We start from the raw sequence: 107,481 nt of genomic DNA, 5'->3' as shown, positions 1-107,481 counted from the left end.
GGTGGCAATAGCGCTGTGGAACCACCTGACTCCATTCCGAACTCAGAAGTGAAACGCAGCTGCGACGATGGTAGTGTGGCATTCGCCATGCGAGAGTAGTACACCGCCAGGCACCTCATTCAATAGAAAAGCCCTACTCGCATGAGTGGGGCTTTTTTATTGACTAAAATACCTTGGGCGGTGCACTGCTCGAGCAGGGCGACACCATGCGACAAAAACGTCTGGAACGTTTTTGGACAGCTTTAGCTGGCCGCGCAGCGGCGAACCCCAGGGAAGGGGTGAGCAAAGTAGTACACCGCACACTCACGCATACCGCGCACCGTCCATGGCGCGCCTTGCCGGCTCGGCCATCCCAGGGCCTCGCTTTCGACGCTGAAATAGCTGCATGTCTTCGCTATTTCCGGGCGCGTCTCAACCACAGCCCCTTCGGGGTGTGGCATTGCTCGCCCCCTCCATGGGGCTCGTCCCTACGGGACCTGCCTGCGGCAGTCCAAATTCGTTCCTGACGAATTTGTCGCCATGCTATGTCTTACTTAAGGATCGAAATAGGTACCCAGGGCTGTGCGCGCTAGTTGTTGCGGGTACTGAGGTACACAGCTAGATTATATTTGAAGTAGTACTTCACCATCATGCTCAAAACTCAAAACTCAAAACTCAAAACTCAAAACTCAAAACTCAAAACTCAAAACTCAAAACTCACTTCGTCTATACCCTTCCATCATAACGTCTGTTCAGCACTGCCCAGTCTCTAGGTTCACTCTAATCACGCGTGCAGTACCACTGACAAAACGCTTCCAAGCATTGCCACAGCATTAACAATGGCTTTCTTATAAAATTTAAGAGATAAAACCGTGCTTTTATGAGGTTAAAAGCATTTCACTAGCAAGTCAATGGTTGTTGCTGCACGAGGTATGGCTTGAGTTGTGGCTAGCTGTTGTAAAAAGCATCCGTTAATTCGCATTAGCGTGTTCTTGCAGTGGTAAATATTGTTTGCTGCATGGTTAGTTCACTATTTTAAACAACAAAAAACCCACTTAAAAGTGGGCTTTTTATAGGAAACGATTAATTACATTTTTGGCATGACAACAGTGTCTAATACGTGGATCACGCCATTGCTTGTTTTAATGTCTGTAGCAATCACTTGCGCGCCGTTGACATAAACTTTGCCATCTTTTACTTCAATGGCTAAATCTTGACCCTGTACAGTTGTTGCTTTAGTCAGTTTTACGACATCTGCAGCCATCACTTTGCCAGCGACTACGTGGTAAGTTAAAACGCTAGTTAGCGCTTCTTTATTTGCGACTAACGCATTTAAATCTGCAGCTGGGATTTTGGCAAATGCGGCATCATTTGGTGCGAAAACAGTAAATGGGCCTTCACTTTTTAATGTATCTACAAGGTCAGCCGCTTTTACTGCGGTGACTAAGGTGGTGAAATTGCCAGCAGCAACGGCAGTATCAACGATATCTGCTTTCATGCCATGGTTGTGCGCTTGTGCGACAAAAAATAATGATGTTGCTAATAATGAACCGGTGATAATACGTGAGAGTTTCATAATTTTTCCTTTTAGCTTTAGGTTAGACATAAAAGTCGCAATAGAAACGCTGTAGATCGTTGCAGGGATCAGATTTATATTTTTTAATTTTGGTGAAACCAGATGTTAACTAATGACGTAGCTGGCAGCATTAATGCAAACATAACTGAGATTATGCCCTTTTTTTGCTGCAATTTTGCTTTAAATATCGCCAAAGTGAGTCTTGTGCAACGTGTTTTATGAATTGATCCCTTTGCTATGTCGGTACGAGTTGACTAGTAATTGCCAGTCAAATAGTTGCATACTATTGTCGAATGATCACCAATATGGCTATAACAATGTTTATGCAAGTTTGTCGCGCAGCAAGAACTTTATGGGTTGTTTTGATGTTACAAATCGTGGGATGTAGTCAAGTCAGCACATACCCGCTGGACCCGCTGCAACAGCAACGTTTGGCACAAGCCAATTTGCAATATAAAAGTTTAATTGCGGATATAGAACAAAGCCCTGATCCCGCTAGATTAGCCACGTTACGTAAGCATTATATAAGTACTTCGTTTTACCAGCCTCATACCATGACGGAACGCGTATTATCGACAGCCATGTTTGATGCTATCAAACAGCAGCAATGGCAAGATTGCTTGTTACAAAGTGACAAAATTTTAAAAACAAACTATATCAGCCTCAATGGTCATTACGGTGCCATGCTTTGTCATTTGGAAAGTCAGCAGCAACCACAAGGTGAATATCATCAAGAGGTGTTAGACAGCTTAATGGCGGCTATCTGGCAAAGTGGCGATGGTAAAAGTACTGCTTCAGCTTTTCAAGCTACCAGTACAACTGAGTTGTATACTTTTATCCAAATGCATGGTCTTGATATTCAAGCACAAGCGTTGCTTTGGCAGGATGACACGCCTTATGACGTTATGACGATTGTGAATCCAAGAGATGGTACTGAGTTTGTTTGGTATTTTGATATCAGTGCACAAATGTTGCGTAGCAAGTCAACGGCAGGGCTATGATGCAAGATCGTAATTTACGTAACTTTTATATCCCCGAAGAGCAGTCTATTTACCTGTTAAATGCCAATGATGCGAAAAAGCTGAAAGACTGGGTGGCGCTTTGTATTGATGAGTTAGAGAAACTGGGATACCAACAAATTAGTTTACTGGGTAAGGGCGCTTATGGCTTTGCCTTTGCCGGTTTTGGTATTGATGAGCATCCTTATGTTTTTAAATTTTCACGGATCAATTTGCCGCAGCATATTCAAGAACGTTTAGCGGATGAAGCCTTTATGCTATCGCAGGTCGATCATCCTGCAGTGCCGCCTTTTGTCACTTATCAGGTAATTAAAAAGCAGGGGATCTTAATGATGGGGCGGGCTCCCGGCATCGATCTGGAGCAATATAGCTTATTACATGGGCGCTTACCGGTAAAACTCATCATTTCTATTGCCGGACAGTTAGCCGATTTACTCTGGCATTTACGACGTAATCAAAAAGACGGTGAAGCCTTACCAATTGTCCATGGCGATGTTAAACCGTCTAATTTGGTGTTTGATGAGGAAAGTGGCCTCGTAAGCTTAATTGATTGGGGATCATCCGTTTTTGCACAACTTGATCATGAAGGACATTACTTATCCAATAATGTCATGCAACTGATGTCGGCAGACTTACAGAATTCGAATGCTAGAATGGGAGATGTATATTTCACTGGGCCTGAGCAACGTGCGGGGCAGTTATCTAGCCCGCGTTTTGATGAGCAAGGTGTTGCCAGCACGCTATATGCCTTAGCATCCGGCCAACCTAGCCGTTTTGGTCGTAAAGTGATTCCGGCTAGAAGTCTTGGTTTACCGCTCGAATTTGCCACTATGCTCGATGGTATGTTGTCCGACGATTTAACGTTGCGTGAACAGGCGGGGGACTATTTTTTGCAGCATATGGCCCGGTTGCAGCGCTTAGTGTTACCAGAGCTGCCATTGTTTAATGATGATCCTTTGTTACCGGTGTGGGTAAGCGATCAACAACGTGAACTAGACACGGTGGTTTACTCTTCACGTAAATCGTTTTTGCGGGAGCACAATGAAGATAAGGATATTGGCTATGTGGATGATGTGCAACTCGAGCGATATTATAAAAATTATTTAGAAGGTATGGGCGAGACAGAAAAAGCCTTTATAGCGGCAGTTAGCCGTTTAGCCCGTTATCCGGTGGTAGGCGGTATTGCGATTCACTGGCAAGCTAATGGGGTTTATATCGATTGTAGCTTAAACTTGTACAATGATAAGTTGGCGCGAGCCTTTGCATTAGCTGTTAATAATGTGGTGACTTTAGCACGTGCGATCAGCAAGGTCGGTATCTTCAAAGCGTGTTTATTTAATGCCCGCAACACCATTCATATTAGTCGTGAGTCGACACAGCTGCCTTTTATTCCGGCGGAGGATAGCGTCATTCCTTATCAATTAGCCCCGGTGATCAGTTTAGAAGAGGCCAGCAAGCAACATTCTTACTTTGAAGATGGTAAAGATCCGGATGAGCAATTGGTGTTGCCTGATGCGATTATGGATGATATTGCTCGGCTTAACTTAATTCGACATACCGGTTGTATTATCTTTGAGGTGGCGCCACTTTATATGAAAGTGCATAGCTATTACCGCTTACTCGATCCTACCGCTGAACGCGAGTTTAATGCCTTACTGCAAAGTATTTTAAGTAAAGTTGCTTTAATCAGTGGTGAAGGCGTCGGTGGCTTTATGAAGTTGCCTTACAAAGATACGCGTCGCTTTAGCCATCAACCACAAGCGCCACAATGCTTGTATCCGGCAAATCCATATAGTTTTGTCGTTTAATACGGCAAGGCTGTTGAAATAAGCAGCAAACCAAGCTTTCTGCGCTGAATGTCGCGCTCTGGCTGCGTGGTTTAAGCTAAAAAAGGTTTAAATTAACGCTTAAAACAAGTAATGTATGGCCTTTAGTGTAACCTGAATTTGATAAGAAGTATGTCGAGCGAGAAAAGCGCCAATTACCGTTTATTGCTAGAGCAAGCACGTGGCTTGTTAGAGCACGAATCTGATTTGATCGCCAATATGGCTAATCTCAGTGCCTTGTTGTTTAATGGCTTACCCGATCTCAATTGGGCAGGCTTTTATATTATGCGCGAAGGTGAATTAGTTTTAGGCCCGTTTCAAGGGCAAGTGGCTTGTGTGCGCATTGCCGTGGGTAAAGGTGTTTGTGGAACCTGTGTGGCCACAGGCGCTATTCAACGGGTGGCAGATGTCCACGAGTTCCCGGGGCATATCGCTTGTGATGCTGCCAGTAATTCAGAAATTGTCTTACCCGTGCGGCACAACGGTAGCGTGATTGCGGTACTCGATATTGATAGCCCTTTACTAAACCGCTTTGATGACATTGATGAAGATTATCTGGGTCAGTTAGTCGACATTTTTGAACAACGTTTGGCTCAGGTTTAATGAAAGATTTATTATCTGTGCAGGATTATTTACTGCAAGTTGATGAAGTCGGTGACTGGGATGGCGAAGAAGAGCTAGTAGCAGATAAGTTTAATGCTATTGCACACGCTGTCTGGGATGCTTTACCCGACACCCTAACATCAGTAGAAATAGCGTTTTTGATGCCGCAATTGTGGGAACAATTGCGCGGAGACACTATTTTATTGGATGTAGATCAAGACGAGTTGGTTGGTTGGGCGCTATCTTTTGTCCAACAACAAATAGATGAAGGCATAGCAGAACTGCTTGCTGAACAAGATGATGAAGAAGAGTGAATCCTGAATGACAAATCCCCCTGCTGAGCTAGTTGAAGCAACAGACCTACCTACTGCCGAACATGCAAAACTGGCCAATGTGAAAGATGTACTGGCGTATTTAGTCAGTGAATTCCCATTGTGTTTCGCTGCTGATCAACAAGTTAAACCTCTGAAAGTAGGTATTTTTCAGGATTTAGCTGCACGGCTTGCTGCAGATAGCCCAGTGAGTAAAACCCAATTACGTCAAGCGTTAAGAGTTTATACCTTAAGCTGGCGTTACCTTGAATCTGTAAAAGAAGGCGTTAGTCGCGTTGACCTTGACGGTCAAGCTGCAGAGCGAATTGATGCACAACAAGCTGAGCATGCCGCAAAATTATTAGCTGAAAGTAAACAAAAAGCCGCTGAGAAGCGTAAAGCTAAAATGCAAGAGCAACGTGCTAAGCAAAACGTCGCCAAACCTGTTGCTGCCGGTGTTGATAAAAAAAGACCGAACAAAACGGCAGAACGCGCCTCTAAGGCTCAGAAGGTGCCAGCAAAAGCGACATCTGTAAAAGCCACAATTGACGTTGCGCCCGTTGCCGTCACGTTAACGACCGTTGAACCGACGCAGTTAGCGACAGGTGATAAAGTGCTTGTTAAATTAGGCTCGTCACCGATGCCCGCCACGATCACTGAAGTGAATTTACCGGATGTAACGGTGCAACTTGGTTCTGGCATGATCATCAAAACACGTCAGGATAGCTTGTACAAAGCTTGACGAATATAGAGAGTGTTATGAAGAAATTATCCCTGATAGCGGTTGGTTTATTTTTAGCTTTAGGCGTAACAGCAACAACACCTGAGCCACTCGACAGTAGTGCGCTACCGGTTATTAGCCAATCAGCTCAACATGCCACAGCGAGTAAGCGCATTGCAGCAACATTCACGCGATCGCATTATTTGCCTGTGCAATTAGATGATGCGTTGTCGGGACGAATTTTTGATCTCTATTTAAAAAACCTCGATTATTATCGAAATCACCTGATGGCGACCGATATTGCTCAGTTTGAGCAATATCGTAATCAATTTGATGATGGCATTAATCGTGGCAATTTAACGTTTGCTTTTGACATGTTTAATTTGGCGCAGCAGCGCCGTTTTGAACGCTTTGACTTTGCGTTAGCGCAGTTAGCGCAAGATTACGATTTTGCTGCCAACGATGAGTACGTTTACGATCGTGAAGACGCCGCTTGGCCAGCCGATTTAAATGAATTGAACGAGTTATGGCGGCAACGCGTCAAGTTTGATTTGTTAAATCTTAAACTTACCGGTAAGACCGTTGAGGAAGCAAAAGAGATCCTCACTAAGCGGTATAAAAACACGCAAAAACGCCTAGTTCAAACACAAAGCGAAGATGTGTTTCAAATTGTGATGAACTCTTTTGCCCGTGCTGTAGAAGCCCACACTTCATATTTATCACCTCGCAATGCTGAACGTTTCCAACAAGAAATGAACTTACAGCTAGAAGGTATTGGTGCGGTATTAAGAGCAGACGAGGATTACACCGTTATTCAAAGCTTAGTTCCCGGTGGTCCTGCTGACTTAACACAGAAAATTAAGCCAAAGGATCGTATTGTCGGTGTCGCACAGGAAGCGAAAGACTTTGTTGATGTCGTAGGCTGGCGGTTAGATGATGTGGTCGATCTGATCAAAGGGCCCAAAGGCAGTAAAGTACGTTTACAAGTATTGGGCGGCAGCGAAGCGAATAGCCAAACACAAGTAATTGAGATTGTTCGTGATAAAATTCGTTTAGAAGATCGAGCAGCCAAATTTGAAATACTGACCCCTAAATTAAGCGAGTTACAAAGCAAAATTGGTGTCATTAATATTCCTGGTTTTTACAACAATTTATCAGAAGATGTGAAAAAACTGCTGGTAGAAGCCAATGAGCAAAAAGTGGATGCGCTTATTATCGATTTACGTGGTAATGGCGGTGGTTCTTTACAAGAAGCGACATTATTAACCGGTTTATTTATTGATCGTGGCCCAGTGGTGCAAATCCGTTATGGTGATGGCAAAATTGGCTTAAATGGGGACAGCGATGGCGTATCTTATTACGACGGCGCCTTAACCGTTATGGTCGATCGTTATAGCGCTTCTGCTTCAGAAATTTTTGCCGCGGCGTTACAAGATTATGGCCGAGCTCTCATTATAGGTGAACAAACCTTTGGTAAAGGTACGGTGCAGCAGCATCGTGGTATTGGTCGCATCTACGATATGTTTGAGCAACAACTAGGTAGCGTGCAATACACTATGGCCAAGTTTTATCGGATCAATGGCGGCAGTACGCAACATAAAGGTGTGATCCCTGACATTACCTTCCCATCGCCGATAGATCCTGCGGAGTGGGGCGAAAGCAAAGAAGAATATGCCTTACCTTGGGATGCCATTGCGCCTGCGCAATATCAAGCGTCTACGGGTATTCAGCAACAAGTGCCGATTTTGCAGCAAAAACATCAACAGCGCTTAGCCAAAGAAACGGAGTTTCAGTATTTACTAACCGATATTGCCGAGTATCAGCAGCAAAAAGATGAGAAAAGTGTGTCGTTGAACAAAGCAGAGCGTATCGCCAAACGCGAAGCGGATGAAGCACGTGCGCTAGCACGTACTAATGAACGGTTAAAACGTTTAGCGTTACCGGCGGTCACCTCAGTAGATGATGCCCCAGAGTTATTATCGAAACTGGATCCCTTTTTAGAAGAGGCGGCGCATATTACTGTTGATTGGATACAGTTAAACCAAGTCGCTAAAAAATAAAACATGATTTAACCAAAGGCGGTTTTACCGCCTTTCTTTTATGTTACAAAAAAGACACCATAATAATTATAAAAGGGCCTTATAACGATGGCAGCGCCAAAATCCCCCAGTATGTTAGATGCGTTAATACCCATGGTGGTATTAATTACGTTACTTGGTTGTTCGGTTTACCTGTTTAAAGATGATTCCTCATACGGGCCCAATCAAATTGCGTTATTCATTGCCGCAGCAGTAGCGTCCTTAATTGGTTTGAAAAACGGTTACCATTGGCAAAGCATCGAACAAGCGATCGTCAAAGGCATCTCGGTGTCCTTAGCCGCGGTGTTGATCTTATTGGCGGTAGGCGCGTTAATTGGTACTTGGTTATTATCGGGCACGGTTCCCACTTTAATCTATTATGGTTTGCAGCTTTTAAATCCTTCTTGGTTTTATGCCGCCAGTTGCCTGTTGTGTGCCATCGTTGCCATGAGTATTGGCAGCAGTTGGACAACGGCCGCTACCATTGGTGTAGCCTTAATTGGTGTGGCGAGTGGGTTAGGGTTGTCACCCGCTATTGCGGCTGGTGCTATTGTGTCAGGTGCCTATTTTGGCGATAAAATTTCGCCATTAAGTGAAACCACTAACCTTGCTCCAGCGGTGGCTGGTGCCGATCTTTTCGAGCATATTCGGCATATGTTGTGGACGACTATTCCGAGTATTATTCTGGCGCTGTTCGGCTTTGTGATTATTGGTTTTAACAGCGATGTTTCTGCTGATTTCCAGCATATCACTGACATTAGCAACATCTTACAGCAACAATTTAATATCAGTTTATGGTCATTAGTGCCGTTATTTGTGCTGTTGGCCATGGCTATCAAAAAAGTCCCCGCATTTCCTACCGTCTTCATTGGTGCCTTGTTGGGCGGTGTGTGGGCGGTATTATTTCAAGATGATCTGCTTAGCCGTTTAGCATCGGATGATTTACCGCGCGCCGTGGCTGTTTTTAAAATCATTTGGCAAACCTTATTCGCCGGCTTCTCTATCTCTACCGGTAACGAAAGTATGGATGACTTACTCAGTGGCGGCGGTATGGCCAGTATGCTCAATACCATTTGGTTAATTTTTAGTGCTATGGTGTTTGGCGCGGTGGTTGAACACATCGGTTTGCTACGCAAATTTGTTGAAGCCATCTTAAAGTTAGCCCGCAGCAGTGGTTCATTGATTGTCAGTACCATGGGCACCTGTTTGGCGACCAATATTTTAACGGCAGATCAATATATTTCGATTGTGATGCCAGGGCGGATGTTTAAAGAAGAATATCAACGGCGTAATTTGGCCCCCGTAAATTTATCTCGAGCGCTTGAAGATGGCGGCACCATCACCAGCCCCTTGATCCCATGGAACACCTGCGGTGCTTATATGCACGGTGTATTAAATGTGAACCCACTGGATTACTTTATTTATGCGTTCTTTAATTTAATTAACCCAATATTGGCCGTGATTTATGCGTACATGGGCATAAAAATCCTAAAACTGACGCCTCCTAAGTCAGTAGCTGAACGCGTATTGGCAAATTAAATTCAGTAGTTTTACTATCTTCGCTGATGCTTAAACGCCTGAAGCTGATGATCTTAATGCTAACGTCTAGTCATGGCGATAAAGGCTTTGTTTTACCTACGCCATAATCTAGCCTCAGGCTGGTTTATGGTGTTAAGTAACATTTTATGAAATAAAGCGCAAAGCCGCCCGACTGAGTTAGCCGCATGAGATCTTGTTTAGGCTTTTTGTTATTGAACAGCGGCTTCAACACAGGATTTTTTATGAACGACACTTTACATCGTCAACCCAAACGGCTTGCTGATTATCAACCTCCTTGTTTTACTATTCGTACCATTGATTTAACCTTTGAACTGGCTGCCACGGCAACCCGGGTGACGTCTATATTGCGTTTTAAGCGTAATACGCCAGGTAACATGGTGTTGGATGGGCAACAATTAATTTTAGAGAGCATCACGTTAAACGGTGAAGCTTTAACTGCTGCCCAGTACCAACTTACCGCTGATAGCTTAACGTTAAGCAATGTCCCTGATCAGGGTGAGTTAGAAATTGTTACGCTAATTAATCCTGAGCAAAATACCGCTTTAGAGGGCTTATATTTAGCCGATGGTGTGTATTGCACCCAGTGCGAAGCAGAAGGTTTTCGGCGGATTACTTATTATCCCGATCGCCCTGATGTCCTAGCGATATTTAGCACCACCATTATCACCGATAATCAGGCATTGCCGTTTTTATTATCCAATGGCAATAAAATCAGTGAGCAAACTTTATCTGATGGTCGTCGTATTGTGCGTTGGGAAGATCCCTTTCCCAAACCCGCTTATTTATTTGCTTTAGTCGCGGGAGATTTTGATTGTCTTAGCGATAACTTTGTTACCGCCTCAGGGCGTTCAGTGCTGCTCGAGTGTTATGTGCAAAAGGGCGACTTACCACGAACTGAATTTGCTATGGCTTCACTAAAGCGCGCGATGCGCTGGGATGAAACACGCTTTGGTTTGGAATATGATTTAGATCGCTATATGGTCGTCGCTGTTGATTTTTTTAATATGGGCGCGATGGAAAATAAAGGCTTAAATGTTTTTAATAGTAAATTTGTTTTAGCGGATGCACAGTCAGCCACAGATTTAGATTATTTTAATATTGAATCTATTATTGGCCATGAATATTTTCATAACTGGACGGGCAATCGCGTGACCTGCCGTGATTGGTTTCAGTTAAGTTTGAAAGAAGGTTTAACGGTTTTTCGCGATCAAGAATTCAGTGCAGATATGGGCTCACCCACCCTCAATCGTATTGATGCCGTTAAAGTTATGCGCACCGCCCAGTTCGCCGAAGATGCCAGCCCAATGGCGCATCCGATCCGACCTGAGCAAGTGATCGAGATGAACAATTTCTATACGGTAACGGTGTACGACAAAGGCGCTGAAGTGATCCGCATGTTGCAAACCATTTTAGGTAAAACAGGCTTCAGTGCAGGTTTAAAGCTGTATTTGCAACGCCATGATGGCCAGGCTGTTACTTGCGATGATTTTGTTCAAGCAATGCAAGATGCCAGTGGTATTGATTTAACGCAGTTTCGGCGTTGGTATAATCAGGCCGGCACACCTGAGCTCACGGTAAAACAGCAATATGATGCAGCAAACCAGCAATTAATGTTAGATATTAGCCAATTTACTCCTGCCAGTGCTGAGCAAGCAGAAAAATTGCCTTTACTGATCCCGGTACGGATCGAATTGCTCTATCAAGATGGTACTCCCGCTCGGGCTGAGCTCTTACTACTGACTGAGCAGCAACAACAATTTCAATTATCCCAGATACCCCAACAACCGTTAGTGGTGTGGTTAGAAGATTTTTCAGCACCGGTAAAATTACATACCAGTTATCAAGCAACCGATTTATTAACGATTGCCAGCAGCGCCAGTAATGGTTTAGCGCGTTGGGATGCGATGCAACAATATTGGTCGTTATTAATTGCTGAAGCGATAAAACAGCAGCAAACACCCGTGTTATCAGCTGAATTAATCGCGGTATTTCGTGGCTGGTTGCAACAGCCGTTAGCCGATCTGGCTTTAACGGCGGAGCTATTAACCTTGCCTGATTTTGATACTTTAGCAGGGCAATATCATGAGATCCCGGTAACGGCCTTATTGCAAAGTCTTACCTTGCTGCAGCAGCAGATAGCGATAAGTTTACAGGCTGACTTTGCTGCTTGTTATCAGCAAATCACTCGCGAGCCTTATCAATACAGTGAACAGGCTGTAGCAAAGCGTGCCTTGAAGCGGCGCTGTTTAGGTTATTTAGCCCTGACTGCAGAGGGGGAAAACTGGGTGGCGCAGCATTATCATCAGGCTGATAATATGACCGATCGTTTAGCCGCGTTGCAATCGGCGCAGGCGGCCGCCTTGCCAAGCGCTGCGCAGTTGTTAGAGCAATTTGCACAACAGTATCATGCTAATGTCCAAGTTATGGATAAATATAGTAATTTGGTCGCCGTTACGCTAGGTGATGATGTTTTTAGTAAGATGCAGCAAGTTACCGAGCACAGTTGGTTTAGTTGGAAAAACCCAAATCGCATCCGCGCATTATACAGTGCCTTTTCACAGCGTAATCCACAACAATTCCATCGGGCAGATGGCAAGGGGTATCAGTTATTAGCCGATGTTGTCAGTAAATTAGATCCGGTCAATCCACAATTAGCCGCGCGTTTACTGACACCATTATTGTCTTGGCGACGTTATGATAAAGCACGTCAGCAGCAATTAATTGCCATGCTCTCGGCATTGTTGGCCCAGCCTGGCTTATCGGATGATGTCTTTGAAAAGGTCAGCAAAAGCTTGCCATGAATCGCCAGTACCTGTTCTCCGGTTTTGTTTCAACTGAGAAATGTCAGCAGTTTTACCGCGGTGAAATACGCTATGTTATTGTCACTGCGGACAGTGGCGAACGTATCCAATTGGCTTTTAAGCATTTTAAACCTTTTATTAGTCAATTGGGGATCCGAGGGCGATTTCGATTAACCTTGACCAACAACGGAGATTTCTTCAGCTTAGAGAAAATTAATTAGAGTAATAACTTCAAACGATAGCTTGCTAAATATTCTTAATTTGCTTTAGGTTATTTCTATTTTAATCAGTGGCTTAGTTGTTGCTACCTCTGGTCTGTCCTGATGGGTTAAACTGTGGTCTGACCAAATCAGCTGCGGTATTAGCTAAAAAACGAAAAAATGAATGTAAATCAATAGATTTACGCTGTGGCAAGCCTTGCTAACGCCCAAAAATGATGTAATTATTTTAGTGAAAGAGTCTGCTTGTGCTTCGGCAAAAGAAACAGATCATAACTAAAAGAACAGACCATAACCTGTTAGACAGGGGGGAGACAACAACATGTTAAAAAGTCCCAACCGCTTTGCAAAAAGCCCATTAGCCGCTGGCGTTACTGCTGCGCTGCTAATGCTTGCCTATGCACCCGCACAGGCAGCATCCTTTAGCTTAGGCGATGTTGATATCGTTTTCGATTCAACTTTCTCTTACGGTGCCAGCTGGCGTACTGAAGAACGCAACTGGGATACCATTGCGAAAGTAAACCATCCACGTTTTGATTGGACAGGCTACAACGCGGCCACTAACGTGATTTACCCCTCTGCTGATATCTGGGCTCAACCGGGTGCTTATTCAAGCAACGGTGATGCGGGTAATTTGAATTTCGATCGTGGTGATATGTTCAGTAGCTTATTTAAAGGCTTACACGAAGTTTCCATCACTAAAGATAACATCGGCTTTTTTGGCCGGTTTATGTATTTTTACGATACTGCACTGAACAACGGTAACTTTGCTTACAGCAATCCGTTAAGTGGTGCTCGTGTCGATCCATGTGCTGACGATCGCTCAAGCGAATTAGCCTGTAAAGATATTCGCTTATTAGATGCGTACATCTATGGCAACTTTTCTTTTAATGACGGTATGACGCCGGTGACGGTGCGTTTAGGTAATCAAGTACTGAGCTGGGGTGAAAGTACTTTCATTCCACACGGTATTAACATTACGCCTATTGATGTGGGCATTTTACGTGCACCGGGCGCCGATTTAAAAGAAGCCTTTATTCCGACCGGTATGTTTACCGTATCGGTAGGTTTAACTGAAAACCTGTCGACCGAAATGTTTTACCAATACGATTGGCAAGAAAGTTATTTACCGCCTCCAGGCACTTACTTTTCTACTAACGACTTTGCCGGTCGTGGTGGTTATGCACAAAACATTCAGTTAGGTTTCTCCGGTAACCCTGATATCGATCTGGCGTTCTTGCTACAAAACTTAAATGGTTTAGGTGCGGCGGTGGCCGCGGGTCAAGTCAGTGCAGCGCAAGCGGCGCAATTATACTTAGCCTATCCAACAAAAGTGGCATTACGTCCAGCCGGTTCTGCAGGAGAGCAAACCCCTGAGAATGGTGGTCAGTACGGTATTAAATTTGAATATTTCGCACCAAGTTTAGGTGATACCGAATTTGCACTGTATTACATGAACTACCATAGTCGGGTACCTGTTATTTCTGGGGTGGCTTCTAACTTTAGCTCGGCGGCTATTCAATCGGATATTGGTTACCTGGTACAAAATGCCGGTACCTTAGATGCCAGCAATGTACAAAATCTACAAGCGTTCTCAAAAGGTATTTTAGAATACCCTGAAGATATCAAATTGTATGGTTTTAGTTTTAACACCAACTTAGGCACCACCTCTGTAGCGGGTGAAGTTTCTTACCGTCAAGATGATCCATTACAAATTGACGACGTGGAAATTTTATACGCGGGTATGCCAGAGCAGTTAGCCAATGCAGGTTTACGTCCAGATTTAGCGGGTATTTCTCAGTTAGGTCGTGACATTGGCGTAAAAGCCACACCGGGTAACTATGCGCAAGGTTATATCCTGCGTGATACCGTACAAGCTCAAATGACTTTTACTCACTTGTTTGGCCCAATGTTAGGTGCTGATAACTTTACGATGTTGGCGGAAGTCGGTGGTGTCAGAATTAACAATATGCCAAGCCAAGACGTATTGCGTTTAAACGGCCCGAGCACCGATCGTAGCGGTGGCCCGTTAATTGGTGCCAATGGCGTGTCAGATGGTTTGCATACTGGCTTATCAAATGGTGCTGAAACGAACCCGTTCCCAACTGCATCAGCCTGGGGTTACCGGATCTTAGCGAAAGCCGATTACAATAACGTGTTTGCTGGTGTGAACTTATCACAACGTTTAGTGTTATCACATGACGTGAATGGTATTACACCTGATCCACTGTTTATGTTTGTAGAAGATCGTAAGTCGGCATCTTATGCCTTGTCTTTCGATTATTTGAGTAAATGGTCTGGTGAACTCAGTTACAACTGGTTCTGGGATGGTGTTGGTACGACAAACAACATTGCAGATCGCGATTTTATTTCATTCAACATTAAATACTCTATTTAAGGGACGAGCACGAATTATGAAAAAACTCACCCTGTTAGCTTCAGCTGTAGCGTTAGTGTTCAGCTGTAATGCACTGGCTAAATTACCGGCTGATCAAGTTGCCCGTTTAGGTCAAGATCTCACGCCAATTGGCGCAGAACGCGCGGGCAATGCCGATGGTTCTATTCCTGAATGGACTGGCGGTATTAAATCTGCTCCGGCGGGTTTTACCCCGGGTAATCACCATCCTAACCCGTTTGCTGATGACAAAGTGTTATTCACTATTAGCAAAGCGAATCTTGAGCAATATCGTCAGTTTTTAAGTCCTGGCCAAATTGCTTTATTTGATTTGTATCCTGATACGTTCAAAATGAACATCTACCCAACACGGCGTAGTGCGTCTTTTCCACAGTACTTTTATGATGCGACTAAGCAAATTGCTGGCAGTGCTGAGTTAGTGCAGGGTGGTAATGGTTTACGCAATGCGGCTATTGGTATCCCGTTCCCAGTGCCATCTAATGGTGTTGAGGCGGTTTGGAACCACATTGTACGTTACCGTGGTGTAGCCGCTTCACGTAATGGTGGCCAAGCTGCGCCAACGTCAAATGGTGCTTACACGATCATTGGTTTTGATGAAGAAATCATGTTCAAGTATTCGCATCCTGATGCGACGCCGGCTGCATTAGAAGCGGAAAACATCCTGTTCCGCTTTAAACAAAGCGTAAACTCACCTGCGCGTTTAGCGGGTACGGCTTTGTTAGTGCATGAAACCATGGACCAGGTGGCGACACCGCGTCAAGCATGGACTTACAACACCGGTCAGCGTCGTGTTCGTCGCGCACCAAACGTGGCTTATGATGCACCAGGTACCGCGTCAGATGGTCTGCGTACCACGGACGATTTCGATATGTTCAACGGTTCTCCAGATCGCTATGAGTGGACGTTAAAAGGCAAACAAGAAATGTTTATTGCCTACAACGATTACAAACTGCATAGCAACACCCTTAAATATGACGATATTTTACAAGCCGGTCATATTAATCCAGAACATGTGCGTTATGAAAAGCACCGTGTTTGGGTGGTTGAAGCAACCTTAAAAGAAGGTACCCGTCATGTTTATGGTAAGCGTGTGTTCTTTATTGATGAAGACAGCTGGCAGATCCATGTAGCGGATTTATATGACAACCGTGGTGATTTGTATCGCGTTGCTGTTGCTCATGGCTTGAACTACTACGAAGTGCCAACGCATTGGAGTACTTTAGAGGTTTATCACGATTTGAACTCTCGTCGTTATATCGCTATCGGTTTAGATAACGAAGACAAGATGTATGACTTCTCGGTAACCCTGTCTGATAACGACTTCACACCGGCTTCGCTGCGTCGTGAAGGTACTCGATAACACTTAGTTTGAAACAAGGCTGGCTCGTAGCCAGCCTTTTTTTTAACAAGACCAGTGTCATTCACTGCTATATTTTAATTAACTGACGCGCTAAGCAGAGTGAACTCAGCTCATGTATAACAAGATTTTTGCCGGATGTCTGGCCGCGATGTTCCTGGTTCAGTGTGCTGATGCACACGCCAGCGATGCAGACGAAAACACCGAAATGTCGCCTAAAACGGCTTATATGATGCCGTTGGCAAGCCAGTCGCTCTTAACGGACGTGGTTAAGGTCGGGCAGCAAGGTTTTGCTGCTGTGGGTCAACGCGGCCACATATTGCTGAGCAATGATGCCAAAAACTGGCAACAAGCTACTGTGCCTGTTCAATCATTACTTACCTCGGTCTATTTTACAGACGAGCAGTATGGCTGGGCGGTTGGGCACGACGCGACCATTTTACACACTCAAGATGGAGGCAAAAGCTGGCAATTGCAGCAATTCCTGCCGGAGCAGGATAAGCCGTTGATGGATGTTTATTTTTTCAATCGACAACAAGGCTTGGCCATTGGCGCATACGGTCTGTTTTTTACGACGTCTGATGGTGGCGTGTCTTGGCAACCGACCTTCCACAAAACTTTAGTTTCAGAAGACGATGCTGAATATTTAGCCGATTTAGAAGAAACCGATCCTGAAATGTATTTATTGGAACGTGAATCGGTATTGCCGCATTTTAATCGGTTAATTGTCAACGATCAGCAAATCATCATGGTGGGCGAAGCCGGTTTTATGGCCAAAAGTGACGATGCGGGTACCAGTTGGCAGCGTTTAGACGAATTTTACAATGGCTCCTTGTTTGCAGTGCATCGCACTGAACAGGGCAGCATCATTACTGCGGGTTTACGCGGTCACGTTTTTTTAAGTGAGGATGATGGCGACAGTTGGCAGCAAATTTATTTGCCGGTGTCTGCTACCCTCAACAGTCTTTTTGCTGACTCAGCAGGTCGACTGTTTATCACTGGTAATGCTGGCGCACTGCTGCGAAGCGAAGATAACGGTCAAAGTTTTCAAGATATGTCACAAGCCGATGGTCGCGCTATTTTAAATGGTGTCGCCCTAGGTGAGCAGTTGTTACTGGTCACTGAGGTAGGCATTAAATTAACACCATTAAGTAAGTCTGAATAATATGAGTATGAATTGGCTGGTAAATAAAATTGAAATTGGCTTGTTTCGGCATCGAGTGATCGTGATAGTGCTTTTTGCACTCACCACGTTATTGCTGTTGTTTAAAGCAACAGACATTAAATTGGATGCCGCTTTTAGTAAGAACATCCCCTTAAAGCATGAATACATGCAAACCTATCTGAAGCATGAAGCGGATTTTGGTGGTGCAAATAACATTCTGATCGCCATGTGCGATGCCAGTGGTGATATTTTCAATGCCAATTTTTTTGATAGCTTTCGCCGTGCCCACGATGATGTGGTGTATACACCCGGTATTGAGCGGGTATTAGTTAAATCTCTGTTCAGTCCCAGTACGCGTTTTATTGAAGTGGTAGAAGATGGTTTTGCTGGTGGCCCAGTGATCCCGGCTAATTTTACGGCCGACGCGCGCGGTCTTGCCAAAGTAAAAGAAAATACCGAAAAAGCCGGTGTGGTTGGCCGCATGGTTGCTGACGATTACAGCTGTGCCATGATCACCGCTTCGTTATTAGAGCTGGATCCCGAAACCAACTTACCCGTCGATACCATTGCTTTTGCTTCGACGTTAGAAAACGATATTCGTGCAAAATATCAATCTGAACAAATCAGCGTGCATATCATTGGTTTTGCCAAAATGGTGGGCGATGTTGCAGAGGGCGCTAAAGGGGTAGTGGCATTCTTTGGTATTGCCATTGTAATTACTTCCATCATGGTATTTTTGTTCTCCGGCTCGTTAATGCTAACGGTATTGCCCATTGCTTGTTCATTAATTGCGGTGGTTTGGCAAATTGGTTTATTAACGGTACTGGGTTTTGGTATCGATCCCATGTCGATACTGGTACCGTTTTTAGTGTTTGCCATTGGTGTCAGCCATGGTGTGCAAATGATTAACTCCACCGGTAAACGGGTTGCTAGCGGCATGAATGCAAAAACGGCCGCCCAAGCCAGCTTCCGTAAACTGTTAGTGCCAGGCGGTGTCGCACTGTTATCGGATACGGTGGGTTTCTTAACGCTATTAATTATCGAAATTGGCGTGATCCGCGAGCTGGCAATTACTGCCAGTTTAGGTGTTGCCGTGATCATTCTGACTAACTTGGTGTTGTTACCGGTGTTAATGTCGTTTGTGCGCTTTAGCGACAAGTACAAGCAAAAAGTGGCCGCGCCTAATTTGCGAGCGGAAAAGGTATGGATGGCCTTATCGGCCTTCGCAACTCGGCCTTATGCAACGGTCATTTTACTCGCTACGGCCTTGTTGTTTGCTTATGGCCATTGGCAAAGCCAGCAGTTAAAAATCGGTGATCTGCATGCCGGTGCCCCGGCTCTGCATGAAGACTCTCGTTACAACCAAGATACCTTTATGATCACCGACCGTTTTGCGATTTCGGTGGATTATATCAACGTGATGGTTGAAACCATTCCAAGTGCTTGTACTCACCATGAAATAATGGATCGGATCGATCAATTTCACTGGTTAATGGAAAACGTACCCGGAGTGCAGTCAGCCGTTTCTTTGCCGTCGGTATCAAAAGTGATTAACGCAGCCTACAACGAAGGTAATGCGAAATGGCGCGTTCTACCCCGTAACACACAAAGCTTGGTGCAAGCCTCTTCACGCGTCGAAACCAGCACGGGTTTACTTAACGCCGATTGTTCGGTGATGCCAGTGATGTTGTTTTTAGAAGATCACAAAGCTGAAACCATCGAGCGTGTTGTTGCTGCGGTGAAGCAATACGGTGCGGAATTAGGTGATGAGCAAACGCGGTTTGCTTTGGCGACAGGCCCTGCAGGGGTGATGGCTGCCACCAACGAGGCGGTGAGCGATGCGCAACAACCGATGATGTGGTATGTCTATGCTGCGGTCATCGTGTTGTGTTTACTGAGTTTCCGTTCTGTTCGGGCAACGGCTGCCGTGATTATCCCGCTGTATGTCGTATCGGTGTTAGCGACCGCGTTAATGACGAAACTGGAAATCGGTTTAACCGTATCGACGTTGCCAGTGATTGCGCTGGGTGTGGGTATTGGTGTTGATTACGGCATTTATATTTTATCAACAATGAGTCAGCAGTTGCGTGAAGGTATGCCATTACGCCAAGCTTATTTTGAAGCCTTAAAAGAGCGGGGCAGCGCAGTCTTGTTTACGGGTATCACCTTAGCGATTGGCGTAAGCACCTGGGTGTTTTCAGCACTGAAGTTCCAAGTGGATATGGGGATCCTGTTAACCTTCATGTTTATTGTCAATATGCTCGGCGCTATTGTGGTTTTACCCGCACTGGCGAGCTTCTTTTGGCGCAAAAACTAAGCGATTGCGCTTAACGCGTTTTGACATATTTATGCAGTGATGCAACGAGAAAATGGCCGTAAGGCCATTTTCTATTTAGGGTGCTTGAATAATCAGCCAAATCTTCAGGCTAAACACTGGTTTAACCAGCATAAAAGCCAGAAATATCGCTTCAAAAGCGCTACAATAATTACTACACTGCACCTGCACCATCCCTTATAATTTTGTGGATCATGCGACCTCGCAGTGATTGATAAAAGGATGTAATAATAATGACCAAGTTAGACAGTCTACCCTCAGTGTTACTACAAAACGTCAGCAAGCTCATCAAACAAAAAGTAAAAGAGCAAGTAACGTTAGTCGAAAAGTTCGCTTTAACCCTCTACGGAAATATGTCAAATGAAGATTTAGTCGGTCGTAATGACAGTGATCTCTATGGTGCTGCCCTCAGTTTATGGCAAACATTAAATCAGCATGCCGATGCTGCCGCGCGGATCCGGGTGTTTAACCCTGAACTGGCTCGCCATGGTTGGGAATCTAAGCACACTATTGTTGAGTTAGTTGTGCAAGATATGCCATTTTTAGTTGATTCGGTGCGAATGGCGTTAACCCGTCATGGGATTACCGCGCACTTGTTATTGCACAACCCGCTGCAAACTAAGCGTGAGAAAGACGGCACCATAACCGATTTTTCAAAATTAGGTCGTTTAACCGATCCCACCACACAGCAAACCGTGTTTCATATTGAAATTGACCGGATGACGGATGCTAGCGCTATCGACGCGTTAAAAGCCGAGTTGTTGTCTGTGATGGAAGATGTGTCTTTAGCGGTACAAGATTGGCAACCGGCTAAGCAAAAATTAGAAGCGGTGATTGCGGCATTACCTAAGCATGCGGGTAAAGCCAGCAAAGAAGATATTGCTGAAACTACGGCGTTTTTAAATTGGTTAGTGAAAGATAACTTCACTTTATTGGGTTATCGCGCTTATGACATTAATCCGGTAAAGGGCGATTACCAAATTGTTGCCCATAAAGACAGTGCGCTCGGCTTAATGCGTCGCTCTGAACCACGTGATTTGATGTTATCCGAATTACCCGAGCGTGGCCGTGTGCAAGCGTTAAATAGCTCGTTGCTGGTACTAACCAAAACCAACAATAAATCTCGAGTACATCGCCCAGCCTATATCGATTATATCGGTATCAAGCGCTTTGATAAGAATGGTAATGTGGTGGGTGAAGATCGCTTTATCGGTCTTTATTCATCCAGTTTGTACAACAACAGTGCAGCGGATATTCCATTACTGCAAAGTAAATTGCAACAAGTGATGACCCGTTCAGAATTCGCGGTGGGCACACATGCCTACAAAGCGTTATTGAATATTTTAGAAACGTATCCGCGTGATGAATTATTACAAGCGAACGTTGATGAATTATTAGATGTAAGCATGGGCGTACTGCAAATGCAGGAACGTGACATGACGCGTTTGTTTTTGCGTGCAGATACCTTTGGCCGCTTTGTTACGGCGATGGTTTATGTGCCGCGAGAGCGCTATAACACGCAATTACGTAAAGATACGCAAGCCTTACTGGCACAAGCTTTAGGATCGACTGAGCCGGTTGAGTTTACTACGTATTTCTCTGAATCTGTGTTGGCCCGCACCCATTATTTGGTGCGGATCAATGACCGCCAAGTTGAGTATAAAGTGAAAGAAATTGAACGTAACCTGGTTGAAGCCGCGCGTACTTGGGAAGATAAACTCGAAACAGCCTTAATTGGTGTTTATGGCGAAGCCAAAGGACGTGACCTTAGTCGTAAGTATTTACATGCCTTTCCACGTGCCTATAAAGAAGACATGTTACCGAATGATGCCCTGGTTGATATCGGTAAGTTAGAAGGCTTAAATGCTGAACATAAGCTGGAAATGTTGTTCTACCGGCCACAAGAAGAGAGCAAAGACAGCAAAGCAGTACGTTTAAACTTATTCCATAAAGATCATCCTATCCACTTATCTGACGTGTTACCGATGTTAGAGAACTTCGGTTTACGGGTTATTGGTGAAACGCCTTATGCGGTGAAGTGTCCGGATGGTTCTGTAAGTTGGATCTTAAACTTCGCTATGGAGTTAACAGGGGAGTTACCGGCCGACTTTGCTGCAGCACAACAAAGCTTTCAAGATTCTTTAACCAAAGTTTGGTTAGGGCAGTTAGAAGACGATGGTTTCAACCGCTTAATTTTAGGTGCAAGCATTACTGGCCGTGAAGCGTCAATTATTCGCGCGTACGCTAAATATAAACGGCAAATTGGTAGCACCTTCTCGCAAGCTTACGTTGAAAATACGTTCTCGCGCTATGCGGGTTTAGCCGGTTTATTGGTGCAGTTGTTCAGCATGAAGTTCGATCCAAAATCGAAAGCTACCGCTAAGTCGATTGAAAAGCTGGAAGAGCAAATTGCTGCGCAGTTAGAAAATGTCGCTAACTTGGATGATGATCGGATTATCCGCCGTTTCGTTGATATGATTAACGCGACCTTGCGTACCAACTATTATCAAAAAGCCGCTGATAACAGCGACAAGCCTTACATCTCGTTTAAGATAAAACCGGATCTGATCCCTGAAGTGCCATTGCCGTTACCGATGTTTGAAATTTTCGTTTATTCACCTCGGGTTGAAGGCGTGCATTTACGCTTTGGTAAGGTGGCGCGTGGTGGTCTGCGCTGGTCAGATCGACGCGAAGATTTCCGTACCGAAGTGCTTGGCTTGGTTAAAGCTCAGCAAGTTAAAAACACCGTTATTGTGCCGTCAGGTGCAAAAGGCGGTTTTGTATGTAAAAAACTACCGGAAACCGGCGGGCGTGAAGCCTTTATCAATGAAGGTAAAGATTGCTACCGCACCTTTATTCGTGGTTTGTTAGATATTACCGACAACATCGTGCAAGGCAGTATCGTACCCCCTACTGATGTTGTGCGTTTAGATGAAGATGATCCGTATCTCGTCGTCGCAGCAGATAAAGGCACGGCGACCTTCTCAGATATATCAAACGGTATTTCGGAAGAGTATTCCTTCTGGTTAGGTGATGCCTTCGCCTCAGGTGGCTCTAATGGCTACGATCACAAGAAGATGGGTATTACTGCTCGCGGCGGTTGGGAAGCGGTTAAACGCCACTTCCGTGAAATTGGCATCAATTGTCAAACGACCGATTTTACCTGTGTCGGTATCGGTGATATGGCCGGTGACGTATTTGGTAATGGTATGTTGTTGTCAAAACATATCCGCTTGCAAGTGGCATTTAACCACATGCATATCTTCGTTGACCCGAATCCTGATGCGGCAAGCTCGTTTAAAGAGCGTGAGCGTTTATTTAATCTGCCGACATCAACCTGGGATGACTATGACAAGTCATTGATTTCAGAAGGTGGTGCTATTTTCAGTCGCAGTGCGAAATCCATCAAACTTTCACCACAAATGAAAGAGATGTTAGGCACGAGCAAAGCGACCATGACACCGAATGAATTAATCCGTGAATGCTTAACCATGCCGGTTGATTTAATTTGGAACGGTGGTATCGGTACTTATCTGAAAGCGACGAATGAAAGCCATGCTGAAGTGGGCGATCGTGGCTCAGAAGCCCTGCGGGTGAATGGTCGTGATTTAAAAGCGAAGATCTTCGGTGAAGGGGGTAACTTAGGTGCGACGCAGCGTGGTCGTATCGAGTTTGCTAACAACGGTGGTCGTATCAACACCGACTTCGTTGATAACGTCGGTGGTGTAACCTGCTCTGATAACGAAGTGAATATCAAGATCCTCTTGAATGCGCTTGTCACGGGTGGCGATTTAACCATCAAACAACGTAATAAGTTGTTAAACGAAATGACGGATGATGTGGCGGCAATCGTGATTAAAGATTGTTACCGTCAAACGCAAAGCATTAGCTTGTCTTCATTACTTGGCTCTGAGCAAATTAAAGAGTACACGCGCTTTATCCATGCTTTAGAAAAAGACGGTAAGCTAAATCGTGAATTAGAATTCTTACCTTCTGATGATGATCTTGCCGATCGTATGGCTAAAGGCATGGGCTTAACGCGCCCAGAACTGGCTATCCTAACGGCCTATGGCAAGATGGTATTAAAAGAGCGTTTAGTCACGCCAGATATCTCGGATAATGCCTATTTCCAACAGTTACTCAGTGGCGCTTTCCCAAAAGTACTGCAAACAAAGTTTGCTGAGCAAATCAGCCAACACCCGTTAAAAGCCGAAATTATTGCCACTAAACTGGCGAATATGCTGGTTAATGAAATGGGGCCTAACTTTGTGCAACGTATGTTCGAAGAAACGGGCGCCTCAGTATCGGAAGTGGCCATTTGTTATGCTATCGTCCGTGAGTTGTTTGACGTGGGAAGCCATTGGAAACAATTAGAATTACTCGACAATAAAATTGCCGCAGATTTACAAAGCCGTGTGTTGTTCCAGTTACGTCGTACTATTCGCCGTGCCACGCGTTGGTTTGTGCGTCATCGTGACAAGTCGTTGGATATCAAACAAACGATTGCTTTCTTCCAGCCTGCTTATAATGATCTGGTTCGCGATTTGTCAAAATACGTGGCCGAGCGTGAAATGCAGGAATTATCGGAGAAGAGCAAGGTGTTAACTGAACAGGGTATTCCGGCTGAGATTGCCCGTTACCTAACGCAGTTAAGCACGGTATTCTCGGTAATGGATATTGCCCAAGTGGCGGATAATCAACAACTGCCATTAGCGATGGTGTCAGAAATTTACTTCAAACTGGGCGACAAGCTAGAGTTACATTGGTTCCTCGAGCAGATCACGCGTCAACCGGTTGCCAACCACTGGCAAGCGCTGGCACGTGCCTCTTATCGTGAAGAATTAGATTGGCAACAACGGGGTTTAACTGCGGTAGTGGTGAAAAACTGCGGTAATGCCTGTGATACCAATGAGATTATTGACCATTGGTTAGCTCAACACCATAGCTTAGTTGAGCGCTGGCGCTCCATGTTAGCCGAGTTTAAAACAACGCAAAGTCATGAATTTGCTAAATTCTCCGTGGCGATGCGCGAACTGATGTTGTTAAGTCAGTCAGTTTGATGCTGTTGTTTTAGTCGTAAAGTCATTACAATACCCCGGTTTTTCCGGGGTTTTTTATTGCAGGACCAACTATGTTTTATTCATTGACCAAGAAACTGTTATTTACCTGTGATGCTGAACGCTCGCATGACTTTGCTTTAGGCAGCCTAAAACGGCTAGCGCATTCTCCTGTTGCGGCCTTATGGCGGCAACAATTAGTGGCAAAACCCAAAACGATAGCAGGGATCCATTTTGATAACCCGGTTGGTTTAGCCGCCGGTTTAGACAAAAATGCGGATTGTATTGATGCTTTTGGCCAAATGGGTTTTGGCTTTATTGAGGTAGGTACAGTAACGCCACGGCCACAAGCGGGCAATGATAAGCCGCGGATGTTCCGTTTACCGCAAGCCGAAGCCATTATTAATCGTATGGGCTTTAACAATAAAGGCGTTGACTATCTCGTTAACAATGTCAAAAACAGCCAATATAAAGGCGTGCTGGGTATTAATATTGGTAAAAACAAAGACACCCCGAACGAGCAGGGTAAAGACGACTACATTCACTGTATGCGCAAGGTTTACGCCCATGCCAGCTATATCACGGTCAATATTTCTTCGCCAAATACGCCGGGGTTACGTGATTTACAATTTGGTGAAGCTTTACTCGATTTATTAATGGCGGTAAAAAACGAGCAATTAGACTTACAAGCTCAATATGATAAGTATGTGCCGGTTTTCGTTAAGATAGCACCGGATATGGATTTAATTGCGGTGGAACAAGTCGCTGACACCTTACTGCGCAGTAAAATGGACGGTGCTATTGCCACCAATACCACTTTAGATCGTAGCCAAGTGGTGAATTTACCTTTTGCCAATGAAGCCGGTGGCTTGAGCGGTTTACCCGTACAACAAAAAAGTACGGAAGTCATCGCTCAATTACGCCATAAAGTAGGTAAAGACTTTCCTATTATTGGTGTGGGCGGTATCAACAATTCGACTTCAGCGCAAGCAAAACTTTCGGCAGGGGCTGATTTGCTGCAAATTTACACCGGTTTTATCTATCATGGCCCTAAACTCGTGAAAAACATCGTTGAATCGCTATAAAAAAACGTTTTTAATGTGAATTGCGCTTTTCAAATCTGATCTGCGTGCTATAGTACTTTGTAGTTACCTGTTCTGTTTCAAGGAGTAAAGAACATCAGATGTTAACGCCATCAGAACATTGGGTTTGGCATTATTGCCAAGAAGCAGATCGCTTGTTGTTAACCTTGAGTGCATCGTCATCGTTCACTTCCGAGTTAACGGGCGCTGTGCTTAATCAAAAAATCGTCTCACAGCCTTTTTCGTTAGAGGAAGCTGAGGCGTTTTGGCGTTTTCATGATGTATTATTACCTTTGCCTTTGAGTGATGAAGAACGCGAGCAGTTTGCTTTGCATGCGTTAGCTAATCGTTATCGTCAATTATCTGCGCATAAAAGCTGGTATTTTGTTACTCAGCGCCAACAAGACATTGGTTTATATCAATTAGTGCAGTTACAGGGTAAAGATATTATTCCTGCTTTAGTGGTCGCCTCAGACTTAGAATGTATCGAATGTTTACTGCTGACCAAAGGCGAAACCTTAGCGGGTAAGTTGCTCACTCGTGGCACCGTGATCCGCGTATTGCGTAATCGTGCACAACTCTTTGAAATGAACGTTGATTTTGCCCAAACAGCCTAACGGCATCCCTTCTGCTTGGCGCTATGTTAAACTACAGCGTGGCTTTAAAGGGTAGGTTAACGTGTCATGCTTCGCATAAAAAAATTACTGCAGCAAGCGCTGCAGCGCACCACTAGTGATAGCGATAGCCCTAGCCATTCACGGTTAAGTAAAAAACGCCGTCTGTTATTACTCTTTCTTGCCTTATTTCATTTGTCTGGTTTGTTGTCTTCGGTTGATGCCTTGATGTCATCTCGGACCGCGCAAGGCAGTATTGCTTGGTTAGTGTCGCTTAATACCATGCCCTATGTTGCCGTGCCGGCTTATTGGATTTTTGGCCGCAGTCGATTTCAGGGGTATGTGATTTCCCGACAGTCTACGGATAACGAATTAGCAGCCAAGCATCAGCTAAAAACCAGCAGTGTTGATCCCTTTATTCGCGATGAAACCTTAGCGATAAGTCAGTTAGATGCGGTGGAACGCCTAGCTAAAATGCCGTTTTTAACCGGTAATCAGCCAGAATTATTAATTGATGGTTCGCAGAGTTTCGCTAGCATCTTTGCTGGGATCCGTGCTGCAGAAGAGTATGTGCTGGTACAGTTCTATATTGTTAGAGACGATGAATTAGGTCGCCAGCTGCAGCAATTGCTGATCGATAAAGCGCGCGCTGGCGTGAAAGTGTATTTTTTATATGATGAGATTGGTAGCTATCGTTTGCCGCATCAGTATATTCGCGCATTACGAACGGCCGGTGTTGATATTCGGCCATTTCAATCCACTAAAGGCCCGGGTAACCGTTTCCAACTGAATTTTCGCAATCATCGCAAAATCGTGATTGCGGATGGTCAATTCGGCTGGTTAGGGGGCTTAAATGTGGGTGATGAATATTTGGGGCAGGATCCGCGCTATGGCGCATGGCGAGATACCCATTTAAAATTAACGGGCCCGGCAGTACAAGCCTTGCAGCTGTCTTTTGTGGAAGATTGGTTTTGGAGTACCGACAGCCTGCCGGCATTACAATGGCAAGCCCAGGCCGCAGCAAGCGGTGATGCTGCGGTATTAATCTTACCCTCAGGCCCTGCAGATCGATTTGAAACGGCCAGTTTACTGATCCAGCATGCCATACACAGTGCCAAACAACGGTTTTGGATTTCCAGCCCATACTTTGTGCCAGATGAAGGCACATTAGCGGCGTTAAAACTGGCGGCGCTTCGCGGTGTTGATGTACGGGTGTTGATCCCAGAGCGGACAGACAATGTGTTGGTCACCCATGCGGCCTATGCTTTTATTGGGCCTTTATTGGATGCGGGCGTGAGCATTTATCGTTATCAGCAGGGCTTTTTGCATGCTAAAAGCTTTATTGTTGATCAACAACTCGCCGCAGTGGGCACCATTAATTTAGATAATCGCTCGTTTCGACTGAATTTTGAAATTACGGCACTGGTGCTTGACGACGCCTTTGTACAGAATTTGGCGGTACAATTTCAGCATGATTTTGCGCGGTCTCGCCAAATGAACTTAACCGAATTACAGGCTCAGCCTTGGTGGCATCGTGTGTTTGCACGTGCGGCTCATCTGCTGGCGCCGATCCTTTAGGAGTATTGCGATGCAAGAGCAAGCAAACTATCAACAGTTTATCGAGGTTTTACAGCACGCCCTGCGCTCTGAGCAACTGGTGAAAATGGTGTTGAGTAAATACCAAGGCCCCGAAGCCGCTCTACAACGCTTAGAAATGACGCCCGTGCAACTTAAAGCACAATGGCAATTAAAGTGTGTTTATCATTATCAAACGAATCACATCACAAAAAACCTATCACCAGAGCAGGCCCTTAGCCTAATTGCCGGCTTAATACAGAATGACTTTCGGCAAGCGAATTTACAAACAAGCACACAGCAATGTCAGCTTAGTTTAAGTAAAAAAGGCAAGTTTTTATTAAGCTGCCAAACCCAACACACGCAAACGGTCAGTGTGGCCAGTCATAATCGGCAAAAGCAGCGCTATGTCGAGCAAAGCCAGCCGTTTTTAAAAGCGTTAGGGGTCACTGATCAGCAAGGTCAGATTATTCCGGCGTTATCCAATAAATGGAAACAGCTGAATAAGTTTGTCGAAATTTTAGCAGCTGCGGTAAAAGAAACCGGTTTGAGTCAGCGGCAACAGTTACGCGTAGCCGATTTTGGCTCGGGTAAAGCTTATTTAACCTTTGCTATGCATGATTTCTTTACCCATACCTTAGGTTTAACGGTGCAGGTTACCGGCGTAGAGTTGCGCCAAGCTTTAGTGGATTTATGTAATAACACGGCGCAAACGCTGGGGTTAAGCGGTCTGGATTTTGAACAAGGTGATGTAAAGCACTTTAAAGCTCGGGGTATTAATATCATGGTGGCATTACATGCTTGTGATACCGCGACGGATCACGCATTGCATATGGGGATCCGCACCGGAGCAGAGATCATCATGTGCTCACCCTGTTGTCATAAAGAAATTCGCCCTCAAGTACGCTTACCCGACGTGCTAGCCCCCATGCTACAGCATGGTATTCATTTGGGGCAGGAAGCAGAAATGCTTACCGACAGTTTGCGCGCATTGCTATTAGAAGCACACGGCTATCAGACCAAGGTGTTTGAATTTATTTCATTGGAACATACCAGTAAGAACAAAATGATCTTAGCAACAAAGCGCCAAAGCCCTGAGGATAATAGCGCTGTGTTAGCCAAGATTGCCGCTTTAAAGCAGTTTTATGGGGTAGAGCAGCATTGTTTAGAGCAGTTATTGGCGGCGTCCGCAAACACCGCCTCTTGTTAAAGTGTTAACGCAGAGCCGCCGCCAATTGTTTTACGGCAAGGTTCTGTGGGCCGTTTTTGGTGAGGTAATTACTTGCGCTATAGCCCCACCAATCCCAACAGCCAAACGGGTTTAACGTGCTTTTTTCAACTTGCGGATATAACACCACCAGTTGGTTGGCTTCAGCATAGTCATTTAAACCGGTTTGTCGCAGATAGGCTTCTCCGATCTGACTAGCGTCTTGTCTACAGCCATGAAAGCTAATGTGCAAGTCACAACGTTGACCGGCAGCGCAGCTTTGTGGGATATACACATAACCATACTGTGCTAACTGACCTTGACTGGCGGGTGCTAACTGGTGTTGATCCAGTTTCAGTAACTGACCAATCGGATCCGTAGCGGCTTTTAAAGGTTTAGTCAAGATATGGCCCAGTAGTTTTGCTGCAGCGTCATACTGACAACTGGCGATAAAAGGCGATTCTGATTTATCACACTCAGTTAAACCGGCTTTTGCCGTGGGAAAGTGGTGCGCAAAAGGTTGATCGGCCACAACGGCCAACTGCGCTGCAGGTAACCAATGGGTATATTGTCTGGCTAATGCTGCGCCGACTTTAGCTGACACGGTTTGATCGGCACTGCCATTAAACAACCACACTTTAGCGCCTTGTACCGCGCTCAGTGGCGCTAATTCTCCCGCCTCGCGTAACTGATTCAGTTTCGTTTCAATGGTGGCTAAATCAGGCTCTGAGTTGGGGTTCGCCATGCAGTGCCCCATTGCAATACGTAAATCGCCTTGAGCACAGTTAACCGGCCCAGCGGCTAAAATGGCGACCCCCGTCACCTCTTCAGCATAAGCTTGATGAAACTGACCGGCCATATAACCGCCGGAAGACAAGCCGGAAACGGTGATATTTGCGGTTAAATTCAATTTAGGTAAGGGTTCGCTGGCCGCAAGAGAGGTACTGACTACCATAGCACTGAGCACAGCTAAACGACATGACAACATAGTCACTCCAAAAATAACAATAATATGCCTTACTATCGGTCAGCATGCGACTAACGACAATAAGGCTTTAGTACAGTGGCAAGCGGTATTTAATCTTCAACCAGTAATGCTACACCGCGACCACGTGGATCGGCCACGGCGATCGGTGTCTGGTTTTCAATTTTAATTAATTGAATATCGCCAAGGTTCCAGTTTGGCGTGTGAAGCTGATATCCACGCTGTTTTAACTCTGCTGCTACTTCGCTGGCTAAATTGGCATAGGGTTCTAAGCGAATTTGATCTTGAGGTAACAATTGGTGATGAAAGCGCAGCGCAGCCACCGCAGCAGCGGGAGACATTTTATAATCGTAAATATTCAGCATCACCTGAAAGATACTGGTGAAAATGGTTGAGCCACCGGGTGTGCCAATCACTAATTCCAGTTTTTGATCTTTTAACACAATACTCGGCGTCATCGAGGATAACATGCGTTTATTCGGCGCAATGGCATTGGCATCGCTACCAACCACACCAAAAGCGTTCGGCACACCGGCTTTGGCAGAAAAATCATCCATTTCATTATTCAATAAAAAGCCTGCATCGGTCACCACAACACCACTGCCATAATCTAAATTCAGGGTATAGGTATTTGACACCGCATTACCGGCTTTATCGACGATGGAAAAATGGGTGGTTTGCTCAGATTCTAAACCCGGGCGTACTTTTGCCGTCTCTGAAATAGCCTTGGCATTCACTTCACTGGCGCGCTTGGCTAGGTAACGCTGATCGAGTAAGCGTTGCTGTGGTACTTCAGTAAAATCAGGATCACCAAGATAATCGGCACGATCGGCAAAAACGCGTTTTTCGATTTCGGCAATTAAGTGAACGTATTGGGCCGAGTTATGGCTGACATTAGCAAAGTGGGGGGCATTCAGATCTTTTAACGTCAGCAATTGAATTAACGCAATACCTCCTGAGCTAGGCGGTGCGACGGTTATCAATTGTTTATCACGCCAAGTAGTCACAATAGGGTTACGCCAGACTGCCCGATAATTGGCTAAGTCTTCGGCACTGATTAAACCTTGCCCCCTCGCCATTTCAGCTAACAGTAATTTTGCGGTTTCACCTTGGTAAAAATCGGCTGGGCCATGCTCAGCAATTCGGCTTAAGGTTTTTGCTAAAGCCGGTTGTTTAAACTGTTCGCCAGGGCGCATTGCGCCAAAATAGTCAGCAAAGTTTGTCCGTCCGGCATAACGTTGTAGCGCATTCCCTTCATAATGATAGGCTTTATCTGGCACGGTGAAGCCTTCCTCTGCCAGTTTAATCGCTGGCGCGACTAAAGTTGCCCAAGGCAAGCTGCCGAACTGCTGGTGTGCTTGCCACAAGCCCATGACGGTACCTGGCACGCCCGAAGCTCGATGACCCACTAAGCTCATGCCTTCAATCACTTCACCTTCGGCATTTAAATACATATCACGGTGCGCTTTTGCCGGTGCCATTTCCCGATAGTCGAGAAAATAGGCTTTATTGTTAAACCACAGTGTCATAAAGCCACCGCCACCGATATTGCCTGCCTCAGGATAGGTTACCGCTAAGGTTAAAGCCGTAGCCACTGCTGCATCAACGGCATTGCCGCCTTGTTTTAAAACCGCTGCCGCTACTTCGGCACCATAACGATCTGGGCTGGCAACCGCACCGGCGCTAAGGGCGTTTTCTGCCTGCACGGGAGACATAACGGTGAGACAAACAATCAGCCCTAAGCGGCTGAACGGACGAGTGAAGAAAGACATAGCGAAACTCCGAACAAAGATGAAACACAGAACATAGCATTGACGTTTAAGAAAAGAAATCGATGTTGTTATGCGCTTTTAGTCTTAGCAAAAATAAAGCGGTGTTTAAGTGCTGTTTTGCAGAGCGTTTATGGGCTAACTCACGGCGGTAAGTGCCATCCAGCATGCAGTACACTTTCGATTGACTCAGCGCTTAGCAAGCGGCTGAGCAACATAAAAAAGGCGCCCAATAAAGGCGCCAAAGTGTCAGGTTAGTGTTGTAACACCAAAAATGCTAACAACGGGCGTTAATATAAGCGCTAACTGATTTTACGTTTTGATCTATCGCAAGAAATAGCTTAATCAACCGATATACTTGCTGAGCCCGCTGAAATAACGTACATCTAATAGCAGAATTTATTCACTGAGAAAGGTAGAAGAGACGATGAAAGTTTCCGTTTTAGCGGCATTGCTAAGTGTTGCTGGTGTTAATGCATTCGCAGCAAGCCCCGTTGGCATTGTTATTCATGGTGGTGCCGGTACGATCAACAAAGCACAAATGACAACCGAGCAGCAACAAGCCTATGAAGCAGCGTTAACCCAAGCCGTAGAGCAGGGTTACGCGGTACTACAGCAAGGGGGGAGTAGCTTAGATGCCGTGACCGCTGCAGTGATGCTGTTGGAGGATTCACCGTTATTTAATGCGGGCAAGGGGGCGGTATATACCTTTGACGAGCAGCATGAATTGGATGCGTCAATCATGCAGGGACAAGACCGACAAGCCGGTGCCGTGGCGGGGATCAGTACGATTAAAAACCCCATTTTATTAGCACGTGCCGTGATGGAGCAATCTGAGCATGTCATGCTTGCTGGCGCCGGAGCTGAAGCCTTTGCTGATACCTTGCCACTTGAGCGAGTAAAAAATACCTATTACAACACCGAGTTTCGGTATAAAGCCTTGCAACGTGCTAAGCAAGCTATGGCACCGCAACCGCATCAAGCACAGATCCCATTTGATCCAGCGTGGCGCATGGGCACCGTGGGCGCCGTTGCGATAGATCAGGCCGGTAATTTAGCCGCTGCCACTTCAACCGGTGGTATGACCGCGAAACGCTATGGCCGCATTGGCGATGCCCCGGTGATCGGTGCCGGTAACTTTGCGGATAACAGCAGTTGTGCGGTTTCTGCGACAGGCCATGGTGAATACTTTATCCGCTATCAAGTGGCTTCTGATATCTGCGCACGGGTTAAATATCAAGGTAAAACGGCCTCTGTGGCCGCGCAAGAAGTGATGAGTGAACTGGCAAAAGTAGGGGGCACTGGTGGTGTTATTGTGGTAGACGCGGCCGGGCAATTAAGCTGGGCGTTTAACACTGAAGGGATGTACCGCGCAATGCGTGGCGCAGTCACGCCACTGCGGGTCGAAATTTTTAGTGAAAATGCTGAGAATTAATCGTTAACCCCCATGCAAAATTTGCCTGATGAGCTAAGCTTAAAATGTTAACTAACAGGTTGTTGTGGGGGAAATATGGATTTACTGAAAGTCGCTGATTATATGAATAAGCATCCCGTGACCTTTAATGCGGAGATGCCAGTAGAAATGGCTGTTGATCGTTTAATTAAATGCCGACAAACCGGTGGGCCGGTTATTGATGAACGGCGCAAAATTATTGGGTTTATTTCAGAGCAAGATTGTTTAGCCCGAATGCTGATGTCAACCTATCACGATCAGCAATCGTTTAAAGTGTCAGATATTATGCAAACGAATGTGCTGACGGTTAAAGATTACTACGGCATCATTGATGTGGCACAAACGATGCTAAAAGCGCAGCCGAAACTCTATCCGGTTGTCGATGATGATGGTTTTTTACTGGGGATCATTACCCGTTCCGATGTGTTAGCGGCAATAGACAAGGAACTACACTCGCATTACGGTAAAGTGGGTTAAACACTGACGGCTCAGTATATTTACACTTAAATACGGTAAGGTGGTTTAAACACTAACGCCTCAGTATATTTACACTTCAGTTAGCAGGCGGTGTAGCGTATTACTGGATTGCCGCACCCTTACTTGGTAGCATTGCGCCCTCTGACTTCTGAGGGCGTTATTTTGTCTGCTACAGCACCATTTTCTGTTTCCGAATGTTACGCAAAATTGGCTGATTGCTTACTGCAAGATCAGTTTCGTTTCCGTCGCCAATTATCTGCGCTAAAAAAACTCGCTGACGTTGCAGCACAACAAAGTAAATTGTCACGGCTCTGTGCCGATATTGAGCGCTCCATGGCGCTGCGCCAAGTGCGGGCGAAAGCTGTGCCGGCGCTGCATTACCCTCAAGAGTTACCGGTTGTTGCTAAAAAAGATGACATTAAAGCCGCCATTGCTGCGCATCAAGTGGTGATCATTGCCGGTGAAACCGGTTCGGGTAAAACCACTCAGATCCCGAAAATTTGTTTAGAGTTAGGCCGAGGTGTGGCCGGAACGATCGGCCATACCCAGCCCCGCCGTCTTGCCGCCCGCAGTGTTTGTGCGCGTTTAGCTGAAGAATTAGATTGTCAGGTTGGGCAGCAAGTTGGTTATAAAATCCGCTTTGGCGATCATACTCATGCCGACACCTTAATAAAGTTAATGACTGACGGTATTTTGCTGACCGAGATGCAGCATGACCGGTTTTTAAATCAATACGATACGTTGATTATCGATGAAGCGCATGAACGCAGCTTAAATATCGATTTCTTATTAGGTTATTTGAAGCAATTATTACCGAAGCGTCCTGATTTAAAGGTCATCATTACTTCTGCGACAATTGATCCGGAACGGTTTTCGAAGCATTTTTTCGATGCGCCTATTGTTGAAGTGTCGGGGCGAACTTATCCGGTAGAAGTGCGTTATCGCCCTTACAGTGAACTGGATGATAAAGATGGCGATCAGCTGCAAGGTATCTTTGATGCCGTCAATGAGCTCTATCAAGAGCCGCCAGGTGACATTTTAATTTTCTTAAACGGTGAGCGTGAAATTCGTGATACGGCCGATGCGCTAGAAAAACTGCAATTACCGCACACCGAAGTTTTACCGCTGTATGCGCGGCTAAGTGCTGCCGAGCAAAATCGGATTTTTCAGCAGCATGCAGGCCGACGCATCGTGTTATCGACCAACGTGGCCGAAACTTCCTTAACGGTACCGGGGATCCGTTATGTGATCGATCCGGGTACTGCGCGTATTTCGCGCTATAGCTATCGCTCCAAAGTACAACAATTACCCATTGAAGCGATCAGTCAAGCGAGCGCGAATCAACGCAAAGGCCGTTGTGGTCGGGTCGCTGCCGGTATTTGTATTCGTTTATACAGCGAAGAAGACTTTATCGGACGCCCCGAGTTTACCGATCCGGAGATCCTGCGCACGAACCTTGCATCGGTGATTATGCAAATGCTGGCGCTGGGATTAGGTGATATTGAAGCTTTTCCTTTTTTACAAAAACCTGATAGCCGCTTCGTCAATGATGGTTTAAAGCTGTTAGAAGAGCTCAGTGCAATTGCACAGCAGCGCGGTAAAGACCCACTAAAATTAACCGCGTTAGGAAAGCAACTGGCACGTTTACCTATCGATCCGCGTTTAGCTCGGATGGTGATAGCCGCCAGTGATAATGGCGCCTTGCGTGAAGTGTTAGTGATTGTGGCGGCGTTATCGATCCAAGATCCGCGAGAGCGGCCACTGGATAAACAGCAAAAAGCCGATGAATTACATAGCCGCTTTGCCGATCCGGATTCTGATTTTAGCAGTTGGCTTAAACTGTGGGATCACCTGCAACAGCAGCAAGATGCCTTAACGAATAATCAATTTCGCCGTAACTGCCGGTTAGAATTTTTAAACTACCTACGTGTGCGCGAGTGGCAAGATCTCGTTGCGCAATTAAGCCAGGTGGCACAAGAGCAGCAACTTAAAAGCAACGAGCAAGCCGCGAATTATCAGCAAGTGCATATGTCATTATTAAGCGGCTTATTAGGGCAAATTGGCTGTAAAGACAGCGAAGCCGATTATTTGGGCCCGCGGCAAACCCGTTTTTATGCTTTTCCGGGCAGCCATTTGTTTAAACGCAAACCCAAATGGGTGATGGCCGCTGAGTGGGTTGAAACCAGCCGTTTGTATGCGCGAAGTTTAGCCAAAATTGAACCCGAATGGGTTGAACCCTTGGCGCAGCATTTGGTTAACCGCAGTTACAGTGAACCGCATTGGGAAAAGAAAAAAGGCGCTGTCGTCGCTTATGAACAAGTGACGTTATATGGTGTGATCATTGTCGGCAAAAGACCGGTTTTGTATAGCCGTATTGATGAAGCCGTGTCTCACCAACTGTTTATTCGCGAAGGCTTGATTAATGGCGAGTCGGGGCTGCAAGATGCTTTTTTACAACACAATCAGCAATTAATTGAGCAGGTGCAATCACTCGAAGAGAAATCTCGGCGTCGCGATATTTTAATCGATGATGATGCGTTAGCCAGTTTCTATGCTGAGCGTATTCCCGTGTATGCTAATAATCGTGTTGATTTTATTAAATGGTGGAAGAAAAAGCGCCAACAAGATGCGACTTTTTTAAATTTCGATCCTGATGCTTTATTGCAGCGGGATGCCTCAGATATTACCGCGGCTAAATTTCCAGAAAGCTGGCAGCAGGGTAATTTAACTTTACCGTTAGAATACCATTTTGCACCTGGTGAACCAGATGATGGTGTCAGTGTGTTGATTCCGCTGGCGCTACTGAATCAGGTTGAAAATACCGGCTTTGATTGGTTGATCCCAGCACTGCGTCATGAATTATTAGTGACCTTGATTAAATCGTTACCAAAAAACTTGCGGCGTAATTTTGTGCCCGCGCCAAATTATGCAGATGCCTTGTTGCAAAGCATTCAACCAGAGGATGGCCCTCTGTTAGACGTTGTTACGTATAAATTAAAACGAATGTCGGGGCTGATTATTCCTGAAGATGCTTGGGAGCTGTCAGGCTTAGCCGCGCATTTGCGGATGAATTTTAAAATTGTCGATGAGCGTAAGCTCGTGGCGCAAGGACGCTCGTTGGCTTTGTTAAAACAACAGCTGCAAGGTGAAGTACAGCAAAGTCTTAGCGAAGTGGCAGAGCAGGGCATTGAGCAGGCGGCGCTGACGAACTGGACCTTTGGTGACTTACCGCAAGAGTATGTCAAGCTGCAAGCGGGTTTTGAAATTAAAGCCTTTCCGGCCTTAATTGATGAAGGCGATAGCGTCGCCATTCGGCTGCTGGATAATCCGCAGCGAGCGCAGCAAGAACATATCAAAGGCTTGCGTCGCTTATTGTTATTAAATATTCCATCCCCGGTGAAGTACTTACAAGATACGTTACCTAACCGCGCCAAATTGGGTTTGTACTTTAACCCGTTTGGTAAGGTATTAGAGCTGATTGATGATTGTATTGCGGCTGCCACCGATGAGTTAATTACGCAAGCACTGCCGGTACAAGATGCCAACGCGTTTCAGCAGCTAAAAGAGCGCTTACGTGCTGATTTAGCTGAACGGGTGCGGCAAATTGCGCTGCAGGTTGAGCGGATCCTTAACCAGTATCACGAAATTCAAAAGCGTTTAAAGGGCAAAGTCGATTTGGCGCATTATCAGGCGCAAGCCGATGTGAAAAGCCAATTAGAGCAATTGATTTTTAAAGGCTTTGTTACAAAACATGGTGCTTCGCGCATGGATGATCTGCTGCGTTATCTCAGTGCTATGGTAAAACGTTTAGAAAAACTGCCGGTCGATCCGAATCGAGATCGCTTGTTAATGCACGAATATCAACATGCCGAACAAGCTTATTTGCAACTGCTTGGCAAATTTGCTGGGCAACCCTTGCCTGAGGCTGTAAGCGCGATAAGTTGGATGCTACAAGAGCTAAAAGTATCGCAGCATGCGCAGCAATTGGGTACGCCATATCCCATCTCGGCGAAGCGGATCCTTAATGCCGTACAAGAGCTTAAATAATATACTTGCAGGCTGCGTTAAGCTTGCTAAGATAAAGGTTAAGTAGTTTAAGGAAATCGCTATGGTAAACAGGAATGATAACCGGCATTTTTACCGCATGATGGTTAATGCTGACGTGAAGCTGATGATTAATGACCCAGAAGCCGCCCGAGTGGTAGATGGGGTTTGTCGTGATTTAAGTGCTTCGGGAATGTCGGTTGAAACCGATGAGTTGATTGAGTTAGGCACCTTAATCCGCATCCGTTTAGAATCGCCGAATGCCAGCGTACCGCCGCTTGATGCGACTGCTAAGGTAATGCGTTGCAGCCAAGACAGCGAAGAAAGCTACAATTTGGGTTTAGCTTTCATCGAGCTTAACTAAAGCGGTTAATCCCTCAGTCGCTATAAAACGTTGCTAGGCCTTTTAATATAAAGGCCTAGCAACTTTTTTGACTGGCTGATGCCAGCAACATTGCCAGATACGTTTCTGCTGCTGACCTTTTCTTCTGTCTATTACATCACTCTCACATACTCTGCTATGCAGAGCTATAAAACGCCTTGCTGCAAATAATCAGCGAAGCTCAAGCGGCCTTAATAGATTTTGCAAATTAAGCCTTTCAAGTAAAAGCCTTCAGGAAAGAAGCTGGCAATGAGATGGTCACTGTCTTGTTGTAAGCGTTCGATAAACAAACAATCTCGCTTGGCATCCAGCGCCGCATCGGCCACGACTTTTTGAAATAACGCTTCTTCAATTAAACCTGAGCAGGAAAAGGTGAAGAGTAAACCGCCAGGTTTAACTAATTGCATTGCTAAGCGGTTTATATCTTTGTAACCGCGACAGGCACCATTGAGTTGTGATTTATTATCCGCAAACTTGGGCGGGTCTAATATAATCATATCAAAGGTTTTGCCTTCTTCTTGATACTGTCGTAATAACTTAAACACATCTGCCCGTGTATGGGTAAGGGCATTCACATCTAAGTGATTAAGCTCGGCGTTACGGCTGGCGGTGGTTAAGGCTAATTCTGACATATCCACGTTAGTCACATGACGAGCACCGCCTAATAAAGCGGCTACGCCAAAGGTACCGGTATAGCTAAAGCAGTTTAAAATCTCGGCATCTTTCGCATACCGACGCACGGCCGCACGGCTGGCGCGTTGATCGAGGTAAAAACCGGTTTTATGGCCTTCAATAATATCAACAATCAGCGTCATACCGTGCTCTTTAATGAGCACTTCGCCGCTTTCGCGGGGTAAATGTAACCAGCCTTTAACCAGTGGTAAGCCTTCTTTTTTACGGATATCAACATCTGAACGCTCATAAATACTGTGCTCAGGAAAAACCTGTTGCAAGGCGCTTACCAGCATTTTGCGTTTCGCATCCGCTCCCGCTGATAATAATTGCACCACCAACACATCGGCAAATTTATCGATAGTAACGCCGGGAAGATCGTCCGACTCGGCCGCTATGATGCGCAGGCCATTGGTATCAACGGTATTAAACACACTTTGACGGATCTGCCACGCTCGGCTGATTTTACGTACAAAGAAATCAACATCAACCGCTTCATCTTGTTGAAAGGTCCAGATGCGGGCGCGAATTTGTGAACTCGGTGAATAGGCGGCACGTGCCAGCCACTCACCTTTGCTGCTGAGTACTTCAACCGTGTCGCCGCGATTGGGGGTATTTAACACCTTATCGATAGCATTGGAAAACAGCCACGGATGGCGGCGGTTTAAAGCTTTTTCACGACCTTCTTGTAAGACAATTGTCGGTAAGTTTACGGTTCTATTCATGATTTTAAGTACGCTGTGCTAGACTAAAGACCGTATTTTAGAGAAGAGACCGACAAAGCTAAAGTAAATTCGTGCAGCTATCGGTATGGAGTGCTATGAACAAGCCAATTCCCCAGCAAATGCGTGCCGTTTCGGTACAGCAACCCGGTAAAAACAGTGTTTTAGTATGGCAAAACCAAGCCATACCAGAATTGATGTCCGGTCAGCTATTAATTCAAGTGGCGGCCTGTGGGATTAATCGTGCTGATTTGATGCAGCGCCAAGGGTTGTATCCGCCACCGCCAGGCGATAGCGACATTTTAGGCTTAGAGGTAGCCGGTACCGTGGTAGCGGTGGCGGATGCCCGTTTAGAGGCTTGGCTGGGCCAGCAAGTGTTTGGTTTAGTCAATGGTGGCGGTTATGCCGAATATGTGGTGATGCCAGAAGCGCATGCCATGCCAGTACCGAATGGCTGGACCATGGCTCAGGCCGCAGCAACCGCAGAAACCTTTCTAACGGCTTACCAATTATTATTTACCGAAGGCCAAGCGCAACCTGGCCAGCGTGTGCTTATTCATGCGGGTGCCAGCGGTGTTGGCACTTCTGCTATTCAATTAGCCAAAGCTAAAGGGTTGCACAGTGCCGTTACGGTGGGCAGTGCAGACAAAGCCGAGGCGTGTTTAAAGCTTGGTGCTAAGTATGCCATCAACTATCGGCAGCAACAGTTTAGTGACGCGTTAAAACAGTTTTGGCCAGAAGGCATCAATCTGATCTTAGATCCGGTTGCCGGGCCTTATATTAATCAAGACGTCGCCTTATTAGCCCAAGATGGTAAAATCATTATCTATGCGATGATGGGGGGGCGCACGGTGCCAGAATTCGAATTAGTGCCGTTATTTCGAAAACGCGGCCAGCTCTGGTGCTCTACCTTACGTAATCGCGATTTAGCCTATAAGGGCAAGTTAACTGCAGACTTTATTAATGATTTTGCAGCAGATATGGCCAGCGGCAAGGTTACACCGGTGATCCAGCAACAATTCGCTGCCTCAGATGTCGAGCAAGCACACCAACTGCTGGCGTCGAATCAAACCATTGGTAAATTGGTTTTAACGTTTTAAATTGATTGGTGTTTCGCCAAGTGAAAGGACGACATACGCATGGCAGTAAGTTTTGGCAAGGCCACCTACGCAAAAACGGTGCAAAGGCTAATAGAGCGGATTTATAACCATAGTCCGTTGAAAGACTCCATTTATGAGCAAGCGGTGCTCTGGTTTGCCGCTAAGCCGCAAGAAGATGCGCAGGCTGCTGCGTTAGAGCAGCAATTGTATTTATTTGAAAACAATCAAAGCGGCGCGAAAGGTAAGGGTACAGCACGCAATTTAAAAGAGGCCGAAAGCCAATCTCAAGAATTCAATAATCACGTTGAAGAGGCGAAATTTCAGCGTTATAGCGAGCTAGAAGCGATTTGTTATGACGTATTACAACTATGCCAAAGTGACACCTTTGTGGATACGAACCAACAAACCGCCAAGATGCTCGGTACGATCCAATTAATGTCGCCCACTAAAGGCCGACAGGTCGCCAAGACCAACCAAAAAGCGCGCCATCTTTATAAAGCATTACTCAGTTTACGCCTGTTAGACCGTTTAGTTATGGACGGTCTGATTGATCATCCGTATATCATGGAATGTTATCAAGCCAGTAAAGAACTCCCTTACGCGGATAATGCTATTCACCATCCTTATCGCGATAACATTCATGTCACGGTGCTGATGGCGGCGATTTTACAAGATATCGGCCGTTGTCATCCCAGCTGCCAATTGCTGTTGAAAGGACCTGAAGGTAACTTCGATGAGTTTCGTGAACTCGAGGCGGATGAGCGCAATGCTTTTTTACAAGACAGTTACAATGAAGCCTTTACTTATGTGCAGCATGCACTGAGTAAGGGCCGTTATCGTGGACGCGATCGTGATGAGCGAGATCGCTTTGTGCGTGATGAAGAACAAAAACGTGAGTTATTGCTGTTGTTGCTGAAACAAGCGGCTCGGCCGCAAGAGGGCATTGGTAATGTGCTGCGGATCCCGCAAATCTATACCTCGATGGTGTTATCAACCAAGCAATCTTACAATTATGAAGATCTGCCAAAGGCCGCTTTGGCGCTAGATAAAAGTGCTGAGCTGGGCAAAATTAGTAAAAATAGTGTGGCGGGATTTTTGCGGATTGTCGGGATGTTTCCGCAAGGTTATGGCTTGCCTTATATTCCAAAAGACTCTGATGGTAACGACATGGATCGTTATGAATACGCCATCGTTGCCGGGCTTTATCCGAGTAATTTCCGCCAGCCGTTTTGTCGTATTGTGACCTACAGTTTAACTTACCAAGCGTCTGCGCGAGCTTGCGTGTTAAGCATTGAAAATAATTTATATTTTGCGCCAGCCCGTAAAAAGCTTGAAGTGATCCCTGAAGAGCGTTTGTTAGATATTTTACGCAAGCTCGTTTACGACTTCCAAGAGCGCATGGCTTCACCGCTCATTCCGAAGTTTTGGCATCCCTATGATTATTTTTTACATACCAAAAACCAAAACTTGTGGAATAAAGCCATAGTGATCTCGAACTAAGCCAGCAAAGCGCCCTAAGCCGAGCCAACTCGTGCTTAGGGTTTTGTGGTTGTTGATTCCGGCTCTACCAAGCTGTCAGAGGGAGCAAAAGGGGGCGCATCTTCTTGGATATTGGGCACAAAGCTGTTGTGTTGCACTGTCGGCTCAGAGGCAACATCTGACTGGGCGACGCCTTCTGCAGTTGCTTCATTTGCTGTCGTGCTTTGTTCTGCTAGCGGCTCAACATCATCACGCATTTGTTGCTGTACCAGCTCTTCATCAACTCGCGGATCTAAAGCGGCCGCTAAAGGCGATGACACTAAATCACCCGAAGCCAGTTGATAATCGGAAGGTTGCTGTTCGGATAGCAGTCGGGTCGCCACTTTTTGATTGTAATTCACCCGCGCCAAGCGCAAGAACAAGATCACACAACACACCGCCATATAGAGGTAAAGCATGCTATTACCAAACAGCTGCATGCTAAAAGAGGCCACTAAGGGCCCTAAGGTTGCCCCAATGCCAAAGGTTAGCAAAATAGTGGCGGATAGCGCGACACGCTCACTTTGTTCAATGCGCTGGTTGGCCATGGCTGTCGCCAGCGGATATAAAGTAAAGGCGAGGATCCCAAAACAGAAGGTCGCCGCTAACAACAGCAGGGTGTTAAGGGGGACTAAGGCAATCACTAACACAATCATGCCTAACAAAGCACTATTGATCCGGACCAGACGACTTCGCGGGATCCGATCCGATAGCTTACCCATCGGCCACTGCGCTAATAAGCCGGCTAAAATAGTGGCAGACATAAAACTGGCTACTTCGCTATTGCTAAGGCCAATACCCGCCGCAAAGGCTGGCGCTAAACCGTAAAACGAACCGGAGATCCCTCCCGCAATTAAAATGGTGGTGAGTGATTGCGGTACTTTACGCCAAAACGCCATGATTTTAAGCGGTGCAGGATGCAGCGGCTGTGGGTGAATGCGCCGAGTGAGCGCAATAGGCACAATGCACAGCGCATAACAGATGCCAACCAGTAATAACGGTTCTATTCCTAGCTGTGGAAAGAACGACAACAGCGTTTGACCGCCGACCATGCCAAGATAAGACACAATCATATAACCCGCAAACACTGAGCCACGTTGTGAGCTATCGGCTTGTTCGTTCAGCCAGCTTTCTAGCACCATATACTGACACATCATGCCGGTGCCCACGAGCACACGCAGCAGTAACCAAATTTCGAGTGTATCGGTAAGTGCGTGGCACAGGGCCGAGGCCGTTACAATACTGGCGCTGGCCACAAAAGTGCGAATATGACCCACCCGGGCAATAAGTTTGTGGCCTACTTTGGAGCCCGCAACCAGACCGAAATAGTAAGCCGACATCATGCCACCAATCCACAGTTGCTCGACACCATCGCGGGCTAATGACAACGCTAAATAGGTGGTCAGTAGGCCGGCTCCCAACACCATAATCAGCGTGGTGGAAAACAGCGACGAAAAACTGCGAAATGGCGATGGCATCCTTTACCTCTAAGTGTTGAACTGTGTTACGCGTTACTTAACGCGCATCCCAGGCTGAGCACCGTCATCTGGGCTTAACAAGAAAATATCACTGCCGCCAGGCCCTGCTGCGAGCACCATACCTTCAGATAAACCAAAGCGCATTTTGCGTGCAGCTAAGTTAGCGACCATCACCGTTTGGCGACCGACAAGGCTTTCTGGAGTATAGGCCGCTTTAATGCCTGCGAATACCTGACGGGTTTCACCCGCGCCAATATCTAAGGTTAATTGCACTAACTTGTCAGCGCCTTCAACCGGCGCGGCGGCAATAATTTTGGCGACGCGCAAATCGATTTTGACAAAATCATCAATGCTGATGGTGTCGCTAATCGGTTCACGCTCTGCACTTGCTATTGGCGCAGCAGCCGGTGCTTTCGCTTTTGCGGCTGTGCTGCTGGCATCTGCTGTGGGTTGTAAGTTTTCGGTAGACGCCGCGACCATGGCTTGCACTTTAACCGGATCGACACGCTGCATTAAGGCTTTAAACGGGTTAATCGCATGATTTAATAAAGGGCTTTGGTAGTGTTGCCACAGCAGTTCGGTATTTAAAAAGGCTTCGCTATCCGCGGCCATTTTCGGTAACACCGGCTTAAGATAATGCATTAACACGCGGAATAAGTTTAAACCCATAGAGCAAACATCATGCGTTTCTTGTTGTTTGCTCTCGTCTTTGGCTAATACCCAAGGCGCTTTGGCATCAATATATTGATTCGCACGATCAGCAAGCGCCATAATGTCGCGAATGGCCTTCGCAAATTCACGTTGCTCATAGCTTTGCGCAATGCTGCTACCGGCATTAATAAAATCTTGATACAGCTCTGGCTCGGCCAGCGTTGCCGACAAGGTGCCATTGAAGCGCTTACTAATAAAACCGGCACAGCGACTGGCGATATTGACCACTTTGCCGACGAGATCAGCATTCACTTTTTGCGTGAAATCTTCGAGGTTTAAATCGAGATCGGTAATACCACTGGTTAATTTGCTGGCAAAATAATAGCGAAGGTATTCAGGATCTAAGTGCTCTAGATAGGTACGTGCTTTGATGAAGGTGCCGCGCGATTTTGACATTTTCGCGCCATTTACCGTGACAAAACCATGTGCATAAACCGCGTTGGGTTTGCGAAAGCCCGCGCCCTCTAACATGGCAGGCCAAAACAGGCTGTGGAAATAAATAATATCTTTGCCGATAAAATGATAAACCTCGGCATCTGAGCCGGGTGCCCAGAAGCTGTCAAAATCGACATTGATGCGATCGCACAAATTTTTAAAGCTGGCTAAATAGCCAATGGGGGCATCTAACCATACGTAGAAAAACTTACCTGGCGCATCTGGAATTTCAAAACCAAAGTAGGGCGCATCACGGCTGATATCCCACATTTGGAGGCCATCTTTAAACCACTCTTGTAGTTTATTGGCCATTTCATCTTGCAGGGCACCGCTGCGTGTCCAGGCTTGCAACATCTCTGCAAAGGCCGGTAAGTCAAAGAAGTAATGTTCACTGTCTTTTAAAATGGGCGTTGCGCCTGACACAACCGACCGTGGATTCTTAACTTCTGTTGGGCTATAGGTTGCGCCGCAGACATCACAGCTATCGCCATTTTGATCTTGTGCGCCGCACTTGGGGCAATCGCCTTTGACAAAACGATCCGGTAAAAACATGGATTTTTGTGGATCGTATAACTGGCTAATGACTTTACGTTTAATATGTCCCGCAGCGTTTAAGCGGTTATAAATGGTATTGGCAAACTCGCGATTTTCTTCACTGTGCGTAGAATGATAATTATCAAAGGCCACGCCAAAGTCAGCAAAGTCAGTGCTGTGTTCAATTTTGGTTTGCGCAATCATCTGCTCAGGACTAATGCCTTGCTGCTGCGCTTTAAGCATGATCGGTGTGCCGTGGGCATCATCGGCACACACGTAATAACATTGATGGCCACGTGCTTTCTGAAAGCGGGCCCAAATGTCGGTTTGGATATATTCCAATAAATGACCAAGGTGGATGGGGCCGTTTGCATACGGCAGGGCGCTGGTGATCAGAATTTTCCGTGTTGACATTAAAGATCGCTCTTACATAAATGACTGAAAATATATGCGCTAATGATACTATAGCCGCCATTAAATCGCATCCGGCATTGTCAGATTGCTGGGAAAAATGCCACCCTTTTTGGTTTTTGAGGAGTCTCGATGTTTAATTGGCTGAAAAAATCAGCAGTAACCCAAACACCACAGGCTGAGCCTTGGCAAAACGCGTTGTTGGCAATTCGCCAACAGGCCCCGGTATTTAAAGCGATCCACACGGTTATTTTGGTCGCGTCGGGCAAAGGTGGCGTGGGTAAATCGACTACGGCTGCAAATTTGGCCATGGCGATGGCTAACGCGGGTGTGCGCACCGGCCTGCTTGATGCCGACATTTATGGCCCTTCTTTACCTACCTTGTTTGGCTTAACGGGGCAAAAGGTAAGCTCGCCCGACAACAAATTAATGCAACCCCTACAGCAGCATGGGGTAACATTGCAATCTATTGGTTTTTTAGTGGATCCCGAGGATGCCAGTGTTTGGCGTGGCCCAATGGCAAGCCAAGCTTTGCTGCAACTGATTAACGAAACGATTTGGCCGGAATTAGATGTATTATTGATTGATTTACCCCCAGGCACAGGTGATATTCAGTTAACTTTGTCACAAAAGTTACCGGTAACCGGCGCGGTTGTGGTGACTACACCCCAAGATTTAGCACTGGCCGATGCCCAAAAAGCCATTAGTATGTTTCGCCAAGTGTCTATTCCTGTACTGGGCTTAGTTGAGAATATGAGCTTTTACCTTTGCCCAAGCTGTGGTGCGCATGATGATGTATTCGGTAGTGCCGGGGGGCTAAGGTTGGCTGAGCGCCATCAAGTCCCGGTACTAGGGCAATTACCCTTGCAAGGGAGTATTCGTCAGCAGTCGGATCTGGGCGTGGCGTTAACACAAGGCGACGCGGCCATGGCCGCTTTGTATCATGATATTAGCTTGGCGCTATTAAAGCGGGTAAGCGGTGAATTACCGGAGCACGCTTCGGTTGAAATTAAAATAACGGATGATTAGACATGAGATTATGTGACCGCGATATAGAGCGCTACCTAGCCGACGGCAAAATTTGCATCACGCCAGCCCCCGATGTTGATATGATCAGTGGCGTGAGTGTCGATATTCGTTTGGGTAATAAGTTTCGAGTATTTGTGGCGCATGCCGCACCTTACATCGATTTAAGTGGCCCCCGTGCCGAGGTGGATGCGGCGTTACATTCCGTTATGAGCGATGAGATCGTGCTAGCCGATGATGGGGTATTTATTCTGCATCCTGGTGAATTAGCTATTGGTGTAACCTTAGAGTCAGTGACCTTGCCTGATGATATTGTGGGCTGGTTGGATGGCCGTTCGTCACTAGCGCGCTTAGGCTTAATGGTGCACGTGACGGCACATCGCATTGATCCGGGCTGGTCAGGTAATATCGTTTTAGAGTTTTACAACAGTGGTAAGTTACCCTTAGCTTTACGCCCTAATATGAAAATAGGCGCGTTAAACTTTGAACTGATGACCGGCCCTGCTGCCAGACCTTACAATAAACGGCTGGATGCGAAGTACAAAGAACAAACGGGGGCGGTTGCCAGCCGCATCAGCCATGACCATAAAGGTGGCTGATCTAAAAAATAAAAAGCCCACGTATCAGGTGGGCGCAAGCTTATAAAGCAAAAATGAAGCGCAATGATTATGCAATAAAACTGCATAGTCTGGCAACTGTGTGCTAGGCATTGTGGTTGGCTTCTGCGTTTTAAATGCATAAAAAATGATTTTTTATTAGCTCAATACAGCTCTAAAGGAAGTGAAATGAAATTATATGGCTCACAAACCTCACCTTATGTGCGGCGCATTCGTTTGTTACTGGCGGCACAGCCGTATGAGTTTGTTGATATGCAAATCTTTGCAGAAGGCGATCGTGAAAAGCTTTTAGCGTTGAACCCAACACTCAAAGTGCCGATGTTCGAGCATGACGGGCAAATGGTGTTCGATTCAGGGGTTATTTACCGTTACCTCACCACGGTTTTATCATTACCCGCCTTAAGCTGGTATCAAGAGAATCAATTAACGGTGATTAACGCCATTAATGATTCATTGGTTACGTTGTTTTTATCGACGCGCAGTGGCTTAGATACTAATGAAGATCGGTTGTTTTTTAATATACAAAAACAACGTATTGCCGCTTCGATGTTCGTGCTAGAGCAACAAGCGCAAAACCATGAGTTTGCAGAGTGGAATTATGTCGCGATGTCACTTTACAGCTTACTAGACTGGGTGATCTTTAGAGAACTGTTAGAATTAGACGAATACCCAGCGCTGCAGGCCTTTTACGCTGAAAGTAAACAACAAGCTGCCATTGCAACCACCGATCCGCGTTTAACTTAAGATCTTGGGTAGTAAGTTAAAAATAGCGAAATAGCGAAATAGTGAAATAGCGCCATGGCGACGTTCATGCCATGGCGTAATAACTTAGCCTTGCTGCAACACTTCCGGTTCAATTAACACGCTTTGCGTCGCATCAGATAACCAAATTTGGCTTTCGCTAATATTACATTGAATTTGCATATTACGGTTAAACAGCTTAGCCATATCCGCTACTGCTTGTTCAGGAATGTCGATAACGGTTAAATTTTGATAGCGAGCTAACGCCGCGCTGTTGGCTTTCCACCACACTGGAACAACGCGGCCACCATAGCAATATAGTGTTACCTTTTTAGCGCGGTTACAGGCTTTTCTCAGCCATTTCTCATCAACTTGACCAAACTCAACCCAATGCGCAATTACACCATCTAAACCTAAGTCCCACAACTCTGCTTCATCTTCACTACCGCTAAGCCCTTTGGTAAAACCTAAGGTTTCATTGGCATTAAGGGCAAAAGCCAGTAATCGCACCATTAATCGTTCGTTATTTTCAGAAGGATGCTGCGCCAAGGTTAAACTGTGATCGGCGTAGTAATGCCGATCCATATCCGCAATTTGCAATTGTACTTTGCACACTGTCGCTTTAAGCGCCATAACCATTCCCAGCTTTAAAAAAAACGCAGTGTACCTTAAAGCCTGAAGCTTTGAATAGTGAGCTGATGGCAGCAATGGGTTAGGGCAAGGTTATCTGCAGTGTGTTGCACAACCTTCAGGGGCAAAAACCTTCGGCGTCAGATACCGAGCTATCTACCGCCTGTTCCTGCTGAAGCTTTATGCTAAGCGATAGCTTTGGCGTCAGATACCGAGCTCTCAGATAGTTTTTAAAGCCTCTCGCCAACGGCGAAACTGACAAGCCCCAACGGTTCTTTTGGCATCACGATACGTGTGCATAAACTGCCAAAAGGCAGAAAAAATATTCGGTGCTTTAAAATATATGAGCTTGTATGTATATACAGTTTTAGGTGAATTTATTGTTATTAAGTAAATTGCTAGTTTAAAACACGCTTTCTACAATAGGTTCAAAAGAGCTAGAGAAAATCTGTTGATTTACGCGATGTTGTTAGATAGTTTAACTATTTAACAAAAGATAGAAGGGCGTTTACATGATTAGTAATAATGGGCGCTCCAAACTATTAAGCTGTTATGAAGATACCTAGGGCACTCAAGCAAATGGATGGTTATGAATTTGAATAATGTTTTTCAGTTTAGTATTCAATATTTAATTCCATTTTTGGGGCTACCTCTTCTTGGTGTTATTGTCGGCGCTTGGCTAACTAATTCTTTCTTTCCATTTAGATTAAAACGTAGGGAATGGCGTTGGGAAAAGGAGTTATGGGCAAAGGAGCGGTTCTTCGAAACAGTTGCTCGGATCAATTTTATTTCGAAACATTACCTAAAAGGTGAGTGTGATGATCATTTTTCCATGTCGAGCCTTGATATGGTTGAAGCAGACAAAGAAATTTTGAGACTGATTAAAGAGTTGCATGCTGAAGGACACAAAATTAAGTTATATCTAAAAAAATCTGATGCGCAGATTTTCGAGCAATATTTAACTGACAGCCAAAATGGATATGATTGTGCTAAAGAGAGCTGGGGGCAGTGGCACCAAGGAGACGAAATTGCTGAGATTCAACATACCGAGGGAAGTATTGCGTGGCAAGGGAAACTTGCCAAGAAAGTTCTTGAAAAGTTTGATTAATCTTCATAACAAAGCCAGTCAGCAACGGCCACTATGTGGCCTGGACCTCAAATCCGCTGCGCGGCTTTTTGGCCGCTGCTGGCAGCGTTGAGGCTGTAGAAAAACCTCTTTTCACGCGATCAAGTTTGTGATCAAATAGCGTTGCCTGGTTAAAAAGTGGACAACGCCTGATGCCAAAATATATCCCTTACGACTACAACCAAAATGCCATGGTTGTGATTAATTACCTTGATCAACTGCAGCCTGGCACGTTTGAACATGCCATTCATTACCTGATTGATAACAAGCTGGACTTGTCGATATTTCACTGCAAATACCAGAATGAAGATAATGGTCGCCCAGCGTATGATCCTGCGGTGCTTTTGAAAATCATTCTGTTCGCTTATTCCAAAGGCATTACCTCAAGCCGTGAAATCCAGTGGTGCTGCGAAACGAACATTATCTTTAAAGCCTTGTCGTGCGATACCGTGCCGCACTTTACGACGATAGCAGCCTTTGTCAGTGGCTCATCGGTGCAAATTGCCCAGCTTTTTGAGCAGGTGTTATTGGTTTGCCATCAACAAGGGTTGTTAGGCAATGAACTATTCGCTATCGATGGCTGCAAAATGTCTTCTAACGCTGCCAAGGAATGGTCAGGCACGTTTAAAGAGCTGAGCGCTAAAAGGGATAAACTCAAGCGGCAAATTCGCTACCATCTGGAACAGCATAAAAAGTTGGATGCGCAGGCGAACGCCGATGACGAGCGTAAAGCTAGGCACCAGCAAAGCATAGAGACACTTAATAAAGCGCATGACAAAATCGAACACTTTTTAAAGACCGCCAGTCCACGGATGGGCCAGGGCAAACAGCGCAAGGAAGTGAAAAGTAATATCACCGACAACGAATCAGCCAAAATGACCACCAGCAAAGGCACTATTCAGGGTTACAACGGTGTGGCTGCTGTGGATAAGAAGCATCAGATAATCGTGGATGCACAAGCGTTCGGAGAAGGGCAAGAGCATCACACATTGGTGCCGGTGTTAGAAAAGATAAAGCAGCGCTATAAACGGATGGGGATTAGCGAGGATATCTTTGCCGGTAATACTATCGTGACGGCCGATACCGGCTTTGCGAATGAAGCCAACAATAGCTATTTATACCAACAGAAGATAAATGGTTATGTACCGGATAACCAGTTTAGAAAGCGTGACCCGAAATTCAGCGAGCAAAAGCAGAAGTACGGCAAGCGGCACCAAGATAAGGCGGTTGGACAAAAGGTTGTTATTCCGGCCAGTGCTTTTGAATTTGACCCGATAGCGATGACCTGTGTTTGTCCTTCGGGGTTATTGCTATCAAGCCGAGGCATTAGGCCGGAACCTGACGGTCAACAACGCGCATTGTTTACCGGTAAGCTCTTGCAGTGCCGAGGTTGTGATTTAAAAGAGCAATGCATGGTACATCCTGAGTCCGCCAATCATCGAAAGGGAAGCGGTCGACAAGTATCCTTTTTACTTAAAGCTAATGCACCGCCAAATTACACTGATTGGATGAAGCAGCGGGTAGATAGCGAAGCCGGTAAACAAATCTATAGTCATAGGATGTCGGTAGTAGAGCCGGTGTTTGGCAATATTGGCACTAACAAAGGGCTAAAACGCTTTAGTTTGCGTGGTAAAACCAAAGTACAAGGCCAATGGCAGTTGTTCTGTATGGTGCATAACTTAGAGAAAGTAAGCCGATATGGCAAAGTGGGGTAAAACTAGGTGAGAAGTGGTATAAACTCCGCTAATAGTGCGCCTACAGAAGCAAATTAACATCAGAATAAATCTTGTCTTGAAATTCTCACCAGAAACCTGCAAAGTTGATAACAAATAATAAACAGAATAGCCGAAGTGGAAATGCTGTGTTCTGAGCAGGTTTTTCTACAGGCTCGTTAGTGTTTTAAGGAGATTTTTTGAAATTCATTTTGTTATCGTTCTTTGTGTTGTCCTTTTCTGTGGTCGCAGAACCGAAGCTTTCAAAGGTTGGGGACTTTGAGCTGGAATATGAAATCGCTGGCAGTGGTGAGTATACAGTCCTGCTGGAAGGCGGTGCTGGTGCAGGTCTATCTGACTGGGATCCGGTCTTCTATAAAATTGCTGAGAAAGCGACAGTTATTCGCTACTCAAGGGTAGGTAATGGCAATTCAACTAAAATAAAGCGTCATTTTACTTCTGACGAGTATGCTCATTATGCCAGCAACCTTTTACTAAATTTAGGGATTACGCAGCCTGTCATTTTAATTGCTCATTCTTATGGCGGTAATGTAGCTCGAGATTTTGCAGTGGCTTACCCTGCTCAAATACAGGCACTACTTATGCTTGATCCGTCTTCGGAGCATGATGTAGATATTATGCGGGCTATTAATTTAGAGCAGGCTAACAAAGAAATTGCTGCGGTAAAGCTTGCTGATATGGAAAATGGTATGTCAAACAACTACTTGGATTTTTGGAGTAAGAGACCTTTACCGAACTACCCACAAATCAAAGACATGCCAGTTACTGTTATTGCCTCGATCAAAAAAAATCCCAATCCTCCGCACTTGCTTGATAGTGATCAAGGTGTATTCAAGTGGGGTGAGACATGGAAACAATGGGCCGAAGCTTTTCCACAAGGGCGGGCAGTGTTAACAGAGATGAGTGGTCATTTTGTGCAGTTTGACGAGCCTGAATTAGTAGTTGGTGAACTTACCCTAATTATTGAGCGGCTTATAAAACACTAACAAGGCGCTATTGTCGCCGCTAACGCATTTGGAACGGCTTACGCTGCGCTTCAGCCGCCCCAAAGCTTTGCGTTAGCGGCTTTTTCCCTTCACCACATACAAGGAAGTTAAAATGAAAATTAAGGCAAGTTTATTGGTTACTACTTTACTGGCGTCGGCGTCCTGTTTCGCGGCTGACACTTATCAAGTATCTACATCTGTGTACTCTCAAGGAAAACGAGTGGCAGCTCCAACCATGATGGTTGAAGCAGATAAAATGGCGTCAATCACTATGGATAATGGCTTTAGCTATACCCTCACCGTTACGCCAAACCAAGATGAGACCGCAGGTGTTGTAGCTGTTGTTACCGTGGGTGATAGCACGATACATCCTTCATTTACTGTTGCCTACGGCAAAGAAGCAACAATAGCAATTGCTGAGCAAAAACTCACGCTAATGATTAATAAGGTTAGCAGCTAACAATTTGCTTCATTCGGCTTACGGCCCTTCGACGCTGACAAGTTGGCACACATGCGCGGGACGTTACGTATCCTCTTAATTAAATTATGGAGTGTTAGATAAATGGAAAATCAAGAGTACGCTGGTTTCTGGATTCGTTTTGGAGCGGTTTTAATTGATCTGGTCGTTATAATAATTGTCTGCTTCGTTCCTTTAACGCTTATTTATGGAGAGGAATACTGGGTTGGTGAACAGTTATATTATGGGTTTTGGGACTTAATATTTAGCTATATCCTGCCCTTTGTCGCAACTATTTGGTTTTGGCTTCGTTTTTTCGGAACACCAGGAAAAATGGCTTTACGTCTGAAAATAGTAGATGCAAAAACCGGTGGCAAGCTATCCCTAGGTCAGGCTATTGGTCGATATTTCGCATACATAGTTGCAGCTCTTTGTAAAGTCAAGTTCATAGGTAACACTTCGTTAAACAAACATAGGTTACAGTTTTACAGTCCAGTAATTCGTATCAGTGCTAATATCAAAGCGTCCCAACTTGTAAAAACCGAAAAACACATCGTAAATTCCTTCGTCAACTTCTTCTATACCCACCCACTCACCAGCTAATAAATTTGAGACATAAGCCTGTCCGTTCTTCCAATAAAATACGCCTGATTTCATTACTTTCTTGACACTGTAATAGCCAGGATAAATCAACGGCGGAAGCTTTTTAGGGAAAGGCCGCAAAGAGGGCTTATAGCAATCTGAAGGGGTTTTTAAATCAAGCGATTCATGGGGACGTTCATTATTGTATTCTGTTTTAAATGTCTCAAATTGTGTCTGCATCTCACTCATAGATGAAACACTGGCTAAGTTAATCGCTTTTTTTAACGTACGGTGCATTCGCTCATGCTTACCATTTTGTTGTGGCCTACCAGGCTGAGTTCGTTCAGGATAAATACCTAATCTAATCCACCACATCGATAAAGTAGATAACCCTCCCGCTCCCTTAGTCGCAAAAGGGGCGCCATTGTCACTTCTTATCCGCTCGGGTAATCCATATTCATTAAATAACCGTCTAAATGTGCTGATGGTGGCTTTATGTCCGTTTGTTACCTGCCCCTCACAACCTAATAAATAGCGGCTATTATCATCCATCACAGTGAGTGGATAACAGAGTTCACCGTTATTCATTTTTAACTCGCCCTTGAAGTCTACTGACCATAATTCATTAGGCTCTGTTGAAGGTTTTAGCTTGCCTGTGTGTCGAGGAACGCGCTTTTTAATATGTTGTTTTTCAACTAATCCTAACTTTGTCAGGATTTTATGAATGGTGGTAACAGAAGGAGGGGTGACATCCGGGTAGATGACTTGTAATTTCCTTTGGATCTTTTTAGCGCCTAATGTGATCATTGGGCTCGTTCGTAATTCTTCGATTTTTTTACGGATTGAGTAAGGCGTCTCGCATGGGTGTGAATGCGGTTTACGACTTAACTCCTTTAAACCATCTTCATTGTTTTCTTTATAGCGGTTTAGCCATTTATAGCCGGTTTTTCGACTGATCCCATAACGCTCGCAAATGACTGAGAAAGGTTCATTCTTACGCAAGCAATCAGCAAGAAATAATAATTTATTATCCATTAGGTTTAACTCATTCCAAGGCATAAGCACCTCCTCATTTGGGATGCTTATAGTTTATGAAAAGTGTTACCCATGTATCGATAACAAAGTGTTACCTATGTTTATAACTCATACATCTTCCCTTATTGTTGGGCTATATCTGGGTTGGAGTAGATAAGCGAAAACAAGGTCTTCACGACAAATTAGCAGGCACCGTAGTAATTCGCCAACTAGGTAAAGAGCCAGTTAAATTTGACCAAAATGCTTAACAAAGACACCAATTTCGAGCCTATCGGCGCCGGACAACCTACGCTATGTTCCGGCTGCCGGTTTTGGCGATATTAAATTAATAGTAGTCTTGCGAAAGATTTTAATGTTCAACTTAATTTAGGATTAAATTTATGATGGGTGGAATAAGTATTTGGCATTTTTTAATCATAATGGTTTTGCCATTGATCCATGTGATCCTATCAAGCCGTTCCCACGGTGGTGCAAAGTTTGGTTGGTCTTTAGCGGTTGTATTTTTTCCGTTACTTAGCTACATCATTTACTTGATCGTGACTCAGCCTGCAAAGAGAGTACAACAGCGCTAATGGCATTTAATAAGGCCAGTCAGCAACGCTGCCGTTATTCGCGCCACCTCAAATTAGCTGCATTGCTTTTCGGCCGCGGCTGGCTGCGTTAGGCTGCTGGCATGAAAAATTACCCTACAATAACATTGGTTGCCTTTATTGTTCTTTGTGGATGCACTCGCTCATCGTATTTTGCTGAGCTTGATCCAAGAGCAAAATCGGTGAATTCATCGAAATATGGAAAGGGTAAATATTTTTATCATTACTCTAAATTTATTTTTCCAAGTGTAAATGATGCCCAAGAGAAAGAAGAATATTTCAATTTTGTGCAAACAGAAATTGAGCAAAAAATTGCTGGAAATCAGGCTTGTACCATTATCCCAGAGTCGCTGTCGTACTATGGCGAAGGCGGCGTTGTCAGTGTTCTGGTGAAATGCAATGAACCCTAACACGTGCTTTAAACAACCCGCTTAAACTCGTTGGAAACTCAATAAGTTGGTCAAGTAATATGCATTGTACTTGTCTTTTTTAAAGCACATGTTGAGGTGTTTATAATCCTATTTATTACACACCCTCGAAGTTAGATACTTAACGTTGAGGGTTATTTTTTAAGCGGGATATACTCTTTATCGTCGCCGATGACGTTGGGGAATTTGCCATTTTGCCAATCCGCTTTTGCTTGCTCTATCCGCGCTTTACTGAAAGATACAAAATTCCAGTGCAAATAAGGGGTTACAGTAAATTTTTCGCCTCCTAGCATGATAAATCGTCCGCTCTGCAGAACCGTCATTTCAGAGTCGATATCATCGAGCAAGACAAACTCACCCGCACCATAGGTTACTCCGTTAATGTCTATTTTTCCGCTAATAGGGAATATCGCGGTTTCATACGTTGGATGGGGTCTGGCAATTTTGCTGTTTTCATCTGCCGTTATGTCGATATAAAACATCGGCGAGTAAGTTTTAACGGGTGAGCTCATGCCGTAAGCTTCGCCGACAATGAGCCGCATCATAACACCCTCGTGAATGAGGTGGGGTAGTTGCTGTTTTTTTACATGAGTAAAAGAGGGGTCAAGTTCAGCCATCTGCTCTGGTAGTGCGATCCAGCACTGTAAGCCATTAATGGCGTGCTTGTTCGCTCTTACTTCAAAGGTTTCTCGCTCGGAATGGGTTATGCCTTTACCTGCTGTCATCCAGTTGACATCTCCTGGATGTATTTCGACATGATGTCCTAACGAATCTCTATGCAAAATACTGCCTTCGAACAAATAAGTTAGTGTGCTTAGGCCAATATGTGGATGCGGTCGCACATTGATACCTTGCCCAGCAGGAAAATCATGTGGGCCAATTTGGTCAAAAAATATAAAAGGCCCAACCATTTTTTTATCTTGGTGAGGCAGCACTCTTTTTACTTGTAAGCCACCTAAATCATGTGTTGTTGCCTTCAGTACTTTTGCCATGTGGTACTCCTTAACAATGCAGAAATTAAGTCTACTTAGCACGGTATCATTCTAAACAGGGTAATAATATTAGAATAAAAGAAGCGAATAGTTCTATTTAAAAGAACTAATGCGCAGGTTCTGATTGACATGGACCAGAATAACCTTGGAACCTTTGAGGTCAGATACCGAGATCTTTTTTTAAGCAGAGCTTAACGTTTTCGCCGTTGGCGAGATACTTTCTTTTGTGTCGCCAAAAGAAAGTATCCAAAGAAAATGCGACCCAATTTCGCTCGAAAGCCCGACTGCTCATACGTTGTCCAAGGCGTAAACGTCACTCGCGCTATGCTTCGTCGCCGCACTCAAACACCCGTTTTCTTAAAACCTTGGCCAACGATGATCAGCCGGCTCGCTGCAAAGGGAGTGAATATCCGTTGAGGTATTTGCTTAGCTTCTATAGCTTGTTGGTGACTATCGCCTTGAAATAATTCATCTAACAACGAGGCACTTTTTAAAGGATCCAAAAGAAAATTTATAGCCAATGGCGAAAAGGTTAATGGTTATGGTAAAAATGAAGTAAATTTAATGCTTAATTGCCAATTCAAATTGTTTGTTTTCAGAAAACGAGATCTGGTGTTACTACAGTTTTATTTCGTTGTGCAATCAATAGTATTTTTCATTCCGAGGATGGTATGGCTAGAGTTCGCTGCATGTTTATTTTAATTGGAATGAGTTTTTTAGTGTTAACGTCTATTGGTGATAGCTATTATCGAGATTGGGTATACGCCAATCAAATAGCCGATTTTGGTTTGGCAGATTATCTGCCAAGTATTACCGGAACCATTACCTCAATTTTTTTATTAATCGGTTTAGCAAAAGACTGGATAACTAAAGCACCCGAATCAGCATTGTGGATCACATGTGGTTGCGCAACTTATGAGTGTTTACAGCCCGTTGTGGGAACCGGAGTGTTTGATCCGCAGGACTTTATTGCTGTTTTTGTCACAGGGGGTATTGTTGTGTTTATGCTTAACAAAGTAAATGCAAGCATCTTGCGTACTGTAGAACATCAAGCGTAATAAGCATCATAGCCAGCGGTCGCTTGTTCCGCAAAAAACTGATTTGTTAGCTTGTTCGAAACCTTCAGAGTCAGATAACGAGCACTTGATATACCCTTATTCTAAACACCTTGCTCAACAGTATTCAATTGCCTCGCCGCAAGAGCGGGGCATATTCTTAGAAGTATGCATTTAGCTGTTGAGCTTTCATGTAAGTTGCCGTGAGTGACTCTGACCCGCTTTGGGGCTGTAGTCGCATTCTGGCTTTATTCGTAAATTTGCTAGCAAAGCTCTCATCGTCAGGTGAGGGCAGTGATAACAAAGTGTTTTATCCGCCTAAGCGATAGCCACCTAGGCGGTATTTAAAATGCTATATCAAGGCTTAATGAGCTTTGGTTTGCTCGGTGGCATGACGATATAACTCATTGACCTTATGCCAATTCACAATAGTCCACCAAGCCGTAGCGTAATCACCACGCTTGTTTTGATACTGTAAATAATAGGCATGCTCCCAAACATCCAGCGCAAGTATGGGGGTACCTTGCACTTCCACCACATCCATCAAGGGGTTGTCTTGATTAGCTGTCGATGTTACCTGCAGTTTGTGCTTTTTATCCACGATTAACCATGCCCAACCAGAGCCAAAACGGGTAGCTGCTGCCTGATTAAACGACTTTTGCATGGCATCGATAGAGCCAAAATCACGTTCGATGGCTTTTTTTAAGGCCGCTGAAGGCTCGCCAACATCAGCCTGTGGCGCCATTAATTGCCAAAAAAGTTGATGATTATAATGACCACCACCATTGTTTCGTACCGCCGTATTAAAGCGTGATATTTGCGACATCATCACTTCAAGTGACAGTGAGGCTAACTCTGGGGTGCTTGCTACTTGGGCGTTTAAGTTATTCACATAGGCTTGATGGTGCCTGCCATGGTGAATTTGCATGGTGTCTTTATCGATAACCGGTGCAAGTGCATCTGCAGCATAAGGCAGCGGGGTTAACGTAAAGGGTTCAGCGTGGGCACTGGCAGCAAGGAATAAACAAAGTAAGGTTGCAGGGAGTTTCGCTTTGAGAATAGTTAACACGGTATTGTACTCCTATGAAGATGAGGTTTTACCAATTTAGGGACTGACTAATCCTACAGTAGTATGATGCTGCCCGATCACTTTAATTTTAAAGTAGGGACCAATCGGCAATAAAACGCGACAAGGTGTTTTAAGAATAGGGGTAATAGCGATTGTTTAGGCTTGGCGTTGTGTTAACAAGCGCTAGAAATGTCGTCATCGTGAGCGTCATTAATTTCTAGAGGGCAATCATACTAGGGCCGCGTGATGCACCTTTTTACCGGCATTAATGAGCATTGGCTCTGCAATTTAAAGCACTTACGACAGCAAATAAAGCGGCATAATAGCTAAAAGGGTGCGCGACAAACCGCAGATATAAAAAAAGCCAGCTCGCTTTAAGCTAACTGGCTTTTGATAAGAATTTATTGGTCGGTACGAGAGGATTCGAACCTCCGACCCCTTCACCCCCAGCGAAGTGCGCTACCAAGCTGCGCTACGTACCGACTCAAGCGCGTATCATAATGATTCTCAGCGATAATGCAATGCCCGTTTAACTGTATGCTGAATATTTCGACATGCAGCAAGCACACTTTGAATTCACTTAAGGTTCAGCCTTGGCGAATAGGATTAGGGTTCAAGTAGTAAAGGGGATACACAAATGCAAAAACGTATTTTAACAAGCATGCTATTGACTAGCATTGCGGGCTTAACCGCATGCGGCGGTGAAACAACCTCTGAGCCAATGTTAGCAACCTTTAGTTTAGCGGTCAGTGATGCGCCAGTGACTGAGGCAAAAGCGGTGGTGGTGTGTTTTACCGATGTCGAACTGACTGGTAATGGCTTAAGTCGTCAACGTGTGGTGATTGGTCAAGATCCGAGTGCTGCCAATGTTAACAACCTTTGTCGCGACAATCAGGGAAATGTTGTTGCAAATGCGCGTGGTATCGACTTATTAACGTTACCTGGCGCAAAAGCAGAAGCACTCGTCAGCCAAGCTGAACTTCCCCCTGGTAACTATGGGCAATTAAGATTGGCGATAGCTGAAGGCAGTTATGTCGAATTATTAGATGGCAGCCGCCAAGCACTTCGAGTGCCTTCAAACGAATTAAAGCTCGGTGGGGTCACGTTATCAGCCGGCGGTACTTTTAGCTATACGCTCGAGTTTGACTTACGCAAAGCCATGGTTAATCCGCCTGGGCAGAATGGTTATCTACTAAAACCGACAGGGTTACGTTTAGTCGATGACAGTGCTATCGGTCACTTAACGGGGCAGGTTTCTGAAACCTTACTCATCAATAATAACTGCACTGTGGCACCCGCTGATAAATCCGAGCCGGTGGCTACCGTATATTTGTATGCAGGCGCCGATCGGCCATTAGCTGAATTGTCTGATAATGGCGGCAATAAAACTTACGCACCCTATACCAGTACGAATGTCTATTTTGACGGTGTAAGTACCTATAATTATGGTATCGGTTTCATTGATGCTAATACCTACACTGCGGCGCTTAGCTGTGATGTTACTGACGATCCAGAGATCGCCGATGCTATTGATTTTCTGCAAGCAAAAAACGTGGTAATACCGACCAGTAAAACTGCCGTGAGTTTGAATTTTACGGAATAAGAGCCACTTACTCAGCCGCGCCCGGTCTTTTGGTCGATTTAATCTACTTAAAAGCAGGGCGTTTTTTATCACTTGTTTATGTAAAATAACGACATGGCATAAGCTCTGTTTTGTATAAATACCCGCCACTTAGTTGCAAAAAAACCATCAAACGTCAACAAGCCTTAATCTTAATTAGGATTGTGCTGGTCAATTCTGTATAACCCAGTAAAATAGTTGCTCTTTTACCCAGACAAAGTAGTGAGTACTGTGGCAGAGCAAGATATTTACGCCGATATCCGGCCTTATCATGATGACGAAGTCGCGCCAGCGATCGCCCGTTTAATTGCAGATGACGAATTTATTCATGCCATTCTCCATTATCGTTTCCCGCATTTAGCTGGGCCTTTGGGCTGGTTATTATCACCACTGGTGAAATTCTCGTTAAAACGCCGTTGGTCACGTTTAGATAACGTACAAGCGGTGCAGCGTCAGGTCGCGACCTTTATGGAGCGAATGATAGAAAGTAGTACCAATAAAATCACGGTATCTGGTTTAGAACATTTAACACCAGGCAAAGCTTACTTGTTTGTCTCTAATCACCGTGATATTGCGATGGATCCGGCTTTAGTAAATTGGTGTTTATATCACCATGGTTTAGATACCGTGCGCATTGCCATTGGCGACAACTTATTACGTAAGGCCTGCGCCTCGGAGTTAATGCGATTAAATAAAAGTTTTATTGTTAAGCGCGGTGCCAAAGGCCCACGTGAAATGCTGAAAAACTTTACCTTGTTGTCGTCTTACATTAAACATTCGTTAGAGCATAAACACTCTGTGTGGATCGCGCAAAAAGAAGGTCGCGCTAAAGATGGCTTGGATGAAACGGATCCGGCGATTTTGAAAATGTTTTATATGGAAGGCAAAAAACGCGGTGAAAGCTTTGCTGAATATATAGCAGGGCTAAATATTGTGCCGGTATGTTTGTCTTACGAATATGATCCTTGCGATGTCGATAAAATCAACGAATTGTGGCAAAAACAAACCTCCGGTTCTTACCAAAAAACGGAATTTGAGGATATAGATAGTATTATCAAAGGGATCGTTGGCTTTAAAGGCCGGGTTCATGTGGCGTTTGCAAAACCACTTACCGAGGTGCCTGCAGATCCCGATGCACTTGCCCGGCTAATTGACCAGCACATTTGGCAAAACTACCGTTTATATCCGGTTAATTATCTGGCCGCAGGTTTAACACATGCTTCGGTTGATGAAAAACTAGTGGAGTTATGGCAACAGCGTTTGCAAACGGTACCGCAAGGCGCGACCTCATTAATGAGCGCCTTATATGCGGCTCCGATCATGAGGCAGTCTGAACTAGAGTGAGTTATTTAGTTGCCGTTACACTGCTGTGGGCGTTTTCGTTTAGCTTAATTGGCGTTTATTTGGCTGGCCAAGTGGATGCTTATTTTGCGGTGTTAATGCGTATTGCGCTCGCGGTGCTGGTGTTTTTGCCTTGGCTGCTACGTAAACCTGTGGCCTTAGCCGATGCATTTTTATTGGCCGCGCTTGGCGCGGTGCAATTAGGCTTAATGTATATTTTTTATTATCAGTCTTTTTTATTACTGAGTGTGCCACAGATCCTGGTGTTTACCATCTTTACCCCGGTCTATATAACATTGCTGTATGATGTGCTTGATGGCCATTTTAATCCCCGCTTTTTATTTGCAGCCTTACTCGCCGTAGTGGCAGCAGCTGTGATGCGCGATACACTACCCGCAGTGAATTATTGGTTAGGCTTTTTAGTGGTGCAGGGGGCAAACTTTTGTTTTGCCGCAGGCCAGGTGGGCTATAAAAAGTTTATGGCCAGCAAAGCGCACCTAAACGCAGGCCATCAGCAATTTGGCTGGTTTTATGTCGGTGCTTTAGTGATTGCGCTACCGGCTTGGTTATTACTGGGGCAAGCACAATATCCCACTACGTCAGTACAATGGGCAGTTTTGCTTTGGCTAGGATTAGTGGCTTCAGGTGCAGGCTATTTTTGGTGGAACAAAGGCGCTTCACAGGTTTCTAGCGGTACCTTAGCGGTGATGAATAATGCTTTGATCCCTGCAGGTTTGCTGGTCAATATTCTGATCTGGCAGCGTGATACAGACTTAACCAAGTTAGTCTTGGGTATCGCTTTGTTATTGCTTTCATTGTGGTTGTGTCGTCGCCACGCAGTATAGGAAATAAGTTTTATGGCTAGGCAAGTTAGCTACACCTTTAAAGGCCAAAAGAAAGTTATCGCCTTTAGTTATGATCGTTTTGTTGATTTATATGAAGCCGTTGCGGCAGCTGAAGGGATAGATCTTACGGCGTTTTTAGCCATGGAGCAGCAATTACATCATACGGCTAAAGATAAAGCCGCAGTAAAAAACTTTCGCTCGCAATCATTCAGTAAAATGGGATTTGCAGATATCGCCTTTGTGCGAGAGAATCCCTAACACGATATGCGACCGGCGTGCCAGGCCAAGGTATTTGCCGTACGCGCTGTTATTTGATGATGCCAAATTAGAGAAAATGTTATGAAAATCACCTGCAATTTTGACAGTGGTAATATCGAGGTGTTACACGCCACGGATCCAGCAAACATTCAATTGGCGATCCGAAAAGATCATCAATCAGAGTTCTTTCAGTGGTTTCACTTTCGTTTAAACACCTCACACACTGAACCGCACACCATCAAAATTATGAATGCTGGTCAATCGGCTTACCCAGAAGGCTGGGAAGGTTATCAAGCGGTGGCTTCTTATGATCGACAAACGTGGTTTCGCGTAGATACCAGTTATGCAGACAACGTATTAACCATTCATCATTATCCAGAAGCGGAGTCAGTGTACTTTGCTTACTTTGCGCCTTATAGCTATGAACGGCATCAAGACTTGCTGCACTTTGCCCAAAATGATTACAACTGTCGGTTAGTCGAGTTAGGTGAAACTCTGGATGGCCGTGATATGACCATGCTGGTTGTCGGCGAGCCAGCTGAGCATAAAAAGAAGATTTGGATCATTGCTCGGCAACACCCTGGCGAAACGATGGCCGAATGGTTTGTTGAAGGCTTACTGGATCGATTATTAGATGAAGATGACGGTGTGGCTCGGTTACTGTTAGCCAAAGCGGTATTTTACATTGTGCCCAATATGAACCCGGATGGCAGTGTGCGCGGGCATTTACGGACTAACGCCGCAGGCGTTAATTTAAACCGTGAATGGCAAAACCCGAGCATGACAGAAAGCCCAGAGGTGTACTTAGTTCGGGAAAAAATGCAAGAAATCGGCCTAGACATGTTCTTAGATATTCATGGTGACGAAAATCTGCCGTATAACTTTGTGGCCGGCGCAGAAGGTGTTCCGTCTTACAATGCCAAAATGCAACAGCTAGAGCAGGCATTTAAAACGGCATTACAACTGGTAACTCCAGAGTTTCAAACCCAGTTTGGTTATGACAAAGACGAGCCGGGTAAAGCGAATTTAACGGTGGGCAGTAACTGGGTTGCTGAGCACTTTGGTTGTTTAGCGTACACCTTAGAAATGCCGTTTAAAGATAACGCCAACCTGCCAGACGAGGCTTTTGGTTGGTCAGATGTACGTTCAATGAAACTCGGCCATGACACCCTTACCGCGGTATTGGCCGTAGTTGATGAGTTACGATAGGACCTATTAGACATGGCGATTATTTCTTGTCCGGTGTGTGCAAACCGGATCTCAAACAAAGCGGCAGAATGTCCAAAGTGTAAAACCAATTTAGGGGAAGCCAGCCCAGAAAAGCTGGCCTCGAAACATCGAGAGCAAATGGCTCGTCAAGCGCAATCACTGATGAACCAGTCGATGCTGGCCTTGCTGTTATTTTTGGCCGGATTTGGTATTTTGTATTGGTGGCAGCCTGAGAATGGCAGTTATAACCAGTATGTTTCAACCGTAGCGATAGCCTTAGGCTTTGGTTGGTATGTGGTGTGTCGCGCACGAATTATTTGGTTAAAGCGAAAAAAATAGTATGGATTTTACAGCGATGGTCAGTGCAATGGCACCTGACACCTATAACAAACTAGCTGAGGCGGTGGCCACCGGTCGTTGGGCCGATGGCACGCCGTTAAGCGCAGAGCAAAAAGAGCAAACACTGCAACTGGTATTAGCGTATCAGTCTAAGGTGTTGAAGTCTCAAGATATCTTCACTGTGGGTCCAGACGGACAAATAGTTCATAAATCCAAGGCAGAGTTGAAAAAACAGTTTTCAGATCCTGCCGCTATTGCAAGGTTTTCGCACGATGATCTTTAAACGCTGGTTTAAACCGAAATGGCAGCATCCAGACGCCGCTATTCGTCAGCAAGCACTTGAAACATTACAACCTACCAGCGCTGAGCATAAGCAAGTATTGCACGAGCTCGCTTTTAACGATGCCGCCGAAGCGGTGCGTAAAGCCGCTTTACATCGGTTAGACGATTTTGCGTTATGGTGGCAAGCCAGTAAACACGACACGGCAGAGCGTTTAAAACACTATGCCGAGCAACAAGTTGTTGAGCAACTGTTAGCGAATCGGGTAGCCGCACCGTTAAAACAGAAATTTATTGAGCAGTGTAATCGCAGCAGCATTTTAGAGTCGCTGGCGCTAAAAGATGCCGATATGAATGTGCGCTTTGCCTTAGTACAGCGGTTAGAGCGCCCAGAGTTAATTCAACAAACCTTGTTAGATGCGGCCTTTCCTGTCGCCTTAAAACAGCAATTGTTGGCACAGATCACAGATGAAAAACAATTAGAGAAACTCAGTAAGCAACTTGAACCCTCGCTGGCTGAAACCTTGCAGGCTCGCTTGGCGAAAATGGCGGCGGATAAGCAAAAGCCACCTCGCTTACGCAAAGAGATCACCTTGTTGCTGGCTAAGCTGAATGCGCTGCGCGAGCGTCATACGCTGGCCGAGCTACCGGCGTTACAGCAAGAGTTGCAACAACAATGGCAAGTGTTAGTCGCTGAGTTACCGTTATTACCCGAACAAGAAGCGCAGGGTTTTTCAGAGAAGTTTCAGCAGCTCGACCAACGTTTAACCGAATGGTTAGCGCCAAAATTAGCCCAACTGCAGGCCGAGCAAGCCTTAGTTGAGCGTAAAGCGCGCCAAGTGTTAAAAACCCAGCAGTTACAGCAAGCGGTCAGTGAGCTAGAGCAACAATTGCAGGTGCAGTTACAACAAGTCGCCAGTACTGAGCAAAATGGTTTACTGGATGCCGCCGCCACCGCGTTATGTGAAGAGCTGGATGCTGCCGAGTTAGCCCATGCCGAGCAAAGCGCCTTGCAACAACGTTTAACGGTAGTGCAGCAGCAATTAGCACGTTTACCCGAGTTGAATAAAGCGCTCACGTCGATCCAGCAATTGCTCAATGCGTTTAGTGAACAGCCTTTGCCTAACCGTGCTGAGCAGTTAGCGGCAGCAGAACAACAATGGCAAGATTTTGCTGATGCTTGGCGCAGTGCCAGTAAAGGTTTCAGTGCAAGTTTACCTGCTGAGTTAAACGAACAATTCAAGCAGTTACGTCAGCAGTGGCAACAAGCGCTGAGCCATATTAAACAACAGCAACAAAAAGAGCTGCGCCAGCTTCGTAGCAAGTGTGCCGAATACAAACGCTTACACGCGGCAGGGCGCTATAAAGTGTTGTTTGGTTTGTATAAAGGCATGACGGCCGATGTGGCAAACTTATCTGCAGAAGCCCAGCAGCAATTTGAAAAAGAGTTTGCCGAGATCAGCAGTTTACAAACTGAATTAGAGTCTTTGCAGCAGTATATTGCCACGCCACGTAAAACCGCGTTGTTAAGCGAAATAACTGAGCTGGCAAATAGCCCTTTGCAAGATGCCAAAGCGCGTGCTGAGCAAGTGAAACTGGCCCGCGCAAACTGGAAGTCTTTAGGTAAAGCAGATCCCGCTGCCGAAGAAAGCTTGAATCAGGCTTTTGATGCAGCCTGTGAAGCGGCTTTTGAACCTTGCCGCCAGGTGTTTGCTCAGCAAGATGCTGAACGCGAACTGCATTTACAGCAACGTCAGCAATTATTACAAGAGCTTGGCAATTTAGTCGAAGCAGAATTGCCAGAACGGGATTTAGATGCCGCTTTTCGGCAGTTAAGCCAACGTTGGCGTGAAAGTGGCGCGGTTAATCGGCGTGATTACCAAGCGTTGCAACAACAATTTCAAGAACTGAGCAAACGCTTAAAAGACAAAGTGGCCACGGCGCAGCAGCAACAAGCGGCGGGTAAGGCGGCATTGATTGCGGAAGCGAAATTGGCCATGACCTTAGAAGACGGCGCCAAAACAGCACAGGTGCTGAAAGAATTGCAGCAACGCTGGAAGACCTTTGGTTTTGCCGGTCGTCAGCAAGATCAAGCGTTGTGGTTAGAGTTTCGTGCACTGTGTGATAGCTTTTTTGAAAAACGCAACGAAGAGTACAAACTACAGCAGCAAGCTGAGCAGCAAGTTGCCCAGTTGGTATCAGAGCAATTAGCTACGCTGAGTACGACCTTAGCGCAAGCCACTAGTGCTGGCGCGTTGCAAGCGGTACAAGCACAGTTGCGTCAATTGAGTTTGCCCGACAGCGCTGGGGTGCGACAGCAATATCAAGAGCTCAGTCAGCAATTGCAACAAAGCCAAAAGCAGTTGCAAAAGTCGGCACAACGTCAAGAGTTACAAACCTTATTTGACGTATTAGAGCAGGGCGATATCAAAGCGGAACAATTACCACAGAGCTATCGTGAAGCTTTAAGTTTGCCGCAGCCAAGTTTGACGCGCTCACAACTGACCATCGCGTTAGAGCTGATGTCAGAGCAAAATGTTGAGCAAAGCAGTGCGGCAGAGCGCCAACAAGTGCAACTGGCCTTGTTATCGTTAAAACATAATGCGGGGCAACAATTAACACCAGAGCAGCTGTTACAGCAATGGCTTGCGCATGGTCCGGTTGCCCAACAAGAAAAACCGTTGTTAAAGCGCGTTGCCGCGCTGTTTTAACGGTTAAAGCGTTAATTCGCCACGCAGATCCTGTTGCATCTGCTGGCGAATTTCTTCTGCAGTTAATGGCTTACTCAGCAGGTAGTGTAGCTTAGTTAAGGTCGCTTCCAAGGTCATATCAAAGCCACTGATCACGCCGCTATCCCGCAACGCCTTGCCCGTGGCATAACCATCCATATTCACTTTGCCTTTAAAACATTGCGTGCAATTGACTAAAATTTGCCCTTGTTCACTGGCTTGCTGTAACACCTGCAGTAATTCTGGCCGCTGTGGGGCATTACCCACACCAAAAGATTTAATAATTAAGGCGCGTACCGGTGGTGCCAGCATATTGCGGATCACGTCTGTGGTAATACCTGGATACAGCGTGACGACACTGATCGGTTGGGGGGTGATCTCGGCAACCTCGAGTGGCAGGGCTGTTACAGTATGGGTGATTTTGCCTGCATGCAGGTTAATATGGATCCCGGCTTCAAGTAACGCCGGCATATTGGGTGATGCAAAAGCATTAAAACCATCGGCATCGGCTTTAGTGGCACGATTACCACGAAATAATTGATTATTAAAAAACAATGCCACTTCAGCGATGGGGTAATTTGCCGCTAAATACAGCGCATTAAGTAAATTAACTTGGCCGTCTGAGCGCAGTTGCGCTAACGGGATCTGTGAGCCGGTAATAATCACCGGTTTTGATAAGTTCTCTAACATAAATGATAAAGCGGAAGCGGTATATGCCATGGTGTCAGTACCATGCAGCACCACAAAGCCATCATAGTGTTGATAGTTTTCTTGAATATCTTTGGCAATAGTAAGCCAATGCGCTGGTGTCATATCTGACGAGTCGATAACCGGATGATATTCATGAATATCGAATTCTGGCATTTCTGGCCGATAAAACTCGGGCATGCGTTTTACGGTGTCGGTTAAAAAACCCGGTACTGGCACAAAGCCTTTATCGGATTGTTGCATACCAATGGTACCGCCAGTGTAAGCGACATAAATACGTTTTCTTTGCATAAAACACCTAAAAAAAATGCCCGGATAATACCGGGCATTGTAATCAGAATTACGCTTGCTGTCAGTTTATCTGGCAGCTTAAGCAGTAAGAGTAGATACCGTTTGGATCGTTAAACTGATTCATTAAAACAAAATCTTGTTTAACTTGCTGAGTTAACTGACGAAGCGCACGTTGCTCTGGTTGCATCGTTGCACTAGGTAACCAGCCTTTCGCTTTTGCTGCACCAAATAAATCCGCAATGATTTGCTCAGTGGGGCTAAGTTCTGGTTGCACTACCGTGATGTCGTATTGGCTTAAACCGGCCATTTCTGCAGCACGAGCAATCGCATCATCAAAAGTACCCAGTTTATCGACTAAACCTAACTCAAGTGCTTTAGAACCCGTCCAAACCCGGCCTTGTGCAACTTTATCAACGTCTTCATTGCTCATATTGCGGTTTTTACCCACCATGGTTAAAAACTCGGTGTAACCACGTTCGATCAGCAATTGCATCATGTCTTTCGCTGGCTCAGATAAGCCTTTAAATAAAGGCATACCTGCAGAGAAACCAGCCAGCTCTGTTGTACCGACACCATCAACATTTAAACCAATGGTCGACATCGCATTTTCAAATGTGTGTAATAAACCAAAGATCCCGATTGAACCCGTAATGGTAGTCGGTGAGGCCCAAATTTCGTTGGCAGGTGCTGCAATCCAGTAACCGCCTGACGCTGCAACTGCACCCATTGAGGCGATAACAGGCTTACCTGCTTCACGTAATAGGGTGATTTCTTGGCCAATGACTTCAGAGGCAAACGCGCTGCCGCCGCCACTGTCGATACGCAGCACGACCGCTTTCACTTTATCATCATGGCGCGCACGACGAAGCAGCGCAGCGGTAGAATCACCGCCGATCATGCCAGGTTTAGCTGTGCCATCAATAATGGTACCGCGAGCGACCACCACGGCAATTTTTTCTGTGATCGGGTTATCAAATTGCTTAGCCGGGATCACCATTTTTTTGTATTCAGCAAAGGTGACATGGTTATAGGTGTTTTTGTCATTTTTGCCGACAATGGCGATCATGCTATTACGGAACTGTTCACGGGTTTGCACGGCATCTACCCACTTGCTAGTTAACGCATATTGACCTAAGTCACCTTCAGCGGCTTGCAGTTTGCTGTACATCGCAGCGAAGGTTTCATCGAAGTTATCAATACCGAAGCCACGACGCTCGGCAACGTGTTGCTTGTAATCAGCCCATAATTCATTTAACCAAGCTGAGTTCGCTTCTTTTGCGGCATCTGACATGTCATTGCGGGTAAAAGGCTCCACCGCGGATTTATAAGTACCCACGCGGAAAACATGCGTACTGACTTTCAGTTTTTCTAAGGCATTTTTGTAGTACATAGGGTAGCTACCATAGCCTTCTAATAACACTGCGCCCATCGGCTCTAGTGCGATTTGATCGGCATAGCTGGCTAAGAAGTATTGATTTTGGCCGTAATAAGCACCGTAGGCAAAAATCTTTTTGCCACTGGCTTTAAAGGCTTCTAAAGCTTTACCCACGCTTTTTAATTTATCTAAAGAACCGCCACCTAGCGCCGACAGATCCATCACCATCACTTGAATGCGGTTGTCTTTTGCCGCATGGTTAATCACTTTAACCACATCGGTAACCAGCATTTCTGGCGCTTCTTCTTGACCACCGGCCGCTTCATTAATTGCCGCAGCCATGGGGTCAACATAACGTTTTTGTTCAACAAGATCACCACGAAGGTTCAGATATAATGCGCTGGTATCGGCAATCTGTACTTTATCGCCACCACTAAACAGGGCACTGCCGATGACCAATACCAAGCAAATAAAGATAATGTTCAAAACGGTAGCGCGAAAGCCCCGATAGACTGACCAGATTGCGCCAAATAAGCGCCTAAATAATCCTTTCTTTTTCCCTGACATAATATGTGTCCTGTTAATTCTCATTTAAAATTTATAAGCATCCACGGTTAATGCTAACGAATTTTTCAGCAAAGGCTATGTGGAATTTGTAAGAAAATGTATATCACTTGCGTATCGGCAGCAAAGCAGCTACATTTTAGCGATTAAACAGGTACGACCAGAGAGGGTGATGTGGCATATCAACACTTATTAGCGCCATTAGATTTAGGCTTTACCCAACTTAAAAATCGGGTAATTATGGGTTCAATGCATACCGGCCTAGAAGAAGAAAAAAACGGTTTCGAAAAATTGGCCGCTTTTTATGAAGAACGAGCCAAAGGCGGTGTGGGTTTAATTATTACCGGTGGCATTAGCCCAAATTTTCGCGGCAACTTGGTGCCTTTTGGTAGCCAACTGAGTTTTTGGTGGCAAGTTGCCAAACACAAACCGGTTACTGCGGCGGTGCAAAAGCACGGTGCCAAGATTTGCCTGCAATTATTGCATGCGGGCCGTTATGGTTATCATCCTTTTAATGTCGCGCCAAGTAACATTAAATCGCCTATTACGCCTTTTAAACCTTCTGAGTTATCCGATCGACAGATCCGCGGGACCATTAAAGACTTTGCCCATGCGGCCAGCCTCGCTAAAAAAGCCGGTTATGACGGTGTGGAAATCATGGGCTCTGAAGGCTACTTGATAAACCAATTTATTTGTCAGCGTACCAATCATCGTACTGATGCTTGGGGCGGAAGTTTTGAAAACCGCAGTCGTTTTGCTTTAGAAACCGTGCGAGCGGTGCGCGAGAAGTGTGGTGCTGACTTTATTATTATCTATCGGCTATCTATGCTGGATTTAGTTGAGGATGGTAATACCTTTGATGAGGTTGTTGCACTTGGCCAGGGTGTGGCAGCGGCAGGCGCGACTTTAATTAATACCGGCATCGGCTGGCATGAAGCGCGTATTCCAACCATCACGACTCGGGTGCCCCGAGCGGCTTTTACTTGGATCACAGAGCGGGTTCGGCAACAACTCAATGTGCCGGTTATCGCCACTAACCGCATTAATGATCCTGGCGTAGCAGAAGACATTTTAGTCAAAGGCCAAGCTGATCTGATTTGTATGGCACGCCCCTTTTTAGCCGATGCCGACTTTGTCAATAAAGCGGCTGCCGATCAAGCGGACGAAATTAATACCTGTATTGCCTGTAATCAAGCCTGTTTAGATCACGTATTTCAACAAAAACGTGCCAGTTGTTTGGTTAACCCAAGGGCATGTTATGAAACCGAGTTAAATTTTAATCCCGCCAGTAAACGGAAAAAATTGGCCGTTATTGGTGCCGGTCCGGCCGGGCTTGCCTTTAGTGTTTACGCGGCGCAGCGTGGCCATGAAGTGCATTTGTTTGATAAAGCCGCAGAGATTGGCGGCCAGTTTAATTATGCCAAACAAATTCCTGGTAAAGAGGAGTTTCATGAAACACTGCGTTATTTTGCCAAAATGTTGAAGGTACACGCCGTAACATTACACCTTAATGAGCAACAAACTGCGGCAAGTATTCTGGCTGGGCAATTTGATGAAGTCATTTTAGCTACCGGTATACTGCCGCGTGATATAGGTTTAGCAGGGCAAGATCATCCTAAAGTGCTGAGCTATTTAGATGTATTGCGCGATCACAAAGCCGTTGGCCAAAACGTCGCTATTATTGGGGCGGGCGGTATTGGTTTTGATGTCGCTGAGTTTTTATTAGAAAAACATTCACTGACCTTACAACCTGATGCGTGGTTAGCCGATTGGGGCGTTGATAAAACCTATCAAAGCCGCGGCGCTTTATTAAGTAGCCAGACACCAGCTAAAGCCGAACGTAAAGTCTATTTATTACAGCGCAAAGCCAGTAAGGTAGGCGGTGGTTTAGGTAAAACCTCTGGCTGGGCACATCGCGCTTCTTTGCAGAAAAAAGGCGTAGAGATGATGGCGGGGGTGAACTATCTGCGTGTGGATGACGCTGGCCTTTGGATCAGTTTAAATGACCAAGAGCGCTGTCTAGCAGTGGATAATGTGGTGATTTGTGCCGGACAGGTGCCTCTGCGTGCCTTACAGGCCGAGTTACAGGCGGCCGGCCAACACGTACATTTAATTGGCGGTGCTGATGTTGCTGCTGAACTGGATGCAAAAAGGGCGATCCGCCAAGGTGCGGAACTCGCTGCGGCAATTTAATATTTGCTATTTTTAGCCGCAATTTATTGCGGTACACCAGGGTTAAGCTCTGCTTACGGCCACTTTTCAGGTGGCCGTTTTATTTTCTTCTTTTTTGGTACTACATAAATCTAGTTTTTGATGCTATGTTAAATCAATACCGATTAATGAAGGACTCTACAATCGTAATGAATCAATTTCACCCGCGCGATCAACAACAACTTAACTGAGAAATTGTGGTTATAAAAAAAATGTAAGCGGTTACATACTAATAAAAAATACAGAGGAATATATATGTCTGGAGTGTTAACTATGATATTGGCAGGTGGCGAAGGCACCCGCTTATCACCTTTAACAGCGGTTCGTGCGAAACCGGCTGTTCCTTTTGGTGGCAATTATCGTATTATCGATTTTGTTTTAAATAACTTTGTAAACGCTGATCTACTGCAGATTTTCGTTATTACGCAGTTTAAATCGCATTCATTGATGAAGCATTTAAGCCGCGCATGGCGAGTAGGCGGTGTATCCAATCGATTTATCGATCCCATTCCCGCGCAAATGCAAACAGGTAAGCATTGGTACTTAGGTACGGCAGATGCTATTTATCAGAATTTGCATTTGATTGAAGGTTTAGATCCAGAGCATGTTTGTGTGTTCGGTGGCGATCACATCTATAAAATGGATATTCGCCAGATGTTAGACTTTCATCGTAATAAAAATGCGAAACTAACCGTTGCTGCTATCCCTGTACCGAAAGAACAAGCTCATGAGTTTGGTATTATCGAGGTCGATGCCGACGGTCGGATGATCGGTTTTGAAGAAAAACCCAAAAGTAATCCTAAAACGATCCCAGGCCAACCAGACATGGTGCTGGCCTCGATGGGTAACTATATTTTTGAAGCCAATTGTTTAGTGAATGTGCTAAATGCGGATGCCGCACAGCCCGATTCCAAGCATGACTTTGGCCATAACATTATTCCAGGGCTTTATCCGCAGGGCGAAGTGTATGTTTATGACTTCTCTACCAACCATATTCGCGGCGAATCACAGAGCAGCGCTGGTTACTGGCGTGATGTAGGCACCATCGATTCTTATTACGAAGCGAATATGGATTTAATCTCGATTGATCCCCCGTTCGATGTTTATAACCGTTTTTGGCCGTTACGCAGCTATACGCCGCCAGTACCGCCAGCAAAATTTGTGCACGATCAAGCTAATCGAACCGGCCAAGCGATAAGCTCAATGGTTGCCGCGGGTTCTATTATCAGTGGTGCGATTATTTATCAGTCAATCCTCGGTTATAACGTTAACGTGCATAGCCACAGTTATATCGAAAAGAGTGTGTTAATGGGCAATAACGACATTGGTCGTGGTTGTCGGATCCGTCGCTGTATTATTGATAAAGATGTGCGTATCGCGCCCAACACGGTGATTGGTGAAGATTTAGAAGCCGATCGCAAGCGTTTTCATGTGTCTGCAGGCGGAGTTGTGGTGATCCCTAAAGGCGCCCGGATCGGCTTTGATGATGAGTAAGCTCGGCACAACCGATTAAGGAATTAGCAGTGCAGATTTTGTTGTTATGCAGTGAATACGAAGGCTTAATTAAAACCGGTGGTTTGGCCGATGCCTGTTATGGCTTGGCCATTAACCTCAAAGCCGCAGGCCATGAAGTGACCGTGATGCTCCCGCGCTATGCTCCTTTATACAGCCGTCCGACGGGTGAGTCTGACGCGCTGTTTTTTGAGTTAGGTGGTCAGGAATATGGCTGTGCGGTGCGTCAGTTATTATCCCACGATGTCGATATTCGCGTAGTAGAGCACGATGATTTCTTTCAACGTGAACGCCCCTACGATGACGGTAAACATGGTTATGCTGATAATCCGCTACGCTTTGGCTTTTTTTGCAAAGCGGCGTTGGAGTGGGCCAAACATTATTTACCTGAAGTCGATATCATCCATGGTCATGATTGGCAAACTGGAGTTGCCGCAGCTTATTTAAAACAGCATTACGCCCATGATCCGGTATTAGGGGGAATACCCTTTGTCTATACCATCCATAATGGTGCGTATCAGCTCACAACTGATCATTATTGGTTTGGCCGTTTAGGTTTGCAGGCTAATGATGATCAATTTTTAAATATGCTAGAACAGGGTATTCGTCACGCCACTAAGCTGAATACCGTTAGCGTAGGTTATCGGGATGAATTAATGACCGAGCCTGCGGCTAATGGCTTGTCGGCACTGTATCAACGCCGTGCCGCTGATTTTGTTGGTATCTTAAACGGTTGTGACTATCAACAGTGGGATCCCGCCACGGATGATGCGCTGATCGCGAACTTCAGTATTCATGATTTAAGCGGTAAAGCGCAATGTAAATCCCATTTACGCCAACGCTTTAATTTAGCCGAACTCGATGTGCCATTGTTTGTTGCGGTTAGCCGTATTACTGGGCAAAAAGGCTTTGATTATTTAATCCCTGCCTTACGCCGGTGGTTACCCAACACCACGGCGCAGGTATTTCTTGTGGGCAGTGGTGACGCTGAGTATTGTCGACAGCTTTATCAGTTACAAGATGACTTTAACGCGCAATTTCGTTTCTTCGAAGGTTTTGATGAGCGCTTAGCCCATCAAACGGAAGCGGGCGGTGACTTCTTTTTAATGCCGTCGTTATTTGAACCTTGTGGTTTAAATCAACTTTACAGCTTAAAGTATGGCACCGTGCCTTTAGTGCGGTTAACGGGTGGGTTACGCGATACGGTTCAACCTTGGCCTGGTGCTGCGGCAACTGGCATTGGCTTTACTGAAATCAGTGTTGAAGCCATGCAAACGGCCTTAGAACAAGCAGAAACGCTATATCAACAACCGAAACAGTACCAGCAAGTGCAACAACGCGGCATGCAGCAAAATTTTAGCTGGCCTGCTGCTGTTAACGAATATCAAGCCTTGTATCTGAAGGCAAGAAATGTGCACCTTGCTGAGGATTTATGCAGTTAACGGTTTTATTGAAAAATTGCCGTGAGAAAATCAGCAATATTTGGTAGCCTGCATTAACGCTTTTGAAAAGGTTAAGTTTATGGATGCATTAACGCTACTAACTACCCGATATTCCTCGCCACGGCTGCGCGAACCTGCGCCAGAGGGTGAGGCGCTAAACTTAATTAAGCGTGCCGCTATACAAGTACCGGATCACGGTGCTTTAAGGCCTTGGCGTTTTGTTGTGGCTGAAGGCCGTGACGCGCTAACACGCTTAGGGGATATATTTGCCGAAGCGGCAATTGAGGAAGATCCGTCTATCTCAGTTGACCTGCAGGAGCGTGCTCGACAGTTACCTATGCGAGCACCCATGGTGATTATTTGTATTGCTAAGATCACTGAGCATGCAAAAGTGCCGTCTGCAGAGCAAGTGCAATCGGTTGCTTGCAGTGTCATGGCGATGCAACAAATGGCGTTTGCGCTAGGTTTTGGTGGTATTTGGCGCACGGGTGCATACGCACAATATGATTACGTGAAACAAGCTTTTAAACTAGATGCCGATGATGAAATTGTGGGCTTTTTGTATCTAGGCACCCCCAGTGGTCATGCACCACAAAAGAGTGCTTTAGAGCCAGAGGCGTTTTTTAGCGATTTTTAAGCTTTAAACCTTTTAGTTAAACGTTGCCACTGGCCAAACCCTGAGTGCTAAGTGTGATGCTTTGATAAATAAAACAGCCAGTGGCTTTTGCCATCTGGCTGTTTTTTTTGGTTACGGCCATTAAGCTGGGGCATATCGCTTATCTTGGACGCTATGATGTGTTGGCGCTATCAAGAGCTTTTCACCCCCACGCAGTGACTTAAAACCAGGCGGGTTAAACCCCGTAAGCTATTTCGCTTAAATTTTACCCTGTGACAACTCTGACATCATTACAGCGTTACGTTACAATACGTACTTTAAAGCATTTAACTATAGCCAACCGCAGGACGACTTCATTTGTATAGCGCTGATTTTAACCAAAAACGTAAATTTATTGTCAAATTAGGTAAGATGCTGCACAAGTACGGCACACCTGCATATCGGTTAGAGGCCCATTTAACGGAGTTAACCTCGCATCTGGGTATAAAGGGGTCGTTTATTATCTCGCCAACGTCTATGACTTTTGTGCTTTGGACCGATGGTCATGAGCAAGAGTACACCCATGCCTCTCGTGTAAACCCAGGGGATTTAGATTTGGGCGCTTTATCTCGAACCGATGAACTGGTTGATCAGGTGCTCAGTGGCCAAGTTGGCTTAGTTGAAGCCGATTCGTTGCTCGACATTATTGATGCGCGTCCCAGCTCTTACGGTAAATTGGCTACCGCCATTGCCATGATGGGATCCGGTGGTGCCTTTGCGATGTTGATGGCCACCAGTTGGAATGATGTGCTGTGGTCGTCTTTATTGTCGCTATTGGTTTACTTGTTTATGTTATGGGCGGCGCACTCGCCACGCATTAACAATATGCTGGAGCCTTTGGTTGCTATGGCTGCCGCGATCGGTGCTTGTGCAATTAGCAGCTATATCGATCCGGGTATTAATATTCGTCTTACGGTGCTTTCGGCCATTATTTCTTTTATTCCCGGCTTGGCGCTGACCATAGGTTTTGCCGAATTAGCTGCGCGTCATCTGGTATCGGGTAATGCCCGGATCATGGACGCCTTAATGCTGTTGTTTAAATTATACTTTGGCGCTTTTTTAGGGATGGCCATTGGCTTTAAATTATTTGGTATTGTCGATTTTGTTAAACCTGAACCGATTTCACGGTATTTTGCCTGGTTGGCGGTGGGGATCTTAGTCAGCTCGTTGATTGTACTATTTAAAAGTCGCGGTAAGTATACGCTGTGGTCTTTGGCTGCGGGCTTTATTGCCTATGGGGTCAGTATTACCGGCGCCAGTGCTTTTGATTACACCATGGGGGCTTTTTTAGGCGCTTTCGCTGTCGGTATTTATAGCAACCTGTTTACCCGTTTAGCCAAGGCTCCGGCAGTTATTGTCGCCATGCATGGACTGATTGTGCTAGTACCAGGGAGTAAAACCTATATTGGCTTGAACTCCTTGATTTCTGGGCAAGACTTCGTTGTTTCAGATCGGGTGGGGCAACAAACCTTTCTGATTTTAATGGCGTTGGTCGGTGGGCTTATCTTTGCCAATGTGGCTTTACCGCCGAAGAAAAGTTTGTGATAAAACAGTAAAATTGAAACCTTTTGTAATAACTTAAAAAAAAGGCCAGTCAGTGAAGCTGACTGGCCTTTTTTAAGCAGAACTGAAAGGTATCACTCGTTGCCGCGTTGCGTATTAAACACATTACGGCTCGTTCGTTTTAATTAAAACTCGGCGTTACCTGGCGTGCGCGGGAAGGCAATCACATCACGCACGTTACCGACACCGGTAACATAAGAGACTAAACGTTCAAAACCCAACCCAAAGCCTGAGTGCGGCACGGTGCCATAACGACGTAAATCGCGATACCAGCCATAATCTTCTTTGTTTAAGCCCATTTCAGCTAAGCGTGCATCAAACTGCTCTAAACGCTCTTCACGTTGGCTACCACCGATAATTTCACCAATACCCGGGGCTAATACGTCCATCGCGGCGACGGTTTTACCATCGGCATTTAAACGCATATAGAAGGCTTTAATGTCTTTCGGGTAGTTTTGCATAATGATGGGGGCACCAATATGCTCTTCTGCAAGGTAACGCTCATGCTCTGACTGTAAATCGACACCCCATTCGACAGGGTATTCAAATTTCTTGCCACAGGTTTTTAAGATCTCAATGGCGTCGGTGTAATCCATTCGCACGAAATGAGAGTTAACCACCTGTTCTAAACGCTCAATGGCTTTAGGATCGATACGCTCAGCAAAGAAGGCCATATCATCAGCACGTTCGGTTAATACGGCTTTTAACACGTATTTCAGTAAATCTTCAGCCAGTTGGGCAATGTCTTTTAATTCGGCAAACGCTACTTCGGGTTCAATCATCCAAAACTCAGCCAAATGCCGACTGGTGTTAGAATTTTCAGCGCGGAAGGTTGGGCCAAAGGTGTAGATTTTTGACATAGCACAGGCGTAAGTTTCGCCGTTTAATTGGCCGGATACGGTCAGGTAAGTTTCTTTACCAAAGAAATCTTTACTAAAATCAATAGCGCCTTTGTCATCACGCGGCAAGTTCTGTAAATCTAAGGTGCTGACCCGAAACATTTCGCCGGCGCCTTCGGTGTCAGAGCCGGTGATCAACGGCGTACTGATCCAAAAATAGCCTTGTTCATGGAAAAACCGATGGATAGCTTGTGCTAAACAGTGACGAACGCGAGTTACCGCGCCCATGATATTAGTGCGAGCCCGCAAGTGAGCATGCTCGCGCAGATATTCCATACTGTGGCGTTTGGGGGCCATCGGGTAGGTGTCTGGATTCTCTACCCAGCCGACGACTTCAACGTGATCTGCTTGAATTTCAAACGCTTGGCCTTGACCTTCAGAACGAGCAATAACGCCAGACACAATAACTGAACATGATGTCGTTAAGCGTTTAACTTCCGCTTCATAATTGGTTAATTCTGCGGGCACTACCGCCTGAACGGCATCGAAACAACTGCCATCGTGCACAGCTAAAAAGGAAATGCCAGCTTTCGAATCGCGGCGGGTTCTGATCCAACCTTTTACAGTTACTTTATCGCCAATCGAATAGTGACCGGCCAAAACGTCTTTTATTACGGCATGCGTCATGCAAACAACTCCCGAAGGTGCAATGGGGCGAGGGCTAAGCCTCTAATGATAAAAACAGCAATGATACTTTGCTAGTGGCTGAAAACAAGCAAAAAGTGGCGCTGTAACCAAAAAGTCTTGCGATCAATAAGCACAGCCGTTTTGCGGCCAATCACGGCACAGCGATCGAATGGTTATTGAGTGCTATGTAGCGGTTGCAGAAAAACAGCGCGAAACAGCTTAACCGCCGTGTTTATTGATAAATGCCGGCTAATTGTACTTGCGCTTGTTCCAACGAAGGTAAGGCTAAAAGCTGTTGACCGCTGCTGTCTAAAATCACTGTTTGTCCGACAGCCCAATGACGGCTGTAACGGCGATCTTTATCCACCACGAAAGCTTGCAAGGTATCGGTTAAACGCAAACGTTTCCCGTCGGCCTGCGAGCTGATCAGGGTCAGTTTTGTGCCTTTACGCTCTTGTAATTCGCCGCTTTGATAACGCGCTTGAAAGGTAAAACCGGCAATAAACAGCTCGTTACTGCCTGTTTTTAAATTACGGCCGCTAATCAGTACCGGCGTACCCGCCAAACCAAATTGTGTGGCGGTGACGCGCCAAACTGTGCCATCAGAGAGTGTCAGTTGATTGTTATCATAACTGGCGATCTCAGCGACTAAATAGCTCAGCGGATCGCCGGGTAAGGGGCTTTGCTGCTGTTGTGCTAAAGCGCTACCGGCAGCTAAGCCGATAGCGAATAGAAGCCAAGTCAGCGCTGCGGTTCTCAAGGTTGGGTTGCCTGATACAGCGTTTTAATCCAGCGCGCTTCAGTAATAAAATTCCAATGCCACGCATTAAACTGCTCGCCTAACCCCCGATCGATCATTTGTTGCTCGGTGAGTCCTTCAGCACGCCAAGCCACAACTTGTGCCATGGTTTGCTCCATCATCTTCAGTTCTTTAGCTAAACCGGCTTTGTTAGTTAAATCACCATGACCAGGGATGACTTGGGTGTTGTCATCAATACGTTGTAGCACATAACGGGTGTTTTCAATGTACTGCTGCACATTGCCGCCATTACCAAAATCGATGTACGGGAAACGACCTTGAAACATTAAATCGCCCATATGTACGATGTTAAACTGTGGGAACCAGACCAGGATATCGCCATCAGTGTGACTGGCAGGCATGGGTTCTAGCATCAACTCAATGTGACCATGTTTGATGTTTAACACTTTATCAAAGGTCGTTTTAGGTAAGCCCGCAGGGTTAAAGTTACTGTCATTGCGTAGCCGCGTGAGTACATTCACATGCGCAATAATATCGGCATTAGCGGCTAAGGCTGCATTACCACCGACATGATCGCCGTGCATGTGGGTGTTAATCAGGGTAGTGAGCTCACCTGGGCTGAGGGTTTTTAGCTTGGCACGAATTTTATCTGCCAGCTCAACATACTGACTGTCAATTAACAGCACCGAATCGGCTGTGGTCACTGCCGCCATATTGCCACCGGCTCCGGTTAACATGTAGATATCTTTTGCTAGGGTTGCTGAATTAATTTGAACATCAGCAAAACGATCAGCGAAAGCGAATTGGCTAGTGACTAATAAACTGACCGCGGTGACTAGGGTACGCAACTTCATACAACACTCCTGCTATAGGGAAGACAACTTTATGTTGTGTTTACGCTAGACTAACGCATCTGGTTCGATGTAGCGTATTTATTTTTGTACAGCCGCCTTAAGCGGCTACCGTGAGCATCGCTGCCGTTAGTTTACTCAGTTCATGCGTGGTAATGGTAAAAGGCGGCATCACGTAAATCAAATGGTTAAACGGCCGGATCCAGACGCCTAGCTCGACAAACTGTGCCTGTAACAGCGCAACATCAACCGGCTGATGCATTTCAAATACGCCAATGGCGCCTAACACCCGTACCTCTTTTACTTTAGCAAAGTGTTTAGCTGCTGCAAGCTCTGTGCTTAATTGCTGCGCTATGGCCGCAACTTGCTGCTGCCAGTGGTTTTGCGCAATCAGTTTTAAGCTGGCGAGTGCGACCGCACAGGCCAGCGGATTCGCCATAAAGGTGGGGCCATGCATTAAGCCACCCGCTGCACTTTGGCTAATACCCCGTGCTACTTCATCTGTGCACAGTGTCGCGGCCAAGGTTAAATAACCACCGCTGAGTGCTTTGCCTACACACATAATATCGGGTGCGATGTCCGCATGCTCACAAGCAAATAATTTGCCGGTACGGCCAAAGCCCGTGGCAATCTCATCGGCAATGAATAACACCTTATACTGATTACACAGCGCGCGAGCCCGGCGTAAATACTCCGGATGATAAAAGCGCATACCGCCATAGCCTTGTACAATCGGCTCAAGAATTAATGCGGCAATGTGTTGGTGTTCAGCGGCAAGCAGCGCCTCGAGCGGTGCCATGCACTCTGCAGAAAATGGCTGATCAAACGGGCACGCGGGTGCCGGCAAAAAGAAGTGTTGTGGCAATAGCTCACTGAACATGCTGTGCATGCTATCGGTAGGATCGCATACCGCCATCGCCGCAAACGTATCACCATGATAGCCCTTACGTAAGCTGATTAACTTGGTTTTCTGCGGCGTGTCACTGGCTTGCCAGTATTGCAGGGCCATTTTTATCGCCACTTCAACGGCAATTGAACCACTATCCGCTAAAAATACCTTGCTTAAGGGCGCGGGTACCATGCTGAGCAATTGCTGACACAACTGCACGGCGGGGGCATGCGTAATGCCGCCAAACATCACGTGGGCCATCTTGGCGAGTTGCTCGGTAACGGCGGCATTTAATACGGGATGATTATAACCATGTACTGCCGACCACCAAGACGCAGTGCCATCAATTAAGCGACGGCCATCTTCTAAAATGAGTGTACAGCCCTCAGCCGCTGCAACAGGATAAACAGGCAATGGGTTTAGCATAGACGTATAGGGATGCCAAATATGTTGCCGATCAAAAGCCAAATCAGTGCTCATAAAATAATCATTAGTAAAGTTTTTAGGGTGGTCAGCGTTGACAAGCTGGCCGCTAGCGCTAGACTAGCCGAAAAAAACCGTGATCACAAATCTCGCAGGGACCTATTATGCAGGCGAATACCGCAGCTCCATCACCACAAGATACATCCGCTTTTACCGCTCAAGCCGCTGCGCCGGTGCGGCATAATTGGTCACTGGCCGAGGTCAATGCACTGTATGCATTACCCTTTAATGACTTATTGTTTCAAGCACAAACCGTGCATCGAGCTCATTTTAAACCGAATGAAGTGCAAATCAGCACGCTGTTATCCATTAAAACGGGAGCTTGCGCCGAAGATTGTAAATATTGCCCACAAAGCGGCCATTACAATACCGGTTTAGAGCGCGAGCGCTTAATCGAAGTAGAAAAAGTGTTACAGCAAGCACAAGCGGCTAAGCAAAAAGGCGCTAGCCGTTTTTGCATGGGCGCGGCTTGGAGTAACCCTAAGCAACGCGATATGCCTTACATTATTGAAATGGTGCGTGGCGTTAAAGCCATGGGGCTTGAAACCTGTATGACACTGGGTATGTTAGAAGCCGAGCAAGCTCAAACCTTAGCGTCCGCAGGTTTAGATTACTACAACCATAACCTCGATACCTCGCCAGAATTTTACGGTGAAATTATTACGACCCGCACTTATCAAGACCGGCTGGATACCTTAACGCATGTGCGTGATGCCGGGATGAAAGTGTGTTGTGGCGGCATTGTGGGTATGGGGGAAACCGCCAATGATCGCTCAGCGCTATTAATGCAACTGGCTAACTTACCTGAGCATCCGCAAAGTGTGCCAATTAATATGTTGGTAAAAGTAAAAGGTACACCGCTGGAAAACGTTGATGATTTAGACGCTTTCGATTTTATTCGCACCATTGCAGTGGCACGTATTATGTTACCGCAAAGTCATGTACGTTTATCGGCGGGGCGCTCGCGGATGAATGAGCAGATGCAGGCATTATGTTTCTTTGCAGGTGCCAACTCGATTTTTTATGGCGATAAATTACTGACCACTGAAAACCCAGAAGCGGATGCGGACATGCAGCTATTTGCTAAGTTAGGTATCAACTCAGCGCAGCAGCATGATGTTTCAGATGAAGCGCATGAACTCGCATTAGCGGATGCGATTAAAGAGCAGCAGAACCCACCGTTATATCACGCCGCTGGCTAGGAGTGGCGAATGCACCTGAGTCAGTTAGAGCATGCTTTACATCAACGCCGCAGCGAAGGTTTACTGCGGCAAAGCCAAGTAATAGCCGATTATAAAGGCCGCTATTTAGAAGTCGGTGGCCAATGTTATTTAAACTTTTCTGCCAATGATTATTTAGGCTTAGCGAATTCAAGTAAAGTAAAAGCCAGTTATGCCGCCGGCGCTGAGCGCTATGGTGCCGGCAGTACCGGCTCGCCGTTAGTCACTGGCTATCATCACATTCATCAGCAGCTCTCAGCGCAACTTGCCGCATGGCTCGGTTTTGAGCGTGTGCTGTTATTTAGCTCGGGTTTTGCCGCCAATCAAGCCATGTTACAAAGCTTGGTGGCCAGTAACGATCTCTTGCTGTTAGACAAGCTAAGTCATGCCTCATTAATTGATGCGGCCCTGGCACATAAAGGGCGTTTTCGCCGTTTTGCCCATAATGATTTAAACGCCTTAGCCCGCCTGTTACCAGAAACGCCAGACGCTGAAAATCACAGTCTCGTGGTCACGGAAGGCGTCTTTAGTATGGATGGTGATAGCCCCGATCTTGCGGCGTTATCCGCACTCTGCCAGCAACGGCAAGCGGCTCTGCTGCTAGACGATGCACATGGCTTAGGGGTACTTGGTGAGCAAGGCCGCGGCAGTTGGCAGGCACAGGGTTTAGCTTCGCAACAGCTGTATTGCTACATGGCTAACTTTGGAAAAGCGCTTGGCGTGGGAGGGGCTTTTTTGGCGGGAAGCAAAACGGTTATCGACTACATTGAACAGTTTGCACGACATTATATTTACAGCACGGCCTTGTCACCAGCCTTATGTGCAGCGGTAAGCCAAAGCATTGAGTTGGTACAAACCGAACAATGGCGCCGGGATAAATTACAGGACAATATTCAATTATTCCGCAGCTTAGCAGCAGAGGCCGATTTACCCTGTTTACCCGCAACGGGGGCAATCCAAGCCATTATGCTGGGTAGCAGCGAGCGCGCTGTTTCCCTAAGTCAGCAATTGAAACAATTAGGTATTTGGCTCACGGCCATACGGCAACCGACGGTGCCCGCCGGCAGCGCTCGGTTACGCGTGACGCTTAGCGCGTCACATCAAGCCGAAGATATTCAGTTTTTAATCAAGATGTTAAAGCAGGCGTTAGCATGTTAGCGCAGCCGCTACAGGTGGCCAGTTGTTTTAGTAAAGCCGCTGGTAGTTATGTCGGTGCAGCGCGTTTGCAACGGCAAGTTGCGCAGGCGGCATTGGCGCAATTATTGTCTTTTGGCAAACCGCTGGGGCATTTACTGGATATCGGTTGTGGTCCTGGTTGGTTACACCCAGAGCTATTATCACTGGCTCAAAAAATTACCGCGGTAGATTTAAGTCGCGGTATGTTAGCTCAGGCGCAAGCTCAGCAATTACCGATCCATTATTTGCAAGCCGATGCCGCGGCCTTGCCACTGCCAACGGCCAGTGTTGATCAGGTGTTTTCGAGCCTGATGCTGCAATGGTGCCCCGCGCCGCAACAGGTGTTTGCTGAAATGGCTCGGGTGCTTCGCCCTGGCGGGCAATTTGTGATCACCACCTTAATCGAGGGTACCCTGAATGAAATGGCACAAGCCTTTGCCGCCGTTGACGAGCTGCCGCATATCCATGCTTTTTTAAGCCTAGGTGATTTACAGCACGCCATCTCAAGCGTGGCGTTAGCCTGCTCAATACAAACGACCTGCTATCAGTTGCCTTACGCTGATATTTTTGCGCTGGCCAAAGAGTTAAAAGCCTTGGGGGCGAATCATCTGGCTAATCGAGCACAGCGCGGTTTAACCGGTAAAGGTTATTGGCAGCGGGTCAGTGCCGCTTATCCACAGTCTGCTGTCGGTATCCCCCTAATCGCCAGTTATTATGTGGTGCAAATTAGCGGGACTAAACCGCTTTAAGTGCATTCAACACCGGTTATTTTCGTTTTAGGAACACAGGCTATGCGCGCAAACAGCTTTTTTGTTACAGGCACCGATACCGATGCGGGGAAAACCTTTGTCAGTACGTTATTACTGCAAGGTTTTCAAGCGCTTGGCATAAGTACTGTTGGCGCAAAACCGATAGCGGCTGGCGCAGAAATCAATGAAACCGGGCAACTTGTCAACAGTGACGCGTTACTGTTACAGCAGCATTCTGGTATCGCGTTACCTTATTCGCAGCTTAATCCATTGTGTTTTGCCAAAGCATGCGCACCGCATTTTGCTGCGGCAGAGCTGCAACAACCGCTATCAGAAGCGGTATTAACCGCACAGCGACAACAGCTAGAGCAAAGCGGAGCCGCAATCGTGTTAATCGAAGGCGCGGGTGGCTGGTTATTACCGATCAGTGCTGATCGCTATCTGGCCGATTGGGTGCAAGCAGAAAAACTGCCGGTATTGCTGGTGGTAGGCGTAAAACTGGGCTGTTTAAATCATGCTGTACTGACCGCACGTGAATTAACCCGCAGTGGTTGTCAGGTTTTAGGTTGGGTAGCCAATATACTGCAGCCAGAGATGTTATTTCTTGCACAAAACCTGGCCGATCTTGCGGCACGATTACCTTGGCCGTTACTCGCTACGGTGCCATTTCAGCCCTCATTGAGCGAGCAACAAGCCGTGGCACGCAAGCTAGCGCACGCCACGGCCAAGCAATTGCTGCAAACTTAACTTGCGTGGTTTAATAAGGGCCGACTTAACGTGGCCGCAAACTGTGCCGTTAACTCAGTGTTCTCGGCAATCGCTTGTTTTGTACCCGCCAAAAACCAATAGCCTCCGGCTTGACCTAATTGCACAATCTGATTGTCTGTGATCTTAAGTGCAGTGCCCTCGGGTAAGCCGATGATGGGCACACTGGGGTTTAACTGCATAAATTCAGCGAGGCGCATATCGCGCGTTTCACCATGAAAATCAGCGGGTACCACATCGGTATAATGCGGGTTTAATTGCGCATTTAAAAAATGCAAAGTGGCAAAAGACGGGGGTTCGACAATCGGCATGTCATTAGTGGTGCGGATGGTTTCGCCTGCGATATTGGCGCCAGCACTCCATCCAATATAGGGCACACCTTCGGTTACGCGTTGCCGGATGGCGTTAATAAGATCGTTTTTATACAAGAGGTTAACTAGCTGGAAGGTATTACCACCGCCGATTAAAATGGCTTCGGCATTAAGTACCGCAGCTTTTACATCGGCTTGATGATGGAGCGCATCGACGCGGATATTCAAGCTCGCTAAGGCGGCTTTCACGTTAAGATAATATTGTTCGTGACTGATGGTCACGCCGGCATACGGGATAAACAGTACTGACGACACTTTGCTCAAATGGGTTTTGATCCAGGCTAAGTTTGGTGTCAAATAATCGCTGTTATTGGCACGTGAGCTACTGAGTAATAACAAGTTCATAAGCTAGTCCGAAAGGTCATTTTTGCAAATATTACCTGAAAAAGTGAAATATTTCTGTGACTTTGTTAAACCTTAAATTGATTTTGTGGTCTTTGCCCATATATTACTAGGCAGTGATCATTATGAGGTAAAAAATCATGAAAAGAGTCTTGTTGTTCTTAGCAACAAACTTAGCCGTTATTCTGGTGTTAAGTATTGTGCTCAATGTGGTATTCAGTGCGTTGGGTATTGATCCTAGCAGTATTGGTGGTTTATTGGTGTTTGCAGCCATTTTTGGTTTTGGTGGCTCCTTTATCTCACTATTAATGTCGAAATGGATGGCGAAACGATCTACCGGTGCGGTAGTGATTACGCAACCCCGCAATGCCACTGAACATTGGTTAGTTAACACGGTAGCAAAACAAGCGAAAGCGGCCGGCATTGGTATGCCAGAAGTGGCCATTTATGACTCGCCAGAGATGAATGCCTTTGCTACCGGGGCGAATCGTAATAATGCTTTGGTTGCGGTTTCAACCGGCCTGATGCGCAGTATGAGTGAAGATGAAGTTGAAGCGGTACTGGCACATGAAGTGTCGCATATTGCGAACGGTGACATGGTCACCTTAACCTTGATCCAAGGTGTGGTGAATACCTTTGTTATTTTCTTAGCACGCTTAATTGCTGGGGTGATCCGCAATAACAATCAGCAAATGGGTACCTTTGCTTATTACGGTATCGTGATTGTGTTAGAAATGGTGTTTGGCATCTTGGCTAGCATTATCGTGATGTGGTTCTCGCGTCAACGCGAATACCGCGCGGATGCCGGAGCGGCTCGGATCTCGGGTCCGAACAAAATGATTAAAGCGCTGCAGCGTTTACAGAATAATCATGAAAGTCAGCTTGAGGGCAGTTTAATGGCCTTTGGGATCTCAGGTAAAAAAGCAAAATCAGAATTGTTTTTAAGCCATCCGCCTTTAGAGAAACGGATTGCGGCGCTGCGTAACAGCCGCGAATTTTAAGCTTAACAAGCCCTACGATTGTAGGGCTTTTTTTTTCTGTTTAGCTTGTTATGCTAAAGACTATTTTATTGCTAAGGAGCTGTTATGTTTGCTGCACCGATGATCCCTGCCTTTAATCCACCACGGCGTATTTTAATGGGCCCAGGCCCTTCCGATGTGCTTCCTCAGGTGTTAGCCGCTCAGGCCAAACCAATTATTGGCCATTTAGATCCGTTGTTTGTCAACATGATGGATGAGTTAAAACAGTTATTGCAATATGCGTTTCAAACCCGCAATGAGATGACGCTGGCCATTTCAGCTCCGGGTTCAGCCGGTATGGAAGCCTGCTTTGTTAATTTGGTGGAAGCAGGTGACAAGGTTATCGTTTGTCGCAATGGTGTCTTTGGTGAGCGGATGCGCCAAAATGTTGAGCGTTGTGGCGGTATTGCGGTCACGGTTGATTTTAAATGGGGCGAGCCGGTGCAACCGGCTGCGGTGGAAGCGCTGCTAAAAGATCATCCGGATGCGCGCTTTTTAGCTTTCGTGCATGCTGAAACCTCTACCGGGGCGCTAAGTGATGCCAAAACACTGTGTGCTTTGGCCAAGCAATACGGTTGTTTAACCATCGTTGATGCGGTGACATCCTTAGGCGGCGTTGAATTACGGGTCGATGAGTGGGGCATTGATGCCATTTATTCGGGTAGTCAAAAATGCTTATCTTGTGTGCCAGGACTCTCACCTATCTCATTTTCAGCGGCGGCAGTAGCAAAAATTAAAGCAAGGACAACACCAGTACAAAGCTGGTTTTTAGATCAAAGCTTAGTGATGGCTTATTGGAGTGGCGGCGCTAAACGCGCTTACCATCATACGGCTCCGGTGAATGCGTTGTATGCCTTACATGAATCACTGCGCCTGTTAGCGGCAGAAGGTCTAGAAAATGCTTGGGCACGCCATCAGGCCATGCATCAAGAACTACGGGCGGGTTTAGAGCAGTTAGGTATCGCATTTGTGGTAGACGAACCGTATCGGTTGCCGCAACTGAATGCCATTTATATTCCGCAAGGTATCGATGATGCGAAGGTCCGCGCCACGCTATTAAACGAATTTAACTTAGAAATAGGGGCCGGTCTTGGCGAATTAGCGGGTAAAGCCTGGCGTATTGGTTTAATGGGGTTTGGGGCGCGTCGAGAAAATATCGCATTGTGCTTACATGCCTTACGGCAGTTATTACATTAAAACCTGACGACGTCGAGATTAGCGCATTGTTACCTTGCATTTTTTGGCTGACAGTCTAAGGTGTATAAAACAACAATAAGGATGTAACTATGCAGTTTAGCGCTGAATTAATTGATGAAATCCGTGTTTTAGCGATGTTTAATCTCGACAGTGTCAATTCAGGTATCAAAGCGCATAAGATGGCGGAGCCACAAATGCTGGCCGCCATCAGCCGCTTGTATAGCAAGGGGTTGATTAATCAACCTGATGGCGGCTATCTCACCGACTTAGGAATACATTGTGCCGAACAATTACAAACGGCATTACGTATTCTCGGCACCTCTGAATCAAGCTGATTTACGTTGCCGTGCTAAGCGCCGTAACGAGCGGCGCTGTAACCGCAGTTCTCGCCGCAGTAACCTCAGTGCTGCGGCATCATCATTAAATACCGCAGCCTCATATAATTTTCTTAATCTCTCTAAAGCTTGTTGTTGCGCCGGATTTTGCTCTGCTAGCGTAGTTAACCAGCTAGATAAAGTGCAGCCTGCAGCAGGGGCTGTGCCCAGTGCTTGCGTTAGCCAGCGCCATGCTTGATGAGCGTGATCAGCGCGTTGTCTGACCCATTGCCGAAGCATAACTGCGGCGCCTAACAACAATAAGGCACCTAATGAATACAGCAGCACAGACCAATATTCCCAGCGGCGTAAACGTTGCCATAACTGTTCTTGATCTTGTTGATTAAAACCCAATACCCATACCGACCACACGTAATCCAGATGTGACCATTGCAAAGCCAGTTGACCCAGCCAATTATCCTGCCAGCCACTGAGTAAGGCGCGTTCATTGTCGCTTAGCGTTTGTTCAATACCTTCAAGGATGCGTTCAGGTGCGATAGCCGCAGTGGGATCATACCGTTGCCAGCCGCTTGCGGTTAAATATTCAACCCAAGCATGAGCATCGCGCTGCCGCACTTGCAGGTATTGCTGATTTTCTTGCCAGTTGCCCCCCAGATAACCGCCTACTACGCGGGCAGGAATACCGGCGGCACGTAAGACCACGGCAGTTGCAGAGGCATAATGGCTACAAAAGCCGCTACGCGTTTCATATAAAAATTGATCGATGGCATTTTGACCAAGACGGGGTGGCGTTAAGGTGTAAAAAAACGGCTCTTGTTGAAAATACGCACTGAGTGCTTGCACCACTTTATCCGGTTGTGCTGGAAATTGAGTGGCTAAGGCTGCACCAAAAGCCCGCGCTTGAGGATTCGCGGTGTCTTGTAACAAATTAAGCTGTTTTTCCGCAGGTGAGGCTAAGGGGATCGGTTGTAAACGGCTTTGTAAGCTGTAGCTGATGCGTTGCGTCAGCGGCGTTTGGCTGGCCATTAAGGCGGCCGGTTTTGCCACCAGGTTAGCTGGCCAACTCACCGGTAAACCTAAACTAAATAGATCGGTTTGGTAGCTACTCTCTGCTAAAATTTGATATTTTACCAACGGGGCACTGGCAGAGAAGGCCGGTAATTCAGTTGCCATAGCTCGGCGTTGCCGTGAATTAAAGCGTGCGTTGACCTGCCAACGGCGACCATCGAAATCTTCGTAAACTTTAGCGCGCCAATACCAATCCGCTTTATCTGGCCGTTCATTTAAAAAGCTTACTCGAAAAGCCAAGGCGTCGCTTTGCACTAGCTTTTCAATACTGCCGGGGTCGAGTTCATCGCCTAAACCGGTGCTTGCCATATTTTGATTGGGTAATTGCCATAAGGGCGGCAGGCGTGGAAATAATAAAAACATGCCTAACCACAGCGGAAAGCTCAGCGCAAAAATACTGAGTAAGCGTTTAGGCTGCAGCGTCGATTCAGCCGGGGCAAATAAGCGATACTGTAAATACAGGTTTAACAGCGCCAGCGCAAAAATCAGGATCGCCATGCTCATTTGCTGGTAAAAAATAAAACAGCAGGCAATAGCAAAGTAATGCACCCATAACAATTGCAAGCCTTGGCCGCGTTGTTGCACCGTTAAACTGCGGGCTACTGCGGCGAGCAGTAAAATATGCAGCATTAAATTAAGCACGCCTAATTGCCGCACCTGTAGCAGCATCAATAATAACAGCGGAGCTAACAACGTGTTAATTTGTCGATTACTCAGTGCCGGTTTGTTTTGATAAAGCCGCCAAGCCTGAAAGGTCAGCAGTAAAGCAAATAGCAGGCTACTGGCAATACTTAAAGCCGGTTGATAGAGCAAAAATAACAGCACTTGTAATAACAGGCCATAAACTGCCCAGTAGCGGGGTAAGGCCAGGTTCGCCATCAGCATAAGGCCAACTCCTGCAGGCAGCGCTCTAGGTGCAGTGCACCTTTTGCCGGGGCTAAAGTGACACTTTGTGTTTGCAAGCCATAACTATGGCCTTGTTGTTCTAACGCTAGTAATTGAAAGCAGGCATGGCTTAAAACCGATTCCAGCGCTGCACCTTGCAATGCCGGGATCTTGATCCAATGCGGTAATGGGCTGGCTTCACCACCGTAACTTCGTACCACCGGTTGCTCGGGCGCGCTGGCAAGCTTACGCCACAAAATGCGTTTGGGGCTGTCACCTGCTTGATAGCTTTTGACGTCGTCGGGCTCTAGTAAGGCATGGGGTGTGGTTTGCTTACTCGCTTGCTCGGCGAGCCGCTCGGTATTGGCGTGTAGTTGTTCGATGGCTTCTGGATAAACCCAAATAGCACTGGTCAGCGCCGGATAGCTCCAGCAGCGAAATAAGCCCAGCGGAAAGGTGCTACTGAGCTCTAAACGCGGGAGTGGATAATAACCCCGACTCAGTGTGGGTAATACTAATGCAAAGCGCTGTTGCTGGCTCAAGGATTCAACTAATTGCCGTTGTCGTTGACCGCGCAAGCCAATATGCAACATCTGGCAGCTTTTACTGCTCAGCCCGAGTGGTAACTGAGCGCGCTCTGGCGCAAAACAGCGCGCATCTTGTTTTACGCTCAGTTTTAGCTGATGCATATTTAAAAATGCCAGTAACATCGTCACCATTAATAGGCTAAGCAACATAAAACTGAGCAATAGGATCAGGTTGTTTTGATAATTAGTCCCCATCAGATACAGTAAGGCGATCAAAAACACAAACCACCAACCAAAACGACTGGGCAGAATGTAAATGACACTTTGTGTCAGTTCAACCTGTGTTGCTGCAGGCTGGCGCTTGGCCAACCAAGCTGCAAATTTACGTTTAAACCAATCTTTACTGGCTTTAAACATCATAACTGACAGGGCGTGCGCTGTATTAAGAGCTGGCTTAACGGGTGTTCGCCGGCAAGGCTTTGTGGATTGAGCCGATGCTCTGCAATATAAGGGAAGATCTGCTGGACATCATCCGCGGTAACAAAACTGCGGCCTTGCACAAATGCCATTGCTTTAGCGGCGCGGACAATCGCCTTAGCGGCACGCGGTGATAAGGGTAAAAACTCTTTACTATGCCGACTGGCATGCACCAACGCTAAAATGTAATCAAGTACCGGATCGTTAATCGCAACCTTGGGCACCTGTAATTGCAAGTGCCGCAACTGCTCGGGGCTTAATGGCTCGGTTAATAATTGCAAACGTGAGCCTGCCGATTCATCTTGTAATAGCTGTTTTTCAGCGGCTTTATCTGGAAAACCTAAAGAGATCCGAAACAAAAACCGATCGAGTTGCGACTCGGGTAAGGCACTGGTCCCGGCATGAAACAGCGGGTTTTGCGTGGCGATAACAAAGAAAGGACTCGGTAAAGGCCGCGTTTCGCCGTCTATCGAGACTTGGCGCTCTTCCATGGCTTCGAGTAAAGCACTTTGGGTTTTTGGGCTGGCGCGATTAATTTCGTCGGCCAGTAACACCTGGCTAAATACCGGGCCCGCTTGAAAGTAAAATTGTGCTGACCGGGTATCATAAATATTGATACCAAGTAAATCGCCGGGTAATAAGTCATTGGTAAACTGCACCCGCTTGTAACTTAAACCGGCGGCATTCGCTAAGGCATGGGCTAGGGTGGTTTTGCCCATACCGGGTAAGTCTTCGAGCAATAAATGCCCTTCGGCTAACAGGCAACATAAGGCTAATCTGATTTGTGTGGCTTTACCTAGAATAACCCGGTTCAGGTTTTGTTCTACCCGATGTAGTTCAGCGAGCAAGTGACCTCCGGCAAGATGGGTTTATGCAAAGAAAGGCTAGCAGTGCAGCAGGGGGTTACTCATGCGGCTCCTGTAACCAACGCACTAATTCTGTGCGATTACGACTGTGTGTCTTCTTAAAAATAGCCGACACATGTACCTTTACGGTGTTAGCACTGATTTGGAGCTGTTCAGCGATTTCTTTATTACGCGCACCTTCGGCGATCAAACGGCTGACCCGTTGCTCTTGCTCTGTCAGCAACGCAGGTAATTTAATGCGTCGATTAGATTGTTCACGCAGTTGAAACAGGGCATCTAAGGCATCAGACATGACGTTGCGGGCATAATAAAGCTGGCCTGCCATCATGCTTTGCAGCGCGCGTTTGATCATCTCGGCTTGTTCATCGCTGTAGATAACACCGCGTAAGCCGGCAAAAATAGCTCGGTTAGGGTCGACCAGTTGCCGTTCAGCATGAAATACAAAAAGCGGGACTTGGCGGCTAATACTCAGCAAACGCGCAGAGAAACCTTTTTTAGCGGTCGTATCCGAGCTGAACTGGTAGCCAGCTAAAATACCCTTGTAGTGATGTAATTGGTTAAAGGCATTGACCGAGCATTGCTCTACGTCAATGCCCACTGTTTTGGCATGACGGTAAGTACTCAGCGGTGTGGTCTCGTCTGTTAGCAGCACAAGACGTGAAAACCTTTCCATAATCTTTACCTTTTACACAATTAAGGTAACTATATAACGACAGACCTTATTTTGAAAAGCAAAGTATGACAAAGAAAGTGTTATTTGTATGTTTAGGCAACATTTGCCGCTCTCCAACGGCTCATGCCATCTTCAGACACAAGCTTAATGCGGCGGGATTAGCGATTGAAGTGGAATCTGCAGGCACTAGCGCCAGCCATTCGGGTAATCCGCCGGATCCGCGCTCGGTGAAAGTAGCGGCCTTATCGGGCTATGATTTCAAAGGGATCCGTTCGCGGCCAGTAAAAAGCACTGACTTTAGCGATTACGATCTGATCTTGGCCATGGATAACGACAATCTGCACTCGCTAAAACAGCGTTGCCCCGAAGAGTTACAACATAAATTAGCCTTGTTTATGTCTTACCATCCCGATTTCAAGAAGTGGCCAGAAGTACCTGATCCTTACTACGGCGGTCAAAAAGGCTTTGAGTTGGTTTATCAGTTGATTGAAGACGGTTGTGAGCAATTAGTGCAAAGCTTACAACGTGAGCAAACGGCTTAACTGACTAGCTGCTTGTACGTAAATGCAGCAGCTAGCGTGTCGACAGCTGAAAAAGTCTGTTTTTATGATTGAATTTACGTCCAGAAGTCTATAACTTTGCAGGGTGTTTAATCTATCTACAGGAATATCATTGTGACCACCTGGACGCCACAAAGCTGGCGACAACTGCCGATCCAACAGCAACCGACTTATCAGGATCAGCAACTACTGCAGCAAGTAGAGCAACAATTACACAAGTACCCACCGTTAGTGTTTGCACAAGAAACGCGGGATTTGTATAGCCAACTCGGCCAAGTGGCCGAGGGTAATGGCTTTTTACTGCAAGGTGGCGACTGCGCCGAAAGTTTTAATGACTTTAATGCGCCCAAAATTCGCGATACGTTTAAAGTATTACTGCAAATGGCAGTGGTATTAACCTTTGCTGGTGGTTTGCCGGTGGTCAAGGTTGCGCGGATGGCGGGTCAGTATGCCAAACCTCGTTCCAGTGACTTGGAAACCATTAATGGCATTTCCTTACCGAGTTATCGCGGTGATATCGTCAACAGTTTTGAATTTACCGAGCAAGCGCGCCAGCCAGATCCCAACCGCTTAATCACCGCTTATCACCATTCTGCGGCAACGCTTAATTTGCTGCGCGCTTTTGCCCAAGGTGGCTTAGCGGACCTGCATCAGGTTAGTCGTTGGAATATGGGGTTTGTTGAATCTAATCCGCTAAAAGAGCGCTACCAAAGTGTCGCTACTCGCATCCAAGAAGCGCTGCGTTTTATGGAAACCTGTGGCATTACTGCGCAAAATTCACCGTCGATTCGGGAAACTCAGTTATACACTTCGCATGAAGCGTTATTACTGAATTACGAAGAAGCCTTAACACGCCGCGATACCTTAACGGGTAAGTGGTATGACTGCTCAGCGCATATGGTGTGGATTGGTGAACGGACACGGCAACTCGATCATGCCCATTTAGCCTTTTTCAAAGGTATTCATAACCCGGTCGGCGTGAAAATTGGTCCTGGTATGCAAGAGGACGATTTAATTCGTCTGATTGATGCGTTAAACCCAGAAAATAACGCCGGTCGTTTAACGTTAATTACCCGGATGGGTGCTGATAAGTTAGCCGATAAACTGCCCGCTTTGGTGCGACGCGTGAAACAAGAAGGTCGTAAGGTGGTCTGGAGTTCCGATCCGATGCATGGCAATACGGTTAAAGCCAGCAACGATTATAAAACCCGTGACTTTGAAGCGATCTTAAAAGAAATTCGCAATTTCTTTGCTGTGCACAAAGCCGAAGGCACGCATGCCGGGGGTATTCACCTAGAAATGACCGGTGAGCATGTGACGGAATGTACGGGTGGCGCTTATGGTTTAAGTGAAAACGATCTGTCTAAGCGTTATTTCACGCAATGTGATCCGCGTTTAAATGCTGATCAAGTATTGGAATTAGCCTTTTTGATTGCTGATACGCTCAGCTCGGCGCGTAAATAACCTTGATTGCTAGGCTGCGCTAGCGCCTGAGCTAGGTTGCACGTTAACGCAGGCGAAAAGCCTTAAATTGCATAGCGATTTAAGGCTTTTTTATTGGTACGCGATACGTGTTAGCGTGGTTAAAAGCGCCCAAACGCGGTTAGGCTTAGTCTGTAATGCTTCGCTAAACTAATATTTCTGCCGTTTTAAGCCGGTACGCGAAATAATCTTTGCTGAGATCTCTTCAATCGAAAGCTGAGTGGAATTGATAAAGGGGATCTGCTCTCGCTGGTATAACTGCTCTACTTCTTTTAATTCCAACGCACATTGGTGTACCGAAGCATAACGTGAGTTAGGTCGGCGCTGTTGTCGAATTTGACTAAGCCGTTCGGCCGTGATGGTCAGGCCAAACAATTTGGCTTTATGTGCCGCTAACTCTGCAGGTAAGCGCAATTTCGCCATGTCTTCTTCGACAAAGGGGTAATTTGCCGCTTTAATGCCGTATTGCAAGGCTAAATACAGGCTGGTTGGGGTTTTACCCGAGCGACTTACCCCGACCAAAATAATGTCGGCATGGCTAAAGTTTTTCATATTGGCACCATCGTCATTGGCCAATGCGTAATTGACAGCATCAATCCGAAAATCGTAGGTTTTTTCGTGCATGCTATGCGTCCGGTGAGTTTTCGGCACCGGTGCCATACCCAACTCTTTTTGCACAGGCTCAACGAGTGTATTTAGAAAGTCATAACAGACCCCGTCACTGTCGCTTATTAACTGCCTTAAACCTTCATCCACAAAGGTGTGAAATACCAGCGGCTTTAATCCTGTTGTTTTATAACAGTCATTTATTCGATTTTTGACCTGCAACGCGAGCTCCGGATTTTCAACAAAAGGGATGGTCACGTGAGCAAATTCGGCCGGAAACATCGTTAACAGTGCATGTCCAAACACTTCTGCGGTGATGGCGGTGCCATCTGAAACGTAAAAAGCTGTGCGCACAAAAAACTCCAAGTTTCGTAATAAATTTACATAAAAATTAAGGTTTTAATTAACCAGTAGCCGGGTGTAAAATCACTGTGTTGTATCAACTGCTGTAAGCTTACATGCTCAGCAACAAAAATTGGAGATAAAGGTGCAAGAATTTGTCATTTGGTATCAAGACCTCGGCATGCATGATGTCGATCGGGTAGGTGGTAAAAATGCTTCTCTAGGTGAAATGATCAGTAACTTGGCTTCGGCTGGGGTACAAGTGCCAGGAGGATTCGCAACAACGGCTTACGCCTTTAACCAGTTTTTAGAACAAAGTGGTGTGAATGAGCGCATTTATCAACTGTTAGACAGTTTAGATGTGGATGATGTCGCGGCTTTAGCGCAAGCCGGTAAACAAATTCGGCAATGGGTTATCGATACGCCGTTCCAGCCTGAGTTAGAACAGGCTATACGTGCTGCTTATCAACAATTACACCCAGATAGCGCTGCGGATATGTCTTTTGCCGTTCGCTCTTCGGCCACGGCTGAAGATATGCCAGATGCTTCTTTTGCTGGCCAACAAGAAACCTTTTTAAATGTGCGCGGTTACGATGCCGTTATTGTGGCCATTAAGCATGTGTTTGCGTCGCTATTTAATGATCGCGCTATCTCTTATCGTGTGCATCAAGGTTATGACCATCGCGGTGTGGCGTTATCGGCGGGTGTGCAGCGGATGGTGCGTTCTGATCTGTCGTCATCCGGTGTGATGTTCAGTATTGATACCGAATCAGGTTTTGAAGATGTGGTGTTTATTACCTCGTCATACGGTTTAGGTGAAATGGTGGTCCAGGGGGCCGTGAACCCCGATGAATTTTATGTGCACAAACCTACGTTAGTGGCTAAGCGTCCGGCAGTGGTGAAACGCACACTTGGCAGCAAATTACTGCAAATGGTGTATTCAACAGAACAGGGACACGGTAAACAAGTGACCATTACCGATGTGCCGCTTGCCCAACAACGCACCTTCTCGCTAAATGATACCGAAGTGGCACAGTTAGCTGAGCAAGCGGTAATTATCGAACAGCATTATGGCCGGCCAATGGATATTGAATGGGCTAAAGATGGTATCGATGGCAAATTGTATATCGTACAGGCACGCCCAGAAACGGTGAAAAGTCGTGAAGACACCAATAGCATTGAACGTTATCAGTTAGTCGAGCAAAGCCCTGTATTGGTGGAAGGTCGGGCGATTGGTCATCGTATTGGTGCGGGAACCGCTAAGGTGCTAGCCGATATTTCGCAAATGGATCAAATCTTACCCGGGGATGTATTGGTTACCGACATGACCGATCCAGATTGGGAACCTATTATGAAGCGTGCCTCAGCGATTGTGACGAATCGCGGCGGTCGAACTTGTCATGCGGCCATCATTGCCCGTGAATTGGGTATTCCTGCCGTAGTGGGGTGTGGTGATGCCACGGCAAAAATTACCCATGGCCAGGCGGTTACCGTGTCTTGTGCCGAAGGTGATACCGGTTATGTTTATCAAGATAAACTGGATTTTAACGTGATCACCAGCCAGGTTGATCAAATGCCGAAAATGGCTTTGAAAGTGATGATGAATGTGGGTAATCCAGAGCGGGCGTTTGCCTTCTCGCGTTTACCCCATGCCGGTATTGGTTTGGCACGCTTAGAGTTTATTATCAATAAAATGATTGGCGTGCATCCTAAAGCCTTATTACATTATGCTGAGCAAACGCCAGAGCTAAAAGCGCGCATCGACGAGCTTACTGCAGGTTATGCCGATCCCGTTGAGTTTTATGTTGCCAAACTGACAGAGGGTATCGCCACCTTGGCTTGTGCCTTTGCGCCGCAAAAAGTCATTGTGCGCATGTCTGATTTTAAATCGAATGAATACGCTAATCTGGTGGGCGGTCAGCAATATGAACCGCATGAAGAAAACCCGATGATAGGCTTTCGTGGTGCCGCCCGCTATTTATCAGAAGATTTTCAGCCTTGCTTTGCACTGGAAGTAGAAGCGCTAAAACGTGTGCGTAATGTCATGGGCTTTACCAACGTGGAAGTGATGATCCCGTTTGTTAGAACCTTAGAAGAAGCGTCTGGCGTAATTGATTTACTGGCCGCACATGGCCTGAAACGCGGTGAAAATGGTTTGCGCATTATTATGATGTGTGAATTACCGTCTAATGCGTTACTGGCTGAAGACTTCTTAGAATACTTTGATGGTTTCTCGATTGGTTCAAACGATTTAACTCAGCTAACGCTCGGTTTAGATCGCGACAGTGGCTTAATCGCTCACTTATTTGATGAGCGAAATCCGGCCATCAAAAAGCTGTTAGAAATGGCCATTCAAACCTGTAAAGCCAAGGGGAAATACATCGGGATCTGTGGCCAGGGGCCATCTGATCACGAAGACTTTGCCGCTTGGCTGGTTGAGCAAGGTATTGAGAGCGTGTCATTAAACCCTGATACGGTTGTGGATACTTGGTTATATCTGGCTGATAAAGTCGCTAGACCAGCCTAATACCCGGGCAAATTTGCTGAATGCTTGTCTAAGGCACTGTGTTTTTAATAACAGTGCCTTTTTTTATGCTGATTTTCATGTTGAGCGCTTGGCATGGTGATTTGGTTAGTTTTAGCGCGTTCAGCCTTTGCTACAGCGGCATTGTTGTTGTCATGGCGTCATTTCTCGGCAAAAAAACAATTTTATCCGTTTGCCACAAGCCTGTACCGTAGCTATATGCCGCAGCTTATGGCAAATTACGGTGGCGTGCTAAAAATAATAACCAATACAACCAGGGGATTTCCATGCAGGAGTTGGTCAATACTATTAATAATTATGTCTGGAGCGAAGCACTGATCTATTTGTGTTTAGGCGCCGGCTTATTTTATTCAATCTTAACCCGGTTCGCACAAGTGCGACATTTTCGGGAAATGTGGAGTTTATTACTCAATAACACGGAATCAGAAAAAGGTATTTCGTCTTTTCAAGCCTTAGCAGTTTCGTTGTCAGGTCGAGTGGGTGTCGGTAATATCGCCGGTGTTGCCGCTGCCATTGGTTTTGGTGGTCCAGGTGCCGTATTTTGGATGTGGGTAGTGGCCTTTTTAGGTGCTAGCACTGCCTTTGCCGAATCTACGCTGGGTCAGGTGTATAAGGTAGAAGAAAACGGCCAGTATCGCGGTGGTCCAGCTTATTATTTTGAGCGCTGCTTAGGCTGGCGTTGGCTTGGGGTATTATTTGCGATCTCGGCCATCATTGGTTGCGGTGTATTCTTACCCGGCGTGCAAGCCAATGCAGTGGGTAATGCCGTCACTCAAGTGTTTGGCGATGGCGCCATGGTCGTCACCAGTTTTGGTGAAGTGGGTACCCATAAGTTAGCCGCGCTAGCGGTGATCTTGATGGTATTAGCTTTTATCATCTTTGGTGGTATTCGCCGCATTGCTAACTTTACGCAAATCGTCGTGCCTTTTATGGCACTCGGTTACATCGTGATGGCGCTTATCGTGGTGTTTTTAAACTTAGATAAAGTTGGCGGCATTTTCGGCCTGATTATTTCTGATGCTTTCACTGCGCAAGCCGGTTTTGGTGCGGCGATAGGTTGGGGTGTTAAACGCGGTATTTATTCAAACGAAGCCGGTCAGGGTACGGGCCCACATGCCGCAGCGGCTGCAGAAGTGGCACACCCTGCGCAGCAAGGTTTAGTGCAGGCTTTCTCGGTTTATGTTGATACCTTATTTGTGTGTACTGCCACCGCCTTGATGATTTTAATTACGCAACAGTACAACGTGGTGGGTGAGTTACCAGCAGGTCAATTTATCGTACAAAACGTAGCAGCAAACACCGAAATTGGCTCGGCTGCCTTTACGCAAATGGCTTTAAACAGTGTCTTTGGTAATTTTGGTCAGCTGTTTGTGGGTATTGCGTTATTCTTCTTCGCCTTTACCACCATTTTGGCGTATTACTACATTACTGAAACTAACGTGGCTTACCTTAACCGCGTATTCAATAACCGTCTGCCGTTAATTGTGTTTAAAATCATTTTAATGGCGATGGTGGCGTACGGTACCGTTAATGCTGCAGGTTATATCTGGGGGATTGGTGATATCGGTGTGGGTTTAATGGCGTGGATTAACGTGCTGGGTATTCTGTTAATTTTCTTTGTGCACAAGCCAGCTATTTTGTGCTTAAAAGACTATGAAGATCAGATGAAAGCGGGTGGCCCTATTACTTTCGACCCGGTGAAACTAGGCATTAAAAATGCCACTTTCTGGGAAGCAAGATTGGCAAAAGCAAAAGCTGAGGCCGCAGCCAACACTGAGCAATCTAAAACGGTATAAAATACTATTTTAAGCTGTGGTTAAATCAACAAACCCCGCTAAATAGCGGGGTTTGTTATTATCTGACTAGCGTGTGTTACGCCGTTAAATAAAGCCACCGGTTTGATGCGCCCATAACTGCGCGTAGATGCCACCGGCTGCAATTAATTCGCTATGTGTACCTTGCTCAACAATTTGCCCTTGATCTAACACGATAAGCCGATCCATTTGCGCGATAGTCGATAAGCGATGGGCAATCGCTATAACCGTTTTATTTTGCATTAAACTATTTAAGCTTTGTTGAATGGCGGCTTCCACTTCAGAATCGAGCGCCGAAGTTGCTTCATCTAAAATCAACACCGGTGCGTTTTTCAGTAATACCCGCGCAATAGCAATACGCTGGCGCTGACCACCGGATAACTTAACACCGCGTTCGCCTACTTGGGCATCTAAACCGACATTGCCTTTTTGATCCGTCAGATCTTGAATAAACAAACTGGCTTCCGCTTGTTCAGCGGCGGTTAGCAATTCTTGCTCGCTGGCGTCCGGTTTACCGTAGCTGATATTATCGCGTACCGAGCGGTGTAATAACGACGTATCCTGCGTGACCATCGCAATATGTCGGCGTAAGCTCTCTTGCGATACTTGGCTAATGTCTTGGCCATCAATTAAAATTCGACCTTGCTCAACATCGTAAAAGCGCAGCAGTAAATTGACTAAGGTTGATTTACCCGCACCTGAACGACCGACTAGACCGATTTTTTCACCGGGTTTAATCTCTAAGCTTAATGCGGATAGCACCGGCGCTTTATGGCTTTGGCTGGCATCTTTGCCATAGTTAAAACTTACCGCATCAAAACGAATTGCACCTTGGCTGACCTGCAAGCTCGGAGCATTGGCTTTATCTTGAATTTGTGCCGGCTGTGACAAGGTGGCAATACCATCGGCCACGGTACCAATATTTTCAAATAAGCTGCTGACTTCCCACATGATCCATTGCGCCATACCATTAAGACGCAGTGCTAAACTGACCGCAATGGCAATAGCGCCAACGGTAATGGCACTGCCAGCCCATAGATACAGCGCCAATGCTGCGATACAAAACACCAAAATATAGTTTAATGATTGCACCGACACACTTAAGCCGGTTGCTAAGCGCATTTGTTGATACACCGGCTTTAAAAATACTTCCATGCTGTCTTTTGCGTAGCGCTCTTCGCGTTGAGTGTAAGAAAACAGCTTAATGGTATTAATATTGGTATAGCTGTCGACTAAACGCCCTGTCATTTCAGAGCGGGCATCTGCTTGTGCAGTAGAAACCCGCTTTAAGCGCGGTACAAAATACATTTGCAGGGCAATATAGAACACTAACCACACCAACATCGGGATGATTAAACGCAGATCGGCATCGGCGACAAAAAATAACATCGCCGAGAAATACACGGTGACATACACCAGCACATCTAACAGTTTCATCACGGTTTCGCGCACCGCTAATGAGGTTTGCATGACCTTGGTCGCAATACGCCCGGCGAAATCATTTTGATAAAAACTGACGCTTTGCCGTAATAAATAGCGGTGTGCCTGCCAGCGAATGGCCATGGGGTAATTACCCAACAGTGTTTGATGCACTAAAGCCGAATGAAATAACGTTAACAGTGGTAACAACACCACCGTGACTAACGTCATCCAAATCAGGGTTGCGCGCTCATCGATAAAGAAACGCTCTGGATTTTGCGTCACCAGCCAGTCCACCAATTGCCCCATAAAGCTGAATAAAGACACTTCTAAGATGGCTAATAAGGCAGAGCTTAATGACATGACAATTAAAGGCCATTCCATGCCTTTGGTATAGTGGCGACAAAAGGCCAACACACCCGTAGGGGGTTGGGTCGGTTCACTGTCTGGGAAAGGGCGTGTGAGACGTTCAAAAAAACCAAGCATACAACATATCCATCAATAATAAGACATCGGTAGTGATGTCGGCTGCGCTATTGTAACCGAATTTGTACTGCTAAGGGCCGACGATTGTCAGCACCCAGCAGCTAAACTGGCGGTAAGTGACTATCTGCTGAGGCTGCAAAGCAGTATACTGCCAGGCCTGAAGCAACTTGAATTGTGGTTACTGCGCCCCAACAAAGAGCATCCTGCCGTTGTTATAACTTTGAGATGATCCATGAGCATTAAACTTGTTACCTCAACCCTTTTACCTACGCCCTTTGCTGAATTTCGTTTACACGGTTTTGAAGCTGAAAATGGCAAAGAGCATGTCGCTTTAACGCTGGGTGACATCACCACAGCTGAGCCGGTGTTAGCTCGCGTTCATTCAGAATGCTTAACCGGTGATGCTTTATTTAGCTTACGTTGCGATTGTGGCCCGCAATTAGAAGCGGCGATGAAAAAAATTGCTGAACAAGGGCGAGGCGTCATTTTATATTTACGCCAAGAAGGCCGGGGTATTGGTTTAATTAATAAAATTCGTGCTTATGCTGAGCAAGATAAAGGTTTAGATACGGTGGAAGCGAATGAAATTCTTGGTTTCTTGCCTGATCAGCGTGAATACGGAATTGCGGCAGAGATGTTTCAACAACTGGGGGTGGCGCAAATTCGGTTGCTAACTAACAACCCGCGTAAATTAAAAGCACTGCAAGATGTCGGCGTTAATGTATTAGAACGGGTACAGCACCGTGTAAAAACCACCGCGCATAGCCATCGGTATTTAGCGACCAAGGCGGCAAAAATGGGCCATATGGATTAATTTGTTGCCAGCGTTAGGATTGCTTTACTATCAAGCAGTAAAGACGTCTGTTTTTTACTATTTAGCGCTTAAAGCCACTTAGCGGTTAGTGTTATACTGCCGCTATACCAAGTCTAAGTGGCCAAGATGTATGATCCCCAAGCTTAATCCTGAGCTGGCGCTGGATGCCAGTATTGTTGCCTTCACTAAAGCGCTGTTGCACGCCGGTTTCACTGGCGACATCGAAACCAGTTATGCCAGTCGCTTAGCCGTAGCGACAGATAATAGTATCTATCAAGCCTTACCTCAGGCGGTGTTATTACCGCGCAGCACCGACGATCTGGTCATTATGACCTCGTTGGCCCAAACCTCCAGTTTTAGTCATATCAAATTTTGCGCACGAGGTGGTGGCACTGGCACCAATGGCCAAGCGTTAACCGAGCAGGTAGTGGTCGACTTATCTCGTCATATGCGCCAAGTACTGGAGATTAACGTTGAACAACGTTGGGTGCGAGTGCAAGCGGGGGTTATTAAAGATCAGTTAAATGCCTTTTTAAAGCCTTATGGCTTTTTCTTCGCTCCCGATTTATCTACCTCTAACCGAGCCACGATTGGCGGCATGATTAATACTGATGCCTCAGGTCAAGGCTCGTTAGTTTATGGTAAAACCAGTGATCATGTGTTGGCATTGAAAACCGTGCTAATCGACGGCAATGTGTTAAAAACCCATAAAATGCCGTTGTTCGAAGCTGAACACCGGGCTGAATTACCCAACAGTATTGGTCGTATTTATCAGCAGGTATTACGCTCTTGCCGGGAAAAACGTAGCGATATTTTAGCGACTTTTCCACGGCTTAATCGCTTTTTAACCGGTTATGATTTAGAGCATGTGTTTAACGATGAAATGACCGAGTTTGATCTGTCGCGCATTATTACCGGCTCGGAAGGCTCCCTGGGTTTTGTCACCGAAGCCAAGCTGAATATCACGCCGATTGCTAAGTACAAATGCTTGCTCAACATTAAATACGATAGCTTTGAAAGTGCGCTACGTAATTCACCTTTCTTGGTTGAAGCGCAAGCAACATCAGTTGAAACCGTTGATAGTAAAGTACTGAATCTCGCCCGAGGCGACATCATTTGGCATCAGGTAAAAGATCTGATCACCGATGTGCCAGGCAAGGATATGCAAGGCTTAAATATTGTTGAATACAATACCGAAGATGAAGCAGAAATTACCGAGAAAATTGCTGCGCTGACCTCAAAACTGGATGCCGCTATGGCCGCTGGCGAAGGCGGTATTATTGGTTATCAGCTCACCTACGATGCTAGCGCGATTAATGCTATTTATACTATGCGCAAAAAAGCCGTGGGTTTATTAGGTAATACCGCAGGCAGTCAAAAGCCGCTGGCTTTTGCGGAAGATACTGCCGTGCCGCCGGAGAACTTAGCCGATTTCATTTTAGAGTTTCGTGCCTTACTGGATCAGCATGGTTTGCATTATGGTATGTTTGGTCATGTGGATGCCGGTGTACTTCACGTCAGGCCAGCGCTTGATCTTATTGACCCCGAGCAAGAACGTTTGCTGCGCACCATATCCGATCAGGTGGTGGCGCTTACGGCTAAATACGGCGGCTTAATGTGGGGCGAGCACGGTAAAGGCTATCGTAGCGAATATGGCCCAGCCTTCTTTGGTGAAACCCTGTTTACGGAACTACGTAAAATTAAAGCGGCCTTTGATCCGCGCAATCGACTTAACCCCGGGAAAATTTGCACGCCTTACCAAAATGGCGATAAGTTAGTCTCGGTAGATGGTCAAAAACGCGCGTGGTTCGATCGGCAAATTCCGATTGAAGTGCGCCAGAGCTTTGATAGCAGCTTAAATTGTAACGGTAACGGCCTGTGCTTTAATTACGACGAAACCTCGCCGATGTGTCCGTCTAGCAAGATCACTAAAGATCGTCGCCACAGCCCCAAAGGGCGTGCCGGTTTGATGCGTGAATGGTTGCGTTTAAACCAGCAACAAGGGGTCGATGTATTAGCCGATGAACAACGCTTATTAACGCAAAGCCAAGGCCTGACTGCGCTGTGGCAGAAGATGAAACATAGTTGGGCCCAACGCCAAGGTGAAGCCGATTTTTCACATGAAGTAAAAGAAGCGATGGATGGCTGCTTAGCTTGTAAGGCGTGTGCTTCGCAGTGTCCTATTAACGTGGATGTGCCAACGTTTCGTTCGCGGTTTTTACAGCTCTACCATAGCCGTTATCTGCGCCCCGCTAAAGATCATATCGTGGGCAATATAGAGCGCATGGCACCCATACTTGCCAAAGCCCCTAAGTTTGTTAATTTTTTCTTAAAACGTACGCTAGTACAAAAAACCTTGGCGCACGGTATTGGTTACGTCGATACGCCTTTGTTATCGGTACCCACTTTAGCCGAGCGGTTGAACAACCGTTATCGATTTGATTTAACGGCTTTACAGGCGTTAACCGTAGCAGAGCGGCAAAAGACGGTACTGCTGGTGCAAGATCCTTTTACCAGCTTTTATGAAGCGGAGTTGGTTGCTGATGCACTAGCCTTAATCGAAAAACTCGGTTATCGACCGGTGCTATTGCCTTTTTTACCCAACGGCAAGCCGCAGCATGTGAAGGGCTTTTTACGCGAGTTTGCTAAAACCGCGAAACGCGCGGCTGATTTTTTAAATCAGTTACACGCGCTACAGTTACCGTTAATCGGTTTAGATGCCTCCTTGGTGTTGGTGTACCGCGATGAATACGCTAAAACATTAGGCAACGAGCGGGGCGATTTTAATGTGCAACTGTTACACGAGTGGTTAGCCCCATTGGCGTTACCCGCGGCAAGTCGACCGGCTCAGTTTTCATTGCTGGCGCATTGCACTGAAAAAACAGCTTTGCCTGCTACGGAAAAAACCTGGCAGCAGATCTTTGATAAAAGCGGCTTATCCTTAAAAATTGTCAGTGTCGGTTGTTGTGGTATGGCAGGCACCTACGGCCATGAACAGGCACAGTTAGCCAATAGCAAAGCCTTGTTTGATCTT

83 protein-coding genes, 1 tRNA gene, 1 rRNA gene and 1 pseudogene (1 of these 86 only partly in view) are annotated in these 107,481 nt (G+C 46.0%); 62 read left to right on the top strand and 24 right to left on the bottom strand.

Features of this window, described 5'->3' with window-relative positions:
* Positions 1-112 (top strand): 5S ribosomal RNA (gene rrf / locus L1N97_RS10140); the annotation flags it as partial.
* Between the two features lie 954 nt (positions 113-1,066).
* On the opposite strand, the gene L1N97_RS10135 is transcribed toward rrf, so the two are convergent.
* A complete protein-coding gene (locus L1N97_RS10135; RefSeq protein ID WP_236129705.1) occupies positions 1,067-1,555 on the bottom strand; it encodes a fasciclin domain-containing protein in 489 nt (162 codons plus the stop codon).
* Between the two features lie 305 nt (positions 1,556-1,860).
* On the opposite strand from L1N97_RS10135, the gene L1N97_RS10130 reads away from it, so the two are divergent.
* The 18 genes from L1N97_RS10130 to L1N97_RS10045 all read left to right on the top strand — a co-directional run bounded on the left by L1N97_RS10130 (position 1,861) and on the right by L1N97_RS10045 (position 29,503).
* The gene (locus L1N97_RS10130; RefSeq protein ID WP_236129704.1) at positions 1,861-2,556 is read left to right on the top strand and encodes a DUF4919 domain-containing protein; all 696 of its coding nucleotides are present in this window, start codon (positions 1,861-1,863) and stop codon (positions 2,554-2,556) included.
* Positions 2,553-4,382, top strand: a complete 1,830-nt coding sequence (locus L1N97_RS10125; RefSeq protein ID WP_236129703.1) for a protein kinase domain-containing protein — start codon at positions 2,553-2,555, stop codon at positions 4,380-4,382. The genes L1N97_RS10130 and L1N97_RS10125 overlap by 4 nt, the downstream gene beginning before the upstream one ends.
* 150 nt (positions 4,383-4,532) lie before the next feature.
* Entirely contained in the window at positions 4,533-5,003 is a 471-nt protein-coding gene (locus tag L1N97_RS10120; RefSeq protein WP_229585552.1) for a GAF domain-containing protein, read from the top strand.
* A complete protein-coding gene (locus tag L1N97_RS10115; protein WP_226751680.1) occupies positions 5,003-5,317 on the top strand; it encodes a hypothetical protein in 315 nt (104 codons plus the stop codon). The genes L1N97_RS10120 and L1N97_RS10115 overlap by 1 nt, the downstream gene beginning before the upstream one ends.
* Positions 5,318-5,324: 7 nt before the next feature.
* Positions 5,325-6,056, top strand: coding sequence for an RNA chaperone ProQ (gene proQ / locus L1N97_RS10110; RefSeq protein ID WP_236129702.1), 732 nt, complete (start codon positions 5,325-5,327; stop codon positions 6,054-6,056).
* 17 nt (positions 6,057-6,073) lie between these two features.
* Complete coding sequence (gene prc / locus L1N97_RS10105; protein ID WP_236129701.1) at positions 6,074-8,095, top strand: carboxy terminal-processing peptidase; 2,022 nt, start codon at positions 6,074-6,076, stop codon at positions 8,093-8,095.
* A gap of 87 nt (positions 8,096-8,182) precedes the next feature.
* Positions 8,183-9,652 (top strand): Na+/H+ antiporter NhaC, encoded by a 1,470-nt coding sequence (nhaC, locus tag L1N97_RS10100; RefSeq protein WP_229585555.1) that lies wholly within the window; start codon positions 8,183-8,185, stop codon positions 9,650-9,652.
* Between the two features lie 242 nt (positions 9,653-9,894).
* Entirely contained in the window at positions 9,895-12,474 is a 2,580-nt protein-coding gene (gene pepN, locus L1N97_RS10095) for an aminopeptidase N (RefSeq protein WP_236129700.1), read from the top strand.
* The gene (locus L1N97_RS10090) at positions 12,471-12,695 is read left to right on the top strand and encodes a DUF2835 family protein (RefSeq protein WP_229585557.1); all 225 of its coding nucleotides are present in this window, start codon (positions 12,471-12,473) and stop codon (positions 12,693-12,695) included. The genes pepN and L1N97_RS10090 overlap by 4 nt, the downstream gene beginning before the upstream one ends.
* A 319-nt stretch (positions 12,696-13,014) precedes the next feature.
* The gene (locus L1N97_RS10085; protein ID WP_236129699.1) at positions 13,015-15,090 is read left to right on the top strand and encodes a DUF1302 domain-containing protein; all 2,076 of its coding nucleotides are present in this window, start codon (positions 13,015-13,017) and stop codon (positions 15,088-15,090) included.
* Between the two features lie 16 nt (positions 15,091-15,106).
* Positions 15,107-16,468, top strand: a complete 1,362-nt coding sequence (locus tag L1N97_RS10080; RefSeq protein WP_229585559.1) for a DUF1329 domain-containing protein — start codon at positions 15,107-15,109, stop codon at positions 16,466-16,468.
* Between the two features lie 148 nt (positions 16,469-16,616).
* Positions 16,617-17,630 carry a WD40/YVTN/BNR-like repeat-containing protein gene (locus L1N97_RS10075; RefSeq protein WP_236129698.1) on the top strand — a complete coding sequence of 338 codons (1,014 nt, stop codon included), beginning with the start codon at positions 16,617-16,619 and terminating at the stop codon, positions 17,628-17,630.
* 1 nt (position 17,631) lies between these two features.
* Entirely contained in the window at positions 17,632-19,947 is a 2,316-nt protein-coding gene (locus tag L1N97_RS10070; RefSeq protein ID WP_236129697.1) for an efflux RND transporter permease subunit, read from the top strand.
* A 251-nt stretch (positions 19,948-20,198) separates the two neighbouring features.
* Complete coding sequence (locus tag L1N97_RS10065; RefSeq protein WP_236129696.1) at positions 20,199-25,025, top strand: NAD-glutamate dehydrogenase; 4,827 nt, start codon at positions 20,199-20,201, stop codon at positions 25,023-25,025.
* 71 nt (positions 25,026-25,096) lie between these two features.
* Entirely contained in the window at positions 25,097-26,107 is a 1,011-nt protein-coding gene (gene pyrD / locus L1N97_RS10060; RefSeq protein WP_236129695.1) for a quinone-dependent dihydroorotate dehydrogenase, read from the top strand.
* A gap of 98 nt (positions 26,108-26,205) precedes the next feature.
* A complete protein-coding gene (locus L1N97_RS10055; RefSeq protein WP_236129694.1) occupies positions 26,206-26,721 on the top strand; it encodes a cell division protein ZapC domain-containing protein in 516 nt (171 codons plus the stop codon).
* A 99-nt stretch (positions 26,722-26,820) separates the two neighbouring features.
* The gene (gene cls, locus L1N97_RS10050; RefSeq protein ID WP_442967230.1) at positions 26,821-28,296 is read left to right on the top strand and encodes a cardiolipin synthase; all 1,476 of its coding nucleotides are present in this window, start codon (positions 26,821-26,823) and stop codon (positions 28,294-28,296) included.
* Between the two features lie 10 nt (positions 28,297-28,306).
* Complete coding sequence (locus L1N97_RS10045) at positions 28,307-29,503, top strand: class I SAM-dependent methyltransferase (protein ID WP_236129692.1); 1,197 nt, start codon at positions 28,307-28,309, stop codon at positions 29,501-29,503.
* Between the two features lie 4 nt (positions 29,504-29,507).
* On the opposite strand, the gene L1N97_RS10040 is transcribed toward L1N97_RS10045, so the two are convergent.
* Both L1N97_RS10040 and ggt read right to left on the bottom strand, forming a co-directional pair.
* Positions 29,508-30,488, bottom strand: a complete 981-nt coding sequence (locus L1N97_RS10040) for an extracellular catalytic domain type 2 short-chain-length polyhydroxyalkanoate depolymerase (protein ID WP_236129691.1) — start codon at positions 30,486-30,488, stop codon at positions 29,508-29,510.
* 89 nt (positions 30,489-30,577) lie between these two features.
* Positions 30,578-32,257, bottom strand: a complete 1,680-nt coding sequence (ggt, locus tag L1N97_RS10035; RefSeq protein WP_236129690.1) for a gamma-glutamyltransferase — start codon at positions 32,255-32,257, stop codon at positions 30,578-30,580.
* A gap of 424 nt (positions 32,258-32,681) precedes the next feature.
* Between ggt and L1N97_RS10030 the strand changes: the two genes are divergently transcribed.
* The 4 genes from L1N97_RS10030 to L1N97_RS10015 all read left to right on the top strand — a co-directional run bounded on the left by L1N97_RS10030 (position 32,682) and on the right by L1N97_RS10015 (position 38,592).
* Positions 32,682-33,689, top strand: a complete 1,008-nt coding sequence (locus tag L1N97_RS10030; protein WP_236129689.1) for an isoaspartyl peptidase/L-asparaginase family protein — start codon at positions 32,682-32,684, stop codon at positions 33,687-33,689.
* A gap of 75 nt (positions 33,690-33,764) precedes the next feature.
* Positions 33,765-34,184, top strand: coding sequence for a CBS domain-containing protein (locus L1N97_RS10025; protein WP_226751664.1), 420 nt, complete (start codon positions 33,765-33,767; stop codon positions 34,182-34,184).
* Between the two features lie 162 nt (positions 34,185-34,346).
* Positions 34,347-38,231 (top strand): ATP-dependent RNA helicase HrpA, encoded by a 3,885-nt coding sequence (gene hrpA, locus L1N97_RS10020; protein WP_236129688.1) that lies wholly within the window; start codon positions 34,347-34,349, stop codon positions 38,229-38,231.
* 61 nt (positions 38,232-38,292) lie between these two features.
* On the top strand, positions 38,293-38,592 hold the full coding sequence (locus L1N97_RS10015) for a PilZ domain-containing protein (protein WP_226751662.1): 300 nt from the start codon (positions 38,293-38,295) through the stop codon (positions 38,590-38,592).
* A gap of 209 nt (positions 38,593-38,801) precedes the next feature.
* Here the strand turns inward: L1N97_RS10015 and L1N97_RS10010 are convergent, their stop codons facing one another.
* Positions 38,802-40,007 carry a class I SAM-dependent rRNA methyltransferase gene (locus L1N97_RS10010; protein WP_236129687.1) on the bottom strand — a complete coding sequence of 402 codons (1,206 nt, stop codon included), beginning with the start codon at positions 40,005-40,007 and terminating at the stop codon, positions 38,802-38,804.
* A 95-nt stretch (positions 40,008-40,102) separates the two neighbouring features.
* Here L1N97_RS10010 and L1N97_RS10005 point away from each other — a divergent pair, with 95 nt between their 5' ends.
* Positions 40,103-41,104: an NAD(P)H-quinone oxidoreductase gene (locus L1N97_RS10005; RefSeq protein ID WP_236129686.1), complete on the top strand. Its 1,002-nt coding sequence runs from the start codon at positions 40,103-40,105 to the stop codon at positions 41,102-41,104.
* 39 nt (positions 41,105-41,143) lie between these two features.
* A complete protein-coding gene (locus tag L1N97_RS10000) occupies positions 41,144-42,604 on the top strand; it encodes a hypothetical protein (protein ID WP_236129685.1) in 1,461 nt (486 codons plus the stop codon).
* Positions 42,605-42,639: 35 nt separating this feature from the next.
* Here the strand turns inward: L1N97_RS10000 and L1N97_RS09995 are convergent, their stop codons facing one another.
* Positions 42,640-44,100 (bottom strand): MFS transporter, encoded by a 1,461-nt coding sequence (locus L1N97_RS09995; protein ID WP_236129684.1) that lies wholly within the window; start codon positions 44,098-44,100, stop codon positions 42,640-42,642.
* A gap of 33 nt (positions 44,101-44,133) precedes the next feature.
* Complete coding sequence (metG, locus tag L1N97_RS09990; RefSeq protein ID WP_236129683.1) at positions 44,134-46,194, bottom strand: methionine--tRNA ligase; 2,061 nt, start codon at positions 46,192-46,194, stop codon at positions 44,134-44,136.
* Between the two features lie 129 nt (positions 46,195-46,323).
* Here metG and L1N97_RS09985 point away from each other — a divergent pair, with 129 nt between their 5' ends.
* From L1N97_RS09985 to L1N97_RS09975, 3 genes are all read left to right on the top strand, one after another.
* On the top strand, positions 46,324-47,220 hold the full coding sequence (locus tag L1N97_RS09985) for an Mrp/NBP35 family ATP-binding protein (RefSeq protein ID WP_236129682.1): 897 nt from the start codon (positions 46,324-46,326) through the stop codon (positions 47,218-47,220).
* Positions 47,221-47,222: 2 nt separating this feature from the next.
* Entirely contained in the window at positions 47,223-47,816 is a 594-nt protein-coding gene (gene dcd / locus L1N97_RS09980; RefSeq protein ID WP_226751655.1) for a dCTP deaminase, read from the top strand.
* Positions 47,817-48,002: 186 nt separating this feature from the next.
* Positions 48,003-48,578, top strand: coding sequence for a glutathione S-transferase family protein (locus L1N97_RS09975; protein ID WP_236129681.1), 576 nt, complete (start codon positions 48,003-48,005; stop codon positions 48,576-48,578).
* An 84-nt stretch (positions 48,579-48,662) separates the two neighbouring features.
* On the opposite strand, the gene L1N97_RS09970 is transcribed toward L1N97_RS09975, so the two are convergent.
* Positions 48,663-49,208, bottom strand: a complete 546-nt coding sequence (locus L1N97_RS09970; RefSeq protein ID WP_226751653.1) for a YaeQ family protein — start codon at positions 49,206-49,208, stop codon at positions 48,663-48,665.
* A 586-nt stretch (positions 49,209-49,794) separates the two neighbouring features.
* On the opposite strand from L1N97_RS09970, the gene L1N97_RS09965 reads away from it, so the two are divergent.
* The 5 genes and pseudogenes from L1N97_RS09965 to L1N97_RS17075 form a co-directional block, all read left to right on the top strand.
* Positions 49,795-50,313, top strand: coding sequence for a hypothetical protein (locus L1N97_RS09965; protein ID WP_236129680.1), 519 nt, complete (start codon positions 49,795-49,797; stop codon positions 50,311-50,313).
* A gap of 170 nt (positions 50,314-50,483) precedes the next feature.
* Positions 50,484-52,046: a transposase gene (locus L1N97_RS09960; protein WP_229588548.1), complete on the top strand. Its 1,563-nt coding sequence runs from the start codon at positions 50,484-50,486 to the stop codon at positions 52,044-52,046.
* Between the two features lie 197 nt (positions 52,047-52,243).
* Positions 52,244-53,050 carry an alpha/beta fold hydrolase gene (locus tag L1N97_RS09955; protein WP_236129679.1) on the top strand — a complete coding sequence of 269 codons (807 nt, stop codon included), beginning with the start codon at positions 52,244-52,246 and terminating at the stop codon, positions 53,048-53,050.
* A 112-nt stretch (positions 53,051-53,162) separates the two neighbouring features.
* Entirely contained in the window at positions 53,163-53,510 is a 348-nt protein-coding gene (locus L1N97_RS09950; protein ID WP_236129678.1) for a hypothetical protein, read from the top strand.
* Between the two features lie 102 nt (positions 53,511-53,612).
* Positions 53,613-53,930 (top strand): annotated as a pseudogene (locus L1N97_RS17075) (RDD family protein); the annotation flags it as partial.
* A gap of 54 nt (positions 53,931-53,984) precedes the next feature.
* On the opposite strand, the gene L1N97_RS09945 reads toward L1N97_RS17075, so the two are convergent.
* Entirely contained in the window at positions 53,985-55,148 is a 1,164-nt protein-coding gene (locus L1N97_RS09945; protein WP_236129677.1) for an integrase core domain-containing protein, read from the bottom strand.
* Between the two features lie 356 nt (positions 55,149-55,504).
* Here L1N97_RS09945 and L1N97_RS17070 point away from each other — a divergent pair, with 356 nt between their 5' ends.
* Together L1N97_RS17070 and L1N97_RS09940 are read left to right on the top strand one after the other, a co-directional pair.
* Entirely contained in the window at positions 55,505-55,696 is a 192-nt protein-coding gene (locus tag L1N97_RS17070; protein WP_371930772.1) for a PLDc N-terminal domain-containing protein, read from the top strand.
* A 101-nt stretch (positions 55,697-55,797) separates the two neighbouring features.
* Positions 55,798-56,124 carry a hypothetical protein gene (locus L1N97_RS09940; RefSeq protein WP_236129676.1) on the top strand — a complete coding sequence of 109 codons (327 nt, stop codon included), beginning with the start codon at positions 55,798-55,800 and terminating at the stop codon, positions 56,122-56,124.
* Positions 56,125-56,276: 152 nt separating this feature from the next.
* Here L1N97_RS09940 and L1N97_RS09935 read toward each other — a convergent pair whose 3' ends face one another.
* A complete protein-coding gene (locus L1N97_RS09935; protein WP_236129675.1) occupies positions 56,277-57,134 on the bottom strand; it encodes a pirin family protein in 858 nt (285 codons plus the stop codon).
* 689 nt (positions 57,135-57,823) lie between these two features.
* Here L1N97_RS09935 and L1N97_RS09930 point away from each other — a divergent pair.
* Complete coding sequence (locus tag L1N97_RS09930; RefSeq protein ID WP_236129674.1) at positions 57,824-58,192, top strand: hypothetical protein; 369 nt, start codon at positions 57,824-57,826, stop codon at positions 58,190-58,192.
* Between the two features lie 361 nt (positions 58,193-58,553).
* Here the strand turns inward: L1N97_RS09930 and L1N97_RS09925 are convergent, their stop codons facing one another.
* The gene (locus L1N97_RS09925) at positions 58,554-59,258 is read right to left on the bottom strand and encodes a superoxide dismutase (RefSeq protein ID WP_329605549.1); all 705 of its coding nucleotides are present in this window, start codon (positions 59,256-59,258) and stop codon (positions 58,554-58,556) included.
* Between the two features lie 405 nt (positions 59,259-59,663).
* Positions 59,664-59,740, bottom strand: a tRNA-Pro gene (locus L1N97_RS09920).
* A 155-nt stretch (positions 59,741-59,895) separates the two neighbouring features.
* On the opposite strand from L1N97_RS09920, the gene L1N97_RS09915 reads away from it, so the two are divergent.
* The 8 genes from L1N97_RS09915 to L1N97_RS09880 all read left to right on the top strand — a co-directional run bounded on the left by L1N97_RS09915 (position 59,896) and on the right by L1N97_RS09880 (position 67,861).
* On the top strand, positions 59,896-60,861 hold the full coding sequence (locus tag L1N97_RS09915; RefSeq protein ID WP_236129673.1) for a DUF4382 domain-containing protein: 966 nt from the start codon (positions 59,896-59,898) through the stop codon (positions 60,859-60,861).
* Positions 60,862-61,101: 240 nt separating this feature from the next.
* Positions 61,102-62,223 (top strand): 1-acyl-sn-glycerol-3-phosphate acyltransferase, encoded by a 1,122-nt coding sequence (locus L1N97_RS09910; RefSeq protein WP_236129672.1) that lies wholly within the window; start codon positions 61,102-61,104, stop codon positions 62,221-62,223.
* Complete coding sequence (locus L1N97_RS09905; RefSeq protein ID WP_229585599.1) at positions 62,220-63,065, top strand: EamA family transporter; 846 nt, start codon at positions 62,220-62,222, stop codon at positions 63,063-63,065. Before L1N97_RS09910 ends, L1N97_RS09905 begins: the two co-directional genes overlap by 4 nt.
* Before the next feature lie 12 nt (positions 63,066-63,077).
* The gene (locus tag L1N97_RS09900) at positions 63,078-63,323 is read left to right on the top strand and encodes a DUF2960 domain-containing protein (protein WP_226751645.1); all 246 of its coding nucleotides are present in this window, start codon (positions 63,078-63,080) and stop codon (positions 63,321-63,323) included.
* An 81-nt stretch (positions 63,324-63,404) separates the two neighbouring features.
* Complete coding sequence (locus L1N97_RS09895; RefSeq protein ID WP_229585600.1) at positions 63,405-64,532, top strand: M14 family metallopeptidase; 1,128 nt, start codon at positions 63,405-63,407, stop codon at positions 64,530-64,532.
* Between the two features lie 12 nt (positions 64,533-64,544).
* Positions 64,545-64,871, top strand: a complete 327-nt coding sequence (locus tag L1N97_RS09890) for a zinc ribbon domain-containing protein (RefSeq protein ID WP_226751643.1) — start codon at positions 64,545-64,547, stop codon at positions 64,869-64,871.
* Between the two features lies 1 nt (position 64,872).
* Entirely contained in the window at positions 64,873-65,154 is a 282-nt protein-coding gene (locus tag L1N97_RS09885) for a YeaC family protein (RefSeq protein ID WP_229585601.1), read from the top strand.
* Positions 65,144-67,861, top strand: a complete 2,718-nt coding sequence (locus L1N97_RS09880; protein ID WP_236129671.1) for a DUF349 domain-containing protein — start codon at positions 65,144-65,146, stop codon at positions 67,859-67,861. The genes L1N97_RS09885 and L1N97_RS09880 overlap by 11 nt, the downstream gene beginning before the upstream one ends.
* A 3-nt stretch (positions 67,862-67,864) precedes the next feature.
* On the opposite strand, the gene ansA is transcribed toward L1N97_RS09880, so the two are convergent.
* Both ansA and sppA read right to left on the bottom strand, forming a co-directional pair.
* The gene (gene ansA, locus L1N97_RS09875) at positions 67,865-68,878 is read right to left on the bottom strand and encodes an asparaginase (protein WP_229585603.1); all 1,014 of its coding nucleotides are present in this window, start codon (positions 68,876-68,878) and stop codon (positions 67,865-67,867) included.
* A gap of 61 nt (positions 68,879-68,939) precedes the next feature.
* Positions 68,940-70,820, bottom strand: a complete 1,881-nt coding sequence (sppA, locus tag L1N97_RS09870; protein ID WP_236129670.1) for a signal peptide peptidase SppA — start codon at positions 70,818-70,820, stop codon at positions 68,940-68,942.
* Between the two features lie 171 nt (positions 70,821-70,991).
* Between sppA and L1N97_RS09865 the strand changes: the two genes are divergently transcribed.
* The 5 genes from L1N97_RS09865 to L1N97_RS09845 all read left to right on the top strand — a co-directional run bounded on the left by L1N97_RS09865 (position 70,992) and on the right by L1N97_RS09845 (position 78,182).
* Positions 70,992-73,010 carry an NADPH-dependent 2,4-dienoyl-CoA reductase gene (locus L1N97_RS09865; RefSeq protein WP_236129669.1) on the top strand — a complete coding sequence of 673 codons (2,019 nt, stop codon included), beginning with the start codon at positions 70,992-70,994 and terminating at the stop codon, positions 73,008-73,010.
* Between the two features lie 273 nt (positions 73,011-73,283).
* Complete coding sequence (gene glgC / locus L1N97_RS09860; RefSeq protein ID WP_226751637.1) at positions 73,284-74,522, top strand: glucose-1-phosphate adenylyltransferase; 1,239 nt, start codon at positions 73,284-73,286, stop codon at positions 74,520-74,522.
* 29 nt (positions 74,523-74,551) lie between these two features.
* Entirely contained in the window at positions 74,552-75,982 is a 1,431-nt protein-coding gene (locus tag L1N97_RS09855) for a glycogen synthase (RefSeq protein WP_236129668.1), read from the top strand.
* Positions 75,983-76,061: 79 nt separating this feature from the next.
* The gene (locus L1N97_RS09850) at positions 76,062-76,619 is read left to right on the top strand and encodes an NAD(P)H nitroreductase (RefSeq protein WP_229585607.1); all 558 of its coding nucleotides are present in this window, start codon (positions 76,062-76,064) and stop codon (positions 76,617-76,619) included.
* Between the two features lie 336 nt (positions 76,620-76,955).
* Positions 76,956-78,182: a threonine/serine ThrE exporter family protein gene (locus tag L1N97_RS09845; RefSeq protein WP_229585608.1), complete on the top strand. Its 1,227-nt coding sequence runs from the start codon at positions 76,956-76,958 to the stop codon at positions 78,180-78,182.
* 143 nt (positions 78,183-78,325) lie between these two features.
* Here the strand turns inward: L1N97_RS09845 and asnS are convergent, their stop codons facing one another.
* The 4 genes from asnS to bioA form a co-directional block, all read right to left on the bottom strand.
* A complete protein-coding gene (gene asnS, locus L1N97_RS09840) occupies positions 78,326-79,726 on the bottom strand; it encodes an asparagine--tRNA ligase (protein ID WP_229585609.1) in 1,401 nt (466 codons plus the stop codon).
* Between the two features lie 232 nt (positions 79,727-79,958).
* Complete coding sequence (locus L1N97_RS09835) at positions 79,959-80,486, bottom strand: hypothetical protein (RefSeq protein WP_236129667.1); 528 nt, start codon at positions 80,484-80,486, stop codon at positions 79,959-79,961.
* On the bottom strand, positions 80,483-81,340 hold the full coding sequence (locus L1N97_RS09830) for an MBL fold metallo-hydrolase (protein WP_236129666.1): 858 nt from the start codon (positions 81,338-81,340) through the stop codon (positions 80,483-80,485). Before L1N97_RS09830 ends, L1N97_RS09835 begins: the two co-directional genes overlap by 4 nt.
* A 97-nt stretch (positions 81,341-81,437) precedes the next feature.
* A complete protein-coding gene (bioA, locus tag L1N97_RS09825) occupies positions 81,438-82,706 on the bottom strand; it encodes an adenosylmethionine--8-amino-7-oxononanoate transaminase (RefSeq protein ID WP_236129665.1) in 1,269 nt (422 codons plus the stop codon).
* Between the two features lie 107 nt (positions 82,707-82,813).
* Here bioA and bioB point away from each other — a divergent pair, with 107 nt between their 5' ends.
* From bioB to bioD, 4 genes are read left to right on the top strand one after another with little or no spacing between them, the layout of a single operon-like run.
* Complete coding sequence (bioB, locus tag L1N97_RS09820) at positions 82,814-83,911, top strand: biotin synthase BioB (RefSeq protein WP_236129664.1); 1,098 nt, start codon at positions 82,814-82,816, stop codon at positions 83,909-83,911.
* A gap of 9 nt (positions 83,912-83,920) precedes the next feature.
* Positions 83,921-85,087 carry an aminotransferase class I/II-fold pyridoxal phosphate-dependent enzyme gene (locus L1N97_RS09815; protein WP_236129663.1) on the top strand — a complete coding sequence of 389 codons (1,167 nt, stop codon included), beginning with the start codon at positions 83,921-83,923 and terminating at the stop codon, positions 85,085-85,087.
* Positions 85,081-85,854: a methyltransferase domain-containing protein gene (locus L1N97_RS09810; protein ID WP_236129662.1), complete on the top strand. Its 774-nt coding sequence runs from the start codon at positions 85,081-85,083 to the stop codon at positions 85,852-85,854. The genes L1N97_RS09815 and L1N97_RS09810 overlap by 7 nt, the downstream gene beginning before the upstream one ends.
* A gap of 42 nt (positions 85,855-85,896) precedes the next feature.
* Positions 85,897-86,601: a dethiobiotin synthase gene (gene bioD, locus L1N97_RS09805; RefSeq protein WP_236129661.1), complete on the top strand. Its 705-nt coding sequence runs from the start codon at positions 85,897-85,899 to the stop codon at positions 86,599-86,601.
* Here bioD and pepE read toward each other — a convergent pair.
* On the bottom strand, positions 86,598-87,335 hold the full coding sequence (pepE, locus tag L1N97_RS09800) for a dipeptidase PepE (RefSeq protein WP_236129660.1): 738 nt from the start codon (positions 87,333-87,335) through the stop codon (positions 86,598-86,600). The two genes, bioD and pepE, sit on opposite strands and share 4 nt — an antisense overlap.
* Before the next feature lie 137 nt (positions 87,336-87,472).
* Here pepE and htpX point away from each other — a divergent pair, with 137 nt between their 5' ends.
* The 3 genes from htpX (at position 87,473) to L1N97_RS09785 (ending at position 89,883) form a co-directional block, all read left to right on the top strand.
* On the top strand, positions 87,473-88,333 hold the full coding sequence (gene htpX, locus L1N97_RS09795) for a protease HtpX (protein WP_226751624.1): 861 nt from the start codon (positions 87,473-87,475) through the stop codon (positions 88,331-88,333).
* Positions 88,334-88,468: 135 nt separating this feature from the next.
* Positions 88,469-89,548, top strand: coding sequence for a pyridoxal-phosphate-dependent aminotransferase family protein (locus L1N97_RS09790; RefSeq protein WP_236129718.1), 1,080 nt, complete (start codon positions 88,469-88,471; stop codon positions 89,546-89,548).
* Between the two features lie 89 nt (positions 89,549-89,637).
* Complete coding sequence (locus L1N97_RS09785) at positions 89,638-89,883, top strand: TIGR02647 family protein (RefSeq protein WP_236129659.1); 246 nt, start codon at positions 89,638-89,640, stop codon at positions 89,881-89,883.
* Here the strand turns inward: L1N97_RS09785 and L1N97_RS09780 are convergent.
* From L1N97_RS09780 to L1N97_RS09765, 4 genes are read right to left on the bottom strand one after another with little or no spacing between them, the layout of a single operon-like run.
* Positions 89,875-91,836 carry a transglutaminase family protein gene (locus tag L1N97_RS09780; RefSeq protein ID WP_236129658.1) on the bottom strand — a complete coding sequence of 654 codons (1,962 nt, stop codon included), beginning with the start codon at positions 91,834-91,836 and terminating at the stop codon, positions 89,875-89,877. The two genes, L1N97_RS09785 and L1N97_RS09780, sit on opposite strands and share 9 nt — an antisense overlap.
* Positions 91,830-92,783 (bottom strand): DUF58 domain-containing protein, encoded by a 954-nt coding sequence (locus tag L1N97_RS09775; RefSeq protein WP_236129657.1) that lies wholly within the window; start codon positions 92,781-92,783, stop codon positions 91,830-91,832. The genes L1N97_RS09780 and L1N97_RS09775 overlap by 7 nt, the downstream gene beginning before the upstream one ends.
* Positions 92,780-93,688 (bottom strand): AAA family ATPase, encoded by a 909-nt coding sequence (locus L1N97_RS09770; protein WP_236129656.1) that lies wholly within the window; start codon positions 93,686-93,688, stop codon positions 92,780-92,782. Before L1N97_RS09770 ends, L1N97_RS09775 begins: the two co-directional genes overlap by 4 nt.
* A gap of 55 nt (positions 93,689-93,743) precedes the next feature.
* Positions 93,744-94,379, bottom strand: a complete 636-nt coding sequence (locus L1N97_RS09765) for a response regulator transcription factor (protein ID WP_229585622.1) — start codon at positions 94,377-94,379, stop codon at positions 93,744-93,746.
* A gap of 65 nt (positions 94,380-94,444) precedes the next feature.
* On the opposite strand from L1N97_RS09765, the gene L1N97_RS09760 reads away from it, so the two are divergent.
* Both L1N97_RS09760 and L1N97_RS09755 read left to right on the top strand, forming a co-directional pair.
* Positions 94,445-94,921 (top strand): low molecular weight protein-tyrosine-phosphatase, encoded by a 477-nt coding sequence (locus L1N97_RS09760; protein ID WP_236129655.1) that lies wholly within the window; start codon positions 94,445-94,447, stop codon positions 94,919-94,921.
* 132 nt (positions 94,922-95,053) lie between these two features.
* Positions 95,054-96,403: a class II 3-deoxy-7-phosphoheptulonate synthase gene (locus L1N97_RS09755; RefSeq protein WP_229585624.1), complete on the top strand. Its 1,350-nt coding sequence runs from the start codon at positions 95,054-95,056 to the stop codon at positions 96,401-96,403.
* Between the two features lie 168 nt (positions 96,404-96,571).
* Here L1N97_RS09755 and ppsR read toward each other — a convergent pair whose 3' ends face one another.
* Positions 96,572-97,381, bottom strand: coding sequence for a posphoenolpyruvate synthetase regulatory kinase/phosphorylase PpsR (gene ppsR / locus L1N97_RS09750; RefSeq protein ID WP_229585625.1), 810 nt, complete (start codon positions 97,379-97,381; stop codon positions 96,572-96,574).
* 133 nt (positions 97,382-97,514) lie between these two features.
* Here ppsR and ppsA point away from each other — a divergent pair, with 133 nt between their 5' ends.
* Together ppsA and L1N97_RS09740 are read left to right on the top strand one after the other, a co-directional pair.
* Complete coding sequence (gene ppsA / locus L1N97_RS09745) at positions 97,515-99,896, top strand: phosphoenolpyruvate synthase (RefSeq protein ID WP_236129654.1); 2,382 nt, start codon at positions 97,515-97,517, stop codon at positions 99,894-99,896.
* Between the two features lie 284 nt (positions 99,897-100,180).
* Positions 100,181-101,710, top strand: coding sequence for an alanine/glycine:cation symporter family protein (locus L1N97_RS09740; protein ID WP_236129653.1), 1,530 nt, complete (start codon positions 100,181-100,183; stop codon positions 101,708-101,710).
* An 84-nt stretch (positions 101,711-101,794) separates the two neighbouring features.
* Here the strand turns inward: L1N97_RS09740 and L1N97_RS09735 are convergent, their stop codons facing one another.
* Complete coding sequence (locus L1N97_RS09735) at positions 101,795-103,633, bottom strand: ABC transporter ATP-binding protein (protein ID WP_236129652.1); 1,839 nt, start codon at positions 103,631-103,633, stop codon at positions 101,795-101,797.
* A 232-nt stretch (positions 103,634-103,865) separates the two neighbouring features.
* On the opposite strand from L1N97_RS09735, the gene ribA reads away from it, so the two are divergent.
* The gene (gene ribA, locus L1N97_RS09730) at positions 103,866-104,447 is read left to right on the top strand and encodes a GTP cyclohydrolase II (RefSeq protein ID WP_226751611.1); all 582 of its coding nucleotides are present in this window, start codon (positions 103,866-103,868) and stop codon (positions 104,445-104,447) included.
* A 130-nt stretch (positions 104,448-104,577) separates the two neighbouring features.
* Positions 104,578-107,481 carry the 5' portion of a D-2-hydroxyglutarate dehydrogenase YdiJ gene (gene ydiJ, locus L1N97_RS09725; protein WP_236129651.1) on the top strand. The gene runs 135 nt beyond the window's last position, so 2,904 of the gene's 3,039 nt are visible here — the first part of the coding sequence; its start codon is at positions 104,578-104,580; the stop codon falls past the right edge of the window.

The sequence above is a fragment of the Rheinheimera sp. UJ63 genome (assembly GCF_021568285.1).
Classification (GTDB): Bacteria; Pseudomonadota; Gammaproteobacteria; order Enterobacterales; family Alteromonadaceae; genus Alishewanella; species Alishewanella maricola.
This window is presented reverse-complemented; position numbering and strand designations above follow the sequence as displayed.

Bases quoted from the DNA above. Each gene is read 5' to 3' on its own strand.
- L1N97_RS10135 (WP_236129705.1), bottom strand. From the start codon at position 1,555: ATGAAACTCTCACGTATTATCACCGGTTCATTATTAGCAACATCATTA.
- L1N97_RS10130 (WP_236129704.1), top strand. From the start codon at position 1,861: ATGGCTATAACAATGTTTATGCAAGTTTGTCGCGCAGCAAGAACTTTA.
- L1N97_RS10125 (WP_236129703.1), top strand. From the start codon at position 2,553: ATGATGCAAGATCGTAATTTACGTAACTTTTATATCCCCGAAGAGCAG.
- L1N97_RS10120 (WP_229585552.1), top strand. From the start codon at position 4,533: ATGTCGAGCGAGAAAAGCGCCAATTACCGTTTATTGCTAGAGCAAGCA.
- L1N97_RS10115 (WP_226751680.1), top strand. From the start codon at position 5,003: ATGAAAGATTTATTATCTGTGCAGGATTATTTACTGCAAGTTGATGAA.
- proQ (WP_236129702.1), top strand. From the start codon at position 5,325: ATGACAAATCCCCCTGCTGAGCTAGTTGAAGCAACAGACCTACCTACT.
- prc (WP_236129701.1), top strand. From the start codon at position 6,074: ATGAAGAAATTATCCCTGATAGCGGTTGGTTTATTTTTAGCTTTAGGC.
- nhaC (WP_229585555.1), top strand. From the start codon at position 8,183: ATGGCAGCGCCAAAATCCCCCAGTATGTTAGATGCGTTAATACCCATG.
- pepN (WP_236129700.1), top strand. From the start codon at position 9,895: ATGAACGACACTTTACATCGTCAACCCAAACGGCTTGCTGATTATCAA.
- L1N97_RS10090 (WP_229585557.1), top strand. From the start codon at position 12,471: ATGAATCGCCAGTACCTGTTCTCCGGTTTTGTTTCAACTGAGAAATGT.
- L1N97_RS10085 (WP_236129699.1), top strand. From the start codon at position 13,015: ATGTTAAAAAGTCCCAACCGCTTTGCAAAAAGCCCATTAGCCGCTGGC.
- L1N97_RS10080 (WP_229585559.1), top strand. From the start codon at position 15,107: ATGAAAAAACTCACCCTGTTAGCTTCAGCTGTAGCGTTAGTGTTCAGC.
- L1N97_RS10075 (WP_236129698.1), top strand. From the start codon at position 16,617: ATGTTCCTGGTTCAGTGTGCTGATGCACACGCCAGCGATGCAGACGAA.
- L1N97_RS10070 (WP_236129697.1), top strand. From the start codon at position 17,632: ATGAGTATGAATTGGCTGGTAAATAAAATTGAAATTGGCTTGTTTCGG.
- L1N97_RS10065 (WP_236129696.1), top strand. From the start codon at position 20,199: ATGACCAAGTTAGACAGTCTACCCTCAGTGTTACTACAAAACGTCAGC.
- pyrD (WP_236129695.1), top strand. From the start codon at position 25,097: ATGTTTTATTCATTGACCAAGAAACTGTTATTTACCTGTGATGCTGAA.
- L1N97_RS10055 (WP_236129694.1), top strand. From the start codon at position 26,206: ATGTTAACGCCATCAGAACATTGGGTTTGGCATTATTGCCAAGAAGCA.
- L1N97_RS10045 (WP_236129692.1), top strand. From the start codon at position 28,307: ATGCAAGAGCAAGCAAACTATCAACAGTTTATCGAGGTTTTACAGCAC.
- L1N97_RS10040 (WP_236129691.1), bottom strand. From the start codon at position 30,488: ATGTTGTCATGTCGTTTAGCTGTGCTCAGTGCTATGGTAGTCAGTACC.
- ggt (WP_236129690.1), bottom strand. From the start codon at position 32,257: ATGTCTTTCTTCACTCGTCCGTTCAGCCGCTTAGGGCTGATTGTTTGT.
- L1N97_RS10030 (WP_236129689.1), top strand. From the start codon at position 32,682: ATGAAAGTTTCCGTTTTAGCGGCATTGCTAAGTGTTGCTGGTGTTAAT.
- L1N97_RS10025 (WP_226751664.1), top strand. From the start codon at position 33,765: ATGGATTTACTGAAAGTCGCTGATTATATGAATAAGCATCCCGTGACC.
- L1N97_RS10015 (WP_226751662.1), top strand. From the start codon at position 38,293: ATGGTAAACAGGAATGATAACCGGCATTTTTACCGCATGATGGTTAAT.
- L1N97_RS10010 (WP_236129687.1), bottom strand. From the start codon at position 40,007: ATGAATAGAACCGTAAACTTACCGACAATTGTCTTACAAGAAGGTCGT.
- L1N97_RS10005 (WP_236129686.1), top strand. From the start codon at position 40,103: ATGAACAAGCCAATTCCCCAGCAAATGCGTGCCGTTTCGGTACAGCAA.
- L1N97_RS10000 (WP_236129685.1), top strand. From the start codon at position 41,144: ATGGCAGTAAGTTTTGGCAAGGCCACCTACGCAAAAACGGTGCAAAGG.
- L1N97_RS09995 (WP_236129684.1), bottom strand. From the start codon at position 44,100: ATGCCATCGCCATTTCGCAGTTTTTCGTCGCTGTTTTCCACCACGCTG.
- metG (WP_236129683.1), bottom strand. From the start codon at position 46,194: ATGTCAACACGGAAAATTCTGATCACCAGCGCCCTGCCGTATGCAAAC.
- L1N97_RS09985 (WP_236129682.1), top strand. From the start codon at position 46,324: ATGTTTAATTGGCTGAAAAAATCAGCAGTAACCCAAACACCACAGGCT.
- dcd (WP_226751655.1), top strand. From the start codon at position 47,223: ATGAGATTATGTGACCGCGATATAGAGCGCTACCTAGCCGACGGCAAA.
- L1N97_RS09975 (WP_236129681.1), top strand. From the start codon at position 48,003: ATGAAATTATATGGCTCACAAACCTCACCTTATGTGCGGCGCATTCGT.
- L1N97_RS09970 (WP_226751653.1), bottom strand. From the start codon at position 49,208: ATGGCGCTTAAAGCGACAGTGTGCAAAGTACAATTGCAAATTGCGGAT.
- L1N97_RS09965 (WP_236129680.1), top strand. From the start codon at position 49,795: ATGAATTTGAATAATGTTTTTCAGTTTAGTATTCAATATTTAATTCCA.
- L1N97_RS09960 (WP_229588548.1), top strand. From the start codon at position 50,484: ATGCCAAAATATATCCCTTACGACTACAACCAAAATGCCATGGTTGTG.
- L1N97_RS09950 (WP_236129678.1), top strand. From the start codon at position 53,163: ATGAAAATTAAGGCAAGTTTATTGGTTACTACTTTACTGGCGTCGGCG.
- L1N97_RS09945 (WP_236129677.1), bottom strand. From the start codon at position 55,148: ATGCCTTGGAATGAGTTAAACCTAATGGATAATAAATTATTATTTCTT.
- L1N97_RS17070 (WP_371930772.1), top strand. From the start codon at position 55,505: ATGATGGGTGGAATAAGTATTTGGCATTTTTTAATCATAATGGTTTTG.
- L1N97_RS09940 (WP_236129676.1), top strand. From the start codon at position 55,798: ATGAAAAATTACCCTACAATAACATTGGTTGCCTTTATTGTTCTTTGT.
- L1N97_RS09935 (WP_236129675.1), bottom strand. From the start codon at position 57,134: ATGGCAAAAGTACTGAAGGCAACAACACATGATTTAGGTGGCTTACAA.
- L1N97_RS09930 (WP_236129674.1), top strand. From the start codon at position 57,824: ATGTTTATTTTAATTGGAATGAGTTTTTTAGTGTTAACGTCTATTGGT.
- L1N97_RS09915 (WP_236129673.1), top strand. From the start codon at position 59,896: ATGCAAAAACGTATTTTAACAAGCATGCTATTGACTAGCATTGCGGGC.
- L1N97_RS09900 (WP_226751645.1), top strand. From the start codon at position 63,078: ATGGCTAGGCAAGTTAGCTACACCTTTAAAGGCCAAAAGAAAGTTATC.
- L1N97_RS09895 (WP_229585600.1), top strand. From the start codon at position 63,405: ATGAAAATCACCTGCAATTTTGACAGTGGTAATATCGAGGTGTTACAC.
- L1N97_RS09890 (WP_226751643.1), top strand. From the start codon at position 64,545: ATGGCGATTATTTCTTGTCCGGTGTGTGCAAACCGGATCTCAAACAAA.
- L1N97_RS09885 (WP_229585601.1), top strand. From the start codon at position 64,873: ATGGATTTTACAGCGATGGTCAGTGCAATGGCACCTGACACCTATAAC.
- L1N97_RS09880 (WP_236129671.1), top strand. From the start codon at position 65,144: ATGATCTTTAAACGCTGGTTTAAACCGAAATGGCAGCATCCAGACGCC.
- ansA (WP_229585603.1), bottom strand. From the start codon at position 68,878: ATGCAAAGAAAACGTATTTATGTCGCTTACACTGGCGGTACCATTGGT.
- sppA (WP_236129670.1), bottom strand. From the start codon at position 70,820: ATGTCAGGGAAAAAGAAAGGATTATTTAGGCGCTTATTTGGCGCAATC.
- glgC (WP_226751637.1), top strand. From the start codon at position 73,284: ATGTCTGGAGTGTTAACTATGATATTGGCAGGTGGCGAAGGCACCCGC.
- L1N97_RS09850 (WP_229585607.1), top strand. From the start codon at position 76,062: ATGGATGCATTAACGCTACTAACTACCCGATATTCCTCGCCACGGCTG.
- asnS (WP_229585609.1), bottom strand. From the start codon at position 79,726: ATGACGCATGCCGTAATAAAAGACGTTTTGGCCGGTCACTATTCGATT.
- L1N97_RS09830 (WP_236129666.1), bottom strand. From the start codon at position 81,340: ATGAAGTTGCGTACCCTAGTCACCGCGGTCAGTTTATTAGTCACTAGC.
- bioA (WP_236129665.1), bottom strand. From the start codon at position 82,706: ATGAGCACTGATTTGGCTTTTGATCGGCAACATATTTGGCATCCCTAT.
- bioB (WP_236129664.1), top strand. From the start codon at position 82,814: ATGCAGGCGAATACCGCAGCTCCATCACCACAAGATACATCCGCTTTT.
- L1N97_RS09815 (WP_236129663.1), top strand. From the start codon at position 83,921: ATGCACCTGAGTCAGTTAGAGCATGCTTTACATCAACGCCGCAGCGAA.
- L1N97_RS09810 (WP_236129662.1), top strand. From the start codon at position 85,081: ATGTTAGCGCAGCCGCTACAGGTGGCCAGTTGTTTTAGTAAAGCCGCT.
- bioD (WP_236129661.1), top strand. From the start codon at position 85,897: ATGCGCGCAAACAGCTTTTTTGTTACAGGCACCGATACCGATGCGGGG.
- pepE (WP_236129660.1), bottom strand. From the start codon at position 87,335: ATGAACTTGTTATTACTCAGTAGCTCACGTGCCAATAACAGCGATTAT.
- htpX (WP_226751624.1), top strand. From the start codon at position 87,473: ATGAAAAGAGTCTTGTTGTTCTTAGCAACAAACTTAGCCGTTATTCTG.
- L1N97_RS09790 (WP_236129718.1), top strand. From the start codon at position 88,469: ATGGGCCCAGGCCCTTCCGATGTGCTTCCTCAGGTGTTAGCCGCTCAG.
- L1N97_RS09785 (WP_236129659.1), top strand. From the start codon at position 89,638: ATGCAGTTTAGCGCTGAATTAATTGATGAAATCCGTGTTTTAGCGATG.
- L1N97_RS09780 (WP_236129658.1), bottom strand. From the start codon at position 91,836: ATGCTGATGGCGAACCTGGCCTTACCCCGCTACTGGGCAGTTTATGGC.
- L1N97_RS09775 (WP_236129657.1), bottom strand. From the start codon at position 92,783: ATGATGTTTAAAGCCAGTAAAGATTGGTTTAAACGTAAATTTGCAGCT.
- L1N97_RS09765 (WP_229585622.1), bottom strand. From the start codon at position 94,379: ATGGAAAGGTTTTCACGTCTTGTGCTGCTAACAGACGAGACCACACCG.
- L1N97_RS09760 (WP_236129655.1), top strand. From the start codon at position 94,445: ATGACAAAGAAAGTGTTATTTGTATGTTTAGGCAACATTTGCCGCTCT.
- L1N97_RS09740 (WP_236129653.1), top strand. From the start codon at position 100,181: ATGCAGGAGTTGGTCAATACTATTAATAATTATGTCTGGAGCGAAGCA.
- L1N97_RS09735 (WP_236129652.1), bottom strand. From the start codon at position 103,633: ATGCTTGGTTTTTTTGAACGTCTCACACGCCCTTTCCCAGACAGTGAA.
- ribA (WP_226751611.1), top strand. From the start codon at position 103,866: ATGAGCATTAAACTTGTTACCTCAACCCTTTTACCTACGCCCTTTGCT.